Source organism: Sphingomonas astaxanthinifaciens DSM 22298, assembly GCF_000711715.1.
In the GTDB taxonomy this organism is placed as follows: domain Bacteria; phylum Pseudomonadota; class Alphaproteobacteria; order Sphingomonadales; family Sphingomonadaceae; genus Sphingomicrobium; species Sphingomicrobium astaxanthinifaciens_A.
Window position 1 is genome coordinate 1 of the sequence record NZ_JONN01000001.1, and the last position, 112,194, is coordinate 112,194.

107 protein-coding genes and 1 pseudogene (1 of these 108 only partly in view) are annotated in these 112,194 nt (G+C 68.4%); 62 read left to right on the forward strand and 46 right to left on the reverse strand.

Translation table 11 applies throughout. The features are described 5' to 3' along the window. Positions 1-455: 455 nt before the first annotated feature. A complete protein-coding gene (locus BS69_RS0100010) occupies positions 456-1,085 on the reverse strand; it encodes a trimeric intracellular cation channel family protein (protein WP_084184483.1) in 630 nt (209 codons plus the stop codon). Positions 1,086-1,605: 520 nt separating this feature from the next. On the opposite strand from BS69_RS0100010, the gene BS69_RS0100020 reads away from it, so the two are divergent. Next, entirely contained in the window at positions 1,606-3,336 is a 1,731-nt protein-coding gene (locus tag BS69_RS0100020) for a PHA/PHB synthase family protein (protein ID WP_029939938.1), read from the forward strand. A 3-nt stretch (positions 3,337-3,339) separates the two neighbouring features. Here BS69_RS0100020 and BS69_RS0100025 read toward each other — a convergent pair whose 3' ends face one another. Further along, the gene (locus tag BS69_RS0100025) at positions 3,340-3,564 is read right to left on the reverse strand and encodes a hypothetical protein (protein ID WP_029939939.1); all 225 of its coding nucleotides are present in this window, start codon (positions 3,562-3,564) and stop codon (positions 3,340-3,342) included. Between the two features lie 44 nt (positions 3,565-3,608). Continuing rightward, positions 3,609-4,523, reverse strand: a complete 915-nt coding sequence (gene rarD / locus BS69_RS0100030) for an EamA family transporter RarD (RefSeq protein ID WP_037504267.1) — start codon at positions 4,521-4,523, stop codon at positions 3,609-3,611. Between the two features lie 106 nt (positions 4,524-4,629). On the opposite strand from rarD, the gene BS69_RS0100035 reads away from it, so the two are divergent. Both BS69_RS0100035 and BS69_RS0100040 read left to right on the forward strand, forming a co-directional pair. Continuing rightward, the gene (locus BS69_RS0100035) at positions 4,630-5,307 is read left to right on the forward strand and encodes a DUF4893 domain-containing protein (RefSeq protein WP_029939941.1); all 678 of its coding nucleotides are present in this window, start codon (positions 4,630-4,632) and stop codon (positions 5,305-5,307) included. Continuing rightward, on the forward strand, positions 5,304-5,654 hold the full coding sequence (locus BS69_RS0100040) for a ribose-phosphate pyrophosphokinase (protein ID WP_245605073.1): 351 nt from the start codon (positions 5,304-5,306) through the stop codon (positions 5,652-5,654). The genes BS69_RS0100035 and BS69_RS0100040 overlap by 4 nt, the downstream gene beginning before the upstream one ends. Here the strand turns inward: BS69_RS0100040 and murA are convergent. The 3 genes from murA to BS69_RS13415 form a co-directional block, all read right to left on the reverse strand. Then, complete coding sequence (murA, locus tag BS69_RS0100045; RefSeq protein WP_029939943.1) at positions 5,651-6,934, reverse strand: UDP-N-acetylglucosamine 1-carboxyvinyltransferase; 1,284 nt, start codon at positions 6,932-6,934, stop codon at positions 5,651-5,653. The two genes, BS69_RS0100040 and murA, sit on opposite strands and share 4 nt — an antisense overlap. Positions 6,935-7,069: 135 nt before the next feature. Beyond that, positions 7,070-7,411 (reverse strand): ATP-dependent Clp protease adapter ClpS, encoded by a 342-nt coding sequence (gene clpS, locus BS69_RS0100050; RefSeq protein WP_029939944.1) that lies wholly within the window; start codon positions 7,409-7,411, stop codon positions 7,070-7,072. 153 nt (positions 7,412-7,564) lie between these two features. After that, positions 7,565-8,245 carry a phasin family protein gene (locus tag BS69_RS13415; protein WP_051676333.1) on the reverse strand — a complete coding sequence of 227 codons (681 nt, stop codon included), beginning with the start codon at positions 8,243-8,245 and terminating at the stop codon, positions 7,565-7,567. A 109-nt stretch (positions 8,246-8,354) separates the two neighbouring features. Here BS69_RS13415 and gmk point away from each other — a divergent pair, with 109 nt between their 5' ends. Then, a complete protein-coding gene (gene gmk, locus BS69_RS0100060) occupies positions 8,355-8,996 on the forward strand; it encodes a guanylate kinase (RefSeq protein ID WP_029939946.1) in 642 nt (213 codons plus the stop codon). Here the strand turns inward: gmk and BS69_RS0100065 are convergent. Genes BS69_RS0100065 through BS69_RS0100095 form a run of 7 tightly spaced genes read right to left on the reverse strand, consistent with a single transcriptional unit; the run spans position 8,993 to position 17,443 of the window. Next, on the reverse strand, positions 8,993-9,685 hold the full coding sequence (locus BS69_RS0100065; RefSeq protein WP_029939947.1) for an ATP12 family chaperone protein: 693 nt from the start codon (positions 9,683-9,685) through the stop codon (positions 8,993-8,995). The genes gmk and BS69_RS0100065 overlap by 4 nt on opposite strands. Further along, complete coding sequence (locus BS69_RS0100070) at positions 9,682-9,912, reverse strand: hypothetical protein (protein ID WP_029939948.1); 231 nt, start codon at positions 9,910-9,912, stop codon at positions 9,682-9,684. Before BS69_RS0100070 ends, BS69_RS0100065 begins: the two co-directional genes overlap by 4 nt. After that, the gene (locus BS69_RS0100075; protein ID WP_029939949.1) at positions 9,909-10,580 is read right to left on the reverse strand and encodes an HAD-IA family hydrolase; all 672 of its coding nucleotides are present in this window, start codon (positions 10,578-10,580) and stop codon (positions 9,909-9,911) included. Before BS69_RS0100075 ends, BS69_RS0100070 begins: the two co-directional genes overlap by 4 nt. Then, positions 10,577-11,719, reverse strand: coding sequence for an RluA family pseudouridine synthase (locus tag BS69_RS0100080; RefSeq protein WP_051676335.1), 1,143 nt, complete (start codon positions 11,717-11,719; stop codon positions 10,577-10,579). Before BS69_RS0100080 ends, BS69_RS0100075 begins: the two co-directional genes overlap by 4 nt. A gap of 23 nt (positions 11,720-11,742) precedes the next feature. Further along, positions 11,743-13,002, reverse strand: coding sequence for a DUF445 domain-containing protein (locus tag BS69_RS0100085; RefSeq protein WP_029939951.1), 1,260 nt, complete (start codon positions 13,000-13,002; stop codon positions 11,743-11,745). 34 nt (positions 13,003-13,036) lie between these two features. After that, on the reverse strand, positions 13,037-16,225 hold the full coding sequence (locus BS69_RS0100090) for an efflux RND transporter permease subunit (RefSeq protein WP_029939952.1): 3,189 nt from the start codon (positions 16,223-16,225) through the stop codon (positions 13,037-13,039). 24 nt (positions 16,226-16,249) lie between these two features. Then, positions 16,250-17,443 carry an efflux RND transporter periplasmic adaptor subunit gene (locus BS69_RS0100095; RefSeq protein WP_029939953.1) on the reverse strand — a complete coding sequence of 398 codons (1,194 nt, stop codon included), beginning with the start codon at positions 17,441-17,443 and terminating at the stop codon, positions 16,250-16,252. A 209-nt stretch (positions 17,444-17,652) separates the two neighbouring features. Between BS69_RS0100095 and BS69_RS0100100 the strand changes: the two genes are divergently transcribed. Beyond that, positions 17,653-17,916, forward strand: a complete 264-nt coding sequence (locus BS69_RS0100100; RefSeq protein WP_029939954.1) for a GlsB/YeaQ/YmgE family stress response membrane protein — start codon at positions 17,653-17,655, stop codon at positions 17,914-17,916. 12 nt (positions 17,917-17,928) lie between these two features. Here the strand turns inward: BS69_RS0100100 and BS69_RS0100105 are convergent, their stop codons facing one another. The 4 genes from BS69_RS0100105 to BS69_RS0100120 all read right to left on the reverse strand — a co-directional run bounded on the left by BS69_RS0100105 (position 17,929) and on the right by BS69_RS0100120 (position 19,280). Beyond that, positions 17,929-18,201 carry a hypothetical protein gene (locus BS69_RS0100105; RefSeq protein ID WP_029939955.1) on the reverse strand — a complete coding sequence of 91 codons (273 nt, stop codon included), beginning with the start codon at positions 18,199-18,201 and terminating at the stop codon, positions 17,929-17,931. A 77-nt stretch (positions 18,202-18,278) separates the two neighbouring features. Then, positions 18,279-18,536, reverse strand: coding sequence for a GlsB/YeaQ/YmgE family stress response membrane protein (locus BS69_RS0100110; protein WP_029939956.1), 258 nt, complete (start codon positions 18,534-18,536; stop codon positions 18,279-18,281). Between the two features lie 160 nt (positions 18,537-18,696). After that, positions 18,697-18,996, reverse strand: a complete 300-nt coding sequence (gene sciP, locus BS69_RS0100115) for a CtrA inhibitor SciP (protein ID WP_029939957.1) — start codon at positions 18,994-18,996, stop codon at positions 18,697-18,699. Next, on the reverse strand, positions 18,990-19,280 hold the full coding sequence (locus BS69_RS0100120; protein ID WP_029939958.1) for a hypothetical protein: 291 nt from the start codon (positions 19,278-19,280) through the stop codon (positions 18,990-18,992). The genes sciP and BS69_RS0100120 overlap by 7 nt, the downstream gene beginning before the upstream one ends. Before the next feature lie 60 nt (positions 19,281-19,340). Here BS69_RS0100120 and mnmA point away from each other — a divergent pair, with 60 nt between their 5' ends. Both mnmA and BS69_RS0100130 read left to right on the forward strand, forming a co-directional pair. Next, complete coding sequence (gene mnmA, locus BS69_RS0100125) at positions 19,341-20,483, forward strand: tRNA 2-thiouridine(34) synthase MnmA (RefSeq protein ID WP_029939959.1); 1,143 nt, start codon at positions 19,341-19,343, stop codon at positions 20,481-20,483. 1 nt (position 20,484) lies between these two features. Further along, the gene (locus tag BS69_RS0100130; protein ID WP_029939960.1) at positions 20,485-20,949 is read left to right on the forward strand and encodes an NUDIX hydrolase; all 465 of its coding nucleotides are present in this window, start codon (positions 20,485-20,487) and stop codon (positions 20,947-20,949) included. Here BS69_RS0100130 and BS69_RS0100135 read toward each other — a convergent pair. Genes BS69_RS0100135 through pdxH form a run of 3 tightly spaced genes read right to left on the reverse strand, consistent with a single transcriptional unit; the run spans position 20,946 to position 23,229 of the window. Continuing rightward, positions 20,946-21,725 carry a PhzF family phenazine biosynthesis protein gene (locus BS69_RS0100135; protein ID WP_029939961.1) on the reverse strand — a complete coding sequence of 260 codons (780 nt, stop codon included), beginning with the start codon at positions 21,723-21,725 and terminating at the stop codon, positions 20,946-20,948. The genes BS69_RS0100130 and BS69_RS0100135 overlap by 4 nt on opposite strands. Continuing rightward, positions 21,722-22,648: a cation diffusion facilitator family transporter gene (locus tag BS69_RS0100140; RefSeq protein WP_029939962.1), complete on the reverse strand. Its 927-nt coding sequence runs from the start codon at positions 22,646-22,648 to the stop codon at positions 21,722-21,724. Before BS69_RS0100140 ends, BS69_RS0100135 begins: the two co-directional genes overlap by 4 nt. After that, positions 22,645-23,229 (reverse strand): pyridoxamine 5'-phosphate oxidase, encoded by a 585-nt coding sequence (gene pdxH / locus BS69_RS0100145; RefSeq protein ID WP_029939963.1) that lies wholly within the window; start codon positions 23,227-23,229, stop codon positions 22,645-22,647. Before pdxH ends, BS69_RS0100140 begins: the two co-directional genes overlap by 4 nt. An 85-nt stretch (positions 23,230-23,314) precedes the next feature. On the opposite strand from pdxH, the gene BS69_RS0100150 reads away from it, so the two are divergent. Genes BS69_RS0100150 through BS69_RS0100165 form a run of 4 tightly spaced genes read left to right on the forward strand, consistent with a single transcriptional unit; the run spans position 23,315 to position 26,854 of the window. Further along, positions 23,315-24,253: a DnaJ C-terminal domain-containing protein gene (locus tag BS69_RS0100150; protein ID WP_029939964.1), complete on the forward strand. Its 939-nt coding sequence runs from the start codon at positions 23,315-23,317 to the stop codon at positions 24,251-24,253. A gap of 9 nt (positions 24,254-24,262) precedes the next feature. Continuing rightward, positions 24,263-25,294 carry a YihY/virulence factor BrkB family protein gene (locus BS69_RS0100155; protein ID WP_084184190.1) on the forward strand — a complete coding sequence of 344 codons (1,032 nt, stop codon included), beginning with the start codon at positions 24,263-24,265 and terminating at the stop codon, positions 25,292-25,294. Then, a complete protein-coding gene (fabI, locus tag BS69_RS0100160; protein WP_029939966.1) occupies positions 25,291-26,094 on the forward strand; it encodes an enoyl-ACP reductase FabI in 804 nt (267 codons plus the stop codon). Before BS69_RS0100155 ends, fabI begins: the two co-directional genes overlap by 4 nt. Before the next feature lie 58 nt (positions 26,095-26,152). After that, a complete protein-coding gene (locus BS69_RS0100165; protein ID WP_051676340.1) occupies positions 26,153-26,854 on the forward strand; it encodes an MBL fold metallo-hydrolase in 702 nt (233 codons plus the stop codon). Here BS69_RS0100165 and ppk2 read toward each other — a convergent pair. Beyond that, positions 26,851-27,624 (reverse strand): annotated as a pseudogene (gene ppk2, locus BS69_RS12945) (polyphosphate kinase 2). The gene BS69_RS0100165 and the pseudogene ppk2 overlap by 4 nt on opposite strands. Positions 27,625-27,770: 146 nt before the next feature. Here ppk2 and BS69_RS0100175 point away from each other — a divergent pair. After that, positions 27,771-28,532 (forward strand): hypothetical protein, encoded by a 762-nt coding sequence (locus tag BS69_RS0100175; RefSeq protein ID WP_029939968.1) that lies wholly within the window; start codon positions 27,771-27,773, stop codon positions 28,530-28,532. A gap of 12 nt (positions 28,533-28,544) precedes the next feature. Here the strand turns inward: BS69_RS0100175 and BS69_RS0100180 are convergent, their stop codons facing one another. Next, positions 28,545-29,834: an adenylosuccinate synthase gene (locus BS69_RS0100180; RefSeq protein WP_029939969.1), complete on the reverse strand. Its 1,290-nt coding sequence runs from the start codon at positions 29,832-29,834 to the stop codon at positions 28,545-28,547. A gap of 101 nt (positions 29,835-29,935) precedes the next feature. Between BS69_RS0100180 and BS69_RS0100185 the strand changes: the two genes are divergently transcribed. After that, entirely contained in the window at positions 29,936-30,946 is a 1,011-nt protein-coding gene (locus BS69_RS0100185) for an alpha/beta hydrolase (protein ID WP_245605074.1), read from the forward strand. Here BS69_RS0100185 and serA read toward each other — a convergent pair. Continuing rightward, positions 30,943-32,526, reverse strand: coding sequence for a phosphoglycerate dehydrogenase (gene serA, locus BS69_RS0100190; RefSeq protein ID WP_029939971.1), 1,584 nt, complete (start codon positions 32,524-32,526; stop codon positions 30,943-30,945). The two genes, BS69_RS0100185 and serA, sit on opposite strands and share 4 nt — an antisense overlap. 84 nt (positions 32,527-32,610) lie before the next feature. Continuing rightward, positions 32,611-33,744 (reverse strand): phosphoserine transaminase, encoded by a 1,134-nt coding sequence (locus tag BS69_RS0100195; protein ID WP_029939972.1) that lies wholly within the window; start codon positions 33,742-33,744, stop codon positions 32,611-32,613. Positions 33,745-34,120: 376 nt separating this feature from the next. Between BS69_RS0100195 and BS69_RS0100200 the strand changes: the two genes are divergently transcribed. Genes BS69_RS0100200 through xth form a run of 3 tightly spaced genes read left to right on the forward strand, consistent with a single transcriptional unit; the run spans position 34,121 to position 36,368 of the window. Beyond that, positions 34,121-35,191, forward strand: a complete 1,071-nt coding sequence (locus tag BS69_RS0100200) for a M23 family metallopeptidase (protein ID WP_029939973.1) — start codon at positions 34,121-34,123, stop codon at positions 35,189-35,191. 45 nt (positions 35,192-35,236) lie between these two features. Further along, positions 35,237-35,560, forward strand: a complete 324-nt coding sequence (locus BS69_RS0100205) for a HesB/IscA family protein (protein ID WP_029939974.1) — start codon at positions 35,237-35,239, stop codon at positions 35,558-35,560. Between the two features lie 34 nt (positions 35,561-35,594). Beyond that, positions 35,595-36,368: an exodeoxyribonuclease III gene (xth, locus tag BS69_RS0100210; RefSeq protein ID WP_029939975.1), complete on the forward strand. Its 774-nt coding sequence runs from the start codon at positions 35,595-35,597 to the stop codon at positions 36,366-36,368. On the opposite strand, the gene BS69_RS0100215 is transcribed toward xth, so the two are convergent. From BS69_RS0100215 to hflK, 5 genes are all read right to left on the reverse strand, one after another. Next, positions 36,365-37,522: a hypothetical protein gene (locus tag BS69_RS0100215; protein WP_029939976.1), complete on the reverse strand. Its 1,158-nt coding sequence runs from the start codon at positions 37,520-37,522 to the stop codon at positions 36,365-36,367. The genes xth and BS69_RS0100215 overlap by 4 nt on opposite strands. Beyond that, the gene (locus BS69_RS0100220; protein WP_029939977.1) at positions 37,522-39,141 is read right to left on the reverse strand and encodes a helicase HerA-like domain-containing protein; all 1,620 of its coding nucleotides are present in this window, start codon (positions 39,139-39,141) and stop codon (positions 37,522-37,524) included. The genes BS69_RS0100215 and BS69_RS0100220 overlap by 1 nt, the downstream gene beginning before the upstream one ends. A gap of 60 nt (positions 39,142-39,201) precedes the next feature. Continuing rightward, positions 39,202-40,734 (reverse strand): Do family serine endopeptidase, encoded by a 1,533-nt coding sequence (locus tag BS69_RS0100225; RefSeq protein ID WP_029939978.1) that lies wholly within the window; start codon positions 40,732-40,734, stop codon positions 39,202-39,204. A gap of 104 nt (positions 40,735-40,838) precedes the next feature. Continuing rightward, positions 40,839-41,699 carry a protease modulator HflC gene (gene hflC / locus BS69_RS0100230; RefSeq protein ID WP_029939979.1) on the reverse strand — a complete coding sequence of 287 codons (861 nt, stop codon included), beginning with the start codon at positions 41,697-41,699 and terminating at the stop codon, positions 40,839-40,841. Beyond that, a complete protein-coding gene (gene hflK / locus BS69_RS0100235; protein ID WP_051676344.1) occupies positions 41,696-42,847 on the reverse strand; it encodes an FtsH protease activity modulator HflK in 1,152 nt (383 codons plus the stop codon). The genes hflC and hflK overlap by 4 nt, the downstream gene beginning before the upstream one ends. Positions 42,848-42,938: 91 nt before the next feature. Here hflK and BS69_RS0100240 point away from each other — a divergent pair, with 91 nt between their 5' ends. Both BS69_RS0100240 and BS69_RS0100245 read left to right on the forward strand, forming a co-directional pair. Continuing rightward, positions 42,939-43,901 (forward strand): P-loop NTPase, encoded by a 963-nt coding sequence (locus BS69_RS0100240; protein WP_029939981.1) that lies wholly within the window; start codon positions 42,939-42,941, stop codon positions 43,899-43,901. Between the two features lie 67 nt (positions 43,902-43,968). After that, positions 43,969-44,850, forward strand: a complete 882-nt coding sequence (locus tag BS69_RS0100245) for a hypothetical protein (RefSeq protein WP_051676346.1) — start codon at positions 43,969-43,971, stop codon at positions 44,848-44,850. A gap of 19 nt (positions 44,851-44,869) precedes the next feature. On the opposite strand, the gene BS69_RS0100250 is transcribed toward BS69_RS0100245, so the two are convergent. The 6 genes from BS69_RS0100250 to lptF form a co-directional block, all read right to left on the reverse strand. After that, complete coding sequence (locus BS69_RS0100250; RefSeq protein WP_029939983.1) at positions 44,870-46,216, reverse strand: TldD/PmbA family protein; 1,347 nt, start codon at positions 46,214-46,216, stop codon at positions 44,870-44,872. 17 nt (positions 46,217-46,233) lie between these two features. Continuing rightward, entirely contained in the window at positions 46,234-47,151 is a 918-nt protein-coding gene (gene ubiA / locus BS69_RS0100255) for a 4-hydroxybenzoate octaprenyltransferase (RefSeq protein ID WP_029939984.1), read from the reverse strand. After that, entirely contained in the window at positions 47,148-47,948 is an 801-nt protein-coding gene (locus BS69_RS0100260; protein ID WP_051676348.1) for a sterol desaturase family protein, read from the reverse strand. The genes ubiA and BS69_RS0100260 overlap by 4 nt, the downstream gene beginning before the upstream one ends. Before the next feature lie 89 nt (positions 47,949-48,037). Next, entirely contained in the window at positions 48,038-48,706 is a 669-nt protein-coding gene (locus tag BS69_RS13420; RefSeq protein WP_029939986.1) for a thioredoxin domain-containing protein, read from the reverse strand. Then, positions 48,706-49,803: an LPS export ABC transporter permease LptG gene (gene lptG, locus BS69_RS0100270; RefSeq protein WP_029939987.1), complete on the reverse strand. Its 1,098-nt coding sequence runs from the start codon at positions 49,801-49,803 to the stop codon at positions 48,706-48,708. Before lptG ends, BS69_RS13420 begins: the two co-directional genes overlap by 1 nt. Further along, on the reverse strand, positions 49,800-51,008 hold the full coding sequence (gene lptF, locus BS69_RS0100275) for an LPS export ABC transporter permease LptF (protein WP_029939988.1): 1,209 nt from the start codon (positions 51,006-51,008) through the stop codon (positions 49,800-49,802). The genes lptG and lptF overlap by 4 nt, the downstream gene beginning before the upstream one ends. 240 nt (positions 51,009-51,248) lie before the next feature. Between lptF and BS69_RS0100280 the strand changes: the two genes are divergently transcribed. Together BS69_RS0100280 and BS69_RS0100285 are read left to right on the forward strand one after the other, a co-directional pair. After that, a complete protein-coding gene (locus tag BS69_RS0100280; RefSeq protein WP_037504495.1) occupies positions 51,249-52,220 on the forward strand; it encodes a diacylglycerol/lipid kinase family protein in 972 nt (323 codons plus the stop codon). 70 nt (positions 52,221-52,290) lie between these two features. After that, on the forward strand, positions 52,291-53,097 hold the full coding sequence (locus BS69_RS0100285) for a hypothetical protein (protein WP_245605141.1): 807 nt from the start codon (positions 52,291-52,293) through the stop codon (positions 53,095-53,097). Here BS69_RS0100285 and BS69_RS0100290 read toward each other — a convergent pair. Next, entirely contained in the window at positions 53,094-53,483 is a 390-nt protein-coding gene (locus tag BS69_RS0100290; protein WP_029939991.1) for a PaaI family thioesterase, read from the reverse strand. The two genes, BS69_RS0100285 and BS69_RS0100290, sit on opposite strands and share 4 nt — an antisense overlap. An 80-nt stretch (positions 53,484-53,563) precedes the next feature. On the opposite strand from BS69_RS0100290, the gene BS69_RS0100295 reads away from it, so the two are divergent. Together BS69_RS0100295 and spt are read left to right on the forward strand one after the other, a co-directional pair. Beyond that, complete coding sequence (locus BS69_RS0100295) at positions 53,564-53,809, forward strand: acyl carrier protein (protein WP_029939992.1); 246 nt, start codon at positions 53,564-53,566, stop codon at positions 53,807-53,809. 23 nt (positions 53,810-53,832) lie between these two features. Beyond that, the gene (gene spt / locus BS69_RS0100300; RefSeq protein WP_029939993.1) at positions 53,833-55,071 is read left to right on the forward strand and encodes a serine palmitoyltransferase; all 1,239 of its coding nucleotides are present in this window, start codon (positions 53,833-53,835) and stop codon (positions 55,069-55,071) included. On the opposite strand, the gene BS69_RS0100305 is transcribed toward spt, so the two are convergent. Then, positions 55,011-56,189 carry a glycosyltransferase family 87 protein gene (locus tag BS69_RS0100305; RefSeq protein ID WP_029939994.1) on the reverse strand — a complete coding sequence of 393 codons (1,179 nt, stop codon included), beginning with the start codon at positions 56,187-56,189 and terminating at the stop codon, positions 55,011-55,013. The two genes, spt and BS69_RS0100305, sit on opposite strands and share 61 nt — an antisense overlap. A 39-nt stretch (positions 56,190-56,228) precedes the next feature. Beyond that, positions 56,229-57,419, reverse strand: a complete 1,191-nt coding sequence (locus BS69_RS0100310) for a chymotrypsin family serine protease (RefSeq protein ID WP_051676351.1) — start codon at positions 57,417-57,419, stop codon at positions 56,229-56,231. Between the two features lie 73 nt (positions 57,420-57,492). On the opposite strand from BS69_RS0100310, the gene BS69_RS0100315 reads away from it, so the two are divergent. After that, the gene (locus BS69_RS0100315) at positions 57,493-59,448 is read left to right on the forward strand and encodes a response regulator (RefSeq protein WP_029939996.1); all 1,956 of its coding nucleotides are present in this window, start codon (positions 57,493-57,495) and stop codon (positions 59,446-59,448) included. Here BS69_RS0100315 and BS69_RS0100320 read toward each other — a convergent pair. Then, positions 59,445-60,179 carry a DUF72 domain-containing protein gene (locus BS69_RS0100320; protein WP_029939997.1) on the reverse strand — a complete coding sequence of 245 codons (735 nt, stop codon included), beginning with the start codon at positions 60,177-60,179 and terminating at the stop codon, positions 59,445-59,447. The genes BS69_RS0100315 and BS69_RS0100320 overlap by 4 nt on opposite strands. Further along, positions 60,176-62,401: a phosphoribosylformylglycinamidine synthase subunit PurL gene (gene purL, locus BS69_RS0100325; RefSeq protein WP_029939998.1), complete on the reverse strand. Its 2,226-nt coding sequence runs from the start codon at positions 62,399-62,401 to the stop codon at positions 60,176-60,178. Before purL ends, BS69_RS0100320 begins: the two co-directional genes overlap by 4 nt. Before the next feature lie 279 nt (positions 62,402-62,680). On the opposite strand from purL, the gene BS69_RS0100330 reads away from it, so the two are divergent. Both BS69_RS0100330 and BS69_RS0100335 read left to right on the forward strand, forming a co-directional pair. Then, positions 62,681-63,124: a hypothetical protein gene (locus BS69_RS0100330; RefSeq protein ID WP_029939999.1), complete on the forward strand. Its 444-nt coding sequence runs from the start codon at positions 62,681-62,683 to the stop codon at positions 63,122-63,124. Positions 63,125-63,189: 65 nt separating this feature from the next. Then, the gene (locus BS69_RS0100335) at positions 63,190-63,624 is read left to right on the forward strand and encodes a hypothetical protein (RefSeq protein WP_029940000.1); all 435 of its coding nucleotides are present in this window, start codon (positions 63,190-63,192) and stop codon (positions 63,622-63,624) included. Between the two features lie 989 nt (positions 63,625-64,613). Here BS69_RS0100335 and BS69_RS0100350 read toward each other — a convergent pair. After that, a complete protein-coding gene (locus tag BS69_RS0100350; protein WP_029940003.1) occupies positions 64,614-64,955 on the reverse strand; it encodes a hypothetical protein in 342 nt (113 codons plus the stop codon). Between the two features lie 105 nt (positions 64,956-65,060). On the opposite strand from BS69_RS0100350, the gene BS69_RS0100355 reads away from it, so the two are divergent. The 21 genes from BS69_RS0100355 to BS69_RS0100455 all read left to right on the forward strand — a co-directional run bounded on the left by BS69_RS0100355 (position 65,061) and on the right by BS69_RS0100455 (position 88,329). After that, a complete protein-coding gene (locus BS69_RS0100355) occupies positions 65,061-65,297 on the forward strand; it encodes a hypothetical protein (protein ID WP_245605075.1) in 237 nt (78 codons plus the stop codon). A 5-nt stretch (positions 65,298-65,302) separates the two neighbouring features. Beyond that, positions 65,303-65,980 carry a DUF4350 domain-containing protein gene (locus BS69_RS13425; RefSeq protein WP_156956773.1) on the forward strand — a complete coding sequence of 226 codons (678 nt, stop codon included), beginning with the start codon at positions 65,303-65,305 and terminating at the stop codon, positions 65,978-65,980. A 324-nt stretch (positions 65,981-66,304) separates the two neighbouring features. Next, complete coding sequence (locus BS69_RS0100365) at positions 66,305-66,787, forward strand: division/cell wall cluster transcriptional repressor MraZ (RefSeq protein ID WP_156956774.1); 483 nt, start codon at positions 66,305-66,307, stop codon at positions 66,785-66,787. Next, a complete protein-coding gene (gene rsmH / locus BS69_RS0100370) occupies positions 66,784-67,764 on the forward strand; it encodes a 16S rRNA (cytosine(1402)-N(4))-methyltransferase RsmH (protein ID WP_051676356.1) in 981 nt (326 codons plus the stop codon). The genes BS69_RS0100365 and rsmH overlap by 4 nt, the downstream gene beginning before the upstream one ends. After that, positions 67,764-68,435, forward strand: coding sequence for a hypothetical protein (locus BS69_RS13430; RefSeq protein ID WP_051676358.1), 672 nt, complete (start codon positions 67,764-67,766; stop codon positions 68,433-68,435). The genes rsmH and BS69_RS13430 overlap by 1 nt, the downstream gene beginning before the upstream one ends. Further along, positions 68,432-70,144, forward strand: coding sequence for a peptidoglycan D,D-transpeptidase FtsI family protein (locus tag BS69_RS0100380; protein WP_029940009.1), 1,713 nt, complete (start codon positions 68,432-68,434; stop codon positions 70,142-70,144). Before BS69_RS13430 ends, BS69_RS0100380 begins: the two co-directional genes overlap by 4 nt. Positions 70,145-70,149: 5 nt before the next feature. Beyond that, positions 70,150-71,574, forward strand: coding sequence for a UDP-N-acetylmuramoyl-L-alanyl-D-glutamate--2,6-diaminopimelate ligase (locus tag BS69_RS0100385; RefSeq protein WP_029940010.1), 1,425 nt, complete (start codon positions 70,150-70,152; stop codon positions 71,572-71,574). A gap of 103 nt (positions 71,575-71,677) precedes the next feature. Further along, positions 71,678-73,066, forward strand: a complete 1,389-nt coding sequence (locus BS69_RS0100390; RefSeq protein ID WP_029940011.1) for a UDP-N-acetylmuramoyl-tripeptide--D-alanyl-D-alanine ligase — start codon at positions 71,678-71,680, stop codon at positions 73,064-73,066. Then, positions 73,054-74,124 carry a phospho-N-acetylmuramoyl-pentapeptide-transferase gene (mraY, locus tag BS69_RS0100395; protein WP_029940012.1) on the forward strand — a complete coding sequence of 357 codons (1,071 nt, stop codon included), beginning with the start codon at positions 73,054-73,056 and terminating at the stop codon, positions 74,122-74,124. Before BS69_RS0100390 ends, mraY begins: the two co-directional genes overlap by 13 nt. Next, positions 74,121-75,482, forward strand: a complete 1,362-nt coding sequence (gene murD, locus BS69_RS0100400; protein ID WP_029940013.1) for a UDP-N-acetylmuramoyl-L-alanine--D-glutamate ligase — start codon at positions 74,121-74,123, stop codon at positions 75,480-75,482. The genes mraY and murD overlap by 4 nt, the downstream gene beginning before the upstream one ends. Next, on the forward strand, positions 75,479-76,690 hold the full coding sequence (locus BS69_RS0100405) for an FtsW/RodA/SpoVE family cell cycle protein (protein ID WP_051676360.1): 1,212 nt from the start codon (positions 75,479-75,481) through the stop codon (positions 76,688-76,690). The genes murD and BS69_RS0100405 overlap by 4 nt, the downstream gene beginning before the upstream one ends. Further along, positions 76,687-77,850, forward strand: a complete 1,164-nt coding sequence (murG, locus tag BS69_RS0100410) for an undecaprenyldiphospho-muramoylpentapeptide beta-N-acetylglucosaminyltransferase (protein WP_051676362.1) — start codon at positions 76,687-76,689, stop codon at positions 77,848-77,850. Before BS69_RS0100405 ends, murG begins: the two co-directional genes overlap by 4 nt. Continuing rightward, on the forward strand, positions 77,847-79,262 hold the full coding sequence (murC, locus tag BS69_RS0100415) for a UDP-N-acetylmuramate--L-alanine ligase (RefSeq protein ID WP_029940016.1): 1,416 nt from the start codon (positions 77,847-77,849) through the stop codon (positions 79,260-79,262). The genes murG and murC overlap by 4 nt, the downstream gene beginning before the upstream one ends. Beyond that, the gene (gene murB, locus BS69_RS0100420) at positions 79,259-80,227 is read left to right on the forward strand and encodes a UDP-N-acetylmuramate dehydrogenase (protein WP_084184193.1); all 969 of its coding nucleotides are present in this window, start codon (positions 79,259-79,261) and stop codon (positions 80,225-80,227) included. The genes murC and murB overlap by 4 nt, the downstream gene beginning before the upstream one ends. 22 nt (positions 80,228-80,249) lie before the next feature. Continuing rightward, complete coding sequence (locus BS69_RS0100425) at positions 80,250-81,146, forward strand: D-alanine--D-alanine ligase (protein WP_029940018.1); 897 nt, start codon at positions 80,250-80,252, stop codon at positions 81,144-81,146. Further along, positions 81,143-82,054 (forward strand): cell division protein FtsQ/DivIB, encoded by a 912-nt coding sequence (locus BS69_RS0100430; RefSeq protein WP_051676364.1) that lies wholly within the window; start codon positions 81,143-81,145, stop codon positions 82,052-82,054. Before BS69_RS0100425 ends, BS69_RS0100430 begins: the two co-directional genes overlap by 4 nt. Beyond that, positions 82,054-83,313 carry a cell division protein FtsA gene (gene ftsA, locus BS69_RS0100435; protein WP_029940020.1) on the forward strand — a complete coding sequence of 420 codons (1,260 nt, stop codon included), beginning with the start codon at positions 82,054-82,056 and terminating at the stop codon, positions 83,311-83,313. The genes BS69_RS0100430 and ftsA overlap by 1 nt, the downstream gene beginning before the upstream one ends. Positions 83,314-83,464: 151 nt before the next feature. Then, entirely contained in the window at positions 83,465-84,832 is a 1,368-nt protein-coding gene (ftsZ, locus tag BS69_RS0100440; RefSeq protein ID WP_029940021.1) for a cell division protein FtsZ, read from the forward strand. Positions 84,833-84,977: 145 nt separating this feature from the next. After that, positions 84,978-86,537 carry an SPOR domain-containing protein gene (locus tag BS69_RS0100445; RefSeq protein WP_169738036.1) on the forward strand — a complete coding sequence of 520 codons (1,560 nt, stop codon included), beginning with the start codon at positions 84,978-84,980 and terminating at the stop codon, positions 86,535-86,537. After that, a complete protein-coding gene (locus tag BS69_RS0100450) occupies positions 86,534-87,694 on the forward strand; it encodes a deoxyguanosinetriphosphate triphosphohydrolase (protein ID WP_029940023.1) in 1,161 nt (386 codons plus the stop codon). Before BS69_RS0100445 ends, BS69_RS0100450 begins: the two co-directional genes overlap by 4 nt. Next, entirely contained in the window at positions 87,694-88,329 is a 636-nt protein-coding gene (locus BS69_RS0100455) for an NAD-dependent epimerase/dehydratase family protein (RefSeq protein ID WP_029940024.1), read from the forward strand. Before BS69_RS0100450 ends, BS69_RS0100455 begins: the two co-directional genes overlap by 1 nt. Before the next feature lie 51 nt (positions 88,330-88,380). Here the strand turns inward: BS69_RS0100455 and BS69_RS0100460 are convergent, their stop codons facing one another. Continuing rightward, entirely contained in the window at positions 88,381-90,942 is a 2,562-nt protein-coding gene (locus BS69_RS0100460; protein ID WP_029940025.1) for an Rne/Rng family ribonuclease, read from the reverse strand. Between the two features lie 351 nt (positions 90,943-91,293). On the opposite strand from BS69_RS0100460, the gene BS69_RS0100465 reads away from it, so the two are divergent. From BS69_RS0100465 to BS69_RS13435, 9 genes are all read left to right on the forward strand, one after another. Continuing rightward, positions 91,294-92,172 carry an N-acetylmuramoyl-L-alanine amidase family protein gene (locus tag BS69_RS0100465; protein ID WP_051676371.1) on the forward strand — a complete coding sequence of 293 codons (879 nt, stop codon included), beginning with the start codon at positions 91,294-91,296 and terminating at the stop codon, positions 92,170-92,172. Between the two features lie 58 nt (positions 92,173-92,230). Continuing rightward, positions 92,231-94,813: a penicillin-binding protein 1A gene (locus BS69_RS0100470; protein ID WP_029940027.1), complete on the forward strand. Its 2,583-nt coding sequence runs from the start codon at positions 92,231-92,233 to the stop codon at positions 94,811-94,813. A gap of 52 nt (positions 94,814-94,865) precedes the next feature. Continuing rightward, positions 94,866-95,993, forward strand: coding sequence for a peptide chain release factor 2 (gene prfB / locus BS69_RS0100475; RefSeq protein WP_029940028.1), 1,128 nt, complete (start codon positions 94,866-94,868; stop codon positions 95,991-95,993). A gap of 83 nt (positions 95,994-96,076) precedes the next feature. Further along, the gene (locus tag BS69_RS0100480; protein ID WP_245605076.1) at positions 96,077-96,751 is read left to right on the forward strand and encodes a class I SAM-dependent methyltransferase; all 675 of its coding nucleotides are present in this window, start codon (positions 96,077-96,079) and stop codon (positions 96,749-96,751) included. Continuing rightward, the gene (locus BS69_RS0100485; RefSeq protein ID WP_029940030.1) at positions 96,748-97,083 is read left to right on the forward strand and encodes a tRNA-binding protein; all 336 of its coding nucleotides are present in this window, start codon (positions 96,748-96,750) and stop codon (positions 97,081-97,083) included. Before BS69_RS0100480 ends, BS69_RS0100485 begins: the two co-directional genes overlap by 4 nt. Positions 97,084-97,165: 82 nt before the next feature. Continuing rightward, positions 97,166-99,031, forward strand: a complete 1,866-nt coding sequence (sppA, locus tag BS69_RS0100490) for a signal peptide peptidase SppA (RefSeq protein ID WP_051676373.1) — start codon at positions 97,166-97,168, stop codon at positions 99,029-99,031. A gap of 260 nt (positions 99,032-99,291) precedes the next feature. Then, the gene (gene rpsA, locus BS69_RS0100495) at positions 99,292-101,001 is read left to right on the forward strand and encodes a 30S ribosomal protein S1 (protein WP_029940032.1); all 1,710 of its coding nucleotides are present in this window, start codon (positions 99,292-99,294) and stop codon (positions 100,999-101,001) included. 204 nt (positions 101,002-101,205) lie between these two features. After that, positions 101,206-101,502: an integration host factor subunit beta gene (locus tag BS69_RS0100500; protein WP_029940033.1), complete on the forward strand. Its 297-nt coding sequence runs from the start codon at positions 101,206-101,208 to the stop codon at positions 101,500-101,502. A 92-nt stretch (positions 101,503-101,594) separates the two neighbouring features. Next, entirely contained in the window at positions 101,595-103,454 is a 1,860-nt protein-coding gene (locus BS69_RS13435; protein WP_156956775.1) for a sensor histidine kinase, read from the forward strand. An 18-nt stretch (positions 103,455-103,472) separates the two neighbouring features. On the opposite strand, the gene BS69_RS0100510 is transcribed toward BS69_RS13435, so the two are convergent. Next, the gene (locus BS69_RS0100510; RefSeq protein WP_029940034.1) at positions 103,473-104,267 is read right to left on the reverse strand and encodes a thymidylate synthase; all 795 of its coding nucleotides are present in this window, start codon (positions 104,265-104,267) and stop codon (positions 103,473-103,475) included. A gap of 162 nt (positions 104,268-104,429) precedes the next feature. Here BS69_RS0100510 and BS69_RS13440 point away from each other — a divergent pair, with 162 nt between their 5' ends. Next, positions 104,430-104,828, forward strand: a complete 399-nt coding sequence (locus BS69_RS13440; RefSeq protein WP_051676377.1) for a JAB domain-containing protein — start codon at positions 104,430-104,432, stop codon at positions 104,826-104,828. Between the two features lie 385 nt (positions 104,829-105,213). Next, the gene (locus BS69_RS14070; RefSeq protein ID WP_156956776.1) at positions 105,214-105,387 is read left to right on the forward strand and encodes a hypothetical protein; all 174 of its coding nucleotides are present in this window, start codon (positions 105,214-105,216) and stop codon (positions 105,385-105,387) included. Between the two features lie 27 nt (positions 105,388-105,414). On the opposite strand, the gene BS69_RS14075 is transcribed toward BS69_RS14070, so the two are convergent. After that, positions 105,415-105,888, reverse strand: coding sequence for a hypothetical protein (locus tag BS69_RS14075; RefSeq protein ID WP_156956777.1), 474 nt, complete (start codon positions 105,886-105,888; stop codon positions 105,415-105,417). Between the two features lie 584 nt (positions 105,889-106,472). Between BS69_RS14075 and BS69_RS0100530 the strand changes: the two genes are divergently transcribed. Next, complete coding sequence (locus tag BS69_RS0100530) at positions 106,473-107,897, forward strand: MATE family efflux transporter (RefSeq protein WP_037504273.1); 1,425 nt, start codon at positions 106,473-106,475, stop codon at positions 107,895-107,897. Here the strand turns inward: BS69_RS0100530 and BS69_RS0100535 are convergent. After that, the gene (locus tag BS69_RS0100535; RefSeq protein WP_211248091.1) at positions 107,852-108,370 is read right to left on the reverse strand and encodes a L,D-transpeptidase family protein; all 519 of its coding nucleotides are present in this window, start codon (positions 108,368-108,370) and stop codon (positions 107,852-107,854) included. The genes BS69_RS0100530 and BS69_RS0100535 overlap by 46 nt on opposite strands. A 173-nt stretch (positions 108,371-108,543) precedes the next feature. Between BS69_RS0100535 and groES the strand changes: the two genes are divergently transcribed. From groES to BS69_RS0100555, 4 genes are all read left to right on the forward strand, one after another. Then, on the forward strand, positions 108,544-108,831 hold the full coding sequence (gene groES / locus BS69_RS0100540; RefSeq protein WP_029940039.1) for a co-chaperone GroES: 288 nt from the start codon (positions 108,544-108,546) through the stop codon (positions 108,829-108,831). Positions 108,832-108,902: 71 nt separating this feature from the next. Continuing rightward, a complete protein-coding gene (gene groL / locus BS69_RS0100545; protein ID WP_029940040.1) occupies positions 108,903-110,546 on the forward strand; it encodes a chaperonin GroEL in 1,644 nt (547 codons plus the stop codon). A gap of 69 nt (positions 110,547-110,615) precedes the next feature. Then, positions 110,616-111,170: a hypothetical protein gene (locus BS69_RS0100550; RefSeq protein ID WP_029940041.1), complete on the forward strand. Its 555-nt coding sequence runs from the start codon at positions 110,616-110,618 to the stop codon at positions 111,168-111,170. Positions 111,171-111,218: 48 nt separating this feature from the next. Further along, positions 111,219-112,109: a PspA/IM30 family protein gene (locus BS69_RS0100555; RefSeq protein ID WP_029940042.1), complete on the forward strand. Its 891-nt coding sequence runs from the start codon at positions 111,219-111,221 to the stop codon at positions 112,107-112,109. Between the two features lie 58 nt (positions 112,110-112,167). Here BS69_RS0100555 and BS69_RS0100560 read toward each other — a convergent pair whose 3' ends face one another. Next, positions 112,168-112,194, reverse strand: the 3' portion of a protein-coding gene (locus tag BS69_RS0100560; RefSeq protein WP_051676380.1) for a hypothetical protein. It continues 249 nt past the right edge of the window; only the last 27 of its 276 coding nucleotides appear in the window; its start codon lies off the right edge, out of view; its stop codon occupies positions 112,168-112,170.

Here is a 112,194-nt window from a genome sequence, read left to right on the forward strand (position 1 = left end):
TCCTCGCCGAGCGCCGCCGCCAGCAGGCGAAAGGTCCGCACCCGCAGGCGAAACTCGAAATCGGCCAGCCGCGCCGATTCCGTCTCGCCCTTCTTCAGCAGCGCGCCTCTCAGGTCCCAGACCATGCGATCAACATGGCGATCGGACGAACGTCCGCAATGGTGGAAAGCGGACGTTAGCAGCGGCCCGGCCCGCAGTAGGTTGCCGCGATGGCCACGATGTATATCAGAATTAAGAACAAGCCCACGCAGCCGCCAAGCAAAAAGAGTGGCTGAGCGCTGTCAAATTTGTCAGCAGGCGAAGATTCAAGCCAATCGTCGATGGCGGAGGGTTCATCGTCTTGATCTCGATAACCCACGGACGCCCACCTCTACCGGCACCTTTATCAACCAACAGCGGCATGGCAAAGTTTAAGCTAAGATAATGTCCCCAATGGGTCGAAAGCGGACATCCGTTCACTCCCGATAGGCCGGCAAACTCCACCCCCGCGCGATCGCCAGGCCGCGGAGCCCAAACCCCGCCACCGCCGCCACCAGCGCAGCGCCCCAGCCGCCCAGCCCGAGCAGGCCCAGCCCCACCAGCAACCCCGCGCTCAGCGCCGCCGCGGTGACGTAGAGCTCGGGCCGCATCAGGATCGACGGCTCGCCCGCCAGCACGTCGCGGATGATCCCGCCCGCGCAGGCGGTCAGCACGCCCATGGCGAAGGCCGGGACCGGCGCGATCCCGAACGCCAGCGCCTTGGCCGCGCCATAGGTCGCATAGGCGCCGAGGCCCAGCGCATCGAACCACAGGAGCGCGCTTCCCGCGAACCAGCGCCGGCTCGCGAGCCACACCAGCAGCGCCGCGCCGATACAGATCAGCAGCACGAGGTTCTTGTGCACCCAGAAGACCGGCGCGCCGATCAGCAGGTCGCGCAGCGTTCCCCCGCCGACCCCGGTCACCACCGCGAAGAAGATGAAGGTGACCAGCGTCTGCTTCTTCTCCGCCGCCAAGAGCGCCCCCGACACCGCGAATACCGCGATCCCGAAGATGTCGAGCGCCTGCAGCGCCATCGGCAGCGACGGGGTGGGAAGGTCCGGGGTCATCCCCGCCTCCATGCCTCCGCGTGGCGGTGGAAGTCGAGCCCACTCCCCCTCGGTTAGTCCCGAGCGAAGTCGAGGGACGGTCCACCCCGCACCCGTGCCTCGACGTCGCTCGGCACGAACGGAACAGAAAAAGCGAGCCCCCTCCACCGTCATCCCGGGCTCGACCCGGGATCCGCCTGCCTCCGTGCAACCCGCGCCGGCGCGCAAAAGGAAGGCAGACCCCGGATCAAGTCCGGGGTGACGAGGAGTGGCCTATCCATAACCCGTTTGCCCTGAGCGAAGTCGAAGTGCCCGCCACCAACCCCACGGCAAAGGCTGTCCTACACCCCCAAAAACGTGCCATGCTTCCCGCCGTGACGAGTGATTGCCTTCTGTCCCCGGTGCCGCCCGCCATCGCGGCCGCCGATCCGGCCCGGGAACGACTCGCGCACCCTGTGACCTTTGTGACCTTTGCCGCAAAGCGACTCGGCGACCCCGTGACCTTTGTGACCTTCGTCGCCCCGTTCGAGGCGAATCGCCCATGACCACCGACACCCCCACCGCCGCCTTCCCGACCCTCGAGGACTGGCAGCACTGGACCCTCGTCATGGGGCGCGCGCAGCAGATGCTGCTCGAGGCCTGGGCCGACAGCTGGAAGTCGGGCGAACCCGCGCCGGGATTGAAGCTCCCGCCCGCGCCCGATCCGATGGCGATGATGACCGCCGGGGCCGAGGCGTGGAGCAAGGGGCTTGCCGCCTGGGGGCAGATGCTCGGCGGCATCCAGCAGGCGGGCAGCCAGAAGGACAAGCGCTTCGCCGCGCCTGAGTGGCGCGACCATCCCGTCTACGACACCATCCGCCAGACCTATCTCGCCATTTCCGACCAGATGATGAAGTCGGTCGATGAGGCCGACGGCCTCGACGAGGAGGCCCGCCAGCGGCTCCGCTTCGTGACCAAAGGCGTGATCGACGCGATGAGCCCGTCCAACTTCGCGCTCACCAATCCCGAGGTGCTGAAGGCAACGCTCGAATCGCGCGGCGAGAACCTCCTCAACGGCCTCCGCCACATGCTCGACGACATGAGGGCGGGGCAGCTCTCACAAGTCCCCAAGGGCGCCTATGAGGTCGGTCGCAACCTCGCGACCACGCCCGGCAAGGTCATCCACGAGACCCCGCTCTACCAGCTGATCCACTACGCCCCGGTAACCGAGACCGTCCTGGAAACGCCGCTGGTCATCTTCCCGCCGTGGATCAACCGCTACTACATCCTCGACCTGACGCCCGAAAAAAGCTTTGTCCGCTGGTGCGTCGAGAATGGCATCTCGCTGTTCATGGTCAGTTGGAAGTCGGCCGACGAGAGCGTCCGCGACATCACCCTCGACGATTATGTCCTGCGCGGCCAGGTCGATGCGATCGACACCGTCCGCGACCTGCTCGGCGTCGAGGCGGTCAACGTCATCGGCTATTGCGTCGCCGGGACCACGCTGGCGGCGACCCTTGCCCTGCTCGCCGCGCGCGGGGAGGCGGACAAGGTCGCCTCGGCCACCTTCTTCACTGCGCAGGTCGATTTCTCCGAGGCGGGGGATTTGAAGCTCTTCCTCGGGCCCGAGACGATGGCGCTGCTCGACCAGCTCTCGGCCGATACCGGGCTGATCGATGGCCGGATCATGGCGGCGACCTTCAACCAGCTGCGCGGCCGCGACCTCCTGTGGAACTATGTCGTCAACAATTACCTGTTGGGGAAGGAGCCGCCGCCCTTCGACCTCCTCCACTGGAACGGCGACGTCACCAACCTGCCGGCCGGCTGGCACCGCGACTATCTCGTCTCGCTCTATCAGGAGAACAAACTGGTCGAGCCGGGCGGGATCATCGTCGACGGAACCCCGATCGACCTGACGAAGATCGCAACCCCGCTCTACATCCAGGCCGGGCGCGAGGACCATATCGCGCCGCCGCAGAGCGTGTGGAAGCTGATGGACCATGTGCCGGGCGACAAGCGCTTCGTGCTCGCGGGCTCGGGCCACATCGCCGGGGTCGTCAATCCGCCGAGCGCGGGCAAGTACCAGCACTGGATCAACGAGGGCGAGCCCAAGAGTCTCGAGGAATTCATCGAGGGCGCGAGGGAGGTGAAGGGCAGCTGGTGGCCGGACTGGCTCGCCTGGCTGCGCCGTCGGAACCCGAAGGAAGTCCCCGCGACCGGCGCCCGCGTGCCCGGCGAGGGCAAGCTGAAGCCGATCGAGGACGCGCCGGGCCGCTACGTCAGGACCCGCTAGGGACTAGAGGATCCCGCCGCCCAGCATCAGGCGGAGGACGCCGACCACGATCACGAAGATGCACAGGTTGCGCCCGGCCTTGGACCCGCCGCTCATCGCGCCGAGCCCGGCCCCGACCACCGCCAGCGGCAGGATCAGCCAGTTGGCCCAGCCGAGCAGCGGCAGGAAGGCAAAGGCGGTCAGGACCAGGGCGACGAGACCGATGAGGATCGAGACGAGGTTCAGCATGATCGCCCATGTCGGATGCCGGGCGGCGGATTACCAGTGTCGCGTCACTCCGGCGCCGCGGCGTTCGACGGACTGCCACGCAGCGCCGACAGGAGGTAGATGATCGCCGCCGTCCAGATGCAGGCAAAGGCCCAGGCATGGGCGCTGGTGAAGGGCTCGCCGTAGAGGAACACCGCAACCAGGAACTGCAGCGTCGGGGCGATGAACTGGAGGATGCCCAGCGTCGAATAGGGCAGGCGGCGGGCGGCCGCGGTGAAGAGGAGAAGCGGGATGGTCGAGGCGACGCCGCTGAAGACCAGGAGCCAGGTGTCGGTGCTGTCGAGCCCCCAGACGGGCAGGGGCCTGGCGCTCGCCCAGGCCAGCCACACCGCGGCCGGGACGAACAAGAGGAGCGTCTCGATCGCAAGTCCCGCGGTCGCATCGACATGCGCGATCTTCCGGAGGAGGCCATAGAGCGAGAAGGAGAAGCACAGGGCAAGGCTGATCCACAGGTGCGACAGCGCGCCCACCGCGAGGATCGAGACGCCGACCCCGGCAATGGCTACCGCCAGCCACTGCGGCCGGCTCAACGGCTCTCGCAGCACGAACCGGCCGAGCAGGATGTTGGCGAGCGGGTTGAGGTAGTAGCCGAGGCTCCCGGCGAGGATATGCCCGCTGTTTACCGCATAGACGTAGATCAGCCAGTTGGTGCCGATCAGCAGGCTGGTCGCGAGCAGCAGCTTGACCGAGCCCTTGTGACGAAGCGCCGCGCCGACCTCGCGCCACGCCTTGCCGAGGCTGAGGAGGATGCCGAGCACCAGCAGCGACCAGACGATCCGGTGCGCGACGATGGCGACCGCGGGGACTCCGATCAGCAGCTTGAAGTAGATCGGAAGCAGGCCCCACAGGCCATAGGCCCCGACCCCGAGTGCGAGGCCCGAACGGGTTCGATCGGCGGCTGGGGAGGTGGTGGCATCCATTGGCCGCGCTTTGGCCGCCGGGCGACCCGATCGCAACTATTTGTTAACCTTTCGCCCCTTTGACCAGATGGACGGGGGCCAACGCTGTGCTAGCGTGAGGACAGACATGCCAAGCATCCGGCCATTCCTGACTGCTGCCGCGCTCGCCGCGCTCGCCGGCTGCACCGCGCTGACCGGCCAGAAGCCGCCGCCGCGGCCGGGCACCAGCGTCGTCGCGCTTCCCCCGACCAAGTCCGATGTCTGGCAGCAGATCGCCGAGGCGCCCGACATCGACCGGCTGAAGCGCCTGCCGATGGCGTGGAGCGCGGGCCTTGCGGACGCGAGGCCGAGGTTCGCCGCCGCCCTGCGCGAGGAAGGCGACCTCCTTCGTCCCGACGCCGGCCTGGCGCGCCCGGCGCCGACCCCGGGAAGCTACAATTGCCGGCTCGTCCGCCTCGGCAAGACCGACGCCCGCTCGCCCGCCTTCGTCAAGTTCAAGCCCTTCTTCTGCTACGTCGAGGTCGAGGACGACCTTCTCACCGTGGTCAAGCAGACCGGGACCGAACGGCCCGCCGGCCGCCTGTGGGAAGACGACGTGCCGACCCGGCTGGTCTTCCTCGGCAGCCTCGCGCTCGGCGAGCGCGAGCAGCCCAAGGCCTATGGCGCCGACCCCAAGCGCGACCTTGCCGGGGTGTTCGAGCGGATCGCGCCGATGCGCTTCCGGCTGGTGATGCCGTGGCCCAAGTCGGGCGCCAAGCTCGACATCTATGAGCTGACCCCGGTCGCGGAGCAGCCCAAGGGGTGAGCCTGACGGACCCGCAGGAGGTCCGCCGGCACCTGCTCGCGGCCGCCGCGGCGGGCCATGCCCTGACCTATTCCGAACTGCTCGAACGGCTGGGCCATCGCTTCACCCGGCCCAAGATGCGTGCGCTTTGCGCCACCCTTTCGGCGGTCGACCGCGAAGCCGAGGCGAGCGGAGAGCCCGAGTTGGCGGTGCTGGTCGTGCGCCAGTCGGACGGCCTGCCGGGGCAGGGCTGGTGGACCGGAAGCTGGGAGAAGCATCGCTTCACCGGCGACTGGACCGGCCCCGACGCGCGCAAGCTGGTCACCAAGCTTCAGCGCAAGGCCTTCCGCTACTGGAGCAAGGCCTAGCCGGCGCTCTTGCGCTCGATCGTCGCGCCGACGGCGGAGAGCTTCTCCTCGAGCCGCTCGTAGCCGCGATCAAGGTGATAGACGCGCAGCACCTCGGTCTCGCCCTCGGCGGCGAGGCCCGCGAGCACGAGGCTCATCGAGGCGCGCAGGTCGGTCGCCATCACCTGCGCCCCGGTCAGGCCGGGGACGCCGTGGACGATGGCCGAGCGCCCGCGCACGTCGATGTTGGCGCCCATGCGGCGAAGCTCGGGGACGTGCATGTAGCGGTTCTCGAAGATGGTCTCCTCGAGGAAGCTCTCGCCATTGGCTCGGCACAGCATCGCCATGAACTGCGCCTGCATGTCGGTGGCGAAGCCGGGGAAGGGGGCGGTCGAGAGGGCGAGGGGCTTCAGCGGCCCGTCGGCGGTGACCTTGATGCCTTTGTCGTGGATCTCGATGATGAGACCGCACTGGGCAAGCGCGTTGGTGGTCGCCAGCATGTCCTCGGGACGCGCGCCGACGAGGTCGAGGCTGCCGCCGGTGATCCCGGCCGCGCAGGCATAGCTGCCGGCTTCGATCCGGTCGGGCATGACGGCATAGGTGCAGCCGTGCAGCGCATCGACACCGTCGATGATGAGGTGCGAGGAGCCGATGCCGCTGATCTTCGCGCCCATGGCGACGAGGAGGTTGCAGAGGTCGACGATCTCGGGCTCGCGCGCGGCGTTGAACAGCTGGGTCCGCCCCGCGGCCGTGGCGGCCGCCATCAGCGCATTTTCGGTCGCACCGACCGACACCACCGGGAAACTGTAGTCGCCGCCGCTGATCCGCCCCTTGGGCGCGCTCGCCTTCACATAGCCCGCGGCAAGCTCGATCTCGGCACCCATTGCCTCGAGCGCGCGCAGGTGGAGGTCGATCGGGCGGTCGCCGATGGCACAGCCGCCGGGCAGCGAGACGGTGGCTTCGCCCTCGCGCGCGAGGAGCGGGCCCAGCACCAGGATCGAGGCGCGCATCCGGCGGACCATGTCGTAAGGTGCGACCGTGGACGCGATCTCGGCGGCCTGGAGCGTCATCCGGCGCCCGATCTCGCCCTTCTTCACGCCCTCGATCTTGGTCGAGACGCCGAGCCCGTTGAGGAGGTGACCGAAGCTGTCGACGTCGGCGAGACGCGGCAGGTTGGTAAGGGTCAGCTTGTCCGCGGTCAGCAGCGCGCAGGGGAGCAGCGTCAGTGCGCTGTTCTTGGCGCCCGAGATGGGGATGGTGCCTTCGAGGCGCTTGCCGCCCTGGATGAGGATGGAGTCCATTTCGCGCCTTTAGGCTTTCGTTGCGGACGTGCAAGGGCCCGACGCGCGTCGGCCCGGTGGAGGGCCGGGACCTCGGCGAGCGCGGCGCCTCTGTTGCCTGAGGTCCCGGCCTTCGCCGGGACGACGGTCAGTGCCTTACGCCTTTTCGAGCGTACACTGCAGCGGGTGCTGGTTCTCGCGGGCGAAGTCGATCACCTGGCTGACCTTGGTTTCCGCGACCTCGTAGGTGAAGACGCCGCACACCGCGACGCCCTGCTGGTGGACCTGAAGCATGACCCGGGTCGCGTCCTCGATGCTCATCGAGAAGAAGCGCTGGAGGCAGAGGACGACGAACTCCATCGGAGTGTAGTCGTCGTTCAGCATGAGCACCTTGTAGTTGCTCGGCTTGCGGGTGCGCGGACGAGTGCGGGTGACGACCCCGCGCTCGATCTCCTCGACCCCGTCGCCCTTGCCGGGGACGTCGTCTTCGCCAGCCATGAAAATGCGTTGGACCATCATCGCCCTAGATAGTGGACGGGCTGCACCCTTGCCAAGACGCGCAGGCGACCATGTGCCACTTCAACGCGATGGCGGCCGCCTCTCAGATACGCGAGAGACGGCCGCCCTAAATGCCTGACAGGAGGAGGGTTATCAGGCAGTCAGTTCGTTGATCTTTTCGGCATTGACCGCGGCGCGGTTCGACAGCGGCTGGATCGCCTCGCCGGCGAGCTTCACCGTGGCTTCGGTGAGCTGGCTGAGGCTGGCGACGACGCGGTCGAAGTTCTGCTTGGCGATCTCGCTCTGGAGCTGGAAGAACTCGCTCGGGCTCTGGGCCTGGGACAGGCTCTTGAACTCGGCGACGTTCTGCTCGAGGCCCTCGCGGACGCGCTGCAGGGCATCCTCGCCGACGGTCTTGGCACCGCTGGCCGCGATCTTGCCGGCCTCGACGGCGGCGTCGACGTTGGCGCGGGTCAGCTCAGCGAGCTCCTCGGCGGCCTTGCGGCTCTTCTCGATCGCTTCCTGGCCACGGCTGCCGGCTTCGGCGAACAGGGTCTGGAAACGGTCGGCGCCCGGAAGCGCGTTGAACGACTGGAAGTTCATCCAGTTGGCGGGATCGAAGTTCACGGCATTGTCCTTTTTGACGGGCGCGGTCTTGGCCGACACGGCCGAGCGCAGCTTGTTCACGACTCCGGCGGCCTTGCGGCTGCGCGGCTTGCGCTCGGACTTGGCCCGGCGCGGCGTCACCTTCTTCACGGCCTCGACGACCGAGGCTTCGATTGCCTCGACCTTGTCGGCAGCCGCTTCGACGATGTCCTTGGTGTCTTCGCTCATCGAAAATTCCCTTGTTGCAGTGCACAATATAGTGCAGCGCACAATATTGCAAGGGTCTTCTCGCACTTGCAGCATTGACGGTGAGGGCGTCGGGACGGCAAGAGCGCGCATGGATCACGCACAGCGCACCCGTCGCGGCCTCCTCATCGTCCTCAGCTCGCCCTCGGGCGCCGGCAAGTCCACCATCGGCCGCAAGCTGATGGAGGAGGATCCGACGATCACCATGTCGATCAGCGCGACCACGCGGCAGAAACGTGCCGGCGAGGTCGACGACGTCGATTATCATTTCGTCAGCGACGAGGAATTCCAGCGGCTGGTCGACGCCGACGAACTCGCCGAATGGGCCTATGTGTTCGAGCATCGCTACGGCAGCCCCAAGGAGCCGATCAAGGAAGCGCTGCGGCTAGGGCGCGACACGCTGTTCGACATCGACTGGCAGGGGACCCAGCAGCTCGAATATGCCTTCCGCACCGATCTCGTGCGGATCTTCATCCTGCCGCCCTCGATGGCCGAGCTGCGGCGCCGGCTGGAGGATCGCGGGACCGACCAGCCCGAGGTGATCGACTTCCGGATGAAGCGCGCGGCGGCCGAGATCGGCCACTGGGCCGAATATGATTACGTCCTGATCAACGAGGACGTCGACCAGTGCACGAAGAAGGTGCAGGCGATCGTCGCGGCCGAGCGGCTGCGGCGCGAACGCCAGCCCTACCTCCTCGATTTCGTCCGCAAGCTGGTCGAGAAGCCCAACTAGGCGAGCAGCGCCAGCAGCCGGGCGCCGGCGCGGAAATCGGCCTCGCGCGCGGCGAGCGCCTTCTCGGCCTCGGCGTCACTGCCCCATTGCTCGAGCTGCCAGCGCTCGTCGAGGCTGACCGCGGTCCAGGCCTCGTCGACGCCGACCGTTTCCTCGAGTACGGCGAGGCCCGCGACAAGCGAGCCGCCGACGGTCACCAGCGGCGAGAGGGCGGCGAGGTGGAAGGGGTCAAGCGCATGGACGGCATGGGTTAGCCGTTCGATGGTCGCTGGGGGCTGGTCGACCGGCGAGACGCCCGTGGTGACCGCGAAATCGACATCGTAGCGGCGGCGGGCCCAGGCGAGCAGCGGGTCCCAGTGCGCGGCCTGCGCGGCGACGAGCTCGGACGGGCCATCGGCGCGGTAGCAGAGGAGGTCGCTGGTGCCATAGGTGGCGAGGCCCTCGGCGAAGCGGCCGGGTTCGGGAGCGATGCGGTCGATCGCGGCATTGGCGAGGCCAGTCAGCGGCATGGCGCGCGGGTCGAGCGTTTCGCCCGCCCCGTCCCACTCGCCCGCGATCGCCTTGGCCAGCGCCGCGGTCGGCAGCGCGAGCTGGGCACGAGCGGGGGTGCGGACCGGGCGACCGTCGAGTTCGATCCGCCAGCCGCCCTCGTCGGCGAGGGCCACGGCCTCCTTCCAGAAGCGCTTCACCGGCGGTCCGCCTTGTGCCAGGCCTGGCGCAGCAGCACCGGGCCGAGCAGGGCTTCGACCAGCCCGCAGCCAATCACCACCATGCCGAGGCCAAGCGCGCCGCCGGGCTGGACGAGGTCGCTGAAGACGATGGCCATGCCGAGGAGGAACAGGGCCAGGCCACTGATCCGGAGCAGGGCGAAGATCCGGAAGCGCCGGGCCCAGAGCTGGTCGTTGTTGTCGGTCATGCGGCGGCCTTCACCATGGTCTCTGCCAGCGCGAGGACGTCGGCCGGCGCCTCAGCCAGGGCATCGGCCCCGGCGGCGCGGAGCTCGTGGTGGTCGTGATAGCCCCACAAGGCGCCGATGGCGTGCATCCGGGCGGCCTTGGCCATGCCCATGTCCCAGCCGGTGTCGCCGATGACGACGCAATTGGCGGGCTCGGCGCCGCTGTCGGCCATGGCTTCCAGCGCCATCGACGGATGGGGCTTGGAGGGGTGGCGGTCGGCGGTCTGGAGCGAGATGAAGCGGGCGTGGAGCCCGTGGGCGGTGAGGCAGTGGCGCAGGCCGCGGTCGGACTTGCCGGTGGCGACCGCGAGCTGCCAGCCGCGCTCCTCGAGCGCGTCGAGCAGCGGGAGGATGCCCTCGAACAGCGGCTCCTCCACCTGGTTCTGACCGCGCAGGGTGACGAAGGCGTCCTTGTAGGTCTGGGCCATGGCGCGGTGACCGGCGTCGGTCTCTGCGGGCGCGAGCGCGGCCATCGCCTCGACCAGCGAGAGGCCGATCACCCGCTGTGCCTCGGCGCGTGGGGGCAGGGTGAGTCCGTGCTCGGCGAAGGCGATGCCGAGCGCGCGGTGGATCGTCGCTCCGCTGTCGACCAACGTCCCATCGCAATCGAAAATGGCGCAGCGGATCATCGGCGGCCCTTGGGCGGGCTCTTCGCGCGGGTGCCGCGGGCGGGCGCCGAGGCGCCGCGGCCGCGCCGCTCGCCCTTGCGCTCCTTGCGGGCGGTCTTGGCCGCGGCGGCCTTGCGGCGGGCCTGGACGACCGGGTCCTTGGCCGGGTCGGGCCGGTCGAGGGGCATGTTGTCACCGGCGCGGGTCTCGAAGCCGAGGGTCGCGAGGCTCTCGGCGAAATGCGCGGGAAGCTCGGCCGAGACGTCGATCTCCTTGTTGCCCGGGGCGTCGATCTTGAGCCGGCGGGCGTGGAGGTGGAGCTTGCGGCTGATCCCCCCGGTCAGGAAGGCGTCGGCCCCGCCATATTTGGCATCGCCGACGATCGGGTGGCCGAGGTGCGCCATGTGCGCGCGCAGCTGGTGGGTGCGGCCGGTCAGCGGCTGGAGTTCGACCCAGGCGGCGCGGGTACCGGCGCGGTCGATCACCCGCCAGCGGGTGCGCGCGGCCTGCCCGTCCTCGGCGACGTGCATCTTCTCGCCCCCGGTGCCGGGCTGCTTGGCGAGCGGGGCGTCGATCAGCCCCTCGTCTTGGCCAAGGTCGCCGACCACGATCGCCCAATAGACCTTGCGCGCGGTGCGGCCCGAAAAGCTCTTGGAGAAGAAGGCCGCGCTGCGGGCCGAGCGGGCGATCAGCAGGACCCCGCTTGTGTCCTTGTCGAGCCGGTGGACCAGCTTGGGGCGCTGTCCAGCCTCGTCGGCGAGGCCGTCGAGCAGCCGGTCGAGGTGGCGGTCGATTTTGGTCCCGCCCTGGGTGGCGAGGCCGGGGGGCTTGTTGAGGACGAAGGCGTCCGGGGTCGCCTCGATCACCATCTCCTGGACGAACAGGCGTTCGTCCTCGGTCAGCGGTTCGATGTGGCGCTCGGGACGGGCCGAGCGCTGGGGCACGGCCTCGGCGGCAGGGATGCGGATGGTCTGGCCGGCCTCGATCCGGTCCCCGGGCGAGGCCTTTTCGCCGTTCAGGCGAAGCTGCCCCGTCCGCGCCCAGCGCGAGACGAGGTTGAAGCTCACTTCCTCGCCCATGTGGCGCTTGAACCAGCGGTCGAGGCGGATGCCGTCATCGTCGGCGGCGACGGTGAAGGTGCGGGATGGGGCCGACGTCATGCCGCGCCCCCTACAGCCAAGCGCTAGAGCGTGTCGAGGACGTGGAGGGCAAGCCCGACCAGCCCGCCGACGATCGTGCCGTTGATCCGGATATACTGGAGGTCGCGGCCGACCGCGGATTCGAGCCGTTCGGTGACGGTCCGCGCGTCCCAGCCGCGGATGGTCTCGCTGACCAGCCCGACGATCGACCCGCCATAGCTTGCGGCCATGCCGGCGACCGCGCGGCGGACGAACTGGTTGACCGCCGCGCGGATCCGGGGGTCGCCTTCGAGCGTCGCGCCGGCCGAGCGGAGGACCTCGCCCATCCGGCCGGCGAGCGCCGCGTCGGGGTTGCGCGCGGCGGCGATGATCGAGGCCCGGCCCTTCTGCCACAGACGATCGAGCCACTGGGCGACCGAGCGGTTGGCGAGCAATTCCTCTTTCCACGCTTCGACCCGGGCGCGGGTCTCGGGCTTGTGCTGGAGGTCGTCGGCAAGGCGGGTCAGCGCCTCGACCATCTTGGCCCGCATCGGGTGCTCGGGATCGGTGCTGACCTCGACCGTCAGCTTGCGCAGGCCTTCGACGATGGCGTCGGCCAGCTTCTCGTCGAGCGCGGCGAGGCGCAGCACCCAGCTCGCGCGGCGCTTCACCATCTCGCGGATCAACGGTTCATTGGCGTCGAGCGCGCGGGCCAGCGCCCCGATCGCCGCCTCGAGCATGGGGACATGGCGATTGTCCTCGATCGCCGAGGCGAGCGCGGCGCCGAGCAGGGGCGAGACCTCGGTCCGGGCGAGGCGCTGGGCGATGGCGCCCTTGAAGATCCCGCCCAGCCGCTCGTCGTCGAGACTTTCGAACAGGTCGGCGATGAGCCGCGAGGCACCGCGCCGGATGCGGGTCCCTTCGCCGCTCGGGGTCTGGAGGAAGCGGCCCGCCGCGCCCGCCACGTCGATTCCGCGCATCCGCCGCGCGACCACCCGGGCAACGAGGAAATTGTCGCGGATGAAATTGGCGAGGGTGGCCCCGATCCGGTCCTTGTTGCGGGGAATGATCGCGGTGTGCGGGATCGGCAGGCCGAGCGGGTGGCGAAACAGAGCGGTCACCGCGAACCAGTCGGCGAGCCCGCCGACCATCGCGGCTTCGGCGAAGGCCTTGACGAAGCCGAGCCAGGGATGGCGCGGCTCAAGCGCGCGGGTGACGAGGAACAGCGCCGCCATCAGGACGAGCAGGCCGGTCGCCACCAGCTTCATGCCGGCGGCACCGGGCTGGGCCGGGTTGAAACGGGAGAGCGGTCCGGAACGAGTCATCCGGACCGCTCAATAGACGAACCCATGCGCGGGTTCACTCCGCCGGTTGCGGGATCCCCGGACGGCCCGGCGCGCGCGGTTCGTCGACCGCCTCGGGCACCTCGTGCGCGGTGGCCCGGAGCGAGCGGCCGAGCTTGCGACCGATCCACGATTCGATGTCGATCGCCAGGCTGAAATAGGCCGGGACCAGCAGCAAGGTCAGGAACGTCGACATGAGCAGGCCGCCGATCACGGTCACGCCCATCGGTGCGCGCCAGCTGCCGTCACCGGTGAGGCTGAGCGCGATCGGGATCATGCCCGCGACCATCGCGACGGTGGTCATGACGATCGGCTGGGCGCGCTTGTGCCCGGCCTCGACGATCGCCTCGTCCTTGGTCATGCCATGGTCCATCATCTCCACCGCGAAATCGACCAGCAGGATCGAGTTCTTGGCGACGATGCCGAACAGCATCAGCAGGCCGATGAACACCGGCAGGCTGAGCGGCTGGCCCGAGACATGGAGCGCGATGACCGCGCCGAGCGGGGCCAGCAGCAGCGAGCCAAGGTTGACGAGCGGCGCGAGGAAGCGGCGGTAGAGCAGGACCAGCACCGCGAAGACCAGCGCGATGCCCGCGAACACGGCGAGGATGAAGTTGGTGATGAGCTCGCCCTGCCACTTCTGGTCGCCCAGCGTCAGGCGCTGAACCCCCGCCGGCAGGTTCTTCATCGTCGGCAGCTGGTCGATCTGCTTCCACGCGTCGCCGGTCACGGTGCCGGGGGTGAGGTCGGCACCGACGGCGATGCGATACATCTGGTTGGTGCGGTTCACCGTCACCGGGCCCGAGCCGAAGCTGATCTCGGCGACCGACTTCAAGGGCACCGAGCCGCCGCTCGCGGTCGGCACCGGCAAATTCTCGAGCGTCGCGATGTCGCGGCGTTCGGACTTGTCGAGGCTGACGATGATCGGGACCTGGCGATCGGACAGCGAGAAGCGCGCGCTGTTCTGGTCGATGTCGCCGATGGTCGCGATGCGGATGGTCTGGGCCAGCGCCGAGGTGCTGACGCCGAGGTCGGCGGCAAGGTCGAAGCGCGGCTTGATCCGGATTTCCGGTCGGACCACGTCGCCCTGGACGCGCGGCGCGACGAGCATCGGCACGGTCTGCATCTCTTCGGACAGCTTGGCCGCGGCCGTGGCCAGCTTGGCCGGGTCGTCACCGCCCAGATAGAGCGTGATCGGGCGTCCGCCGCTGCCGGGTCCCCCGCCGCCCTGGCTCATGAAGTTGACGCGCGCATCGGCGATCTCGGCGAGCTTGGGCGTGATCTGGCGCTCAATCTCGTAGCTCTTGGCGGTGCGGTCCTTCTTGTAGACGACATTGATGAACGCCGACGAGGTGAAGCTGCGCTGGAAGACGTTCTCGACGTTCGGGTTCTGCAGCACGATGTCGGTGACCCGGCGGGTGACGTCCTTGGTCTGGTCGAGCGTCGTGCCCGGCGCGAGGCCGATGCGGATGGTGCTGTTGGGCAGGTCGAGCTGCGGCTGGAAGGTCATCGACAGCGTGCTGATGCCGATGCCGGTCGCGATGAGGATGAGGAAACCGACCCCGACCATCCAGATGCGGTGGTCGTGGATGCGGGCCCAGCGGCGACCGAGGAAGCCGCCTGCCGAATCGCGGGCGGCGACGGCCTTGCGGCTGTCGATGGTCCAGCGCAGCGCGTTGAGGTAGCGCTCCATCCACTTGCCCGAGGCATGTTCCTGGACGCCGCCGCTGCGGAGGAAATAGGCGGCCATCAGCGGCGTGATCATGCGCGCGACGAGCAGGCTCATCAGCACCGCCAGCACGACCGTGTAGCCGAAATTGCGGAAGAACTGGCCCGAGATGCCCGGCATCAGCGCCACGGGCAGGAACACCGCGACGATCGACATGGTGGTGGCGAGCACCGCGAGGCCGATCTCGTCGGCGGCGTCGATCGAGGCCTGGTAGGCGCTCTTGCCCATGCGCATGTGGCGGACGATGTTCTCGATCTCCACGATCGCGTCGTCGACCAGCACGCCGGCCACCAGCGCGAGCGCGAGCAGCGAGAGGAAGTTCAGGTTGATGGACATGAGGTCCATGAACCAGAAGGCGGGGATCGCCGAGAGCGGGATGGCGATGGCCGAGATGACCGTCGCGCGCACGTCGCGGAGGAAGAGGAAGACGACCAGCACCGCCAGCACCGCGCCCTCGATCAGCGCGTGCATCGAGCTCGAATACTGGCCCTTGGTGTAGTCGACGCTGTTGTTGATCTCGACGAAGCGGACGCGCGGATCCTCCTTCTCGATCTTGCGCAGCTCGTTCCAGGTATTCTCGTAGGCGGTGACGTCCGAGGCGCCCTTGGCGCGGGCAACGTTGAAGCTGACCACCGGGCGTCCGCCGAGCTCGGTCGCCGAGCGCGGCTCGGCCGAGCTGTCGCGGACCTGCGCGATGTCGCCGAGGCGGACGAAGCGGCCGCCCGGGAGCGCGATCTGGGTATCGGCGAGCGCGGCCGCGCTCTTGGCATTGCCGAGCACGCGGACGGTCTGCTCGGAGCCCGCGATTTCGGCGCGGCCGCCGGGGGCGTCGAGGTTGATCTGGCGAAGCTGCTGGTTGACCTGCGCGGCGGTGATTCCCTGCGACTGGAGCGCGGCGGGGTCGAGGATGACCCGGATCTGGCGGTCGACACCGCCCTCGCGGCTGACCTGCGCCACGCCCGGCTGGGCGAGCAGGCGGCGCGAGACCAGGCTGTCGACGTACCAGCTCAGCTCCTCGAGGCTCATGTCGGTCGCCTCGACGGCGATGAACACGAAGCCGTCGCCGCCGATGTTCACGCGGCTGACCTGCGGCTCGAGGATGCCGTCGGGAAGGTCGCCGCGGATCTGGTCGATCGCCGCCTTGACGTCATTGACCGCGCGGTCGGTGGGCGTGCCGATCTTGAACTGGATGAAGGTGTTGCTGTTGCCTTCGCGGACGTCCGAATTGATCTCGTCGACGCCGTCGACCCCGCGCACCGCGGCCTCGACCTTCTGGGTCACCTGGTTGACCATCTCCGACGGCGCCGCGCCGGGCTGCGAGATGGTCACGTTGGCAGCCGGAAAATCGATGTCCGGGTTGTTCGTGATCTCCATCGTCGCGAAGGCGTAGATGCCGGTCAGCAGCAGCGCGATGAAGAGGACGATCGGCGGCACCGGGTTGCGGATGCACCAGGCCGAGATGTTGCGGAAACTCATGGTTCTTGCCTGTCCTGATGCCGCCTAGTTGGCCGCTGCCTGCCGCCTGGGATTGACCTTCTGGCCGGGATTGAGGAACGGCCCGGCCGAGAGCACGACCATCTCCTGGCCCGACAGGCCCGCGATGATGGTGGCGCCGCTTTCGTCGACGGTGCCGATCTTGACGTTGCGTCGCTCGGCCTCGTTCTTGGCGTTGACGATATAGACGTAATTGCCGTCGTTGTCGGACAGCACCGCGCTCTGCGGGAGCAGCGGAGCGGTGGTCGCGCCCGCCGAGATTCGCGCCTCGGCGAACCCGCCCGGACGGATCCCGGGCGAATAGGGGATGGCGATCCGGACCTCGCCCTGGCGGGTCTGGGGATCGATGGTCGGGGCATTCTGCCAGACCCGGCCGGTGATGCTGGTGGTCGAGCCGATCGGGGTCACGCTGGCGGGCATGCCGACGCGGATCGCGGCGAGGTCCTGCTGCGAAAGCTGCGCGCGCATCTCCATCTCGCCGCCGGCGGCAAGGCGGAACAGGCCCTGGCTGCCCGGGCCGATCACTTGGCCGACCTCGAGATTGCGCTGGAGGATGAGGCCGGAGGAGGGGGCGCGAATGTCGAGCAGGCCGATGCCGGCGCGGGTGGCATTGAGCTGGGCCTGGGCGACCCGGACCTGCGCGGCGGCCTGGTCCCGCGCCGCCTTCTTGCGGTCGAGATCGGCCTTGGAGACGAAGCCGCGACCGACCAGCGCGGCCGAGCGGTCATATTCGTTCTGCGCGAGCGCGGCATTGGCGCGTGCGGATTCGACCGCCGCGGCAAGCTGCGCGCTGGTCTGGACCTGCACCGAGCGATCGACGGTGGCGAGGGTCTGGCCCGCGCGCACCCAGGTCCCGGCATCGACCAGCACGGCGGTCACCCGGCCACCCTGGCCGGCGGCGCCGATCGGCTGGTCGCGACGGGCGGCGAGCGCGCCGCTGGCGGTGATGATGTTGGCGACCTCCGAGCGGCCGGGGACGATCACGGTCACGGTCGGGACCTGCCCGCCGCCCCGCGCGCCGGAGCCCGAAGCGGCGGCTGCGGTCTTGTCGGCAGGAGCTTCCGACCGGTTGAACAGGAAATAGGCGAGCGCGATGACCAGCACCGTCCCGACGATCGCCAGAATGAGGTTCCGCCGCCGACGAGCTCCGTCGACCACCACGATCGTTTCATCCCGCTCCAGCCGGGTCTCGCGATTCATCGTCACTACCTTTTCCATCAAGCGCGGCGCTCCGGCCGTTCACACGCTGTATTAGACCTGTAAGTCACCGAGCGCAACAGAAGGGCGGAGCCCGACAAACGGCAAGGATCATTCGACCAACGGTCGCCGGACGTCCGTCAAAAGAAGGTTGCCGAGCGTCTGGCTTGGTGGATAGCCTCGAACGGCAAGAAACAAGGGAGGATCACTTCATGCTCGCGGATTATGGCTGGCTGGCCTGGATCGTCATCGGCTTCCTGGCCGGCGGGATCGCCAAGTTCCTGATGCCGGGCAAGGACCCGGGCGGCTGCGTCGTCACCATCCTGCTCGGCATCGGCGGGGCGATGGTCGCGGGCTTCCTCGGCCGCGCGCTCGGCTGGTATCGCGAGCCCACCGACGGGGCGGGCTTCCTCGCCGCGATCGTCGGCGCGGTGCTGATCCTGTTCGTCTACCGGCTGGTGCTCAAGCGGCGCTGAGCCGCTCGGCCTTCAACGCTTCTGCAGCTTCTGGACCGCGACCGCCCCGCCCAGCGCGAGGAAGGTCCCGAGCAGCGACAGCAGGACGCCGGGGAAGGAGAAGCCGGTCGCCTCGAGGCGGCCGGCAAGCACCGGCGTGATGAGCAGCGCGCCGAGCAGCGCGCCCGCCGCGCCCAGCCCGACCGTCGCGAGGATCTCGCGCGGGGTGGCGGCACCGAGGACGACGCTGGCGAGCCAGCCGAGCGCGGCGCCGGCGAGGATGAGGGCGATCCAGGTCAGAGGCATGGACGCCTCCTACGACAAGGGGCCGCCCGCTCCAAGAGCGGACGGCCCCTCATGCTTGGCCAGTCAGGCGGTTCGCTTTAGCGAACGCGACCGCGACGGACCAGGTTGACGATCGCCAGCAGGACGATCGCGCCCAGCAGCGAATAAAGGAAGCTGGTGACGGTGATCCCGTTGTTCAGGCTGGCGCCACCGCCGAGCAGGAAGCCGGCGAGCGCGGCGCCGATGATGCCGACGATGATGTTCAGGAAAATGCCCTGCTGACCGTCGGTCCGCATCACGATGCTCGCAAGCCAGCCGCACACGCCGCCGACGATAAGCCAAATAAGAATACCCATGGTCGTCCCTCCTGTATCGTCCGTCCTGACGTGCCCGCCGGACGGTTGTTGCGGCAACAAGACGCCTCTGCGGCGTGCTTGTTCCGAGAGGAGGAACGGGTCGTTGCTGTATCGGTTCCGAAACGAGGCTGCCGGGGTGCCCGGCCCCGGTCAGTGATCCTCAATAGCGCTGCTGGCGCTCGTACACCTGGCGATAATGCTGGATACGGGTGACGCGCAGGCCCGGCATGCCGCTGCGGTCGACCGCGCGCTGCCAACTCGCGAATTCCTCGAGGCTGAGCCCGTAGCGCTGGCAGGCCTCGTCGACCGTCAGCAGGCCGCCCGCGACCGCGGCCACGACTTCGGCCTTGCGACGGACGACCCAGCGGGTGGTGTCCGGCGAGGGAAGCGACTCGAGAGTCAGCGGCTCGCCGAGCGGGCCGATCACCTGATGCGGACGAAACTTCTGATTCTCTAGCATTGCTTCCTCAGGCCGATCTTGCTGGCGTCTTGTTGGGCATTGTTTACCGGCGCCCCCCTCAAGCAATTGTGAAGTCCGCTGGTAAACGCCTCCGTCACATTTGGCCGGGCGTCGGCAAAGGCGCCGCCGCGCGGGCCAGCCGCGCTGCCGTTCCCCGTCAGGAGCGCGACCACCGCCGCCAGCCGCGAGCCGCTGTCCCCGTTGGGGCCAAGGCTCGCCAGCACCGCGCCGAGCTCGTCGGAGCGCAATGCGGCTGCGGGAGAGAGATGCTTGCCCAGTTCCACCAACCTCTCGGCCTTCCTCCGTTACGACGCCACGAAGGCAGCACTAGCGAAAGAGGGTGAATGCCGAGTAAAGACCCGGCCGTGTCCCGCACCGATTTTCAGCTCGGCAAGCCGGTTTCGGCCGCGCGCATCGTCGTCGCCATGTCCGGCGGGGTCGATTCGTCGGTGGCCGCGTTGCTCGCCGCGCAGAGCGGTGCCGAGGTCGTCGGGGTCACGCTCCAGCTCTACGACCATGGCGAAGCGGTGAAGCGGTCGGGCGCCTGCTGCGCGGGCCAGGACATCTATGACGCGGCGCAGGTCTGCGAGAAGCTCGGCATCGCGCATTATGTGCTCGACTACGAATCGCGCTTCCGCGAGGGCGTGATCGAGCGCTTCGCCGACGATTATGCCCGCGGCCGGACCCCGGTCCCCTGTTCGCTGTGCAACCAGGGGGTGAAGTTCACCGACCTCCATGGCTTCGCCCGCGAGCTGGGGGCCGATGCGCTGGTCACCGGCCATTATGTCCGGCGGGTGCTGAACGGCGGCAAGCCCGAGCTCCACAAGGGCCGCGATCCGGCGCGCGACCAGAGCTATTTCCTTTACGGGACCACCGCCGAGCAGCTCGACCTGCTGCGCTTTCCGATCGGCGAATTGCCCAAGGCCGAGGTCCGGGCGCTCGCCGCCGAGGCCGGGCTGCCGGTCGCGGCCAAGCCCGACAGCCAGGACATCTGCTTCGTCCCCGACGGCGATTATGCCGGGCTGGTCAAGCGGCTCCGACCCGAGACCGAAGCGCCGGGCGAAATCGTCGATCTCGAGGGCCGGGTGCTCGGCCGGCATCCGGGGGTGGTGCACTTCACCGTCGGCCAGCGCCGCGGGCTCGAGATCGGCGGCCATGCCGAGCCGCTCTACGTAGTCCGGATCGAGCCCGAGGAGCGCCGGCTGGTGGTCGGCCCCAAGCCCGCCCTGGCGGTGGCGGAAGCGGCCGTCACCGACTGGAACTGGCTCGGCGAGGACCAGCGCGAGGTCGCGGTGAAGGTCCGCTCACTGAGCCGGCCGGTGCCCGCCACGCTCGAGGACGGGCGAATTCGTTTCCACCAGCCCGAATATGGGGTCGCGCCGGGCCAGGCCGCGGTCGTCTACGATGGCGACCGGCTGCTCGGCGGGGGATGGATCGAGCGCACCGTCTCCGCCACCGCTTCCGCACCGCTTCGGGCGGTCGCCTGACGTGGCGCTGCGCAGCGCCGGAGTCCTGCTCTACCGTCGCCGCGGGAATCGCACCGAAGTCCTGCTCGGCCATCCCGGCGGACCCTATTGGAAACGCAAGGACGAGGGGGCGTGGATGGTCCCCAAGGGCGCGCTCGAACCCGGTGAAGTGGCGATCGAGGCGGCCGTCCGCGAATTCTCCGAGGAAGTCGGTCCTGTCCCGCCGGGCGTTCCGGTGCCGCTTCGGACGGTTCGCCAGAATGGCGGCAAGGTGGTCGAGGTGTTCGCGCTCGAAGGCGACTTCGACCCCGCCGACCTCATCAGCGCCGATTTCGAGCTCGAATGGCCGCCCCGCTCGGGCCGGATGCGCCGTTATCCCGAACTCGACCAGGTCGAGTGGATGACACTCGACGAGGCCGACCGGCGGATCCTGAAGAGCCAGCAGCCGGTGCTCGATTCGCTGCGGACGATGCTGGCCGACGGCTAGAGCTGGAAGCTGCCCTCGATCACGGTCCGGCAGCGGCCCGAGAGCAGCACCCGGTCGCCCTCGAGCCGGCAGTCGAGCACGCCCCCGCGCGGGCCGACCTGCGCCGCCGAGAAGTGACGGCGCTCGAGCCTGGCGGCCCAGAAGGGCACCAAAGCGGCATGGGCGGCGCCGGTCACCGGATCCTCGTCGATCCCGACATTGGCGGCGAAGACTCGGCTGGCGATCTCCTGTTCGTCGCCGCACGCGGTGACGATCACGAGAGCGTCGATCCCGCGCAGCGCCGCAAAGTCGGGGCGCACGGCGCGGACCGACGCCTCGTCGTCGAGGAGGACGATGATCGTCTGCTCGGCATTGCGGCCGACGAAGGTCTGGCCCGCGACGCCGAGCGCGGCGAGCGCCTCGGGCGCCTGCCTTGGCGCGACGCTGGCGGCGGGCAGGCTGAGCTGGAGCTGTTCCTCGCCGTCGCGGCGGACCGTCAGGATCCCGGCCTTGCGGGTGCGGAAACGGACTTCTTCGCCGGTGATCAGGATATGGCCCGAGGCGATGGTCGCATGCCCGCACATCGGCACTTCGGTGGTCGGGGTGAACCAGCGCAATTCATAGTCGGCGTCGCCCTCGGCGGGGACGGTGAAGGCGGTCTCGCTCAAGTTGTTTTCGGCCGCGATGGCCTGGAGCGTCGCGTCCGGAAGCCATTCCTCGAGCGGCATCACCGCCGCCGGATTGCCGGTCAGCGGCTCGGGCGCGAAAGCGTCGACCTGGAAGAAGGGAATGATCATCGCCGCTCCGTCAGATGGTGGGGGAGCATGCCCTCTCGGTCGGTATGCCCCTCGGGGTCGAGGTGGAGCAGGATCTCGGTGCCGGGAAAGCGCTGCTGGAGTGCCTCCTCGACCCGGTCGAGCCGGTCATGGGCCTCGCGCACGGTCCAGTCCTCGGGCACCCAGACGTGGAACTGGATGAAGTCATGGACCCCCGAGGTGCGGGTGCGGACGTCGTGGATGCCCTTCAACTCGGGATAGTCGGCGCAGGCGGCGAGGAAGGCCTCGCGCTTTTCCGGCGGCCATTCGGCGTCCATCAGCTGGTCGACGCTGGCTCCGGCCGAGCTCCACGCGCCCCACAGCAGCCACAAGGCGATGATCACCCCGAACACCGCGTCGGCGCCGCTGATCTTCAGATAATGGTCGATCACCAGCGCCGCGATCACCGCGCCATTGAGATAGAGGTCCGAGGCGTAATGGAGATTGTCGGTCTGGATCGCGATCGAGCCGGTGCGGGCGATCACGCGCTTCTGATAGGAGAGCAGGAGCAGGGTCCCCGCCATGGCGAAAACCGACACGCCGATGCCGATCTCGGGATTGGCCGTCTCTGCGCCGTGGAGCAGCCGGTCGATCGCGCGCCAGCCGATGCCGAGCGCGCTGATGGTGATCAGCACCACCTGCCCCAAGGCGACCAGCGCCTCCGCCTTGCCGTGGCCGAAGCGGTGGTCGTGGTCGGCCGGAAGCGCGGCGATCCGCACCCCGATCAGGGTGACGATGCTGGCGATGAGGTCGAGCCCGGTGTCGGCAAGGCTGCCGAGCATGGCGGTGGAATCGGTCGCGATCGCCGCCCAGCTCTTGGCGACGAGCAAAGTCAGCGCCATGCCGACGCTGGCCAGCGCCGCCCGCTGCGACAGGCGCGCGCGTTCGGGTCCGGTCACCCTCATGGGTAGAGCAGGCCCTCGGTCCAGCTGCCGTCGGCCTGGCGCGTGAAAAGGCGGCGATGGTGGAGGCGGAATTCGCCGTCTTCCCAGAATTCGATCCGCTCGGGCACCAGCCGGAAACCCGACCAGTGCGGCGGACGGCCGACCTCGCCGTCGCCGAAGCGGGCCTTCACCTCGTCGATCCGGGCAAGGAAGGTCTCGCGGCTGTCGAGCGGGCGCGACTGGTCGCTGGCCCAGGCGCCGATCCGGCTGTTGCGCGAGCGGCTGGCGAAATAGGCATCGGCATCGGCCTCGCTGACCGGCACCAGTGTGCCCTCGGCGCGGACCTGCTTGCGCAAGCTCTTCCAGTGAATGCACAGCGCCGCATGCGGATTGGCGGCGATTTCGCGGCCCTTGCGGCTTTCGAGGTTGGTGAAGAAGCCGAAGCCCTCGGGCCCGTGGCGGCGCATCAGCACCATCCGCACCGACGGGCGCCCGTCGGGGGTGGCGGTCGCCAGCGCCATGGCATCGGGGTCGTTGGGCTCTTGCTGCTCGGCCTGTGCCATCCACTCGGCGAACAGGGCGAAGGGGTCGGTGCCGGCCATGCCGGGCGCTCTATTCGCCGCCGCCTTGGCAGGCAAGCCGCGGACACATAGCTAGCGCGCACACGACTTTGCTCTAAGAGGAGCCATGGATCTTTACGCACGCCTTGGGGTGAAACGGGGGGCGAGCGACGCCGAGATCAAGAAGGCGTATCGCTCCCTCGCCAAGCAGCTTCACCCCGACCGCAACAAGGACAATCCCAAGGCCGCCGAGCGTTTCGGCCAGGTCACGGCGGCCTATGACCTCCTGTCCGACGCCGACAAGCGCGCGCGCTACGACCGCGGCGAGATCGACGAGGAGGGCAATCCCAAGATGCCCTTCGGCGGCGGCTATGGCGGTGCGCGGCCGGGCGGGAGCGGTGGCTTCGAGGGATTTGGCGGGGCTGGGGCGGGCTCGGCCGGGCCCGACCTTTCCGACCTGTTCGAGGGCCTGTTCGGCGGCAGCAGCCGGCGCGCTGGCGGTTTTGGCGGCGGAAGCGCGGGTGCGCGGCCGCGGGCCAGCGTTCGCGGGGCCGATGTCGCCTACCGTTTGACCGTCCCCTTCACCGATGCCGCGACCCTCTCGCCCCAGCGAGTGACACTGGCGGACGGCGCGACGATCGAACTCAAGCTTCCCAAGGGCGTCGAGGACGGGTCCAAGATCCGACTAGCCGGCAAGGGCGAAAAGGGCCCGGGCGGCAATGGCGACGCAATCGTCACGATCGCGATCGAGCCGCACCGCTTCTTCACCCGCGACGGAAACAATGTCCGCCTCGACCTGCCGGTCGGCCTCAGGGAAGCCGTGCTCGGCGCCAAGGTGAAGGTGCCGACCCCGGACGGGCCGGTGATGCTGAGCATTCCCAAGGGCGCGAGCTCGGGCAAGGTGCTCAGGATCAAGGGCCGCGGATTCAGCGACAAGGCCGGCACCCGCGGTGACCTCCTCGTCACCCTGATGGTCGAGATCCCCGCCGGCGATGCCGCGCTCGAGCAGTTCGTGCAGGGCTGGAACGGCGGCGAAGGCAACCCGCGGGCGGGGCTCGGCGTCTAGACGCAAGCCATGAAAGAGCTGTCGCCGCAAAGCCCCGAAGCCCGACGCAAGCGGCTGGCGCGGCTCAAGGCCCGCTTCGGCGAGCAGGTGGTCGACCGCATCCGGCCGGGAACCAAGCCGTTCGAGGTGATCAAGCGGATCGCGGTCGGGGTCTATACCGACGGCTTCATCCACGCCGGAAACCTCGCCTATCTCAGCCTGCTGGCGATGTTTCCCTTTTTCATCCTGGCGGCGGCGATCGCGCAGCTGCTGGGGTCGACCGAAGGCGCGCAGCAGGTCGTCTTCAACGTGCTGCGCTCGGTCCCGCCCGATATCGCCAAGGTGCTGCGCGAGCCGATCAACGAGGTGCTGACGGCGCGCCAGGGCCCTTTGCTGTGGTTCGGCGCGCTGGTCGGCCTGTGGACCGCGTCGAGCTTCATCGAGACGATCCGCGACATCCTACGCCGAGCCTATGGCGTCAAATATAGCGCACCCTTCTGGGAATATCGGCTGATCTCGATCATCTTCATGCTCGGCCTCGTGCTGCTGCTGATGATCGCGCTGGCGGTGACCGTGGTCCTGAGCTCGCTCGAGGCGCTGTTCGTCCACCTCGTGCCGCAATTCCAGGCGGTGGCCGATTCGCTCTTCCTGGTGAAGCTGGTACCGGCGGTGGCGCTCTACGCCACGGTCTATCTCGTCTTCGTCGTGCTGACGCCCTCGCGCTACCGCAAGCTTCACTGCCGCAAGTGGCCGGGCGCGCTGCTGGTCACGTCCTGGTGGATCCTGACCGCGGTGCTGTTGCCCAAGGCGATCGGGCTCGCGGGCGGCTACAGCCTCACCTACGGCAGCCTTGCGGGCGTGATGATCACCTTGCTGTTCTTCTTCACCGTGGGGCTGGGCGTCGTGATGGGCGCCGAACTCAACGCCGCACTGGCGGAAACCGGACCGACCGCGCTAGAGGGCGAGGTCTTCACGGGCCCGCACGCCGAGGAACTCGACGTCGAAGAACCGGGCCCGGGAGAGAAAGTCAGCAAGGGAAGCGGGGAGATCAGGGCGGCATGACGGGTTTGATGACGGGCAAGCGCGGGCTGATCATGGGCCTCGCCAATGATCGCAGCCTCGCCTGGGGGATCGCCAAGCAGCTCCACGAGCAGGGCGCGGAGCTGGCCTTCTCCTACCAGGGCGAAGCGCTGGAGAAGCGGGTCCGTCCGCTCGCCGCCGAACTCGGCTCGGACTTCCTCGTCGACTGCGACGTCGGCGACATGGCCGCGCTCGACCGCACCTTCGCCGAGTTCGAGCAGCGCTGGGGCGGGATCGACTTCCTCGTCCATGCCATCGGTTTCTCCGACAAGAACGAGCTGCGCGGGCGCTTCGTCGATACGACCCTCGACAATTTTCTGCTGACCATGAACATCTCGGTCTACAGCTTCGTCGCGGTGGCGCAGCGTGCGGCCAGGCTGATGAAGCCCGGCGGAAGCCTGGTGACCCTGACCTACTACGGCGCCGAGAAGGTCATTCCGCACTACAATGTCATGGGCGTCGCCAAGGCCGCGCTCGAGACCGCGACCAAATATCTGGCGGCCGACCTCGGCAAGGACGGGATCCGCGTCAATGCGATCAGCGCCGGCCCGATCAAGACGCTGGCCGCGAGCGGGATCGGCGACTTCCGCTACATCCTCAAGTGGAACGAGCTCAACAGCCCGCTTCGCCGCAACGTCACCATCGAGGACGTCGGCGGGGCGGGGCTCTACCTGCTCAGCGATCTCTCGGCGGGAGTCACCGGCGAGATCCATCATGTCGACGCGGGCTATAATGTCGTCGGCATGAAGGCCGAGGACGCGCCCGACATCGCCACGGTCTAGCGCGCAGCTCGCGTCCGGGAGGCGGTAAGGAGTATCGTCCAAGAGGGGAGGTGATGCGATGATCTTCCGACAGTTGAGCGAGCCGGAAACCTGCACCTACACCTATCTGATCGGCTGCCGTGAGAGCGGGCTCGCGGCCTTGGTCGATCCGGCACTGGAGACGGTCGAGCGCGATCTCGATGTCCTGAAATCGCTCGGGCTCTCGCTTGCCTACACGGTCGAGACCCATATCCACGCCGACCATGTCACTTCCGCGGCGCGGCTCCGGGCGCTGACGGGCTGCCGGATCGCTTACCCCGAAATCGATCGCCCGACCGAGGCCGATGTCGGCTTGCGCGAAAGCGAGCCGCTGGCGGTCGGCAAGGTCGAGGTGCGGCCGCTCTTCACGCCCGGCCATACCGCCGGCCACCACAGTTATCTGATCGACACCGGCGAGACGATCCGCGTGCTGACGGGCGACGCGCTGCTCATCGACGGCTGCGGACGGACCGACTTCCAGGGCGGCTGCCCGGTCGCGCTCTATCGCTCGGTGACCGAGAAGATCTTCGCCCTGCCCGACGAGACGCTCGTCTACCCTGGCCATGATTACAACAACCGCCGGGTCAGCACGGTCGCGCAGGAGCGGGACCGCAATCCGCGCCTCGGTGGCGGCAAGTCGGTCGAGGAATTCGTCGGGATCATGGCCGGGCTCAACCTGCCGCCGCCCAAGAAATTGCACGAAGCCGTGCCCGCCAATCTTCGCTGCGGCGCGCTGGCCTAGCCGAAGGGCTTGATCGGCTTCTTCCCGCCGAACTCTTCTTCGAACGATTCGTGGCCAAGCGGCGTGAGGGTTGGCAGCGGCTCGTCGATCCTGGTGTCGGGGAGACGGTAGAGCAGGTCGCGGATAAGGGTCAGCCGGCCACGCTTCTGGTCATTGAAATCGACGAGCGTCCAAGGGGCGTGTTTGGTGTCGGTCGCCGCGAGCATGGCCTGCCGCGCCTCGGTATAGTCGGCGTAGCGCTGCCGGGCGGCTTCGTCGATCGGTGACAATTTCCACTGCTTGAGGGGGTCGGAAAGGCGCTCGGCAAAGCGCTCTTCCTGCTCGGCCTGGTCACAGGTCAGTCAATATTTGAAGAGCAGGATGCCATCGTCGACGAGCATCTTTTCGAACCGGGGTGCGGCCTCGAGGAAGGCGTCGACCTGGTCGGGCGTGGCGAAGCCCATGACCTTCTCGACCCCGGCGCGATTGTACCAGCTGCGGTCGAACAGCGCGATCTGGCCCTTGCCCGGAAGGTGCGGGACGTAGCGCTGAAAATACCATTGCCCGGCTTCCTCCTCGCTCGGCTTGGAGAGCGCGGTGATCCGGCACTGGCGCGGGTTGAGGTTCTCGGCGACGGCCTTGATCGCCCCGCCCTTGCCGGCGGTGTCGCGCCCTTCGAACAGGACGAGGAGCCGCTGGCCGGTGGCGGCGACCCAGCGCGCCATGGCGACGAGCTCGACCTGCATCGGTTCGAGCAGCTCCTCATAGTCCTTGCGCTTCAATCGATCCATCGCCGCTCTCCTCGTGGGGCGAGCATCGCCGTGCGGCGACGGAAAGCCAAGCGGCGTTAACCCACCCCATTGTGCAAGGCTTCACGCTTGGGCAGCATGAGGTCCGAGACGCGGCCGGGGGGCCGCCGAGACCAGGGGGAATCATCTTGCGTATCCGTCACCTGCTTGCCGCCGCCGCCATCCTCGCGGTTCCGGTCACCGCCACCGCCACCGCCACCGCTGCCGCGCCGACCAGACCTGCCCGGCCCGCGGCCAAGGCCCCGGCCAAACCGGAAATGGATCCGGTCCAGGCGATGGCGATGATGACGAAGGTCTTCGACAAGCTGTTCCCGGCCGGGCCCGAACCCGATCCGGCGCGGCTGGCAGCGGCGCGTTCGCTCAGCTTTCGGACCTTTCCCAAGGGCGCTTATGCCGAGGCGATGAACGGCTTCGTCGACGGCATGGCCGACCGCGTGCTGGCGATGAGCGAAAAGGATTTCGCCGACATGGTCCCGCCGACTCCGCCCAAGAAGGGTCAGAAGGCGAAGGAGCCGAGCACGCTTCCGCTGCGGGAGATGCTTTCGGCGAAGGATCCGCAGTTCGACGCCAAGCTGGCCGCGGGCAAGGCCTTCGCCAAGACGATGTTCGTCAAGTTCGGCGACGTGATGGAGCCCAAGTTCCGCGAGGGCATGGCGCGCTCGATGGCGCGCAAGTTCGATGCGAAGCAGATGGCCGAGATCGACGCCTTCCTCGCTACCCCGACCGGCGCGCTCTACGGCCGGCAGATGCTCGGAATGTGGTTCGAGCCCGACGTCATGCGCTCGACCTTCTCGGCCTTCCCCGAGATGATCAAGCTGATGCCCGACCTGATGAAGGACGCGGCCGCCTTCGACCAGGCGATGAAAGGCGACGGCGCGGCCAAGAAATAGCCGCGCCAACCCTCAGCTGGCGAAAGGATCGCGCACCAGGATGGTGTCGTCCCGGTCGGGGCTGGTCGAGACCAGCGCGACCGGGCAGCGGATCAGCTCCTCGATCCGGCGGATATACTTGATTGCCTGCGCCGGGAGATCGGCCCAGCTGCGCGCGCCCGCCGTGCTTTCGGACCAGCCGGGCATCTCCTCGTAGATCGGCGTCACGCGGGCCTGGTCGGCGGCGTGGGGCGGGAGATAGTCGAAGCGCTTGCCGGCGATCTCGTAGCCGACGCAGATCTTCACCGTGTCGAGCCCGTCGAGGACGTCGATCTTGGTCAGCGCGATGCCGGTGATCCCGCTGACCGCGGCAGCCTGGCGGACGAGGACGCTGTCGAACCAGCCGCAGCGGCGCTGGCGGCCGGTGACGGTGCCGAATTCGCGGCCACGCTCGCCGAGCCGCTGGCCGATGTCGTCGGAGAGCTCGGTCGGGAAGGGCCCCGAGCCGACCCGCGTGGTGTAGGCCTTGACGATCCCGAGGACGAAGCCCGCCGCGCCCGGCCCCATGCCGCTGCCGCTGCCCGTGGTCCCGGCGACGGTGTTGGACGAGGTCACGAAGGGGTAAGTGCCATGGTCGACGTCGAGCAGCACGCCCTGCGCGCCCTCGAACAGGATGCGGCGGCCGCGGGCGCGGGCCTCGTCGAGATCGACCCAGACCGGCCGCGCGAACTGCAGCACGAAGTCGGCGATGTCGGCGAGGTCGGCCTTGAGCCGGGCGCGATCGACCGGCGGCTGCGAGAAGCCGGCGCGAAGCGCGTCGTGATGCGCGCACAGGCGGTCGAGCAGCGGATCGAGCTCGTCGAGATGGGCGAGGTCGCAGACGCGGATGGCGCGGCGGCCGACCTTGTCCTCATAGGCCGGGCCGATGCCGCGGCGGGTGGTACCGATCTTGGACGCTCCGCTGGCATCCTCGCGCAGCGCGTCGAGATCGCGGTGGATCGGCAGGATCAGCGGGCAGGTCTCGGCGATGCGCAGGACGTCGGGCTCGATCCGGACGCCCTGGCCGCGCAGCTTCTCGACCTCGGCCTGGAGCGCCCAGGGGTCGAGCACCACGCCATTGCCGATGATCGACAGCGTGCCGGTGACGATCCCGCTCGGCAGGAGCGAGAGCTTGTAGACATTCTCGCCGACGACGAGCGTGTGGCCGGCATTGTGGCCGCCCTGGAAGCGGACCACGCAGTCGGCGCGGCTGGCGAGCCAGTCGACGATCTTGCCCTTGCCCTCATCGCCCCACTGGGCGCCGATGACGGTAACGTTACCCATCCGAAATCATTCCTGCTGGTGCATGAACGTCGCTCTCATCGATCGTTCAGCCGCGCTCCTATTCTTTGCGGGCCGTGGGGTCCAGCTTGAGGGGACAGATGATGCGGATTTCGAGGGGACGGATCGGGGCGGCGCTGCTCGCCGCGGCGGCGTTGATCGCCAGTCACGGGGCCTGGGCGCAGCGCGCGGGACGACTTCCGGCCGAGTGCCGGACGCCCGAATTGCGCAAGTGCCTGCTCGCCGGCGAGGGGCGCAAGGCCTGTGCCCTGGCGGCGATGCAGAATTTGCCCGACAGCTGCCGCAAGGCGATGAGCGAGGGCGCGGCGGCGCGCTCTCCCCTGACCGAGGGCTGGCGCGAACTCAGCTTCGGCAGCGATCCGCGGCAGAAGCTCGATTTCGTGATGCCTGCGGGCGCGGCCGCCAACGGCAAGGTCCCGGCTTTGCTGTTCGTCCACGGCGGCGGCTGGTCGATCGGCGACAAGAGGATCGGCGGCGACACCAAGGGCAAGCATTATACCGGCCTCGGCTGGGCTTTCGCGACCACCAACTACCGGCTGGTCCCGCAAGCGACGGTGGAACAGCAGGCCGCCGACATTGCCGCGGCGATCGCCTTGGTGCGGCGCCAGCCGGGGATCGACCCTGACCGGATCGTCATCATGGGCCACAGCGCGGGCGCGCATCTCGCCGCGCTGGTCGCGACCGACCCCGCCTATCTCAAGGCCGCGGGCGTTCCGATGAGCGCATTGCGCGGGGTCGTGCTGCTCGACGGGGCGGGCTACGACATCGCCGGCCAGATGGCCCAGCCGCGCAATCCCGTGGCGACCATGTACAACCAGGCCTTCGGCACCGATCCCAAGCGCCAGCAGGCGCTGTCGCCGACCTTCCACGCCGCTGCGCCCAATGCCGCCAACTGGCTGATCCTGCCGGTCGCGCGGCGCGCCGATTCGGTCCGCCAGAGCGAGCAGCTCGCCGCGGCGCTCAAATCGGCGGGCAACAGCGCCATGGTCGCACCGCAGGACGGCAAGACCCATGGCACGCTCAACAAGGAGATGGGCGAGCCCGGCGATCCGGCGACCGCCGCGGTCGACGCCTTTCTCGCGAAGCTGCGCTAGAAGCGCAGCGGCACCACCTCGCGCACGCCCTCGAGCGCGCAGAGCTGCTTCACCACCTCGGGTGGCACCGGGTCGTCGATCGCGACCAGTGCCACCGCTTCCCCGCCGGCCGCACGGCGGCCGAGGTTGAAGGTCGCGATGTTGAGGCCGGCCTGCCCAAGCGTCGTGCCGAGCTTGCCGATGAAGCCCGGTGTGTCGTTGTTGACGATGTAGAGCATGTGGCCGGCAAGCTCGGCCTCAACCGCCACCCCGAAGATGTCGACGAGGCGGGGGGCGGCATTGCCGAACAGGGTGCCCGCGACGCACCGGTCGCCACCGGGCGTGGCGGCGGTCACGCGGACGAGGGTCTGGTAGTCGCCCTCGCGCTCGTGCCGAACCTCGCGCACGTCGAGCCCGCGCTCCTTCGCGAGGACGGGAGCGTTCACCATGTTCACGGTCTGCGAATAGGTGCCCATCAGCCCGGCGAGCACCGCGCCGGTGATCGGCTTCTGGTTGAGGGCCGCGGCGGCGCCTTCGACCTCGATCGAGACGCCCGTCACCTGGTCACCGAGGACCTGGCCGAGCAGCCGGCCGAGCTTGTCGGCGAGCGCCATGTAGGGCTTCAGGCGCGGCGCTTCCTCGGCCGAGAGCGAGGGCATGTTGATGGCGTTGGTGACGCCGCCCAGCAGCAGGAAGTCGCTCATCTGCTCGGCGACCTGGATCGCGACATTGACCTGCGCCTCGGTGGTCGAGGCGCCGAGGTGCGGGGTCGAGATAAAGCCGGGCGTGCCGAAGAGGGGGCTGTCGGTGGCGGGCTCGGTCTCGAACACGTCGAGGGCGGCACCGGCGACCTGGCCCGAATCGAGCGCGTCCTTGAGCGCGGCCTCGTCGATCAGGCCGCCGCGCGCGCAGTTGATGATTCGAACGCCCTTCTTGGTCTTGGCGAGCGCCTCGCGGCTGAGGATCCCGCGGGTCTGGTCGGTCAGTGGTGTGTGGAGGGTGATGAAATCGGCGCGCTTCAGCAGCTCGTCGAGTTCGACCTTCTCGATGCCGAGTTCGAGCGCGCGTTCAGGCGAGAGGAAGGGGTCGAAGGCGATGACCTTCATCTTGAGGCCGAGGGCGCGGCTGGCGACGATCGAGCCGATGTTGCCCGCACCGATGAGGCCGAGCGTCTTGGCGGTCAGCTCGACCCCCATGAAGCGATTCTTCTCCCACTTGCCGGCCTGCGTCGAGGCGTCGGCCTCGGGCAGCTGGCGGGCGAGCGCGAACATCAGGGCGATGGCGTGCTCGGCGGTGGTGATCGAATTGCCGAAGGGAGTGTTCATGACGACGATGCCGCGGGCCGTCGCGGCCGGGATGTCGACATTGTCGACGCCGATGCCGGCGCGGCCGATGACCTTGAGGTTGGTCGCATGCTCGAGAAGCTTGGGCGTGGCCTTGGTCGAGGAGCGGATGGCAAGGCCGTCATAGTCGCCGATGATCGCGGCAAGCTCGTCGGGGGTCTTGCCGGTGATCTCGTCGACATGGATTCCGCGCTCGCGGAAGATGGCGGCGGCGCGGGGGTCCATCTTGTCGGAAATGAGGACTTTGGGCTGGGTCATTTCTTACCTCATGTGCCCCTGCGCACGCAGGGGACCAGTTCACTTGAGTAGGGAAGGCACTGGGCTCCTGCGTTCGCAGGAGGATTAGGCGCGCGTGTTTTCGTAGGCCCAGTCGAGCCAAGGGCCGAGCTTCTCGATGTCGCTCGTGTCGACGGTGGCGCCGCACCAGATGCGCAGGCCCGGCGGGGCGTCGCGATAGCCGGCGATGTCGAAGGCGGCGCCCTCACCCTCGAGGAGCGCGGCCATCTTCTTGATGCGGCCGTCGTCGGCGCCCTCGACCGTCAGGCAGACGCTGGTCTTCGAGCGGGTGGCGGGGTCGGCGGCGAGGTGGCCGAGCCACGGGCGGGCCGCGACGATCGCGTCGAGCGCCGCGGCATTGGCCTCGGTGCGGGCAATCGCGCCGTCGTGGCCGCCAATGCTCCCGACCCATTCGAGCGCCGCGATCGCGTCCTCGACCGCGAGCATCGAGGGGGTGTTGATCGTCTCGCCCGAGAAGATGCCCTCGATCAATTTGCCCTTGGAAGTCAGGCGGAAGACCTTGGGCAGCGGCCAGGCGGGGGTGTAGCTCTCGAGCCGCTCGACCGCGCGCGGGCCGAGGATGAGGACCCCATGCGCGCCCTCGCCGCCGAGCACCTTCTGCCAGGAAAAGGTGGCGACATCGATCCTGTCCCACGGGATGTCATAGGCGAAGACCGCGCTGGTCGCGTCGGCGAAGCTGAGGCCTTCGCGGTCCTCGGCGATCCACTCGCCGTCGGGCACGCGCACGCCGCTGGTGGTCCCGTTCCAGGTGAACAGGACATCGTTGGACCAGTCGACCTGGCCGAGGTCGGGCAGCGCGCCATAATCGGCGCGGATCACTGTCGGGTCGATCTTCAATTGCTTGACCGCGTCGGTGACCCAGCCTTCGCCGAAGCTCTCCCAGGCGAGCGCGGTCACGGGACGCGCACCCAGCATGGTCCACATCGCCATTTCGTACGCGCCGGTGTCGGAGCCGGGGACGATGCCGATGCGATGGCTGTCGGGCAGGCGGAGATGCTCGCGCATCAGGTCGATGCAGCGCTTGAGGCGCGCCTTGCCGAGCTTGGAGCGATGCGACCGGCCGAGGCTGTCGGTGGCGAGGCGGGAGGCGTCCCAGCCGGGTGGCTTGGCGCAGGGGCCCGAGGAAAAATGCGGGCGCGCGGGGCGCACCTCGGGAAGCGGGGTCGTCGTGGTCGTCACTATCAAACTCTCCTTGCAGAGAGCACGCGCCGCGTTGGGACGGCGTGGCCCGCTGACGGCTCTACAACCTGCGAGCGCGCATGCAAGCCTCACCGATTCTGTTGATAAGTCCGCGGGAAGGGCCGGTACGGACTAACTGATGTAAGCCGCCCGGCTCAACTCACCGCTTGATCGTCGCGACTCGTCCCGGTGCGGGAACGAAAAGGTTGAATTCATTAACCCTAGGGGGTCTTTTCTCCCGGGTCTGGACGGCGAGGGGCAAAATCGCCGCACCGGGCGGGGGCTGGGGAGCTCCTGACAGCAAGGTCGTCGACACGCTGCATTCGCGGCGCGGAGGACGATCAATGACGTGAACGGGCTCAGGAGCTTCGAATTTATGGCGCATGCAATCGGGACATCGGGACTGCTCCGCAGCCGCGACTTGTTCGTGCATGACGGCACGAAGCTCCGGAAGATCCGCCTGTCGACCCCGATCCAGATTGCCTTTCTCGCCCTCGCCGCCGTGATGTTCGCCTGGTCGGCCTATGCCGCCGCCGCGATCCTCGGGGGCGATCGCGCCACCACCGTCGTCGTCAGCGATAACGAGCAGCTGCAGCGCCTCGCCGCTGCGGCCGAGCAGCGCGTCCAGCTGATCGAGCAGCGCCAGAAGGTGCTCGCGACGATGATTGCCGGCGGTGACGTCGATCCGGCTTCGCTGCCCAAGGTCAGCGAGGCGAAGCCGCTCCCGGCCGCGCTCGCCGCGCCGCTCGAGGCCGCCGAACGGAAGCTGTCGGCGCAGGAAGCCGCCGCTGCCGATCGTCTCGAAGCGCGCTATGCCATGACGGCCGCCGAGCTGAAGAAGCTGGGCCTGAGCCCGCAGCGTCTTGCCGTCGGTGGTCCCTTCGAGCCCGCGACCAAGAGCGATCCGACCTTCAAGGCGCTCTTCAACAGCTGGAAGAAGCTCGACAGCCTGCAGGACGGCGTGATCGCTGTCCCCTCGGACAAGCCGGTCAAGACCGCCGACTTCACCTCGAGCTTCGGCGTTCGCAACGATCCCTTCGGGCGCGGCGCCGCCATGCATGCCGGGATCGACCTTGCCGGTCCGCTCGGCACCCCCATCTACGCCACCGCCGACGGCACCGTCACCGCCGCCGGCTTTAACAACGGCGGCTACGGCAATCTCATCAAGATCGACCACGGTCGCGGCATCGAGACCCGCTATGGCCACCTCTCGGCCATCGGCGTCCGCGCCGGCGACCGGATCAAGCGCGGCCAGCTGATCGGGCGGATGGGCTCGACCGGCCGCTCGACCGGTAGCCACCTCCACTACGAAGTCCGGATCGACGGCCGCGCGGTCAACCCGATCCCGTTCATGCGCTCGACCGATTATCTCGCCTCGATCAAGGGCCGCAGCACCCACAGCATGGACCAGATCGCGCTGGGTGGTCCCAACGGCGGCGGCCGCTGAGCCCAGCCGCTTGAGGGTGCCGGACCGGCACCCTACATTGCCCTCGTGACTTCCCTCATCCTTTCGCAAGCCGCCGCGCGGCGTGTCGCGCAGATCGCGACCAAGCAGGACAAGCCGGCCGTGCTTCGGCTGGCGGTCGACGGCGGCGGCTGCGCGGGCTTCACCTATCGTTTCGCGCTCGGCGAGCCCGAGGAGGGCGACGCCATCGCCGAGACCGACGGGGTACGGCTGGTGGTCGACCCGGTCAGCCTCGACCTCCTCGAGGGGAGCGAGGTCGATTATGTCGAGGACCTCGGCGGCGCGGCGTTCAAGGTGAAGAACCCCAATGCCGCCAGCGGCTGCGGTTGCGGGTCGAGCTTCGGGATCTGATGACGCGCGGCGCCCGGGCCGCTAGGCGGGCGTCATGAAGATCGCGACCTTCAACATCAACGGAATCCGCGCGCGCCTGCCGCGCCTGCTCGAATGGCTCGAGAAGGAGCAGCCCGACGTCGCCTGCCTGCAGGAACTGAAATGCGCCGACGAGGCGCTTCCGGTGCTCGACATCGAGGGCGCGGGCTATCGCGCGGTGTGGCACGGCCAGAAGGGCTTCAACGGGGTCGCCATCCTCGCCAGGGGGCAGTCGCCCGACCTGCGCCGCGTCGGCCTTCCCGGCGATCCCGATGACAGCCACAGCCGCTACATCGAGGCCGAGGTGAACGGCGTCGTCATCGCCTCCATCTACCTCCCCAACGGCAATCCGGTCGGCACCGAAAAGTTCGACTACAAGCTGCGCTGGATGGAGCGGCTACGCGCGCATGCCGCCGAATTGCTGGCCGAAGAGCGGCCGGTGGTGCTGGCGGGCGACTTCAACATCATCCCCGAGGATCGCGACACCTTTTCGGTCTCGGCGATGGCGAACGACGCGCTGACCCAGCCCGAAAGCCGCGCGGCGTGGCGGCGCATCGTCCACCAAGGCTGGACCGATTCGGTCCGGGCGCTCCACCCGAGCGACGACAAGCTCTACACCTTCTGGGACTATACCGCGGGCTGCTGGCAGCGCGACGCGGGCTTCCGCATCGACCACCTGCTCTGCTCGCCGCAGGTGACCGACCGGCTGCAGGCGGCCGGAATCGACCGCTGGGCGCGCGGGCAGGAGAAATCGAGCGACCACACCCCCACCTGGATTGCGATCGACTAGAGCGCCTTTTCGTAGATCCGGTAGGTCTTGTTGACCTCGGCGCCGGGCAACTGGGCGATCGACAGCATCCCCTGATTGTCCTCGAGCACCCAGCCGAACTCGCCATGGCTCGCGCCATAGGGGCCGACGCTGGCTATGCGGTTGCGCTCGATCATCATGAAGGCGAGCTGGGCCGAGAGACGGCCGCCCTGATACTTCTTGGCGACGCCCATCAGCGGCACGCGCATCCGCTTCACCCGCGGCTTGCGCAGGCGCCAGAGCAATTTGATGAAGCCGAACGGGAACAGCTCGCCGTTCAGGTCCCGCGTCAGCTCGTTGAGGTCGGGAATGGTGATCATGAAGGCCGCGGGCTCGAACACCCCGGCCTCGTTCTTGACCTCGGCGATGCAGACGAGGTCCTCGTAGATGATCGGCTTCAGCTTCTTGCCGGCGTAGGCGATCTCGGACTCGGTCAGCGGCACGAAGCCCCAATTGTCCGACCAGGCGTCGTTCAGCAGCGTCAGGATCGTGTGCGCTTCCTCGTCGAAGCGGCTCTTGTCGACGCTGCGGATGCGGATCTTGTCCGATCGGTTGCCGGCGTCGATCAGCCGCTGGATCATCGGGATCATGTCGATCCGGATGTCGAGCTCGTAGGTGACGAGGTCCTTGGCCTTGGCATAGCCCGCGCCCTCGACGATTGCCTGGTAGCTTGGACGGTGGTGACCCATCATCGCGGTCGGAGACTGGGCAAAACCCTGCACGAGCAGCCCGGGCTCGTCCCAGATCGAAAGGCTCAAGGGGCCGAGCGAGGTCTTCATGCCCCTGTCGCGCAGCCATTGCTCGGCGGTCGCGATGAGCCGCGGCCCGGCCTCGGTCTCGCCATCGACGATCTCGAGCATGCCGAAATTGCCGATGCCCTCGCCCATATGCTCGAGGACCAGCCGGTCGACCTGGGCGGAGATGCGTCCGACCGCGCGGCCGCCACGCTCCGCCAGCCAGAAGGCGGCCTCGGCATGCTCGAACCACGGATTCTTGCCCGGGGTGATCAGCCCCAGCATCTCGTCCTTGAGGGGCGGCACCCAATGGGGATCGTCCTTGTAGACGTCCCAGACGAGGTCGACGAAGCGCTTGCGGTCGGCCTTGGACTGGACCGGACGAATTACGAGATCGGACATTATTTGAGCAGGCCTCCGAGGATCCCGCGCAGCAGGCGGTTCCCGAGCTGGCGGCCGACCGAGCTGGCGGCGGAGCGGGCGGCACTTTGCACCGCCTTGTCGAACATGGTGGGGCGGGCGGCCTCGCGGGCCTGGCGCTCGGCCTCGCGGCGGGCGGCGGCGTCGGCGCGCTCCTGCTCGCGCTGCTGGCGGGCTTCCTCGCGTGCACGGGCGGCATCGGCCTGGGCCTGTTCGCGGGCGAGACGCGCCTGTTCCTTGGCGGCGAGCGCGTCGGCCTTGGCCTGGTCCTGCTGTGCCTTCGCGGCGTCGGCCGCGGCCGCGGCCTCATTCGCCTTGGCCTTGAGGATCTCCTCGGCGCTGTCGCGGTCGATCAGCGTGTCATATTTCGCGCCGATCGCATCGGTGGTGATGAAGATCTGGCGTTCCTGCGCGGTGACCGGGCCGACCCGGGTGCTCGGCGGCTTGATCAGCACGCGCTCGACCGGCGAGGGGCTGCCGTCGGGAAGCAGGAGCGAGACCAAAGCCTCGCCGACCTTGAGTTCGGTAATCGCGCTGGCGACGTCGACTTCGGGATTGGGGCGGAAGGTCTCGGCGGCGCTCTTGACCGCCGCCTGGTCGCGCGGGGTGAAGGCGCGCAGCGCATGCTGGACCCGGTTGCCGAGCTGGCCCGCAACGGTGTCGGGAATGTCGATCGGGTTCTGGGTGATGAAATAGACGCCGACGCCCTTGGAGCGGATCAGGCGGACGACCTGCTCGACCTTCTCGAGCAGGGCCGGCGGAGCATCGTCGAACAGCAGATGGGCTTCGTCGAAGAAGAAGCAGAGCTTGGGGCAGTCGACATCGCCGACCTCGGGCAGCAGCTCGAACAGTTCGGACAGCAGCCAAAGGAGGAAGGTCGAATAGAGCCTCGGGCTCGCCATCAATTTGTCGGCGGCGAGGATGTTGACGATGCCGCGCCCGCTCTCGTCGATCTTGAGGAAATCCTCGAGCGCCAGGGCCGGCTCGCCGAAGAAATGATCGCCGCCCTGGCTGCGGAGCTGGAGCAGGCTCCGCTGGATCGCGCCGATGGTGGGCTTGGCGACATTGCCATATTCGAGCGTCAGCTCGTCGGCGCGCTCGCCGCAGGCGACGAGCATCGCCTGGAGGTCGTCGAGGTCGAGGAGCAGCAGCCCCTCCTTGTCGGCGACATGGAAAGCGATGGTCAGCACCCCTTCCTGGACGTCGTTCAAATTCATCAGCCGGGCAAGGAGCAGCGGTCCCATCTCGCTGACGGTGGTACGGATCGGGTGGCCCTGTTCGCCGAACAGGTCCCAGAACTGGACCGGGCAGTCGCGATACTGCCAGTCGGTGATTGCCAGCTCGGCGGCGCGGGCGGCGAAGATCTCGTGGGTCTTGGCCGTCGGCGAGCCGGCCATGGCGAGGCCGGCAAGGTCGCCTTTCACATCGGCGACGAAGGTGGGCACCCCGGCGGCCGAGAAACCTTCGACCAGTCCCTGCAGGGTGACGGTCTTGCCGGTGCCGGTCGCGCCGGCGATCAGGCCGTGGCGATTGGCGCGCTTGAGTTCGAGGCTTTGGGGGTTCGACCCGCCGCTGCGGGCCCCGATAAAGATACTGCCCATACCACTCCCGTCCTTCGCTTCGGCCGGAGCCTAGCGAGGGACGGAAGGATAGGCGAGGGGTCAGCCCGCGATATCGACCCCGATGAACGTCTCCGGCGCGCTGCCGCGCTTGACGAGCAGGAGCACCGCGGTCCGACCGGCCTTACGGGCGGCGTCCACCGCGGCCGCGACCTGCGCGGTCGAGGCGACGGCCTGGCGGTTGACCGAGATGATCACGTCGCCGCGGCGGATGCCCTTTTCGGCGGCATCGCTGTTGGGATCGACATTGGTGACGACGAGGCCGCGAGTGGTCGCCGGCACCTGCACCGCCCGGGCGATGTCGGGGGTCAGGGCCTGGAGCGAGAGGCCGAGCGCCTGGCCGGCGGGGACGGCCGGGGCATTCTGGTCGTTGGGATCGAAGCCGCCCTGGTCGGTGCTGCCGTTGATCTTGGCGAGCTCTTCCTCGGTCGGGCGCTGGGCGACGGTCGCATTGAGCGTCAGCCGCTTGCCGTCGCGGATCACCTCGATCGGCACCCTCTGGCCAGGGGTGACGTTGGCGATCAGGAAGGAGGCGGTCTCATCCGGGGTCACGTCGCGGCCGCCGACACGGACGATGACATCGCCCTGCTGGAGCCCGGCGCGCTGCGCGGGTTGGCCCGGAACGACCGAGCGAACGAGTTCGCCGCGATCCTTGGGCAGGCCGAGCGCCGCGGCGCTGCTCTCGTCGAGCGGGAGGAGACCGATGCCGAGATAGCCGCGCTGCGGGCGCTGCCCCTTGCGCAGGCTCTCGATCACCGGGCGGGCGAGCTCGGCAGGGATGGCGAGGCCGATGCCGACGCTGGCACCGGTCGGGCTGATCAGTGCCGAATTGACGCCGATGACGTTGCCGTTGAGGTCGAACATCGGGCCGCCGCTATTGCCCATGTTGATGCTGGCATCGGTCTGGATGTAGCGGTCGTAGGCGCCGGCCCCGGTGATCCCGCGGTGGAGCGCCGAGATGATGCCCGCGGTAACGGTGCCGCCAAGCCCATAGGGATTGCCGATCGCCATCACCCAGTCGCCGACCCGGGCGCGCTGGCTGTCGCCCCAGTTGACGTAGGGCAGGTTCTGCCCCTCGATCTTGAGGAGGGCGAGGTCGGAAGCCTGGTCGCGGCCGATGATCCGGGCGGGCAGCTCGCGCCGGTCGGACAGGATGACGGTCACGCTGTCGACCGTGCCGGTGCCGTTGGCGCCTTGGATCAGGTGATTGTTGGTGACGACATAGCCGTCGGGGGAGATGATGAAGCCCGAGCCCAGCGAGCCGGTCTCACGGGTGCGCGGCGCGCCGCCTCCGCTTTCGCCGCCGCCTTCCTGGCCGGGCTGGCCGAAGCGGCGCAGGAACTCGGCCAGCGGATCGTTCGGCTGGTTCTGGACCGGCACGCGCTGGCGGGTCGAGATATTGACCACCGCGGGCTGGAGCTTGGCGGCGAGGTCGGCGAACGACATCGGCGCGCCCTTGGGCGGCATGGCCGCGGGCGAATTTTGCGCCACTTGCGCGCCGACCGGGCCGGTGGCGATCGAGAAGGCGCTCCCACCGATCAGCAGGGCGGCTGCGACACCATAGGCATAGCGCACTTTGGAGAACTCCCTCGAGGACTTCATATGGTCAATACTTCCCTTTGGCGATGAGCCCCACCCCGACGTGCTAGGTCAAGTGAATGAACGCTCATTGAACCGACTTAGCGCCCGCCGCCGCGCGTGAATTCGCGCAGGAACTCATTCTGCGGGGAGAGGATCACGTTCGTCGGACGGTCCTTGCCGCCGTCGACGAAGGTCCGCTGATAGGCCTGCATCGCGCGGTAGAAGTCGTAGAAGGCCGGATCCTTGCCGAAACTGGTGGCATAGGTCTTGGCTGCCTCGGCATCGGCTTCGGCGCGGATGATCTGCGCCTGCTTGGCACCCTCGGCGCGGATTGAACGGGCTTCCTGTTCGCGCGCGGTCTTCATCCGGTCGTAGGCGCTTTGCAGCGGGCTTCCGTCGGGAAGGTCGGCGCGCTTGATCCGGACGTCGATGATCTGGACGCCATATTGGCGCGCGACCCGGTCGAGGCCGCGGCGGATATTCTCCATCGCGCCCTGCCGCTCGGGGCTCAGCAAATCGGCGAAGGGCCGCTTGCCGAGTTCGTTGCGAAGCTCCGAGCCGAGGATCGGGCGAAGCGCCTCGCCGACGCGGTCTTCGGACCGGGCCGAGATGTACATCCGCAGCGGATCGACGATCCGGTAGCGGGCGAAGGCGTCGACCTCGAGCCGGAGTTGGTCGGTCGACAGGACCTGCTGGCGCTCCATGTCGACGTCGCGGACGCGCTTGTCGATCCACACCACATTCTCGAGGAACGGGACGCGGAAGGCGAGGCCGGCCCCGGTCCCGCCGATCGGCTGCGAAGGCCGGTAGCGGTTGTAGATGCGGTCGGGCTTGCCGAAGCGGACGATCAAGGCCTGGCGGGTCTCGGGGACGATGCTGACGCTCGACAGGATGGTGACCAGCACCAGCAAGGCGAGCATCGCCGCGAGGATCGGGCGGCGGAGGATGGCGGCGATCATCGGCCGGCTCCCCCCGCAGCCGTGCCCTGGGCCTGCGGATCCTGGATCGCGGCGGCCGGCGGGCGGCTTTGCTGAAGCGGCAGATAGGGGGTGACGCCGGGCGCCTCGACGATCGTCTTGTCGACGTTCTGGAGCACCCGCTCCATGGTCTCGTAATACATGCGGCGGCGGGTCACCTCGGGCGCAAGCCTGTACTGCTCGTAGACCTTGTCGAAGGCCGTCGCCTCGCCCTGGCTGAGCTGGCGCAGCTGGAGGGCATAGGCGCGGGCCTGGTTGATATCGCTCTGCGCGGCCTGCTGGGCGGCGCTGACCGCCTTGAAGGCATCGTTGACCGCGGCCGGCGGGTCGGCCTGCTTGATCGCGACGCCCTGGATGGCGACGCCGGACCGGTAGGTGTCGAGGATTCGCTGCATGTTCTCCTGCACCCGGGCCTCGATGTCGCCGCGCCCTTCGCCGATCGCCTCGTTGAGGGTGGTGGCCGACAGCGCCGCGCGCATTGCGCTCTCGGCGACCTGCTGGATCGTCTGCTCGGGGTTCTGCAGCTCGAACAGGTAGAGCTCGGGATCGCGGACGTTCCAGCGGACCGAGTAAGCGATGTCGATGATGTTCTGGTCGCCCGTCAGCATCAGCGTCTCGCCGCCGACCGAGCCGAGGTCGATGTTGCGGATGTTCTCGACGTCGACCTTCTGCACCCGCTCGATCGGGCTCGGCAGGGTGAGGCCGACGCCGGGGCCGAGCGTCCGGCTGTAGCGGCCGAACTGGGTGACGACGCCGCGTTCCTCGGGCGCGATGCGATGGAAGGTGCTGAGAAGGATCCACAGCAGGACCAGGAGCGCCACACCCCAGACGAGGAATTGCGGGCTGGGAGAGCGCCTTCCGAGACCGCCGCTGCCGCCGCCACCACCACCGCCGAAGCGGGCGCGTGACCGGGCAATGAGGACATCGAGGCTGCTGACGGGATTGCCACCCGCCGGACGGGCTGGCCCCTGCGTGCCCCACGGACTGGCCGGGCCCGGCCGCGGCGGCTCCTCGCCGCCGTTGCCGCCGGTGTCACCGGGCGGCGGCGTGCCACCGCTTGGACCCCAGGGTCCCTTGCTGTCCGAAAACAAGCCGCGCGCGCGGGCTGCCCACCCCGAAACATCGTTCATGACGACAGATATAGAAGCGGGTCCGGCATTTAACAGTGGGTCCGTAACAATGGCCCTTGTGCCGGGTCGGGGAAGGCCTAGGAGCGCGGCCATGACCCTCGACAAGAGCCTGTTCGGCGCGGACGCCGACCGCCTGCGCTCGGTGCGCCTGCAGGACGGCGTCGCCGCGCTGGTCGCCGAGGCGAGCGGGCTCGGCGAGCAGGAGCGCGCGGCGCTGGAGGCGCGATTGCGCGCGGCGGCCGCGGCGCAGGAGGGCGTGAACGAAGTCCGCGTGGCGATGACGGCGAGCAAGCCGGCCGGGCCGAAGCTGATCGCGGTCGGCTCGGGCAAGGGCGGGGTCGGCAAGTCGACCGTCTCGGTCAATCTCGCCATCGCGCTGGCCCGGCTCGGCCACCGGGTCGGGATTATCGACGCCGACATCTACGGCCCCTCGCAGCCGACCCTGCTCGGCACCAGCGAGCGGCCTGTGGCCAGGGACAAGCAACTCATCCCGGTCGAAGCACAGGGGGTTAAGCTCCTCTCGGTGGGGCAGCTGGTCAGCCCCGGCCATGCGCTGGCCTGGCGCGGGCCGATGGCAGCGGGTGCGCTCACCCAGCTGGTCGAGGGCGACTGGAGCGGGACCGATTATATCGTGGTCGACCTTCCCCCCGGCACCGGAGACGTCCAGCTGTCCCTGATCCAGAAAGCGCGGCCGGTGGGCGCGGTGGTGGTCTCGACCCCGCAGGACCTGTCGCTGATCGACGCCCGGCGCGCGATCGACCTGTTCGGCAAGACCGCGGTCCCGGTGCTGGGCATCGTCGAGAACATGGCCGGCTACCAGTGCCCTCATTGCGGCGAGACGTCGGACCCGTTCGGGAGCGGCGGCGCCGAAGCCGCGGCCGGAGAAATGGGCGTCCCCTTCCTTGCCCGGTTGCCGCTGTCGGCGAGCCTGCGTGCGGAATCGGATGCAGGCCGTCCGCCGGCAGCGGGGGAGGGGCCCGCAGCGGCGGCATTCCGGGCGCTCGCCGAGGCCGTTCTCGCCCAATTGGACGCGGTTCCGGCAAGCCAAATTTGACAGAAAGCCGCGAACGGCAGACCTTCGTCCCGCGATTTGCAGGAGTCGCTTGGAACGGGGGTTTCAGATGAGCAGGAAGACGCTTTTCCTCGGTGCCGCCGCCGTCGCGCTGGCGATGTCCACGGGTCCGGCAACCGCCAACCACAGCTGGAGCAACTATCACTGGGCGCACCAGACCGGCGGCGCGCTGAGCGTGAAGGTCAATTACAGCGTCGACAGCGTCTGGCTGCCCTATGTCCAGACCAGCATCGCCGACTGGGACAATCCCGTGGTCGGCGGGGCCCCCGACGTGCTGACATTGCCGAGCGCGGCCTCCTCGGCCGACCGGCGTCGGTGCAACCCGATCTCGGGTCAGATCCTGGTCTGCAACTACGCTTATGGCCGCAAGGGCTGGCTCGGGATCGCGTCGGTCTGGGCCGACGGCAACAGCCACATCACGCAGGCGACGACCAAGCTCAACGACAGCTATTATGGCGCGACCAGCTCGTACAATACGCCCGGCTTCCGGGCCTTGGTGGCCTGCCAGGAAGTCGGCCACGACTTCGGCCTCGCGCACCAGGACGAGAATTTCAGCAACGCCAATCTCGGCTCCTGCATGGACTATACCAACAATCCCGACGGCGGCGGGTCGAACGGGACCAAGGGGAATCGCAAGCCCAACGCCCACGACTACGAGCAGCTGGGGACGATCTACGCCCACGCCGACAGCTATTCGACCGCGACGCTGGCAGCGGCCGCCACCAATTTCGGTGAGCGGGCGGTCGGCAAGCCGGCGGCGGCCGGGCGTCCGACCGAAGGCGCGGGCGACACGGCGGCCGAATGGGGTGAGCCGGTGCATCGTGACGGCAAGGGCCGGCCGGATCAGTTCATCCGTTACTATCCGGGTGGCTACAAGATGATCACCCACGTCTTCTGGGCGCCCGACGCCAAGGGCAACGAAGCCGTCTGAGGGAACACGGTGGCGGGCGTCAGGCGCTCGCCACCGTCATCTCCGGGATGAGCACGGTCGGGGCGTCGATCCCCCGCCGAAGTTCGAGGTCGCTGCCCGGCTCGAGCGTCCGGAACATGTCCTTGAGATTGCCCGCGATGGTGATCTCGGCGACCGGCGCGACGATCTCGCCATTTTCCACCAGGAAGCCGGCGGCGCCGCGGCTGTAGTCGCCGGTCACGGCGTTCACGCCCTGACCGATCAGCTCGGTCACGAGGATCGCGCGCGGGGCGGCGGCGAGCAGTTCTTCGCGACTTCGGGCGCCGGGCAGGAGCATCAGGTTCGACGGGCCCGCGCCCGGGCTTCCGCCGACCGCGCGGCCGGCATGGCCGGTGGGGGCGATGCCGAGCTGGCGCGCCGAGGCGCTGTCGGCGAGCCAGCTCGTCAATATACCGTCGGCGATGAGGTCGAGCGGGCGGCAGGGCAGACCCTCGCCGTCGAAGGCCCGGCTGCGCAGCCCGCGGACCCGCAGCGGATCGTCGCGGACGGTCACGCCCTCGGCGAACAGCCGGGTCCCGAGGGCGTCGAGGAGGAAGCTCGTCTTGCGGGCGATCGCGCTGCCGGTGATCGCCGCGGTCAGGTGGCCGAGCAGGCTCGAGGCGACGCGCGGATCGAAGATGATGGCATAGGTGCCGCTCTCGATCCTCTTGGGGCCGACCCGCGCCACGGTCCGCTCGGCGGCGAGACGGCCGACCTTTTCGGGCGGGTCGAGGTCGGCGAGGTGGCGGCTCGAGTGGGCGGCATAGTCGCGCTGCAGCGCGCCCGCCTCGCCCGCGACCACGCTGGCGGAGAGGTTGTGGTGGCTGCTCCGGAGCGCGCGGGCGAAGCCGGTCGAGGTCGCCAGCGCGACGAGGCTCTGGCCGGTTCCCGCCGACGCACCATTGCTGTTGGTGACCCCGGCAACGTCGCGCGCGGCGTCCTCGGCGGTCCGGGCACTGGCCTCGAGCGCGGCAAGGTCCGGGCTGACGGGATCGAACAGGTCGAGGTCGGGGCCGGCCCCGTCACCGAGCAGCGCCGGATCGGCAAGCCCGGCATAGGGGTCCTCGGGGGCCTGGCGGGCCATGGCGAAGGCGCGCTCGGCAAGCTCCGGGAAATGCGCGGGATCGAGGCTGGCGGAGGAGACGGTGGCCGAGCGCTGCCCGTCGAACAGGCGCAGGCCGACCTCGAAGCTTTCGCTATGGTCGATGTCCTCGACCTCGCCCAGGCGGACCGAGATCCCGCTCGACCGGCTGATCCCGATCATCGCGTCGGCGGCGCTTGCCCCGGCGCGCGTCGCGGCCTCGACCAGCGCGGCGGCAAGGTCGGCGGCTTCTGCTTCGCTCTGCATGGCCTTGCCTGTAGCGGCTAGGATGCGACGCTCAACCCCACCGCGGCGAAGCCGAGCAGGAGCAGGAGACCGGTGAAGCGGTTCGAGCGAAACAGCCTGAGGGCAAGCTCGCCGTCATCGGGGTCGGCGCGAAGGGCCTGGCCGGCGAGGTGCAAGGCAGCGGGGAGGAGCGCGATCAGCGCGAGCGGCTCGGGCCGGACCTGCCAGAGGGCGACGCTCCAGCCGACCAGCGCCAGCGCGTAGCAAAGGCCGATGCCGAGCGCCGCGCGGCGGCCGAGCGCCCGGGCCGAGGAGCGGACCCCGACCAGTGCATCGTCCTCCTTGTCCTGGATCGCGTAGAGCGTGTCGTAGCCGATCACCCAGAAGATGCTGCCGAGCCACAGCCACAGGGCCGGGGCGGCGAAGGTGCCGGTCACTGCGGGCCAGCCGACCAGCGCGCCCCAGCTGAAGACGAGGCCGAGCCACGCCTGCGGCCACCAAGTAATCCGCTTCATGAAAGGGTAGGCGAGAACCGGAAGGATGCTGGCGACCGCGATCAGCTGGGCGATGGGCGGCAGCTGCAAGAGGACCAGGAGGCCGACGGCGCACAGCAGGGCGATGAGGGCCCAGGCGGCCCTCGGCCTCACCCGCCCGCTGGCGAGCGGCCGAAGCCGCGTCCGCGCAACCTGCCGGTCAAGGTCGCGGTCGACGAGGTCATTGTAGACGCAGCCCGCCGAACGCATCGCAAAGGCGCCGAGCAGGAACCAGGCGAACAGGCTCCAGCGGCCCCACACCCCCGCCAGCGCGACGCTCCATGCGCACGGCCAATAGAGCAGCCAGGTCCCGATCGGGCGATCGACCCGCATCAGGCTGGCATAGGGCCGCCAGGAAGCGGGAAGGCTGCCGATCAGCCCCCGCCGCTCGCTGTCGGGAACGAGATCGGTGGTGGCGGTCAGGCCGCCTCGCGCTCGGAGCCGGGCTGGTTGTCGCCGCGCTTGCGCGGGTGGCCGGTGGCGACGATCCCGCCCGAGAGGGTCTTCACCCACGGATAGCGGACGGCCACTTCCTCGGTGTAGCCGAGATTGAAGACGGTCGGGCTCTTCTTCGGCCGCTCGGGCCGGTCATAGAAGGTGCCGAGCACGCGGTCCCACAGGTAGCTGGTGATCCCGTAATTGCCGTTCTCGTCGTGGAAGTGATGCGCCATGTGGCGCTTCTTCATCTCCGCGATGACCTTGCTCTTGGGCTTGTAGGCAAGGTGCTGGATGCAGTGCACGAACTCGTAGACGCAGGTCGTGATCAGGCCCGTCGCGAGCGCCGCCGCCGCGCCGCCGATCCCGCCGATCGCATAGCCGACCGGAAGGGTCACCGCGGCGATGGTCGGAAGCGTGGTGTGCAGCGCACCGAACAGGACCTCGAGGTGGTTCGGATCCTGGTGGTGATCATAATGGATGCGCTTCCAGGTCGCGGCGAGGAAGGGCACCTTGAACATCCAGTTGCTGTGCAGCACCCAGCGGTGGAGGCAGTACCAGACCAGCGGATAGAGCACGACCACCAGCGCCGCGGTCGCCGCGGTCTGCACCAGGGTCGCGGGATATTCCGCCCAGACGACGATGCTGGCCAGCGTCAGGCCGATGTACGCGATAATCGCCGGATACTGGAAATAGGCGATCCAGAGATCCTTCAGGGTCATCCGGTCGAGATAGTGCGACCGCTTCCAGATGCCGGGCTTCACCGAACTGCTCACGTCTCTCATGCCTCTGATATGGTGCGGCGACGACAAAGCGCCAGCCGATTATCCCATCATCATGCCGTCTCATTGCGGCGACAATGGGACAAAAGGCCCTATCGCGGCAGCTTGGCGAGCAGGCCCTCGGGGGTCAGCGTTTCCTCGAGCTTCACGCCCTTCCAGAAGTAGGTCGGCGTGCCCCGCACGCCCGACGCGCGCGACGTGAGATCGGCGTTGGTGACCCATTGGTGCGCAGCGGTGTCGGCGAGGCAGCGGTCGACGGCAGCAGCGGTCAAGCCGTGGCTGGCGGCGATCGTCGTCAGATTGCCGATGTCGGCGGCGACCTTGGCATATTCGACCGGACCGGCCAGCTCGGCATTGTAGAGCCGGCCGCGCAGCGCGTCGTCACCATCGGCGGCGGCGAGCCGGGCGCGGGTGTCGGCCTGGCCGGCATAGATCGCCTCGATGAAGCCGAGGCGCCGCGAGGAAGGCACGCAGCGGGCGAGGACGAAGCCTGCGCGATCATGCGGGAAGATGAGGAAGGGGCGGAAGCCGAAGCGCAGCTTGCCCGCCTTGACGAGGCCGTCGATCTGGCTGCCCGTCTCGGCGGCGAAATGCGCGCAATGCGGGCAGCCGAGGCTGCCATATTCGACCAGCAACGGCGCGCCGGGCTTGCCGAAGGTCCAGCCGGCCGGGCTCTCGACGACATTGGTGCGCCAGTCGCGGGGGGCCGGGGCGGCGCCGACCAGGGCGACCGAGGCAAGAAGCAGCAGCAGGCGGTTCATCATTCCTCCAAACGGATCATCACCGTCTCGCCGATCAGCAGGAAGAGCAGGAACGGTGCCCAGGCCGCGAGCAGCGGCGGATAGGCTCCCACATTGCCGAGGGCGACGGCGAAATTGTCGATTACGAAATAGGCAAATCCAAGGGCCATGCCGATAACCGCGCGGACCAGCACCTTGCCTGAACGGGCGAGACCGAAGGCGGCGATGGCGGCAAGGAGCGGCATCAGCACAGTCGACAGGGGCTGGGCGAGCTTGTGCCACAGGCCCGTCCGGGCGGTCGCGGTGGTGACCCCGGCCCGCTCCATCTCGCCGATATTGTGGGTGAGGCTGCGGATGTCCTGCGCGTTGGGATCGACCTTGGCGAGGGTGAAGCGTTGCGGCTCGACCCCTTCCAGCGCGCGCATGGCGGGGCGGCGGAGCACCATGTTCATGCCGCTGTCGTAGATCGAGACATTCTCGAGGATCCAGCCGCCTTCGTAGGGCCGGGCACGCTCGGCATCGACGATCCGGCGGATGGTGTTGCTCTCGCGCTCGAACATCCTGAGGCCGCGGATCTGGACGCCGTTGCCGCGCCCGGTGACGAGCTTGGCCTGGACGAGGTCGTCGCCCGCGGTCACCCAGACGTTGCTGACGATCCCGCTGTCGGGCGGGACGGCCTTGTAGTCATTGTCCTGCCATGCCGACAGCTGGCGGGTGCCGTTGACGACGACCAGCTCGTTGAAGGCGAAGGACACGCCGGCGAGGACCGCGCTCGCGGCCATCAGCGGAGCGAGCAGCTGGTGCGCGGACAGCCCGGCGGCCTTCATCGCCACCACCTCGCTGCTCTGGTTGAGGGTCGTGAACGTGATCAGCGCGCCGAGCAGGAAGGAGAAGGGAAAGGCGAACGCGATCAGCTGGGGAAAGCGATAGCCGACATAGGCCCACAGCTGCGCTTCGCCATTGCCCGCGACCGCGAGGATCTTGCCTGATTCCGAGAGCAGGTTGAGCATCATCAGGACGATGCTCAGCGACAGGAGCACCGCGAGGCTGCGCGAGACGTAGAGCCACACGGTGTAGCGGGCGAGCCGCGGCGAGGGGAAGAAATTGAGGTTGATCATGCGGCGTCGGAAGCCGCCACACGGCGGCGCGGACGCGGCAGCAGCCGCTTGATGAATGTCCAGGCCTTGGCCCCGCCGCGTTCGAGCGCGCCGATCGGCTGGCCACCGGGCTTGCGCGACAGCGTCAGGTACATCCACAGGATCAGCGCAGCGAACAGGACGAACGGCACGAACATCACGATCTCGGGCGTGTAGTCGCCGCGCGCGCCCGCATCCTCGGCCCACTGGTTGACCTTGTGATAGGCGACCACCATCACGATCCCGATGAAGATGCCGAGGCTCGAGCTCGACCTTTTGGGCGGCACGGCGAGGCTCACCGCGAGCAGCGGGAGGAGCAGCATCATCACCACCTCGACCATCCGGAACATGAGATTGGACCGGGCGGCGAGATTGGCCTCGCCGGTGACCTTTCCGCCATAGCTGGCGGTGATCAGCTCGGGCAGGATCATCTCCTCGGTCTCGTCCTGCGCGCGGGCGCGGAAGCTGTCGACGCGGGGAAGCTTGATCGGCAGGTCGTAGCTCCGGAAGGCGAGCGTGCGCGGGGTCGTGAACTTCGGGTCCTGCTGGATCAGCCGGCCCTCCTCGAGCCGAAGCAGGATCGTGTCGGGATCGTCGGTGGCGAGGAAGCGGCCATGCGCGGCGGTGGCGACGATGCCTGTGCCCTTGTTGTCGGCCTGGACGAAGATGCCGTGAAGCTGGGTCCCGGCATTTTCGCTCCGGTCGATGCGGATGGTGAAGCGCTTCGACAGCGTGTTGAACTCGCCGACCTTGAGGCTCGCGCCGAGCGCACCCGAGCGCAGGTCGAAGCGCAGCCGCTCATAGCCATAATGGGTCCAGGGCTGGAGCCAGCCGACGATGAACAGGTTGAGCAGCAGCAGCAGCGCCGCATAGCCGTAGGGCACCCGCAGCAGCCGCTCGAAGCCCGCGCCGACCCCGCGCAACGCATCGAGCTCGCTCGACAGCGCCAGCCGGCGGAAGGCGAGCAGGATCCCGAGCATCAGCCCGATCGGGATCCCGAGCGCGAAATATTCGGGCAGGAGATTCGCCAGCATCCGCCAGACCACGCTGACCGGACCCCCGGCGTTGATGACGAAATCGAACAACCGCAGCATCTTGTCGAGGACAAGCAGCATCGCCGCCAGCACCAGGGTGCCGAACAGGGGGATGGCGATGGCCCGGGCGATGTAGCGGTCGATCAGCGACATGTTTTCAGCGTTGTGCCCTCAACACCATCATTTGGCCGCAAAGCAAGCCTAGATCGCAGAAACGAGCCCTTGGTCTGCCCGCCTCAACCTGAAGCGGAGCTGTCGAAGGGCATGGTAGCGTGAAGGGGTGAGTTCCTTTTCGATGCGGTTGGTTGGTTTTCTCCCTGCTGTTGTCCCTGTCGCGATGGCGCTGCCGTCGACCCTGGCGGCTGCCGGCGCGGGCGGGGTCGGAGAATGCTGATGGGCAAGGCTCGAATCGCCCTGCTCAGCAATCCCAAGTCGACCGGCAACCTGTCGCAGCTGCCGCGTATCCGGGCCTTTTGCGCCGAGCATCCCGACATCTTCCACTACGAGGTGGAAAAGGCCGACCAGGTCGGCTGCGCGCTCAAGACGATCGCGCTCGTTCGCCCGAAGATGCTGGTCATCAACGGAGGCGACGGAACGGTGCAGGCGGCGCTGACCGAACTCGTCAACGGCGGCCATTTCGGCGACCAGCGGCCCCCGGTCGCGGTCCTCCCGAACGGTAAGACCAACCTCATCGCGCTCGACCTTGGCGCCCAGGGCGATCCGATCGAGGCGCTCAAGCACCTGCTCGAGATCGCCGAGGGCGACCTCAGCGACCGGCTCGTCGCGCGCGAACTCATCGCATTGACCAGCGATGGTCGGACCACGCCGGTCATCGGCATGTTTCTCGGCGGGGCCGGCCTCGCCGACACGATGAAATATTGCCGCGAGAAGATCTATCCGCTCGGGCTTCCCAACGGGCTCAGCCATGTCATCACCGCGGTTGCGGTGATGGTCCGGCAGATGCTGGGCATGGGTGGCGGCATCCTTCCGCCCAAGCCGAGCCCGATCGAGGTCAAGGTCCGTCGCCACGGGACGCTCAGCGGCCGCTTCGCGCTGCTGGCGGTGACCACGCTCGAGAAGCTCCTGCTCGGAAGCGATCTCCATACTGCGGGCAAGGGCCCGCTGAAGCTGCTCGCGGTCGACCACCGTTCGAGCTCGCTCCTGCGCGGCCTGTTCGCGGGTCTTGGCGGACGGCTCGGGCGAAAGAAGCTCTCCGGCGTCCATGTCGAGGAAGCCGACGAGATTTCGATCGAGGGCGATCGCAGCTCTGTGTTTCTCGACGGCGAGATGTTCGAGGCCGGGATCGGCAATCCGATCCGCCTGACCCCGGCCGCGCCCTTGTCCTTTGTCCGTCTCGCCGCCTGACCCGCAGGCGCAATTGCAGTCACTGGTGGCCGAGGAACTCGGCACGCCGGTGGACCCGCGCGTCTCGGCCATGGCCGCGACCATCGCCGCCCAATATGGCGAGGCCGCCCGCGCGGTGCTGTTCTACGGCTCCTGCCTGCGCGACGTCGCGCTCGACGGGGGCATGCTCGATTTCTACCTGATCGTCTCGGACTATCGGGCGGCATATGGCAGCACGTGGCTGGCCGAGGCCAACCGGCTGATCCCGCCCAACGTCTTTCCCTTCGCGCATGAAGGTCTGGCGGCCAAATATGCGGTGCTGAGCGAGGCGGACTTCCATCGCCTGAACGGCCCCGAAACCCGCAACGTCTCGGTCTGGGCGCGCTTCGCCCAGCCCTCGCGGCTGGTATGGGCGAAGGACGAGGCCGCGCGCGACAACGCCATCAGGGCGGTCGCCCGGGCCGCGCCGACCCTGCTCAGCGCCGCGCTCTCCAGCGTTCCCAACGACCAGCCCCCGCTCGATCTCTGGCGCGCGGCCTTCGCGCTGACCTATTCGGTCGAGCTTCGCGCCGAGAAGGGGAGCCGGAGCCAGTCGGTGGTCGACGCCGACCCCGCGCGCTACCTGCGCTTCTTCGGCCCGGCGATGGCCGCTGCGGCGGTCGGGGGCAAGCGCTGCACGGGCTCGTGGCGGCGGCGCCGAATCGAGGGCAAATTGCTGTCGGTCGCGCGTCTCGCCAAGGCCAGCGCGACCTTCGCCGGCGGCGCCGAATATATCGTCTGGAAGATCAACCGCCACGCTGGGACCGACATTCGGCTCAGCGATTGGCAGAAGAAGCATCCGCTGGTGACCGCCGTGACCCTGTTGCCAAGACTGCTCCGGAGCGGCGCGATCCGCTAGGCCGCGGGGCCGAGCAGGAAGTTGATCCGTGCGCTGGCAATCGGGGTCGAGCGGTCTTTCTGCCAGGCGAAGGCCTCGACATTGGCGATGCGCGCGCCCAGCCGCTCGATCGTCGCGGCCGCGAAGGTATCGCGATCCTTGCCGCCGAGGAGATAGTCGATCGTCACCGAGATCGGCTTGGGCGTCACGCCCCGGCCGTGGAGCGCCTCGGCCAGCTCGCCATAGGCCGCGAACTCGAGCAGCCCGGCGATTGCGCCGCCGTGGAGAAAACCGGGGCGGCCGATCACATCGTCGTGAAAGGGCATGACGAACAGGCGCCGGCCATCGGCGCCGCGTTCGCTCCGAAGCTGCAGGAGCTTCGCATAGGGAGGAAGGCTATCGGACATTTTCGCGCCGCTTAGCGCAGCCTTGCCCGCTTTTCGCCCCTTTGTTGCGCTTGGGCCTCCGAAACCCTAGCGAGAATGACATGACCGACCGTGACGAACGCAAGGCCGCGATCGAGCGCCTGATTGCCGAATTCAACAAGAAGGGCATTGCCGTGAGCGAGGACACCCGCTTCGCCCAGGACCTCGAATGGGACAGCCTGACGGTGATGGACTTCGTCGCCGCCGTCGAGGACGAGTTCGACATCATCATCACCATGAACCGCGCGGCCGAAATCGAGACCGTCGGGGCGCTGATCGACGCGGTCGGCGAGCTCAAGGGCGAATAAGCATGACCGATCCCGGACTCGCCATGACCGCCGATGCGGGCAAGGCCGCGCCGCGTGGCACCGCGCCCGACCTGTTCGACAAGTTCCAGCCGATTATCGACGTGCGCGAGAATTTGCTCGCGACCGGCGTCACCGATCCCTTCAGCCTGGTGATGGAGCGCGTCGAAAGCCCGACCGTCGCCATCTGCAACGGCAAGCGGACGATCCTGCTCGGCACCTACAATTACATGGGCCAGACCTTCGACCCGCAGGTGCTTGCCGCGGGCAAGCAGGCGCTCGACGAGTTCGGCTCGGGGACGACCGGAAGCCGGGTCCTCAACGGCACCTACCAGGGCCACCGGGAGTGCGAGGAGGCGCTGAAGCGCTTCTACGGCATGGACCATGCGATGGTCTTCTCGACCGGCTATCAGGCCAATCTCGGGATCATCTCGACCATGGCGGGGAAGGACGATTACGTCATCCTCGACATCGACAGCCACGCCTCGATCTACGACGGCTGCGCGCTGGGCAACGCCCAGATCGTCGCCTTCCGCCACAATGACGTCGACGCGCTCGAGAAGCGCCTCAAGCGTCTGCCCGCCGAGGCCGGCAAGCTGGTGGTCCTCGAAGGCGTCTATTCGATGCTCGGCGACACCGCCCCGCTCAAGGAAATGGTCGCCATTTCCAAGGCGCATGGCGCGATGGTGCTGGTCGACGAAGCGCATTCGATGGGCTTCATCGGCCCCAACGGCCGCGGCGTCGCCGAAGAGCAGGGGGTGATCGACGACGTCGACTTCATCATCGGCACCTTCTCGAAGTCGGTCGGCACCGTCGGCGGCTTCTGCGTCTCGAACCATCCCAAGTTCGAGATTCTGCGCCTCGTCTGCCGTCCCTATGTCTTCACCGCCTCGTTGCCGCCGAGCGTGGTCGCCACTGCCGCGACCTCGATCGACCTGCTGCGCGACGCCAAGGACAAGCGCGATCACCTCTGGGCCAACAGCCGCCGCCTCCACGGCGGGCTGAAGGACCTCGGCTTCACGCTCGGGACCGAGGAGCCGCAGTCGGCGATCATCGCCGTCATCATGCCCGACCTCGAGAAGGGCGCGGCGATGTGGGAAGCGCTGCTTCAGGAGGGGCTCTACGTGAACCTCGCCCGGCCGCCCGCGACCCCGGCCGGCATGACCCTGCTGCGCTGCTCGCTCTGCGCGCTCCACAGCGAGGCTCAGGTGGGCGAGATCCTCGGCATGTTCGAAGCCGCGGGCAAGCGCGTCGGCGTCATCTGACCCCTCGCTTCCTGCCGCCGCTCGCGCCACAGCAAAGCGAGCGCCAGCAGGGCGGCGGCGGGCAGGCTGTTGGGCAGCGCCACGAGGTCCGACTGGCTGGCGACCGGCGCCAGGCAGAGGAGGTAGAGCGCCAGCGCCTTGACCGGCGCGTGGGGCCGGAACCAGGCGATGGCCGCCAGCATCGGCAGCGTGTCGTAGCTCTGCAGATAGGGCGAGGCGACGAGGCTGGCGGTGCACAGGAGCGGCACGCGCTGCGCCCAGCCCTCGCGCCAGCTCTTCCAGCACAGGACAGCGGCGAAGGCCGCGCAGCCGAGCTGCACGACCATCGCCGGCCCCGGCGCTATTTCAAGGTCGCGCAGCAGTCCGAAGGGGCTGGCCAGCTCGTTCCAGCTCAGCCGGTCGCCGCCGACGATCCCGCCGAATTCGCCCGCCATGGCGACAAAGGCGCGGGTGCTGTCGGGCCCGAAGACAATCAGCCCTGCGAGGAGCAGCGCTGACGCGGAGGCGAGCGCCCCGCCGATCGCCGGCCAGGCCCGCGCGGCGATGACCGCGACCGGCAGCATCAGCGCGAGCTGGGGTTTCAGCACCAGCAGTCCGAGCAGAAGCCCCGCCCGGAACGGCCGCCGCCCGAGCAGGCGCGCCCCCGCCAGCAGGATCGCGCCGGTGAGGAAGCCCGTCTGCCCGATCATCCCGTTGATCAGCACCGCCGGCTGCGCGGCGACCAGCGGGGCTGGCGCAAGTCGCGTTCCCGCCCACATGAACAAAGCGAACCCCGCCACCACCCACAAGGCGAAGGCAAGGTGGTAGTCGAGAAGCGCGAATGGGGCCGTCACCAGCATTAAGGCGGGCGGATAGGGATAGGGCATGACCGCGCTCGTCGGACCGACCGCGGCGGCCTGCGCGGCGGCGAGCGCGGCGGGATCATAGGCCGCGGCGGCCCCGCCCCCCAGCGCCAATCGTCCCGTCGCCCAGAAATTGGTGAAGTCGAGCAGCATCGGCCGGCCGATGTCGCGGATGTGGAAGGCGAAGATCATCGCCGCGAACAGCAGCGCGACCGCCATGGCGGCGGCCCAGCCGAGCCTCGGGCGCGGCGCAGCGGAAGTGGCGACCTCGGTCACCGCCGCTCCCTAGCAGCCCCGGCTTAACAAGCCGTCAGTTCAGCGCTGGACCGCGACCCGCCAGTCGTCGGGCAGATAGTCGACGCTCTGGTAATAAGAGAAAGCGCAGGCGCCGCCGGGGAGATAGGCCCCGCCCTTGAGCACGCCATAAGCGACCGTGCCGAGGAAGATCGGCGCCCCGCTGTCGCCGCGGCGGCATTCGGGCCCGCGCAACGTCACCCAGCTGTTGGTGCACAGCCCGCCGCACAATTCCCCGGCGGGCGCGAAATCGGTGAGCTCGACCTCCGAGCAGGCATAGCCCGAGCTTTCGCCGCGCAGGCACAGCCAGTCGCCGGGCCGGGTCATCGGCCGGGTCGCCCAGCTGGTCACGGGGCGGACGGTCGTCTTCGCCGTGTCACTGAAGAGCGACGGGTCGGCCTGCCCGATGCCGCCATGGATCTGGACGTCGTTCTGCGCCGCGCCCCAGGCACCGAGCATCGGCAGAAGCCGCTCCTCGCCGTCGGGCCCGCGCCAGCTCAGGGTGTCGGGGCAATGGGCGGCGGTGGTGATGCCATATTGGCCGGCGCCATTGCGGACGACGAAGCCGGTGGTGCAGCGAAAGCGCCGCCCTTCCGCATTGGGTCCCTCGACCCGGCCGCCACCGATCGCCGCGCTGTCGGTCATCAGCGCGTCGAGCCGACGGATCCGGACGGGCAGGCCGAGCCGCGCCGACAGGGCCTGCTCGACCTCGGCCACCGGGCGCGGGTCGGCGCTCGGCCGCTGCATCAGGATGAGGCCCCCGGTGCGCGGATCGACGCCGCCGCCGCGATAGCCGGCGACGTCCTTCGGAAGCGCCGCCCGCTCGCGGTCGAGCAAGGCGAGCGCCTGCTCCCGGGTCGCGCCGGCGCCATCCTCGAAGCGGACCGGGATCGGCAGGCCCTGCTCGGTCGCGACGAAATCGGCCGGCCGTCCGGCGCCGCTCAGCCGGACGAGCAGGTGCCAGTCGGGGCGGTGAACCACCGAGATCGAGGCGAGCCGGTCGCGGTAGCGGACCCTCAGCTCCTCGCTGACCGCGATGCTGGCGCGCTGCTGCTGGAGCCGGCGCAGCGCCTCGGCCGGACTGACCCCGAATCTGGTCGCGTAGAGGCTCGCGTCCTGCGCCAGCGCCTCGTCCGCGCTCAGCCGCATCGGCTCGGCCGCAAGGCCGGGCGAACCGGCGAGTGCGATCAGCAGGGCCACTATCCAGCGCATCAGCGGTCTTCTGCCACTCCTCACCTGAACCAGCGGTTGTGCGGATTCGAGGCCAGTCCTAGACTGCCACCTTATGTGGGCAAGGGTTGACGACAATCAGTTCGACTCGCGCCGCTTCGGGGCGGCGGCCGGCGCGACCCTCGCCGCGCTGATCCTGCTCGGCATGGTGCTGCTGGTCGCGATTTCGAACCGCGCCCGCGACGATGCGCTCGAGCGCGAGCGCCACGCCTATGACGTGACCCTTCTCGTCCGCACCGTGGATGCGACCCTCGCGCGTTCGGAGAGCGCGCTCGGCCGGTTCGTCCTCGACGAGGACAAGAATACGTCGGGCAGCATCTACGCCAACGAATGGCGTCTCGCCGGGACCCAGCTCCGCCAGCTCGAGCGGCTGGTTCGCAACGATCCGGTGCAGGCGCAGCGCGTGGCTGGCGCGCGCCAACTCTACGAGCAGCACGGCCGCAACCTCGCCACCGTCGCCCAGGCCGCGGCCAGCGCGCGCGGCGAGGGCGGGATCGCGCTCTTCTACACCTTCACCCGCGAAAAGGACGGCGAGGCCAAGACCTATGGCGCGCAGCTGCGCAATCGCCTGTCCGAAATCGCGACCTCCGAACGCAACGTCCTTCGCGAGAGCATGGAGCAGACCCAGTTCTTCTCCGCCCAGGCCGACCGGCTGACCGACTATCTCTCGTGGCTGGGCGTGCTGATCGGGCTGGGGGCGATCGGGCTCGGGCTGCTCGCGGTCCAGGCGGCGCGCCAGAATTATCTCGCCCGCCGCGAGGCCGAGACGCTCGAGGAAGCGGTCGCGCTGCGCACGCAGGAATTGTCGGCCGCGAATGAGGCGCTCCGTGCCGAGGCCGAAGAGCGCGAGATCGCCGAAGCCCAGCTCCGCCAGATCCAGAAGATGGAAGCGGTCGGCCAGCTGACCGGCGGGATCGCGCACGACTTCAACAACATGCTCGCGGTCGTGGTCGGCGGCATCGACCTCGCCCGGCGGCGGATCGGCGGGCCCAAGCGCGAGGTGCTCCAGCATCTCGGCAATGCGATGGACGGGGCGACCCGCGCCGCTGCCCTGACGCGCCGCCTGCTGAGCTTTGCCAGGGCGGAGCCCCTGCTCCCCGAGCCGGTCACGCCGCGCGACCTGGTCGAGGGGTTGAAGGACCTGCTCGACCGGACGCTCGGCGAGCGGATCGAGGTCCGGGTCCAGACGTCGGGCAACTGGCCGATCTACGTCGACCCCCATCAGCTTGAGAACGCGCTCCTCAACCTCGCGGTCAACGGCCGCGACGCGATGGACGGCGAAGGGGTGCTCACCATCGCCACAAGCGACATGCCGCTGATGGAGGGCGAAGTCGGCGACCTGCCGGCCGGCGACTATGTCCGGCTCGCGGTCGCCGACCAGGGCTGCGGGATGAGCGAGGAAGTGAAGCGCCGCGCCTTCGAACCCTTCTTCACCACCAAGGAAGTCGGCAAGGGCACCGGCCTTGGCCTCAGCCAGATCTTCGGCTTCGCGCGCCAGTCGGGCGGGGAAGTCGCGATCGACAGCGCGGTCGGGGTCGGCACGGTGGTCAGCATCTACCTGCCGCGAGGCCAGGCGGTCGTCGGCGAGACCCGGGCCGAAGCGGGCGCTTCGACGGCACGCGGCGAAGCGGCAACGGTGCATGGCGCGCGCATCCTGCTCGTCGAGGACGATCCGCGGGTCCGCAGCGCGACGATCGAGGCGCTCCAGGACCTCGATTACGAGCCCGTCGCCTGCGCCAATGCCGAAGAAGCGCTGAGCGCTTTCGAGCGTCAGCCCTTCGACCTCGTCATCAGCGACGTCATCATGCCCGGCATGACCGGTCCCGAGCTCGTCCGCCTGCTCAAGCGCCGCTTCCCGGAACTCGCCGTGCTGTTCGTCACCGGTTATGTCGGCGAGGGCGAGGGCGAGGACCTCAAGGGCTACGAGATGCTGCGCAAGCCCTTCACCGTCGGCGGCCTTGCCCATGCGGTCGCCGCCGCGCTCGGCCGGGCCGAGGTCCGCGCCGCCTAGAGCCGGCCCATCAGCGCCAGCGCCGCCGCCGGATTGCGGACCTTCGCGCCGCCGATGAAATAGACGAAGACGTCGCGTCCGCCCTTGGCCCAGCGGCTTATCCGCTGTGCGAGGCCGTCCAGCGCTTCATCGTCATAGCCGGTCGCGACATCGTCGACGCTGCGCTGGAGCCGGGCGTAGGAGAAGTCGGCGGTCTGCTCCTCGATCCGGACGAAGCCATTATGATCGGCGAAGACCACCGCCATGTTGCGGGCCCGGGCGAGCTCGAGGAATGCGGGGTCGGCAAAGCTCGAGTGCCGGACCTCGAGCGCGTGGCGCAGGGGCACACCGTCCTGGCTGTCGGGGATCAGATCGAGGAAGCGCGCGAAATCGTCGCGCTCGAAGGCCTTGGTGTCGGCGAACTGCCAGTTGATCGGCCCGAGCTTCTCGCCGAGCTCGGTGAAGCCCTGCCCGAGGAAGACATCGATCGACGGGCCACTGTCGGCCAGCACCTTGCGGACGGTCGAAAAGCGCGAGGCCTTGAGGCTGAACCGGAAGCCGTCGGGCACCGCGTCGCGCCACTTGCGCCAGCTTTCCCGGTTCTGCCGGCCATAGGCGGTGGCGTTGATCTCGATGCTGCCAAGCTGCGCGGCGGCATATTCGAGTTCGCGCCGGTGGGGCAGCCCGTCCGGGTAGAAGGTCCCGCGCCAGGGTTCGTAGGTCCAGCCCCCGATCCCGACGCGGATCGTCACGCCTGCATCAGGTCGGGAAGGAAGGCCTCGTTGGCGGTGCGGAGATCGGCGAGTCCGATCGTCTGCTCACCGTCGCGATCCCTGAGGTCGAAGACGATTGCGTCGCCGCCGACGTCACCCACCGCAATGCTGAACAGTTCGGCCGCGGTGGCGAGCTGACGAACCCGCTCGGGATCGCTGGTGGAGACCACCGCGCGGCCCTGGTCCTCGCCGAACAGCATGGCGGCGGGGTTCGCCAGTTCGGGGACGATGGTCATGCGGAAGCCGAGGTCGCCGGCGAGCGCCATCTCGGCCATCGCCACGGCCGCGCCGCCGTCGGCGCAATCGTGGACCGCGCTGACCAGACCTTCGGCAATCAACGTGCGGAGGAGCTCGCCCAGCCGCCGCTCGACCCCGAGATCGACCGGGGGCGCCTCGCCCTCGCGGCGGCCGTGGCAGGTCTCGAGCCACAGCGACTGGCCGACATGCCCCTTGGTGTGGCCGAGGAGGAGCAGGGTCTCGCCCGGATTGCGAAGCGCGATCGAAGCGCTCTTCGACCAGTCCTTCATCAGCCCGACCGCGCCGATGGCGGGGGTGGGAAGGATGGCGCTGCCGCCGCCGGTCGCCTTGCTCTCGTTGTAGAGCGAGACGTTGCCGGAGACGATCGGGAAGTCGAGGGCGCGGCAGGCGTCGCTCATGCCTTCGAGGCAGCCAGTGATCTGGGCCATGATCTCGGGCCGCTGCGGATTGGCGAAGTTGAGGCAGTTGGTGACCGCGAGCGGGGTCGCCCCGACCGCGCTGATATTGCGATAGGCCTCGGCGATCGCCTGCTTGCCGCCTTCATAGGGGTCGGCATAGCAATAGCGCGGGGTGCAGTCGGTCGTGATGGCGAGCGCCTTTTGCGTCCCGTGGACCCGGACCAGCGCCGCGTCGCCGCCCGACTTCTGCACCGTGTCGCCGCCGACCTGGCTGTCATATTGCTCCCAGATCCAGCGCCGCGAGGCGAGGGCGGGTGAGGCCATGAGCTTCAGAAGATCGCCCGCGATGTCGGTCGATTCCGGCACTTCGCCCAAGGGCTTCACCTCAGCCCACGCCTTATACTCCTCGCGGCTCAGTGCCGGGCGGTCGTAGAGCGGCGCCTCGTCGGCGAGCGGTCCCAAGGGGATGTCGGCGACGGTCTCGCCCTTCCACACGAGCTCCATCCGGCCGGTGTCGGTGACGGTGCCGATGACCGCGAAATCGAGCTCCCACTTGTGGAAGATGGCCTCCGCCTCGGCCTCGCGGCCGGGCTTCAGGACCATCAGCATGCGCTCCTGGCTTTCGGAGAGCATCATCTCGTAGGGCGTCATGCCGGTCTCGCGGCAGGGGACCGAGTCCATGTCGAGGCGGATGCCGACGCCGCCCTTGCTCGCCATTTCGACCGAGGACGAGGTGAGGCCCGCGGCGCCCATGTCCTGGATGGCGACGATCGCGTCCGAGGCCATGAGTTCGAGGCAGGCCTCGATCAGCAGCTTCTCGGTGAAGGGATCGCCGACCTGGACGGTGGGGCGCTTCTCCTCGCTGTCCTCGCCGAAATCGGCCGAGGCCATGGTCGCGCCATGGATGCCGTCGCGGCCGGTCTTGGAGCCGACATAGACGACCGGATTGCCGATGCCCGCGGCGGCCGAATAGAAGATCTTGTCGGTCTTCGCGACGCCGACGGTCATGGCGTTGACGAGGATGTTGCCATTGTAGGCGGGGTCGAAATTGGTCTCGCCGCCGACGGTGGGGACGCCGACGCAATTGCCGTAGCCGCCGATCCCCGCGACCACGCCCGCGATGAGGTGCCGCATCTTGGGGTGGTGGGGATCGCCGAAGCGCAGCGCGTTCATGTTGGCGACCGGCCGCGCGCCCATGGTGAAGACGTCGCGGAGGATCCCGCCGACCCCGGTCGCCGCGCCCTGGTAGGGCTCGATGTAGCTGGGGTGGTTGTGGCTCTCCATCTTGAAGATGGCGGCGTCGCCGTCGCCGATGTCGATGACACCCGCATTTTCGCCCGGGCCGCAGATGACCCAGGGCGCGGTGGTCGGCAGCTTCTTGAGGTGGATGCGCGAGGATTTGTACGAGCAATGCTCGGACCACATGACCGAGAAGATGCCGAGCTCGGTCAGGTTTGGCTCGCGGCCCAGCGCATGGAGGATGCGCTGATATTCGTCGGGGGAGAGGCCGTGCTCGGCGACCAGTTCGGGCGTGATGGCGGTCATGGGGGGCGCCTTAGCGGGGCTGCGCGATTTGGCCAACGGGGCGCGGCGCTGAGGGGGCGACGTCCGCGAGCGTTCGAGGACGAGCGATGGCGCGTCCGCGAAGGTCACAAAGGTCACAGGGTCGCCGAGTAGTTTTTCGGTCCTGGCTGGCCACGATGTCAAAGAGCAAACAAACCGCTGAGGTTCATTTCAGCAGATGAAATCCTACTTTTCAACGGGAAGAACGAACGTCCGCTTTCGACCCATTGCGGACATTAGGACGCGGGCTATCCTCGCCTGATGGTGAAATCAGCAGTGGCCTATCGTGCCAACGGAAAAGTCGTCATCGCTCCGGTCATTCGGACGACGAGCGGTATTGGCCTTGAGGTCGACCCAAAAAGTTTGGGCGCTGCGCCCGACCAAGAAAGCATCGCTGGGACATTGGCCGAGGCTCTTGCTCGGTCTGATCGCGTCGTCCCGCAGCCCAGCCGCGACGAATGGAAGGGCCTATTCCAGCCCTTTCTGACTGCGACGGGCGTGCGGAGCCACAAAGCATTTATGGACGGTGCGCAGCGCGTCAGCATCAGGGTGTTAGATCACCAGTTGAAGCTCACGCCGGGGCGCAATCTCGGCAGCAAAGAAGGTTTCGAACCGATACCGGACCAAGCGCAGTTGCACTCAGCGGATGACCTTCACAGTGCGGCGGCGGCCCTGCTTCGCATGCTAAGCCCGTCAGCAGCATAGGCTCGAAGGCTAATGTCTGCTTTCCACCCATAGCGGACATTGACGTAACACGTTACAAGTTGCTCATGGCCTGGTCCGAGACACTTCTGCCCGACCATTTACTCGAACGCGCCACGCGTCGTGGCAATGAGCGCGCATGGCCTATCCACGATATACCGGAGGTGATTGAGGCGGCGAGGCAGGCCGACTTAGTGAGCGTCGGAGGTCAGTTACAGCTTCGTTTCCCCGAAGGCGGAACATGCGAGTGTTATTGGGTTGAGGTCGACACGTTCAAATCAGTTTCTCCCAACCTGCCATGGCTCGAACGGGTGGAGCAAACGGCGGCAGCGGCGCGCTCGCAGTTCCAAAGGCTTCTCGACAAATATGACTTCACCGCAGAAGCGAGGTCGTCATTCGGAAAATACATGGATGAGTTCGTAGCGAAAGGCGGCGACATCAACGACGCCATCTACTTCGTCTGGTATTTGGCAGCTCAGCAGGACGCCTCTGAACGGGCGTAGTTTCAATAGCGGCTTTCCACCCATAGCGGACACTGGCGCCTACGAATTCGCCCTTAGGAGCCATGTGCTGTTGAGGCGGGCACGCTTCACCCGCTCCAAAGGTCAGAACCCAAGGGAATCGTCACAGCACGTCGATTTCCGGATGTCTGCTTTCGACCCGTGCGGACATTGCCCGATCAATCCGCGGTGCTACGTTAGCTAGCTGTGGCATTGGTCTTTATCAGCCTATTCTTGGCGCCGATCGCTGCATTTGCGGTGGGGTGCTTATTGAGGCCGCCCCTTTGTAAACGTGCTCTCACGGCAATCCTTCTGGCCCCATTAATCGTTTATACTCTCTCGATGGCGAGCGCTGAACCGAGCGGTCCGGATTTTTGGAGCTGGTGGGCCGTGGGACTCCTCATGCTGGCGCTCCCCATGCTGGCCTCCTTCGCAATCACCGTGATTGGCTACCTGCTAGGTCGGACATTGACAGGTCCCGAGCGTCCGATGTGAGGGCCGAATTCGTCCCAAGGCAGACCTTCAGTTGCGCAAGGTGATGACGGCGCTAGTCTCTTCTCATGAAAGAAGCTGGCGTGCGGCTGGCAGAAGCTGCCCTACTCTTCGCGGCGCTCTTGTTCACGCTGCCCTACGTTCCCTCGCATGAGATTGAGCGGCTGCCGCTACTACCGGCTGGCGCCATTGCAGTGGTGCTTTTCGCGGGAAGCCGAGTGCTTCGATGGCGAGAGCGCTACCTCCTCGCGGCCGCTGAGACGGTGGTGTTCGCGTTATTCGTGTGGGGATCGAACGCTATCGCGAACCTAGTCTACGCGTCCTGATGCCTACAAGCGCGAGGGTCCGCTTTCCACCCATTCCGGACAGTCGAGCTGGTGCCGGAAGGGTTGGACCGGACCGCCCCTCCACGTCCGGGTGATGACTCGCTCCGGCCACGCGAAAACAAAAACCCCGGCCGGTGAGGGCCGGGGTTCTGGTGATTGGTGCCGGGAGCGGGCTCAGCCCTTGCAGCTCTTGCCGTCGACCTTGACGGTGGCCGACTTGGCGTCGCCGATCGCCTTGGCGGCTTCGGCGTCGACCTCGGTGCCGGGGACTTCGTCCGCGCTCTTCTTCACGCGGGCGGCGCCGTTCGACAGCCAGTCGATGTAGACGACGCTGTTGTCGCCCGAGCAGCGATAGCTCTTGCTGGCGGTGATCGACGGCGGAAGCTCGACCGGCGCGGCATTGGCGAGTTCGTTCGCCATCGGGTCGGGCGGGCCGTTCTCGACGATGGTGTTTTCCTTGCAGGCCGAGAGGGCGAGGGTCGCGGCAAGCGCGAGCAGGGGGAGGCGAGTCGTCATCCGGGCCCTTTCGCGGGTGCAGCATGAACGGTCAATGGCCCGCTTTGAACTGTCCCGATCCCGAGCGGGCTTGCATTGGCCGAGGTTCGGCATAGTTTCACGGGGATGGGGGTGGGAGCAACCGCGATGCAGCGCATCCGCTACGGGCTGACCGGGCTCGCCTTCGTTTTCCTGATGGTCCTCCTGGGGACGGCCATCATCCGCAGCGGCGACGAGCCGTCGGCCAATGCGGGCGTCAACGAGGCCGGAAGTCCGAGCGATCCGCTCGCCGAACTCGGCGTCGCGCCGGGGCAGGGGGCCGAGAATGTGGTCGCCAACAACGAGGCGATCCCCGCCCAGTGATCCGCGTGGCTGCCGTCCTCGCGTGGCTGGCGCTGGCCGGCTGCTCGCCGCACGCCCCGGCGGCGCAGGCGGGCAAGCCCGAGGTCGCGCTGCTGACCAGCCTGCCGATCGTCTTTAGTGAACAGTTCACGCTCGATGCCCCCGCCAATCCGCTCCGCCAGGCGCTCGAGCAAGAGGTCCGGCTGGTCCCGGTGGACGGGCCCGAACAGCTTGGGCCCGGGCAGCAATTGCTCGCGATCCAGCCGCAGGCGCTGACGGCCGAGCGGCTGGTCGCGCTCGACCGCTGGGTGCGCGACGGGGGGCGGCTGGTGCTGCTCGCCGATCCGCGGCTCGAATGGGAAAGCAGCCGGTCGCTCGGCGACAAGTTCCGCCCGCCGTTCGAATTCCCCGACACGGGCCTGCTCGCCCACTGGGGACTGACGCTGGCGGCCGGGGAGGAGGGGCCAGCCCCGGCCCGGATCGGCGGCACCGCGGTGACGGTCGTCTCGCCCGGTGTCTTCACGGCGAGGGGGCAAGACTGCCGGGTGGCCGACGGCGGACTGGTCGCGACCTGCCGCCTCGGCAAGGGACAGGCGATCGTCGTGGCCGATGCCGACTGGGTGCTGGCCGGCAACGGAGCGCTCGACCCGGGGGAAGCGGCGAAGGGCTACCCCGCGCTGATCGGATACCTGCGGCTGCGCTGACCGACTCGGGGAGGTCATGGGAAGTCGTGGGATTCGCTGGCTTTCCGCTTTTCACAGACTTATCCACAAGGTTGACCTCAGGAACGAGGGGAGAACGGTCTCGGTAAGGTGGTGCAACAAAGTCGCAGAAAACGGCCATTTGCCAGTTTTACCCACGTTTTCCCACGTAATCCCATTGAGTCCCACGGAAACCCGCGTTACACACAGGATGTAGTGCGGGGCTGATCCCATTTGTGTTGGGCCGGCCGCCGGTCGCGGCGACCCCGCGTTCCGGCGAACGGGAGGAATCTGTCCACCGCGCTTGGGGAGCGTGTCGCGGTGGCATTGGAGCATCTGTTCCAGGGCAGTGCATTGAACGGGGTGGACGCCAAGGGGCGTGTCTCCGTCCCCGCCTTCCTGCGCACCGTGATCGAGCGCCGCGGCGATGCCCGCACCATCGTCTTGGCGAAGCACGAGACCTTCCCCTGCCTGTCGGCCTATGACCCCGCCTACGCGGCCCTCAAGCACAGCAAGATCGAGCGCCTGCTCGAGAAGGAAGAGACGAGCGCCGACGCGCAGCTCGACTATCAGCGCCGCAACCTGCTCGCCTTCGCGGTTAGCGAGGAAGTGCCCTACGACAGCACGGGCCGGATCCTCCTGCCGACGATGATGCGCCGCAAGGGCGGCATCGCCGACCTCGCCTTGTTCCTGGGCGTCGGCGAAACCTTTCAGATCTGGAATCCCCAGGCCCTCCTCGAGGATGAGCGCATCCCCGAGGACCTGAAGGATGTCTGCCGGTACCGGCTCGAGGAACGGGGGCTCGCATGAGCGGGAATCCCCCCTCCGTTCCCGCGCATGACCCGCATGCCCTCGCGGGGCATCGCCCGGTGCTGGTCGATGAAGTCGTCGAAGGCCTCGCCATTGCCCCTGGCGAGACCCATGTCGACGGCACGTTTGGAGCTGGCGGTTACACCCGCGCCATGCTCCGGGCGGGGGCGGGACGAGTGATTGCCTTTGATCGCGACCCCGATGCGATCGCCAATGGGCCATCACTCGTCCCGGATCCGCGCTTGACCCTCATTCACGAGCGCTTCTCCCGGATGGGCGAGGTGCTCGCCGAGCGCGATCTCGCGCCGGTCGACGGCATCACCCTCGACATCGGGGTGAGCTCGATGCAGCTCGACCAGCGCGAGCGCGGCTTTTCGTTCAAGGAAGACGGCCCGCTCGACATGCGGATGGGCCAGGACGGCCCGACCGCGGCCGACTTCCTCAACCACGCCGAAGAAGCGGAGATCGCCCGCGTGATCCGCGACTTCGGCGACGAACCCCGGGCGCGGAGCCTCGCCCGGGCAATCGTCGCCGCCCGTCCGCTGACCCGCACCTCCGAGCTGGCGGCGGTTTGCCGCAAGGTGCTTGGGCATCATGCGGGGATGAAGACCGACCCGGCGACCCGCACGTTCCAGGCGATCCGGATCCACGTGAATGCCGAACTCGAGGAGCTCGAGGCCGGGCTGGAAGCGGCCGAGCGCAGCCTTCGCCCCGGCGGGCGGCTGGCGGTGGTCACCTTCCACAGCCTCGAGGACCGGATCGTGAAGCAGTTTCTCAAGGTGCGGAGTGGGGCCGCACCGGCCGGCTCGCGCCACCGTCCCGCGGTGGCCGCTGGGCCGGCCCCCACCTTCCGCGCGGTCGCCAAGCCGATCGCGCCGAGCGCGGAAGAACTGGCGGCCAATCCGCGCGCCCGCTCGGCCCGGCTGCGCACCGCGGTGCGGACCGACGCCCCCGTCACCCCTCGAAAGGCAGCATGATGGTCCGGGGTTTTCGCGAAGTCGGCTGGGTCGCGGCGGTCGCCGGGACGGCGCTCGGCTGTTACATGGTCAGCCTCAAGGTCGCAGCCGAGCGGGCCGCGCTCGACCAGGTCCAGAACCGCATCGTGCTGGCCCAGCGCGACATCCGCGTGCTGCAGACCGAGATCGGCACCCGCGGCCGGCTCGAGCAGCTCGAGAGCTGGAACGTCAAGGTGCTGGCGCTGTCGGCGCCCAAGGCGCAGCAGTTCCTCGAGGGCGAATTCCAGCTCGCGACGCTGACCGCGCCCAAGAAGACCGTCGATCCGGCGGCGCCGGTGGTCCTGGCCTCGGCCCCCGCGCCCGCGCCGACCCCTCGTGTCGCCGATCCCGACGCTTCGGGGTCCAGCGCGCGTGACCTGATGCAGGTGGCGAGCTTCCGCCGCGACCTGCCCGAACCGGGCGAAAAAACTGTGGATAAGCCGAAGGTTGCGCCGGCTCGGCCGGTGAAGCCCGCGGCCAAGGCTGCTACGGCGGCCGCCTCGACGGACAAGACACCGGCGGCAGCGACGACCGCCCGCAAGGAGAAGGTCGCGGCCAAGGCGCCGACCGACTCCGCCAAGAGCAAGGCGCCGCCCAAGCCGGCGACCCCGCCTGCGAACGCCAAATCCAAGGACGCCAAAGCCCGGCAATGAACGCCCCGACCCCCGCACTCGTCGCCCGGCCCGAACGGCTTCGCCTGGTCGGCCAGCGGCGGCAACTGCTGGCGGTCATCCACCAGCGCCTGATGGTGGGAATGCTGGTGTTCATGGCGGTGGCCGGCGCGATCATCCTGCGCCTGACCTGGCTCGGCCTGTTCGGGACCCATGCCGGGGCACAGAGCGGCCCCTCGGCGCTGATCCCGGCGCGCGGCGATATCGTCGATCGCAACGGCCAGCCGCTCGCCCGGACGATCGACAGCTGGACCGTCGCGCTCCAGCCGGCCAAGGTGATCGGCGAAAAGCGCGCGCTGGCCGTCTCGCTGGCCCGGCTGATGCCCGAAAAGGATGTCGCGGGCTGGCTCGCCGAGATCAACTCGAAGAAGAGCTTCATCTACCTGCGCCGGCGGGCAGCGCCCAATCTCGTCACCGCGCTGAACGCGCTAGGCGAGCCCGGGATCGCGCTCAGCCGTGAGCCCGACCGCCTTTACCCGCAGACCGACCTTGCCGCCCATGTGCTCGGCTACACCAACATCGACGGCCACGGCGCGGCCGGGATGGAGCGGGCGTTCGACAAATATCTGTCCGACCCCGCGACACGCGGCCAGCCGCTGACCCTCTCGATCAGCAGCCCCGTCCAGCAGGCGCTCGAGCATGAACTGCTCGAAGCCAAGGCGACCTTCAACGCGATCGGCGCCGCGGGCGTGCTGCTCGACATCCACACGGGCGAGGTGCTGGCGATGACCAGCCTGCCGCAGCTCAATCCCAATGTCGCGGGCAACATGGACCCGGAGGCGCAGTTCAACCGCGCCACCCTCGGCGCCTTCGAATTGGGATCGACCTTCAAGCCCTTCACCGTCGCGATGGCGATGGAGGTGGGCACGGTGAAGTCGATGGGGCAGATCTATCCCTGCTACGACAAGCTCAGCCTGCCGGGCGGGCGGATCATCACCGACACCCACCCCTTCGGTCGGCCCTGCTCGGTCGCCGAGATCATGATGGAAAGCTCGAACATCGGCACCGCGCAGATCGCGGCGCAGGTCGGCGGCGAGCGCCAGCGCGAATTCCTCAGGAAGATGACCTTCCTCGGCAAGCCCGAGATCGAACTTCCCGAGCGCGGCCGCGCCCTCACCATCCCGGCGGCGCGCTGGAACCCGGCGACCACGATGACGGTCGGCTTCGGCCACTCGATCGCGGTCACCCCGCTGCACCTCGCGATCGGTTACGCCACGCTCTACAATGGCGGGATCTACCGCCCGGCGACGCTGCTCAAGGTCGGGCCCGGCCATCCCGTCGCCAGGGGCACGCGGGTGTTCAGTGAGGAGACCAGCTACAAGTCGCGGGCGCTGCTCCGGCTGGTGGTGATGAAGGGCACGGGCAAGAAGGCCGATGCCATCGGCTATCGCGTCGGCGGCAAGACCGGCACCGCCGAGAAGGTCATCAACGGCCGATATTCCAAGACGGTCAACATCACCTCGTTCGCGGGCGTTTTCCCGATGGACGAGCCTCGCTATGCGATGGTGGTGATGCTCGACGAACCCAAGGCCACCGCCGATACCTACGGCTTCCGCACCGCCGGCTGGAATGCCGCGCCCACCTTCGGCAAGGTCGTGGCGCGGATCGCGCCGATGCTCGGCGTCCGCCCGGACCTGAAGCGCGACGCCAACATGAGCGAAGTGCTGCCCTTCGTCCGCGAAGAGAAATAGCCGCCATGCGCCTGTCGGACCTCGTCGACGCCCTGCCGGAGGGTGGTGACGCCGCCATTACCGGTTTCGCCATCGACCATCGCAAGGTCGCGCCAGGCACCGTGTTCGGCGCCTTCCGCGGCTCGGCCCAAGACGGCGAGGATTATATCGCCCCCGCGATCGCCCGCGGCGCGATTGCCGTGGTCGCGCGGCCCGAGGCCCGGGTCGAGGGGGCGGTGCATATCGCCGATCCCGAGCCGCGCCGCCGGTTCGCCGCGCTCGCCGCGCGCTTCTTCGCGCCCTATCCGGAGGTGATGGTCGCGGTCACCGGGACCAACGGCAAGACCTCGACCGTGGAGATGACCCGCCAGCTGTGGCGGATGGCAGGACAGCGTTCTGCTTCGGTGGGCACGCTCGGCGTCACCACCGCCGACGACCAGGTGAAGACCGGCCTCACCACCCCCGACATCGTGACCTTCCTGTCGAACATGGCGGGCCTGAGGAAGATGGGCATCGGCCATGTCGCCTACGAGGCGTCGAGCCATGGCCTCGACCAGTATCGCAGCGAGGGGCCGAGGGTCGCCGCCGCCGCCTTCACCAATTTCTCGCGCGACCATCTCGACTATCACCAGACCATGGAGGCCTATTTCGAGGCCAAGATGCGATTGTTCGACGAGGTGGTCGCGGATGGCGGCGCGGCCGTGGTCTGGACCGCCGATCCGAAAAGCGCCGAGGTGATCGCGCGGGCGCGCCGCCGGGGCCTCGAGGTGCTGACGGTTGGTCCGGGCGGCGAGACCATCGACCTCAAGGGGCAGCAGCCGAGCGCGCTGGGCCAGACCCTGACCCTTGGTCATGCTGGCCGGGACTGGACGCTCAAGCTGCCGCTGATCGGTGCCTACCAGGCCGCCAACGTGCTGGTCGCCGCGGGTCTTGTGCTCGCGACCGGCGGCAGCTGGGAGCAGACGTTCGCGGGCCTCGGCCGGTTGAGCCCCGTGCGCGGGCGGCTCGAGCGGGCGGTGATCACGCCCGCGGGCGCGCCCGTCTACATCGACTATGCCCACACCCCCGACGCGCTCGAAGCGGCGATCGCGGCGCTCCGCCCGCATGTCGAGGGACGGCTCATCACCGTCTTCGGCGCCGGCGGCGACCGCGACGAGGGCAAGCGGCCCGAGATGGGCCGGGTGGCCGCGGCCGCCAGCGACCTCGTCATCGTCACCGACGATAATCCCCGCACCGAGGACCCCGCCGCGATCCGCCGCGCGGTGCTGGCCGGGGCGCCGGGTGCGCGCGAGATCGGCGACCGGCGTGCCGCCATCGCCGCCGCCATCGCCGAGGCGCGGGCCGGGGACATCGTCCTCCTCGCGGGCAAGGGCCACGAGACCGTCCAGGTGATCGGCGACACCGCGCTTCCGTTCGACGATGCCGCGGTCGCGCGGGAGTGCGCGGCGTGAGGGTTCGGAGCTTGGTCCCAATGATCGTTCGTGCTGAGCGAAGTCGAAGCACGCCGGCGCTGGCGTCCTTCGACTTCGCTCAGGACGAACGGGAGTTGGGCAAATGACGGCTCTGTGGACCTCCGCCGAGATCGCCGAGGCGACCGGCGGCACCGTGTCCGCGCCGTTCGAGGTGACGGGGGTCACCTTCGACAGCCGCGAAGTCGAGCCCGGTTTCCTCTTCGTCGCCATGCCCGGCACCGTCGCCGACGGGCATGACTTCATCGGCAAGGCGCTTGGCTTGGGCGCCGCCGCGGCGCTGGTCAGCCGCCCGGTCGATTGTCCGCATGTCCTCGTCCCCGACGTTCCCGCCGCGCTCGAGGCGCTCGCCCGCGCGGCCCGCGCGCGGATGACGGGAATTGTGCTCGGGCTTACCGGCTCGGTCGGCAAGACCAGCACCAAGGAGGCGCTCGCCGCCGCGCTCGAGCGGCGCCACCGGGGCAAGGTCCACCGCAGCGTCAAGAGCTACAACAACCACACCGGCGTGCCGCTGAGCCTCGCCCGAATGCCCCGCGACAGCGTCTATGGCGTGTTCGAGATGGGCATGAACCACGCGGGCGAGATCCGTGCGCTGACCGCCATGGTTCGTCCGCATGTCGCGCTGGTCACCGCCATCGCGCCCGCGCACATCGAGAATCTCGGCTCGATGGAAGCCATTGCCGATGCCAAGGGCGAGATCTTCGAAGGCCTCGAGCCCGGCGGCACCGCGATCATCCCCAATGACACGCCCTATCGCGACCGGTTGCTGAAAAAGGCCCGGCGGCATGCCGAGACCATCCTGACCTTCGGCTCGGGCGATGCGGAAATTCATGCGGTCCACGCCGTGCGCGCCGACAATGGCGGAAGCCTCGTCACCGCGCGGCTGCAGGGCTCCGATCTCACCTATACGATCGCCCAGCCGGGCGAGCATTGGGTGTCCAACAGCCTCGCGGTATTGGCCGCGGTCGAGGCGGCCGGTGCCGACCTTGCCGCGGCGGGCCTCGCGCTCGGCGACATGGGCGGATTGAAGGGCCGGGGCGAACGCCACCATGTTCCCGTCCGCGGCGGCACCGCGCTGCTGATCGACGAAAGCTACAACGCCAACCCGGCAAGCATGGCCGCGACGCTGCGCAGCCTCGGTGAAGAGCCGGTCGAGGGTCGCCGGCTGGCGGTGCTCGGCACCATGCTCGAGCTTGGCGACCATAGCGACGAGGCCCATGCCGGGCTCGCCCCTGCGATCCGCGAGGCCAAGGTCGCGGAGGTGATTTTGGTCGGCGAAGCGATGCGGCCGCTGCTCGAGGCGCTTGGGGCAGACGTGCCGGCCGTCCTCGTTCCCGACGCCGCGGCGGCAACCGACGCGCTGTGGCAACGGCTCGGCCCGGGTGATGCGGTGCTGGTCAAGGGATCGAACGGCATCGGGCTTGCGAAACTCGTGAGCCAAGTGGCAGGGGGCGCCGCGACATGCTCTACGTAATTGCGGAATATCTCGGCTTTCCGGGAATCCTGAACCTCATCCGATACATCAGCTTCCGGGCCGGCGCGGCGACCGCGACCGCGCTTGCGATCGGCCTCATCATCGGGCCGTGGTTCATCAACTATCTTCGCGTCCGGCAGGGCAAGGGCCAGCCGATCCGCGCCGACGGCCCGCAGACCCACCTCGCCAAGCGCGGCACCCCGACCATGGGCGGCCTCCTGATCCTCATCTCGGTCGGCATCTCGTGCCTCCTGTGGATGGACCTTGGCAGTCCCTACGTCTGGGCGTGCCTGCTGGTGACGATCGGCTTCGGCGCGATCGGGTTCATGGACGACTATGACAAGGTCAAGAAGGCCCATCACGCCGGCATCCCCGGGCGGGTCCGGCTCCTGCTCGAGTTCCTGATCGCGGGCTTCGCCACCTGGCTGATGGTGCGCCATTCGGGCACCAACCTCTATCTGCCCTTCGTCCAGGGACCGATCCTCGACCTCAGCTGGCTCTACGTCGTCTTCGGCGCCTTCGTGATCGTCGCCTTCGGCAATGCGGTGAACCTGACCGACGGATTGGACGGGCTGGCGACCATGCCGGTGGTGATCGCCGCGCTGGCCTTCACGCTCATCGCCTATCTCGTCGGCAATGCGAAGTTCGCGGCCTATCTCGGCATCCCGCATGTGCTGGGCGCGGGTGACCTGACGGTGCTGCTGCTGGCGGTGGTCGGCGCGTGCCTCGCCTTCCTCTGGTTCAATGCACCCCCGGCGGCGGTGTTCATGGGCGACACCGGGAGCCTCGCTTTGGGCGGGGCGCTCGGCGCGGTCGCGGTCGCGGCGCATCACGAATTCGTGCTGGCGATCATCGGCGGGCTGTTCGTGGTCGAGGCCCTGTCGGTCATCATCCAGGTCGCGGTCTACAAGAGGACCGGGCGGCGGGTGTTCCTGATGGCCCCGATCCACCACCATTTCGAGCACAAGGGCTGGAGCGAGCCGACCGTCGTCATCCGCTTCTGGATCATCGCCTTCGTGCTGGCGCTGGCCGGTCTCTCGACGCTCAAGCTGCGGTGATCACGGCCGGGGCCTGGAAGAACAAGAAATACGCCGTCTACGGGCTTGCCCGCTCCGGCCTTGCCACCGTGCGCGCGCTGGTCGCGAGCGGGGCGGAGGTGACGGCGTGGGATGGAGATAAAGAAAAGAGGGAAGCCTTCTTCGAACAACTAGACGTCGACGCGATTGCGGATGTTACTCGGCATAAAGGACTGTCCGCCAGCATCGCACTGGAGGATCTGGACGAGGCAGACCTCTCCAAGTTTGACTCTCTCGTCGTAACGCCGGGCTTGCCGCTTAATCGGCATCCCATCGCCGCTCGCGCCCGTGAGGCCGGCGTCGAGATCATCGGCGACATCGAGCTATTCGCCCGTGCCCGAGCCGAGCTTCCGGCGCACAAAGTGGTCGGGATCACCGGCACCAACGGCAAGAGCACGACGACGGCGTTGATCCATCACATCCTCAAGACTGCGGACGTGCCGACGACCATGGGCGGCAACATCGGACTGCCGATCCTAGCGCAGGACCCGCTGCCGGAGGGCGGGGTTTATGTGCTGGAGCTGTCGAGTTACCAGATCGATTTGACGCAAAGCCTCGACTGCGACGTGGCGGTGCTGCTCAATATCACGCCCGATCATCTGGACCGGTACGAGAGCTTTGAGGCCTATGCGGCGAGCAAGGCGCGGCTGTTCGAGATGCAGTCTTGGCAGCATTACGGACTTTTCGGCGCGGACGACCCGGTATCCGGAGCACTGAGCGGCCTGAAACCCGTTGGGAGCATCGGCGAGCGAGCTGCCGTGAGTTATGTTGAGCGCTTCTACGCTGCGGATGTTGGTGAGGTGGAGCTTTCCGACGATCTGCAAGGCCCGCACAACGCGCAAAACGCCTCCGCAGCGCTGCTCACCGCTAAGCTACTGGAAATCGGGGAGGCTGCGGTTCGCGACGGCCTCCGCACCTATCCCGGCCTTCCGCACCGCATGGAGCGGGTGCGTGAGATGGGCGGCGTTTTGTTCGTCAACGACAGCAAGGCAACCAATGCGGAGGCGGCCGCCCCCGCGCTCGCCGCTTACCCGCGCATTCGCTGGATCGTCGGCGGGCAGGCGAAGACCAAGGAGCTGGGTGACAGCGAGCGTCACCTCGACCACATCGTCCGCGCCTACACCATCGGTGAGGCGGGCCCGATGTTCGCCGAGCTGCTTGAAGCGCGGGGGATTGACGTCACCCGCGCGGAAACGCTGGAAAATGCGGTGAAATGTGCTCACGAGGATTCACAGCCGGGCGAGACGGTTCTACTCTCGCCGGCCTGCGCCTCGTTCGACCAGTTTCGTGACTTCGAGGCACGAGGGGACGCCTTCCGGCGCCTAGTGGGGGATCTATGAACACGGTGCTGGCCAGGGCCTTCCCGATCGACACCTCGAACCGCTACGGCCGCGCCGACCGAAGCCAGGTCGGACGCTGGTTCTGGGAGATCGACCGCGTCCTCCTGATCCTCGTCGCGGTCCTGATCGCGATCGGGCTGGTCGCGGTCGCCGCCGCCTCGCCCGCCGCCGGGCAGCGCTATTCGGGCGGCAACGTCACCTTCGCCCCGCTCCATTATTTCTACCGCCAGCTCATCTGGCTGGCGCTGTCGCTGCCGGTGATGATCGTCATCTCCATGATGTCGCGCGAGCGGCTGAAGCAATGGTGCCTGATCGGCACCGGCGTCTGTCTCGTCGCGATGCTGCTGGTCCCGATCATCGGGCCCGAGGTCAATGGCGCGCGGCGCTGGATCGGCTTCGGGTTCGCCCAGGTCCAGCCGTCGGAGTTTTTGAAGCCCTTCTTCATCGTCTCCTCGGCCTGGCTGCTGAGCCTCAAGGAGAAGGACAAGGGCCTGCCGGTGATGGTGCTGTCGGGCGCCTTCACCGCCCTCGTCGCGGTGCTGCTGATGATCCAGCCCGACTTCGGCTCGACCATCATCTTCGGAACCGTGTGGATCGCGATGATCGCGCTTGCTGGGGCGAACATCCGCCTGCTCGCCGGAATCGGGGTCGCCGGACTGGTCGGGATCGTGCTCGCCTATTTCTTCTATGACGTGGCGACGGTCCGGATCGACGGCTTCCTGTTCGGCGAGGGCGACAATTTCCAGGTCGAGAATGCGATGCGCACCCTGACCGCGGGTGGGCTGCTCGGCATGGGTCCGGGCGGCGGCACCCGCAAGTTCGGCCTGCCCGAGCCGCACACCGATTACATCTTCTCGGTCATCGGCGAGGAGTTCGGGCTGATCGCCTGCATGGCGATCGCCGCCATCTATTGCGCGATCGTCGTGCGGGTGCTGGTCAAGCTCCTCGACGAGGACGAGCCTTTCGCGCTCCTCGCCGCCGCCGGCCTGACCTGCCAGTTCGGGCTGCAGGCACTGATCAACATGGCGGTCAACGTGCAACTGGCCCCGTCCAAGGGCATGACCCTGCCGTTCATCTCCTATGGCGGGAGCTCGATGCTGGCCTTGTCGATCGGCATGGGACTGCTGCTCGCCTTCACCCGCCGAAACCCCTATCTGAAGCGCTCGCCCTATGTCGTGAAATGGAGCGGGGAGCGTAGCCCTCAATGAATTTCGTTCTCGCCGCCGGAGGCACCGGTGGCCACATGATCCCGGCCCATGCGCTCGCCGCCGAACTCAAGTCGCGCGGCCACGGGGTCATGCTGCTGACCGACGCGCGCGGCGCCAAGATCCCCGGCCTGTTCGAGGACGTGCCGGTCCATGTCTTGCCCGCCGGGCGGCTGAGCAAGACGCCCTGGGGGCTTTTGAAGGCCATGCGCTCGGTCATGGCCGGGCGGCGCGAGGCCAAGGCGCTCTATCGCCAGCACCAGCCGCATGCAGTGGTCGGCTTCGGCGGCTATCCGGCCTTTCCGGCACTGCTCGCGGCCTCGGCCCTAAATATCCCGACCGTGCTTCATGAACAGAATGCGGTGCTGGGGCGGGTCAACCGCCTGCTCGCGGGCGGGGCGCAGGCGATTGCGACGGCTTATGAGCAGGTCGACCGGCTGAAGCCCGGGCAGAAGAACAAGGTCGTGCTGGTCGGCAATCCCGTCCGCGCCAGCATCGTCCGGCTGGGCGAACTGCCCTTCCCGGCGTTCGACGACGTCGCACCGCTGAAGCTCCTCGTCACCGGCGGAAGCCAGGGCGCGACGGTGCTCGGCGATGTCGTCCCCGCCGGGCTCGGCGAGCTCGGCGAGCGACTCCGCCACCGGCTGCAGGTCGTCCAGCAATGCCGCCCCGACGACATCGAACGCGTGCGCGACACCTACCGCAGTCTCGGCATTCCCGCCGAGCTGTCGACCTACCTCCAGGACATGGATGCCAAGCTTGGCGAGTGCCACCTCATGATCGGCCGGGCCGGGGCCTCGACCATTGCCGAGCTGACCGCGGCGGGCCGTCCCGCCATCCTCATCCCGCTGCCGATCGCGACCGACGACCACCAGACCGCCAATGCGCGCGAACTGGCGCGGGCCGGGGGCGCGCGGATGATCCCGCAGCCGCAGTTCACGCCCGCTGCGCTCGCCCGCCAGATCGAGGCGCTGGCCGACGATCCCGAGGCGCTGGCCAACGCTGCCGCCCGTTCGCTGTCGGTCGGCCGTCCGCGCGCGGCCAGCGATCTCGCCGACCTCGTCGAGCTGGTCGGCCAGGGCGAGACCCCGGCGATGGTCGGCAAGGCCCCGCGCACGGCCGACGCGCCGATCGGCCTCGCTCCGGCGGGAGCCGCGGCATGAAGGCGCTCGGACGCGACATCGGCACCATCCACTTCGTCGGAATCGGCGGGATCGGCATGTCGGGCATCGCCGAGGTGATGCATCATCTCGGCTACAAGGTGCAGGGCTCCGACCAGGCCGAGAGCTATGTCACCGAGGGGCTGCGCAAGGCCGGCATCCCGGTGATGATCGGGCAGAGCGCCGACAATCTCGGCGACGCCGCGGTGCTGGTCTGCTCGACCGCGATCCGGGCCGACAATCCCGAAGTCCAGGCCGCCGCCGAGCGCCGCCTGCCGCGGGTCCGCCGGGCCGAGATGCTCGCCGAGCTTATGCGGATGCAGAACACGGTCGCGGTCGCCGGCACTCACGGCAAGACGACCACCACCTCGATGATCGCCGCGCTGCTCGACGCGGGCCACCTCGACCCGACCGTCATCAATGGCGGGATCATCAACGCCTACGGCTCCAACGCCCGGCTCGGCAAGGGCGACTGGATGGTGGTCGAGGCCGACGAAAGCGACGGCAGCTTCCTCCGCCTCGACGGGACGATCGCGGTCGTCACCAACATCGATCCCGAGCATCTCGACCATTACGGCAGCTTCGACGCGGCCAAGGACGCCTTCGTCGAGTTCATCGAGAATGTGCCCTTCTATGGGCTGGCGGTGATGTGCATCGACCATCCTGAGGTCGCCAACCTCCTTAGCCGGATCAAGGACCGGCGGGTGGTGACCTATGGTTTTTCCGCCGCGGCCGACCTTCGTGCTGACAATGTCACGACCTCGGGCGGGGTGACGACCTTCGACGCCTTGGTGCTCGAGCGGTCGGGCGAGCGGCGGCGGATTGCGGGCGTGACCCTGCCGATGCCCGGCCGCCACAATGTCCAGAATGCGCTCGCCGCCATCGCGGTCGGGCTCGAGCTCGGGCTTGCCGACGAGGTGATCGCCCGCGGGTTCGAGCGCTTCGGCGGGGTCAAGCGCCGCTTCACCCGCGTCGGCGAGGTCGATGGCGCGGTGATCATCGACGATTATGCCCATCATCCGGTGGAGATCCGCGCGGTCCTCTCCGCCGCACGCGACAGCACGAGCGGCCGGGTCATCGCGGTGGTCCAGCCGCATCGCTTCACCCGCCTGCGCGATCTCATGGAGGATTTCGCCAACGCCTTCGTCGAGGCCGATGCGGTGCTTGTCGCGCCGGTTTATGCGGCCGGCGAAAGCCCGATCGAGGGCGTCGACCATGTCGCGCTCGCCGACGCGATCCGCAGCCACGGCCACCGCATGGTCCAGCCGGTGAACGGCCCGCAGGACGTCGCCCACGTGCTTCGCGATCTTGCCGCCGACGGCGATCTCGTCGTCTGCATGGGGGCAGGGGACATCACCAAATGGGCGGCGGGCCTCGCCGAGGCGATCCGGACCGAGCGGGCGAACAAGGGATGAGCGACCCGGGCCAAATTTCCGCTGGTGCCGAGCGTCGTCGAGGCACCATTGCGCTGGGCCCCTCGACGTCGCTCGGGGCGAACGGGGAGGTGCGTGGCAAACTCACCGCCGCCGCACCGCTCGCGCCTCTGGTCTGGTTCAAGTCGGGCGGGGCGGCCGAGACCTTGTTCGAGCCCGCCGACACCGCCGACCTTCAGGCGTTTCTGCGCGCGCTCGACCCGGCGGTGCCGGTGATGGCGCTCGGTCTCGGTTCCAACCTGATCGTCCGTGACGGCGGCGTTCCCGGCGTCGTCGTTCGCCTCGGCAAACCCTTCGCCCGCGTGACGCGGCTCGACGAGGTGACGCTCCAATGCGGCGGTGGGGCGTCGGGCATCCTCGTTTCCTCCAATGCGCGCGACGCTGGCATCGGCGGGATCGAGTTTCTCCGCTCCATCCCCGGCACCGTCGGCGGCTTCGTCCGCATGAACGGCGGCGCTTATGGCCGCGAGGTGAAGGACATTCTCGTCGAGGCCGAGGTCGTGCTCCGCTCGGGCGAACTGGTGACGCTGTCCAACGCCGACATCGGCTACACCTATCGCCATTCGGAGCTTGCCGCCGGGGCGGTGGTCGTCAGCGCGACCTTCCGCGGCCACCCCGCCGAGCCCGAGGCGGTCCAGGCCGAGATGGACCGGATCGCCGCCGCGCGCGAGGCGAGCCAGCCGCTGCGCAGCAAGACCGGCGGTTCGACCTTCAAGAATCCGCTCCCGAAGAAGGCCTGGGAGGTGATCGACACCGCCGGCTGCCGCGGGCTGACGATCGGTGACGCGCAGGTGAGCGAGAAGCATTGCAACTTCCTGCTGAATCTCGGAAGCGCGACCAGCGCGGACATCGAAGCCCTTGGCGAAGAAGTCCGGCGCCGGGTTCGCGCGCACAGCGGCACCGAGCTCGAGTGGGAAATCCAGCGCGTGGGAGTTGAGCGTGAATAAGGACCTGCATGTCGTCGTCTTGATGGGCGGCTGGTCCTCCGAGCGCGAGGTCAGCCTGATGAGCGGCAAGGGCGTCGCCGCGGCCCTGCGCGAACGCGGCTGGTCCAACGTCACCGAGCTCGACATGGACCGCGACGTGGCCAAGCGCCTCGGTGAGCTTCGCCCCGATATCGTCTTCAACGCGCTGCACGGCCATCCGGGCGAAGACGGCACGGTCCAGGGTATGCTGGACCTGATGGGCATCCGCTACACCCACTCGGGCCTCAGCACCTCGGCGATCGCGATCGACAAGGAGCTGACCAAGCTCCTGCTCGTGCCCGCCGGTGTGCGCATGCCCAAGGGTACGATGGTCCGCTCCGAGACCCTGTTCTCGGCCGATCCGATTCCCCGGCCCTATGTGCTGAAGCCCGTCAATGAGGGCAGCAGCGTCGGCGTCGCCATCGTCACCGACGAGAGCAATTACGGCAATCCGATCGGGCGCGACACCAAGGGCCCGTGGAACGATTTCGACGAATTGCTCGCCGAGCCCTTCATCGCCGGGCACGAGCTGACCGTCGCGGTGCTGGGCGACGAAGCGCTGTGCGTCACCGAATTGAAGCCCAAGGTCGGCTTCTACGACTTCGACAGCAAGTATACCGACGGCCTGACCGAGCATGTCTGCCCGGCCGAGGTGCCCGCCGACATCGCCCAGTCGATGCTCGACATGGCGCTGAAGGCCCACCGCGTGCTCGGCTGCAAGGGCGCCAGCCGCTCGGACTTCCGCTGGGACGATCGCCAAGGCGAGGCGGGTCTTTATCTCCTCGAGGTCAACACCCAGCCCGGCATGACTCCGCTGAGCCTCGTCCCCGAGCAGGCCCGCCAGCGCGGCATTTCTTATGGCGAGCTGGTCGAGCGGCTGATCGAGGAAGCGCTGGGGTGAACGCCCAGACCATCCGGCGCCCGGCCGCGGCCAAGGGACGGGGCAAGGGCCAGGCCCGCAAGGCGCCCAAGCGCGCCGCCTCGGCCTGGCCAGAGGGAAGCGGCCGCCTCGCGCGCTGGGCTTTCCTCGCTTTGGTGCTCGTGATGGCGGTGATCGCGGTGATCGCGCTCGACCTGCCGGCGAAGGCGCTGCGCGCAACCGGCGCGGCGACCGGCGAGGCCGGCTTCAAGGTCGACAGCTACCAGATCGTCGGATTGAAGAACATGGACCGGCGCAAGGTCGACGCGGTCGTCACCGACGAGCTTCGCCGTGCCGCCGAGGAGGCGCCGATCGGCTCGGACGAGCCCGCGCAGGCCCTGGTCGATCTCGACCGGATCCGCGAAAACCTGCTCCAGTTCGGCTGGGTCAAGGACGCCCGCGTCTCGCGCCGGCTGCCCGACAGCCTGGTCGTCGACTTGGTCGAGCGCACCCCCGCCGCGGTCTGGCAGCAGCAGGGCCGGCTGAGCCTGATCGACGGGGAGGGCGTGGTGCTCGACGCCGTGCCGGTCGACAAGATGCCCGACCTGCCGCTGCTGATCGGGCCCGGCGCCAATCGCCAGGCCGTGTCGCTGGCGCGGATCGTCGATGGCAATCCGACCCTGAAGCCGCAGCTCGCGTCCGCGACATGGATCGGCGGCCGGCGCTGGGATCTTTCCTTCACTACCGGCGAGACCGTCTCGCTGCCCGAGGGCGAAGCCGCCGCCGCCCGCGCCCTCAAGCGCTTCGCCAAGATGGACCGCTCGGTCGGCCTGCTTGGCCGCGACATGCTCCGCTTCGACCTTCGCGTGCCGGGCAAGATGATCGTCCGCGTTCCCCCCGGCGCGGCCCCGCCCGAGGCCACCACCATGACCACCGAGACCGCAAACTGATGGCCAATCGCGACGAGCCGCTTCTCATCGGCGCCCTCGACATCGGTTCGTCCAAGGTCTCGGCCCTGGTCTGCACCCTCGACGAGGAAGGCCGCCCGCGCGTGCTCGGCACCGGCCAGCGCCAGAGCCGCGGGGTCAAGCGCGGCTTCGTCACCGACATGGAGGCGACCGAGGTCGCGGTCCGCGAAGCGGTCGAGCAGGCCGAGCGGATGAGCAGCCAGACGATCGAGGACGTCTGGGCCAGCTATGGCGCGGGCGGACTGAGCTCCGACCTCGCCACGGTCGAGGTCGAGATCGGTGGCCACCAGGTCGAGCCGTCGGACGTCGAGGAACTGCTCCAGTCGGGCCGCGAGGCGGTCGACCGGCCCGGCCAGGTCGTGCTTCATGCCAATCCCGCGCTCTACACCATCGACGAGGTCCAGGGCGTCCGCTCGCCGGTCGGCATGCATGCCAGCCGGCTGGGCGTCGACATCCACGTCATCGCCGCCGACGAGGCGCCCCTGCGCAATGTCGACCTGACCATCCGCCAGGCGCATCTCGGGGTCCGCGCGATCGTCGCCTCGCCCGTCGCCGCGGCGCTCGCCTGCCTGAGCGCCGAGGAGCGCGACCTTGGCGTGGCGCTGGTCGAGCTCGGCGCCGAGGTCACCAATGTCTCGCTGCATATCGGGGGGATGCTGGTCGGGCTGCGCTCGGTCCCGCTCGGCGCGAAGGACATCACCGACGACATCGCCGCCGCCTTCGGCGTGCGCCGCCGCGATGCCGAGCGGATCAAATGCTTCCACGGCTCGGCGATGACCTCCCCGCGCGACAATCACGAGGTGGTCGAGGCGCTTCCCATCGGGGCCGAGGACGGGGCCGAACCGCTCCGCATCAGCCGGGCGCAGCTGATGACCGTGATCCGGCAGCGGGTCGAACGGATCACCGCCGAGGTCGAGGACGCGCTCAAGGACATGGGCTTCGTCAAGCCGGTCGGGCGGCAGGTGGTGCTGACCGGCGGCGGCGCGGAACTGAAGAACATCGCCGACTATATGCAGGGCGTGCTCGGCCGCGCGGTCCGGGTCGGCCGGCCCCGCGCGCTGACCGGGCTTCCCGACGCGCATAGCGGTCCCGCCTTCACCAGCCTCGTCGGCCTCGCGATGCTGGCGAGCCAGGGCAGCACCGGCGACATCCGCGACCTCGCGCTGCCGACCGCCCGGCCGGGACCGCAGGCTGGCGGGATGATCGCCCGGCTGGTCTCGGCGATCCGCGGGCGGTCCTGACCGTCCCCTTTCGGGACGCGTGAGTCCCGTTCGCCACGTCTCGTCCGAAAAGATGCACTTCTATTAACTTTTCCGCTTGTGCCGCCGACTCCGGTGAATCATAGATTCACGCTTACAAGTTCAACGCGTTGATTTGCGGGGGTCCATCCACATGAGCATCGATTTCGTCCGGCCGGCGGTTGACGAGCTGAAGCCGAGGATCACCGTCATCGGCGTCGGTGGCGCGGGCGGCAACGCCATCGCCAACATGATCCAGGCGGACGTGCAGGGGGTCGACTTCCTGGTCGCCAATACCGATGCCCAGGCGCTCAACGCTTCGCTCGCCGACCGCCGGATCCAGCTCGGCCACAAGATCACGCAGGGCCTCGGCGCCGGCGCCCGTCCCGAGATCGGCCGCGCCGCCGCCGAAGAGGCGATGGAGGAGATCGAGGCTGCGCTCGAAGGCGCGCACATGTGCTTCATCGCCGCCGGCATGGGCGGCGGCACCGGCACCGGCGCCGCGCCGGTGATGGCCAAGGCCGCCCGCGACAAGGGTATCCTGACCGTCGGCGTGGTGACCAAGCCGTTCGCCTTCGAAGGCAGCCGCCGCACTCGCGCCGCCGAGGCCGGCATCGCCGAGCTCCAGCAGCACGTCGACACGCTGATCGTCATCCCGAACCAGAACCTGTTCCGGCTCGCCAATTCGGACACGACCTTCAAGGAAGCCTTCCAGATGGCGGACGAGGTCCTCCAGCAGGGCGTCCGCGGGATCACCGACCTCATGGTCATGCCCGGCCTCATCAACCTCGACTTCGCCGACGTCCGCTCGGTCATGGGCGAGATGGGCAAGGCGATGATGGGCACCGGCGAAGCCTCGGGCGACAATCGCGCGATCGAGGCGGCCGAAAAGGCGATCTCGAACCCGCTGCTCGACGGCGTCTCGATGAAGGGCGCCAAGGGCGTCATCATCTCGATCACCGGCGGCGAGGACATGCGCCTGATGGAGGTCGACGAGGCCGCCAGCCACATCAAGGAGCTGGTCGACCCCGACGCCAACATCATCTGGGGCTCGGCCTTCAACAACGATCTCGACGGCAAGATCCGTGTCTCGGTCGTCGCCACCGGCATCGAGGCCGAAGAGGCGACCAAGCCGGCGCCGAGCACCAGCGGATCGACCCAGAGCAAGGTCTTTACCTTCCCGGGCCGCACCACGGCTGCCGCCACCCCGGCGCCGGCCGCCCCGATCGCGCCCGTCGCCAAGGCGCCCGAGCCGCTCGACCTTTCGGACAATGACGAGACCGACGAGTTGCTGCTCGACAGCGACGACATCCTGACCTCGCCGGTCGGTACCCCGCCGATCGCTCCGCCGGTTGACGAGGAGGCCCCGCTTGCCCGTCCGACCGCGGCCACGGGCACGCTGTTTGAGCGGATGAGCTCGATGGCGCGCGCCGGCGGCAAGGTCGAGGACGAGGGTACGCCGAGCCTCCGCCGCGAGCCGCTCGACATCCCGCGCTTCCTCAATCGCCAGAACAACCAGTAACTTTTGTTGCTCATCGTGAAGGGCCCCTGCCGCCGGCGGGGGCCCTTTGCCGTTCCGGCTCGGTTCGTCCTTCCAGGCCAACGTTTCGCCGTTCGCCGCCCTTCCCGTCAGCCGCCGCTCAGCTAGACCGGACCACGGGATGGGGATGATCAGATTTTCGTTGCTGCTGCTGGGCGGCGCCGCGTTGATTCCGGGCGCCGCGACGGCGCAATATATCGGCGGTCACGCCCCCGCGCCCCCGCCCGCCCCGGTGGCGGGCTCGTTCGAAAGCCCCGAGGCCTCGCTGGCCCGCAACGTGCGGCTGCTGGCGATCAATCCCAAGGACTATAATGCGCTGCTAGGCGCCGGCCGGGCCGCGCTGAGGCTTGGCGATTCCGAGGCCGCGATCGGCTTCTTCGGCCGGGCCGAGGAGATCAACGCCGCGCACTGGGCACCCAAGGCCGGGCAGGGGTCGGCGCTGACCCAGATGGGGGAGGGGATCGCCGCGCTCGGCCTGTTCGAACAGGCGCAGCGGCTCGGCGCGACCCAGTCAATGATCGCGCTCGACCGCGGCCTCGCCTTCGACATCATCGGCCGCCAGGCCGAGGCACAGAGCGATTATCGCGCGGTGCTGACCGGGCCCGATGCCGACGAGGCACGGCGACGGCTGGCGCTGAGCGTCGCCATTTCCGGTCGCAAGGCCGAGGCGCTGGCGCTGCTCGATCCGCTGCTCGCCCGCCGCGACGCGGGTGCCCGCCGGGCCCGCGCGATGATCCTCGCCTTGGGCGGCGACGTCGAGGGCGCGCGGCAGGCGATCGCGCTGATGATGCCGGGCTCCAGCACCGGTTTCGATCCCTTCCTCCGCCGGTTGCCGACGCTCGGACCCGGCCAGAAGGCGGCGGCGGTCAATCTCGGGATCATGCCCGCGGAAGGCGCCGCGCTGGCCGCGGCCGATCCGGTCGAGGCGAGCCCGCCCCCGGCGCCGGTCCGGGTCGCCTCGGTCGCGCCGCGCCCGGTGCCGAAGCGCGCGCCCGATCCCGGACCCAAGGCGGACCGGCTGGCCGATATCGAGACCGCCCTCGTCAAGCTGCCCCCTTTCGCGACCGGGACGGCCAAGCCCCCACCGGCGCCCAAGCCGATCGTCGAGAAGTTAAAGGCCAAGCCCAAGCCCGCGGCTGAGGAGCCAACGGACCTCAAGGGCAAGCTCCGGCTGGCCGCGCTCGAAGGCAAGAACAAGCCGGCCGAAGCGAAGCCGGCGGCCAATTGCGCCAAGCTCAAGGGGTCCGCCAAGACCAAGTGCGAGACTGCGGCGCTCGCCGCCCGCGACGAGGACGACGCGGCCGTCGCCAAGGCCTGCGCCAAGCTCAAGGGCGCGGCGCGAACGAGCTGTGTCGCCAAGACGGCGGTGGCGGCGAAGGGCGATGACGACGCCAAGCCCGCCAAGGCCTCGGTTGGCTCGCGCATCTATGTCCAGCTTGCCGGTGGCTCGAACGCCGACCAGATGGAAAAGGAGTTCGCCAGGATCCGCGCGCGTAAGGCCGCCCTGTTCAAGGGCCGCCAGCCTGTCGTGTCGGCGATGAAGGGCTGGTCGCGCTTGCTGGTCGGGCCCTTCAAGGACGCCGACGCCGCGCAGGAATTCGTCAACGACCTCCATGCCGCCAGGCTCGAGGGCTTTGTCTGGACCGCGCCGGGCGGGATCAAGTTCGAGAAGCTTGCCGCCAAGTGACGCTGCCCCCCGGCATTGCGGCGCGCCCGTCCGAGAGCCGCGGGCGGGTGCATGCCGAGCCCGACCAGGGACCGCGGGGACCGCGTGACGCCTTCCAGCGCGACCGCGACCGGATCGTCCACTCGGTCGCGTTCCGCCGCCTGCGCCACAAGACGCAGGTGTTCGTTGCCCCCGACGGCGACCATTATCGCGTCCGGCTGACCCACAGCGTCGAGGTCGCGCAGATCGGCCGCACCATCGCCCGCGTGCTGGGCCTCAACGAGGATTTGACCGAGGCACTGTGCCTCGCCCACGACCTTGGCCATCCGCCCTTCGGCCATGCCGGCGAGGATGCGCTCGACGCCGCGATCGCGCCCCACGGCGGGTTCGACCACAATGGCCATACCCTGCGGCTGGTGACGCGGCTCGAGACGACCTACCCGGACTTCGACGGTCTCAACCTCAACTGGGAGACGCTGGAGGGCCTTGCCAAGCACAATGGCCCCGTCACCGCGCCCCAATGGGCGCTGGCCGGGGTCGATGCCGAGGTCGGGCTCGAGCTTCAGACCTTCGCCAGCCTCGAGGCGCAGGTGGCGGCGCTCGCCGACGACATCGCCTATGACAATCACGACATCGACGACGGGCTGCGCGCAGGCGTGCTGCCGCTCGACGCGCTGCTCGAGCTTCCGTTCGTCGCACGCCACTGGGATGCGATCGGGCGCCGCTGGCCCGACCTGCCGATGGAGCGGCGGGTGAAGGCGCTGGTCCGCGACCAGATCGGGACCATGGTCGGCGACCTCCTCGCCGAAACCCGCCGCCGGGTCGCGGGCAACGGAGCGGAGACCATCGCCGACGTCCGCGCCGCCGGCATGGCGCTCGCCGGCTTCTCGGCCGAGCTCGTTGCCGAGGAACGGGCGCTCAAGCGCTGCCTCTACGCCAATCTCTACAATGCGCCCGCGCTTCAGCCGGTACGGGTCGAGGCCCAGCGCGTCGTCGCCAATCTCGCCGCGGCCTATCTCGACGATCCGCGGCTGCTGCCCGACGCGTGGCACCGGGGCGACTGCCCCGAGACGACCGCGCGCAACGTCGCTGATTATATCGCCGGTATGACCGATCCCTTCGCCATCAAGCGCCATGAGGAGCTGGTCGGACCGGTGGAACTACCGGAGAAATTCTGATGCGCATCGCGATGATCGGGGCGACCGGGCTGGTCGGGCGAAACCTCTGGCCGCTCCTCGAAGAGCGGCATGAGCTGCTCGTGATCGGCCGGCGCTCGAGCGGGGCGACTCGGGAGAAGATCGGGGCGATGGAGACGTGGCCGGGCCTGCTTCAGGGCGAAAAGGTCGACGTCGCGATCTCGACCCTCGGTTCGACCCGCAAGGCCGCCGGCAGCTGGGCGGCGTTCGAGGCGGTCGACCGGCACGCGGTGCTGGCCTTCGCCCGGGCCGCGCGAAACGCCGGGGCGCGGCATTTCCTGCTGGTCTCGTCGAGCGGGGCGAACGCGGGCAGCCGAAACGCCTATCTCCGGCTCAAGGGTGAGGTCGAGCAGGCGGTCGAAGCGCTTGGCTTTGTCCGGGTCGACGTGGTCCAGCCAGGGCTGTTGCTCGGGGAGCGGGACGAGAAAAGGGTGGGTGAGGGGATCGCGCAGACGCTGTCGCCCGTGCTGAACCTGCTCCTGCAGGGGCCGCTGGACCGCTATGCCGGGATCCCGGCGGAGGACGTCGCCCGGGCGCTTGCCGCGCTCGTCGAGAAGCAGGCGCCGGGGATATTCCTCCACCAGAACCGTGCGCTCCGCGCGCTGGTGCGACGCTGAAACGGGAAGCGGGATCCCGGATTACCCGGGGTCCCGCTCCTGTCACTCCGATCAGCCGAAGGTCCGCGACCACCAGCCCTTGCGGCTGCCGGTCGGCGCGGCGTCGCTCGGGGCCTCGACGGCCGCGACGGGCTCGGCCTCGGGCTGCGGCTCGGCCGCCGGCTCGGCCGCAATGGCGGCTTCCTCGGCGACCGGTTCGGCGACCGGCTCGACCTTCTTGGCGCGCGAGCGGCGCTTGGGCTTGGGCTTCTCCTCGGCGGCCAGAGCCTCCTCGGCGGGCGCTTCGGGCGCGGCTTCCTCGATCACAGGCGCGGGCGCGGCGGCCTCGGCGGCGGTATCGGCCTTGCGGGCGCGCGGGCGACGACGGGCCTTGGGCTTCTCCTCGGCCTCGACCTCGGCTTCGGGCTCCGCCTCGGTAGCAACCGGTGCGGGATCCTCGCTCGGGACCGGCTCGACCATCGGGGCCTCGCCGGCCTCGGGGGCGAGTTCGCCACCCTCGGCCTCGGTCTCGCCGTCACGATCGCGGCCACGACCCCGGCGGCGGCCACCGCGACGGCCGCGACGCTTGCGCTGCTCGTCGCTGTCGGCCTGGACCTCGCCGTCATTCTCGGGCTGCTCGTCGGCACCGTCCTCGTCGGTGTCGGAAGCCGATCCCTCCGGCTCGGCCTGGCCGTCCTCGGCGCCTTCACCATCGCGACGACGGTTGCGGCCACCGCGACGACGGCGACGGCGGCGGCGGCCGTTGCGGTCCTCGCCCTCGCCACGCTCACCGCGCTCCTCGCCTTCGTCCTCGTCCTCGGCGACCCCTTCCTCGAACTCCTCCTCGTCGATCTCGGGCTCATCCTCTTCGATTGGGCGGGGAGCGGGGGCGGCACGGACCGGCGCGACCGGGCGCGGCCCTGAGCTTTCGACCGCCATGCGGGCGCCTTCGAGGCTCGGATCGACCAGCACCTCGATGGTCACGCCGTAACGCGCCTCGATGTCGGCCAGCTCGGCGCGCTTCTTGTTGAGGACATAGACGGCCGCCTCGGCGCCGGCGCGCAGGCACACCTTTTCGCCGCGGCCGCGGGCCGCTTCATCCTCGATCATGCGGAGCGCGCTGAGGCCCGCCGAGGCGGCGGTGCGCATCAGGCCGGTGCCGTCGCAGTGCGGGCAGGTCTTGGTCGAGGCCTCGAGCACGCCGGTGCGCAGGCGCTGGCGGCTCATCTCCATCAGGCCGAAGCTCGAGATGCGGCCGACCTGGATGCGCGCACGGTCGTTCTTGAGCGCCTCCTTCATCGCCTTCTCGACCTTCCGGACATGGCTGTTCTGCTCCATGTCGATGAAGTCGATGACGACGAGGCCGGCCATGTCACGCAGCCGCAGCTGGCGCGCGATCTCCTGCGCCGCCTCGAGGTTGGTCGCGTAGGCGGTCTGCTCGATATTGTGCTCGCGGGTCGAGCGGCCCGAGTTGATGTCGATCGAGACCAGGGCCTCGGTCGGATTGATGACGATGTAGCCGCCGCTCTTCAGCTGGACGAGCGGGTGGTACATGGCCGCCAGCTGGTCCTCGACGCCGTAGCGCTGGAACAGGGGAGTCGCCTCATTGTGCGACTGCACCTTCTTCACATGGCTCGGCATCAGCAGCTTCATGAAGCCGCGGGCGGCCTTGTAGCCGTCCTCGCCCTCGACCAGCACCTCGTCGATGTCCTTGTGGTAGAGGTCGCGGATCGCGCGCTTCACGAGGTCGCTGTCGCGATAGATGAGCGCGGGGGCAGAGCTGGCGAGCGTCCTCTCTCGCACCTCGTCCCACAGCCGGGCGAGATAGTCGAAGTCGCGCTTGATCTCGACCTTGGTCCGCTCGAGGCCCGCGGTGCGGACGATGAGGCCCATGGTCGAGGGGAGCTTCAGGTCGGAGATGATCGACTTCAGCCGCTTGCGGTCCGAGCCGTTCGAGATCTTCCGGCTGATGCCGCCGCCGTGCGACGTGTTGGGCATCAGCACGCAATAGCGGCCGGCGAGGCTGAGATAGGTGGTCAGCGCCGCGCCCTTGTTGCCGCGCTCTTCCTTGACGACCTGGACCAGCAGCACCTGGCGGCGCTGGATCACGTCCTGGATCTTGTAGCGACGGCGCAGATTGAGGCGCTTGCGGCGGACCTCGTCGGCGGCCTCGTCCTTGCGGTTGCGGCGGCCGCCACGGGGCGCGCGCTCGCCATCCTCAGGGTCACCCTGGCTGTCGGATTCGTCCTCGGGCTCCTCGGGACGGTCGTCGGTGCCGTCGTCCTCGTGGTGCGGGTCGAGCGGCTCGTCCTCGGCCTCGGCGCGCAGCCGTTCTTCCTCGGCGGCGTGCTCGGCCTCCTCGCGCAGCAGGGCTTCGCGATCGGCCTTCGGGATCTGGTAATAATCGGGGTGGATTTCGCTGAAGGCGAGGAAGCCGTGGCGATTGCCGCCGTAATCGACGAACGCCGCCTGGAGCGACGGTTCGACGCGGGTCACCTTGGCGAGATAGATATTACCCTTGAGCTGCTTGTGCTCGGCGGACTCGAAGTCAAACTCCTCGATCCGGTTCCCCTGGACGACGGCGACCCGGGTCTCTTCCGGGTGGCGCGCGTCGATCAGCATGCGCGTGGTCATTGAATAGTCTCCGGGCGCGCGCCCTGAACAGGGTCAGGCGGCGCGCGCGATTTACGGCCATGGCGGGCGCTTTCGGGCCCGCCGGAATGGCAATGAGATGGGGTGCGTCTGCTGCCTCGGGTTCCCCGGCGGCGATCGCCGGCAAACGCGCGTCGCTGCTCAGTTCAGCAGGCTCAACGTGCGCGTTCTTGAACTTCATGGATCAGCATCAACCTGTACGACGCCAAGGGTTCGGCCCTGTCACCAAGCCCCCGGCCTTGTCCCGCCATTGGCTCGAGCAAGCGAGCTGGCGGACAGTGCGTTCGTAGCAGCCTCCTTGCCGCCAAGCAACGGCACGCTAGGGTCGCGCCCATGGCCCCCCGAACCCGTGCACGACTGGCGATCATCGCCACTGCGATCCTGCTGCTGGCGGGGGCCGGCTGGCTGGTCCTCGGCCGCGCCCAAGGCGGCGCGACGCTGGGCCGGGCGGTGGCCGGCGAAGCGCGCGAGGGTGGGCTCAGCCTCGCCCTCAGCCCGGCGGTCGCCAATGTCCGCGTCATCGAGGCGCGGGTCCCCGGCCGCCCGCTGGTGGTGATCGATCCCGGCCATGGCGGACGCGATCCTGGCGCCCCGGGCGCGAGCGGCCGCGCGATCGAGAAGGATGTGACCCTCGTTCTCGCCCGCGACCTGCGCGACGAGCTGGCGCGGGGTGGGCGGGTCAGGATCGCGCTGACCCGCGACGGCGACGCGACGCTGACGCTCGAGGACCGGGCGGCGATCGCCCGCCGGCTCGGCGCCGATTTGTTTCTCGCCATCCACGCCGACAGCGCGCCCAATGCCAATGCGCGCGGCGCGACCTTCTATTCGCTTTCCGAAGTGGCGAGCGACGGCGACGCCGCCTTGCTTGCCGCGCGCCAGAACGGCGAGGAAGCGGTCGCGACCGAAGCCGACGGGAGTGTCCGAGCACTGCTCGCCGACCTCGCCACGCGCGACGAGATGGCGGCCTCGGCCGATTTCGCGGTCCGGCTGCTGCGCGAAGCCAAGGGGGTCGTGCCGCTCCGTCCCGAGCCGCACCGCTTCGCTGCCTTCAGGGTGCTTCGCCGGTCCGACGCGCCGGCCGTGCTGTTCGAGGCGGGCTATATGAGCAATTCGGAGGACGAGGCGATGCTTCTCGATCCCGCCCAGCGCCAGCGGATCGTCAAGGCGCTGGCCCGCGCCATCGAGGCGCAGGCGGCGGTTTCGGTCCGTTGATCGCAGCCGTGCATTCAGCGCCTTTCCCCCGCTAGCCCAAGCGAGTAGAGCCGCGAGCATGGACGCCGTTGCGACCCCGTCTTCTCCCGCCTGGCTGGACCGTCACCACCGCGCCGCGGACCGCCTCCGCACGGCTTGGGCCGAGCGCAAGTGGCTGCGCATCGCCGGCTGGGGGGTGCTCGGTCTCTACGGGCTGTTCATCCTCGTCTGGCTGTTCTTCGCCGCCGGCCTGCCCTCGAGCGAGAAGCTGCTGGCCTACCAGCCGCCGCTGCCGACCAGCATCCGCGGCTATGACGGCCAGCCGGTCGGCACCTTCGCCCGCGAGCGCCGGGTCGAGCTCGCCTATGACGAATATCCGCCGATGGTGGTGGAGGCCTTCATCTCGGCCGAGGACAAGACCTTCTTCACCCACGGCGGGATCGACTATCCGGGTCTCGTCGGCGCGGTCGGCGACTTCGCGCTCAAGAAGGCGACCGGCGGCGCCCGCGCGCGCGGCGGCTCGACCATCACCCAGCAGGTGGCGAAGGCGCTGCTTCAGGATTCGAGCTACAACGTCACCCGCAAGATCCGCGAGGCGATCCTCGCCTTCCGGCTCGAGAACGTCCTGACCAAGCAGCAGATCCTCGAACTCTACCTCAACCAGATCTTCCTCGGCCGGAACGCTTATGGCGTGCAGGCCGCGGCGCGCGCCTATTTCGACAAGGACGTCGCCGATCTGACGCTGCCCGAGGCCGCCTATCTCGCGGTGCTGCCCAAGGCGCCGTCCAACTACGACCCCGTACGCGCGACCGAGAAGGCGCTGGCCCGCCGCAACTACGTGCTGCGCGAGATGGCCAATAACGGCTACATCACCCCGGCGCAGCGCGACGCCGCGGCGGCGACCCCGCTCGGGACCATCCGCTATGGCTCCAATGCCAAATTCCGCGAGGTCGGCGGCTATTTCACCGAGGAGGTCCGGCGCGAGCTCCTCAAGAAATATGGCGAGGACGCCAAGGCCGGCCCGAACAGCGTCTATGCCGGGGGCCTGTGGGTCCGGACCTCGATGAACCCGGTGATGCAGGACGCCGCCGCCGAGGCGCTGCGCGAGGGCCTCGCCCGGTTCGACGGGGGCCGCGGCTGGCGCGACACCGGGCTCAGCGTCGACATCGCCGGCGACTGGCGCGCGGCGCTCGACCGGGCGCCGCTCGGCACCGGTTTCCCCGACTGGCGCAAGGCCGTCGTTCTCGACAAGGGCGCCTTCTCGGCGCGGATCGGGTTCACCGACGGCTCGAGCGGCGACCTGCCCGCCGGCAATGCCGTCATGCCCAAGCGCGGCGGCGGCGGCAGCGCCTGGTCGAACCTGCGCGAGGGCATGGTCATCATCGTCAAGAACGTCGGCGGCTCGACCTATGCGATCCGCTCGATCCCCGAGATTGGCGGCGGGTTCATCGCCGAGGAGGTCCGCACCGGCCGCGTCCTCGCGATGCAGGGCGGGTTCGACAATATCGGCGCGAGCTACAATCGCGCGACCCAGGCGCTCCGCCAGCCCGGTTCGACCTTCAAGCCGATCGTCTATTACACCGCCTTCGCCAACGGCATGACGCCGGCGAGCATCATCGACGACGCGCCCTTCTGCGTCTGGCAGGGCGCGGGCCTTGGCAACAAGTGCTTCAAGAATTTCGACGCGGGCTATGCGGGTCCCAAGACCCTGCGCTGGGGCGTCGAGCAGTCGCGCAACCTCATGACGCTGCGCGCCGCTTCCCAGACCGGCATGGCCAAGGTCACCGACACCGCGCGCCGCCTCGGCGTCGGCGACTATCCCAATTATCTGTCGATCTCGCTCGGCGCGGGCGAGACCACGGTGATGAAGCTCACCAATGCCTACGCGATCCTCGCCAATCACGGCCGCGCGCTGACCCCGACGCTGATCGACTATGTCCAGGACCGCGACGGCAAGGTCATCTTCCGCACCGACAATCGCTGCGCGGTGATGGAAGGGCGCTGCAACGCGCCCGACTGGGACGGCGGGGCGATGCCGCGGCCGCCGAGCCGGAGCCGCCAGATCCTCGATCCGCAGGCGGCCTTCCAGATGGTCCACGTGATGACCGGCGTGATCGAGCGCGGCACCGCGACCGTGCTCCGTGACCTCAACCGGCCGCTGTTCGGCAAGACCGGCACCACCAATGGTCCGACCAACGTCTGGTTCATCGGCGGCACCCCCGATGTCGTCGCCGGCACCTATCTCGGCTACGACCAGCCGCGCTCGATGGGCGGCGCGGCGCAAGGCGGCCGGATCGCCGCGCCGATCTTCAAGCAATGGGCGCAGACCGCGTTCAAGGACGTGCCGCCGACACCCTTCGTCGCCCCCGACGGAATCCGCATGGTCCGGATCGACCGGGTCACCGGGCGGCGCGTGTTCGGCACCTTCCCGGTCCGCGAGGATCCCAAGTCGGCGGTCATCTGGGAAGCCTTCAAGCCCGAGACCGAGCCCCGGCGCACCTATCGCCCGGGCGGCGGGGCCGACACCCAGCTTGCCGCCGATACGCCGCAGCAGCGCGCCCGCGCCGCGGCACCCAAGGCCCGCGCCACCGCTGCGCCCAAGCCGCAGGCGCCCAAGCCGCAGCCCGACGACTTCTTGGCAAAGCAGGGCGGCATCTATTAGGAGCCGCGGGCCCGCTCGGCTCGAACGGTTCTGATCATCAAGGAAATGCACGATGCGCGCCGAAGCGCAGGCCCATATCGACCAGGTCAATGCCGCCACCGCGCTTCTCCGCCGGTTCCTCGACTGGGACCGCGCGCTCAAGCGGCTCGAGGAACTGAACGGCAAGGTCGAGGACCCGACCCTGTGGGACGACCCCAAGGCCGCGCAGGAAGTGATGCGTGAGCGCCGCCGGCTCGAAGAGGCGATCGCGGCCACCCGCAAGCTCGAGACCGAACTCGCCGACACGGTCGAGCTGATCGAGATGGCCGAGGCGGAGGGGGACGAGACCCTCGTCGACGACGGGGTCACTGCGCTCGCCGACCTCGCGACCCGCGCCGAACGCGACAAGGTCGCCGCGCTGCTGGCGGGCGAGGCCGACGCCAACAACAGCTATGTCGAGGTCAACAGCGGCGCCGGCGGGACCGAAAGCCAGGACTGGGCCGGCATGCTCCAGCGCATGTACAGCCGCTGGGCCGAGCGCCACGGCATGAAGGTCGAGCTAGTCGACTTCCACGCCGGCGAACAGGCCGGGATCAAGTCGGCGACCCTGCTGATCAAGGGCGAGAATGCCTATGGCAATCTGAAGGTCGAAAGCGGGGTTCACCGCCTCGTCCGGATCAGCCCCTACGACAGCAGCGCGCGCCGCCACACCAGCTTCGCTAGCGTCTGGGTCTATCCCGAAGTCGACGACGACATCGACATCGAGATCAACGAGAGCGAGCTTCGCATCGACACCTATCGTGCGAGCGGCGCGGGCGGACAGCACGTCAACACCACCGACAGCGCAGTCCGGATCACCCACATCCCGACCAACATCGTCGTCCAGTGCCAGAACCAGCGGTCGCAGCACAAGAACAAGGCCGAGGCGATGAAGCAGCTCAAGGCGCGCCTCTACGAGGTCGAGCTTCAGAAGCGCGAGGCCGAGGCCAATGCCAGCGCCGCCGCAAAGACCGACATCGGCTGGGGCCACCAGATCCGTTCCTACGTCCTCCAGCCTTACCAGCTGGTCAAGGACCTGCGCACCGGAGTCACCTCGACCGCGCCGGGCGACGTCCTCGACGGCGACCTCGACCGCTTCATGGCCGCGGCGCTCAGCCAGCGCGTGACCGGCGAGAAGGTCGACGTGGAGGACGTGGACTGATCATGTCCCTGTGCACCGTTCGTCCTGAGCGGAGTGCGAAGCACGCAGTCGAAGGACGCCCTTCGACTGCGCTCAGGGCGAGCGTGCTTGGTGGCCTGCTGGCCCTCACCGCCTGCCATTCCCAGCAACAGGCCGCCACCTTCCCCGCCGCCGGCCGTGACGTCGCGCCGATCGTCTCCGACGCCTTCTCGACCGAGGACGCCCGCGACCGGGTCGGCGAGTTCGAGGCGGTGGTCGCCGCCGCCGAGGTCAAGCGCGGCATGTCGGTCGCCGACATCGGGGCGGGGGAGGGTTATTATACCGTCCGCCTGTCGCCGCTGGTCGGGCCGCAGGGCCGGGTGCTTGCGCAGGATATCGTCCCCGAGGTCCGCGACCGGCTGGCCGAGCGCGTCCAGCGCGAGCGGCTCGACAATGTCGCGGTGCGGCTTGGCGAGCCCGCCGATCCCCGGCTGCCCCCGGCGAGCTTCGACCGCATCTTCCTCGTCCACATGTACCACGAGGTCACCGACCCTTACGCCTTCCTCTGGCACCTGTCGGGCGGGCTCAAGCCCGGCGGCGAGGTGATCGTGGTCGACGCCGACCGCGAGGTGAAGCGCCACGGGATCCCGCCCGCCCAGCTCGAATGCGAGTTCGGGAGCATCGGCCTCAAGCTCGAACGGTTCGAGCGCCTGCCCGGCGGCGACAGCTTCCTTGCCGCCTTCAAGGCCGCCGGCCCGCGTCCCGCGCCGGCCGCGCTCAAGCCCTGCACCAAGCCATGACCATCGCCTTCGACGACTTCCTCGCGGTCGAGATCCACGCCGGCACCGTCATCGCCGCCGAGCCCTTTCCCGAGGCCCGCAAGCCCGCCTTCAAGCTGACCATCGACTTCGGGCCGGCCATCGGCATCCGCCGCAGCTCGGCCCAGATCACCGCGCTCTACACGCCCGAAGCGCTCGTCGGCCGGCAGGTGATTGCCGTCACCAACTTCCCGCCGCGTCAGATCGGGCCGTTCATGAGCGAAGTGCTGGTGCTGGGTCTGAGCGACGCCGAAGGCCGCATCTCGCTCCTCGCCCCCGACCACCCGGTCCCCGACGGGGCGCGGATGCATTGAGCCCGCTGGTCGAACAGCCGCTTCCCCTCGTCCCCGCGCTCCCCTATCTCGCGGAGGCAATTCACGAGGACGATGGACGACCATGCGCGTACTGAAAGCGATCTGGGGACTGCTGGTCGGCATCAAGGACGCGCTCGTTCTCGTCTTCCTGCTGATCTTCTTCGCCGGGCTCTACGCCCTGCTGTCGGCCCGGCCGGCGCCGTCGGTGTCCGACGGCGTGCTGGTCCTGAAGCTCAACAACGGCGTGGTCGAGCAGCCGGCCGAGCAGGATGCCTTCGCGCTCGCCGGCGGTGGCAGCGGCCCCGGGCCGCTCGCGCTGCGCGACGTTCGCGCCGCGATCCTCAAGGCCAAGAACGACGACCGGGTGAAGGCGGTCGCGCTCGACCTCGACGGCTTCTCGGCCGGACAGACCGTCGTCGCCGACCTTGGCGAAGCGCTCGACGAGGTCCGCCGCGCCAACAAGCCCGTCCTCGCTTATGCCACCGGTTATGCGGACCGCGGCTACCAGCTCGCCGCCCATGCCAGCGAGATCTGGGTCGACCCGATGGGCGGCGTCCAGCTGCGCGGGCCGGGCGGCAACAACCTCTACTTCGCCGGCCTGCTTGAAAAGCTCGGGGTGACCGCGAACGTCTACAAGGTCGGCAAGTTCAAGAGCGCGGTCGAGCCCTTCACCCGTTCGGACATGAGCCCCGAGGCGCGCGAGAATGCGCAGGCGCTTGCCGGGGCGTTGTTCGAGACCTGGCGCGACGACATCCGCAAGGCCCGGCCGAAGGCCAATCTCGACCAGGCGCTGGGCCAGCCGGTGCAGCTGGTCCAGGCGGCCGGTGGCGACTTCGCGGTCGCGTCGCAGAAGGCGGGGCTGGTCGACAAGCTCGGCGACAAGCGCGCCTTCGCCGCGCGCCTCGCCGCGATCGGCGGGAGCGACGACAAGGTGCCCGGCGGGTTCAAGGCGATCCGCCTCGACCGCTACATTGCCTCCGAGGTCCGCTCCGAGAACGCCAGCGGGCCGATCGGGGTGGTCACCGTCGCCGGCAACATCGTCGACGGCAAGGCGCCGCTCGGCACCGCCGGGGGCGACAGCATCGCCGAGGCGATCGAGAAGGGGCTGCGCAACGACAAGATCAAGGCGCTGGTGGTGCGGATCGACTCGCCCGGCGGCTCGGCCCTCGCCTCCGAGCGGATCCGCCAGGCCCTGCTCGCCGCGCGCGAGAAGAAGATCCCGGTCGTCGCCTCGATGGGCAATGTCGCGGCCTCGGGTGGCTATTGGGTGTCGACCGCGGCCCAATATGTGTTCGCCGAGCCCTCGACCATCACCGGGTCGATCGGTGTGTTCGGGATTCTGCCGAGCTTCCAGGGGTCGCTCGCCAAGCTCGGGATCAGCGCCGATGGCGTCACTACCACCCCGCTGTCGGGCCAGCCTGACCTGTTTAAGGGCATCTCGCCCGAGGCCGGCCAGTTGATCCAGCTCGGGGTCGAGAGCACCTACGGCAAGTTCCTGACCATCGTCGGCGAGGCCCGCCGCAAGACCCCGCAGCAGGTCGATGCGATCGGCCAGGGCCGGGTCTGGTCGGGCGGGCAGGCGCGCCAGCTCGGCCTCGTCGACCAGTTCGGCGGGCTGGACGAGGCGATTCTCAAGGCGGGCGACCTCGCCGGGCTCGCCAAGGACGACCGAGCAGTGACCTGGCTCGACCGCAAGAAGGGCTGGCGCTCCGAGCTCGCCGGCCTCCTTCGCGACGACGACAGCACCGAGGAGAACGACCCCTTCGCCAGCCTCCGCACCAGCCCCGAGACGCTGGTCGCGACGGCGGTGCACGAGGCCGAGCTGCTCGTCTCGGGTCCGACCATCCAGGCCCGCTGCCTCGAATGCGGGCCGGCCGACCCCGTCCCGGCGGTCGCGGCGGGCAAGCGGACGGGCTGGCTCGCGACCCTGCTCGCCTTGCTCTCCTGAGCATCTTGCGCTAGGGGCGCGCTCGTCGTTCAGGGCGGAAACCGCCCGGACGTGCGCCGCTCAGCAGCTGTTGTCGTCCTTCACGGCCCCAAGCTCGGTCCGGCCCGCGTCCGGCCTTTCGTCCCGGCGATGCGGGTCGCGGCATGGGGTCGCGGCGCGCTCTGACCCAACGCTTGCCAGGTCCGCCTGATGGAAAGCCGGCCCTTTTCGGTCCGGCTGGCGGCATACCGACCGAGCACGAAAAGGACGTACCCATCATCATGGCCACTGTCGCCAATCCCACTCGTGACGATTTCGCCGCGCTCCTCAACGAGAGCCTCGGCGGCGAGAACGAGGCCTTCGAAGGCCGCGTCGTCATCGGCACCGTCACCGGCATCGAGAACGACCTCGCGGTCATCGACGTCGGCCTCAAGAGCGAGGGCCGCGTGCCCCTGCGCGAGTTCGCCGCCCCCGGCCAGAAGGCCGAACTGAAGGTCGGCGACCAGGTCGAAGTCTATGTCGACCGCGTCGAGAATTCGCAGGGCGAAGCCATGCTCAGCCGCGACCGCGCCCGCCGCGAAGCCGCCTGGGACAAGCTCGAGGGCGAGTTCGCCGAAGAGAAGCGCGTCGAGGGTGTCATCTTCGGCCGCGTCAAGGGCGGCTTCACCGTCGACCTCGGCGGCGCCGTCGCCTTCCTTCCGGGCAGCCAGGTCGACATTCGCCCGGTCCGCGACGTCCAGCCGCTGATGGACATCCCGCAGCCGTTCCAGATCCTCAAGATGGACCGCCGCCGTGGCAACATCGTCGTGTCGCGCCGCGCCATCCTCGAAGAGACCCGCGCCGAGCAGCGCTCGGGCCTGATCCAGAGCCTGGCCGAGGGCCAGATCATCGAGGGCGTGGTCAAGAACATCACCGACTACGGCGCCTTCGTCGACCTCGGCGGCATCGACGGCCTGCTGCATGTCACCGACATCAGCTACAAGCGCGTCAATCACCCGAGCGAAGTGCTCAACATCGGTGACACGGTGAAGGTGCAGATCATCCGCATCAACCGCGACACCCAGCGCATCAGCCTCGGCATGAAGCAGCTCGAGAGCGATCCGTGGGAAGGCGCCACCGCCAAGTATCCGGTCGGCGGCGTGTTCCAGGGCCGCGTCACGAACATCACCGAATATGGTGCGTTCGTCGAGCTCGAGCCGGGCATCGAGGGCCTCGTCCACGTCTCGGAAATGAGCTGGACCAAGAAGAACGTCCACCCTGGCAAGATCGTCAGCACCAGCCAGGAAGTCGACGTCAAGGTCCTCGAGGTCGACGGCGAGAAGCGCCGCATCAGCCTCGGCCTCAAGCAGGCCCAGACCAACCCGTGGAACGACTTCGCCGAGAAGCACCCGGTCGGCAGCCAGGTCGAGGGCGAAGTCAAGAACGCCACCGAGTTCGGCCTGTTCATCGGTCTCGACGGCGACGTCGACGGCATGGTCCACATGTCGGACATCGCCTGGGGCGTGTCGGGAGAGGAAGCGCTGCAGCTTCACCGCAAGGGTGAGACCGTCCAGGCGGTCGTGCTCGACGTCGACGTCGAGAAGGAGCGCATCAGCCTCGGCATGAAGCAGCTGGAGCGCGGCGGTGTCGCGGCCGGCGGTGCCACGGGCGGCGACGGCGCGCGCAAGGGCGAGGTCAAGACCGTGACAGTGCTCGAAGTCATGGACGGTGGCCTCACCGTGCAGGTCGGCGAGGATGGCCCGACCGGCTTCATCAAGCGCTCGGATCTCGGCCGCGACCGCGACGAGCAGCGTCCGGAGCGCTTCCAGGTCGGCCAGAAGTTCGACGCCATGGTGACCGGCACCGACCGCTCCAAGAAGCCGACCTTCTCGATCAAGGCGATGCAGATCGCCGAAGAGAAGCAGGCGGTGGCGCAGTACGGCTCGTCCGACAGCGGCGCGTCGCTCGGCGACATCCTCGGCGCGGCACTCGAGCGCGCCAACAAGAAGTAAGCCTCAAGCGGGGCCCCTCCTGACAACCGGAGCGGGCCCCGCCGGTTTTCCGGCCCTCGCGCCCCGTCGACGGCGAGCGGTCCGATTGCTTCGGCAAACGGCGTTTCTCCAGTCCTCGCGGGCACTTGCGGTCGGGTTCAACATCTGACAGCTTGGCCGTGCGGTTGGGGAGCCGTTTCGGGGAAGCACAAGCGGGGACGAAGAATGATCCGGTCGGAACTGGTGCAGAAGCTCTGCGACGACTTTCCCGATCTCACCCAGCGTGACATCGAGCTGATGGTCACGGGTCTGTTCAACGAGATCACCGCCCAGCTCGCCCGCGGCGGCCGCGTCGAACTGCGCGGCTTTGGCGCCTTCAGTACCCGCCAGCGCGATGCGCGCACCGGCCGCAACCCGCGCACCGGGGAGCAGGTCGCCGTCGACGCCAAGAAGGTGCCCTATTTCAAGCCCGGCAAGGAAATGCGCGAGCGGCTGAACCTCGGTGAAGTCACCGCCGAATAGTCGGCCCGCCGACGCTGGCGGTCAGATTTTTCGCTGATTACGGGTCTTCGTGCCGCTTGATCGCGGACGTGTGATTCTGCAACGTGGCCGCGATGACCAACGCGGACAGCCTTGCCCGCCGAATCGCGGAGCTGGAATCGGAAGTCGCCGAGCTGCGCGCAGAGCGTGCCGCCGCGGCCGACGACGGGGCGATGCTCAAGACCCTGATCGAGGAACTCGGCCGGCGCCGTGCGGTGGAAGAGCAACTCCGCCAGGCCGAGGAGTGGCTGACCCTCGCGCAGGAGGCCGGGCGGGTCGCCGCCTACACCTTCGACTTCCGCACCGGGAGGCTCGACTGGTCGCCCTCGACCATGGCCCTCTACGGTTTCCCGCAGGGCGAGCAGCCGACGCTCGAGCGCTGGCTCGGTGCGATCCATCCTGACGATCGCCCCGCGGTCCAGGCGGTGGCCGAATCGGCGCTCCAGCATTTCGGCGATGTCGACCAGCGCTTCCGCCTGCTTCGCGCCGACGGCAGCATCCACTGGATCCAGGACCGCGGCCGGATCCATTTCGACGACGAAGGCAGGCCGGTCCGGTTGGTCGGGATCAACATCGACGTGACCGAACTGGTCGAGCTCGAACGGCGCGCGACCGAGCAGGGCGAGCGCCTGCGCCTCGCGCTTGCCGCCGGCCGCAACGCCTGCTGGGACTGGGACGTCGCGACCGGCCAGGTCACCTGGGACACCCAGCTCAACGCGCTCACCGGGGTCGCCGACTTCGGCGGGTCGTTCGAAAGCTTCTGGGCGCTCGTCCATGACGACGACAAGCCGCGGGTGCAGGCCGCGCTCGATCGCGCGCTTGGCACCGCCGAGGATTATTCCGTCGAGTTTAGGATGAAGCGGCCCGACGGCAGCGTCCGCTGGACCTTCACCCAGGCCAAGGTCGTCTGCGACGAGCAGGGCCGCCCGGTTCGGCTGGTCGGGGTCGACAGCGACATCACCGAATCGAAGATCGCGCAGAATGCCCTGCTCGAGAGCCGGCTGTTCCTGATGTCGGTGCTGGGCGCCTCGCCCGACTGCATCAAGGTCATCGAGGCCGACGGAACGCTCAGCTACATGAACGCCAACGGCCAGGCGGTGATGGAGATCGGCGACTTCTCCGCGGTCGCCGGTCGGCCGTGGGTCGAATTGTGGCCCCAGGAATCCGCGCCCCTCGTCCGCGACGCGCTGGCAACGGCGCTCGGCGGTAGGCGGTCGCGCTTCGAGGGACCCTGCCCGACGGCCGCAGGCACTTCGAAATATTGGGACGTCTCGGTGTCGCCCATTTTCGGCGAGGACGGCAGCATCGATCGGATCGTGTCGATTTCCCGCGATGTCACCGACCGGCGCCATGCCGAGGAGCAGTTGCGCCTGCTCAATGCCGAACTCCATCACCGGATCATGAACCTGCTCGCGACGGTCCAGGCGCTGTCGCGCGCGACCCTGCGCGCCAGCAGCGATCCGCACGCCTTCGACCGGGCGTTCTCGGGCCGGCTCGAAGCCTTGGGCCAGACCTACACGCTGCTGCGCGCCCAGAGCGACGAGGCGAGCCTTGGCGACCTTGTCGAGGCCGAGCTCCGGCCGTTCGGCGACTTTTCCGACCAGCTGCGCTTTTGCGGGACCGAGATCCTGTTGTCGTCGAGCACGGCGGTGTCGATCGGAATGATCCTTCACGAGCTCGCCACCAACGCATCCAAATATGGCGCGCTTGCCCATGACGGGGGCACGCTCGGCGTCGAATGGCGTCGGGATGGCGACATGGTGGTGCTGCGCTGGGAAGAGCGCATGGCGCCGGCGGTGAAGGACGCCAGCAAGCCGGGTGGCGGCTTCGGGTCGACCCTGATCGACCGGCTGGTGCGGCAGCTGCGGGGGACCATCGCGCGCGACTGGATCGACCGGGGCCTGACCGTCGAGCTGCGCTTCCCGAATTGCTGAGCGGGGGCTGGGGGTTCCTCAGACCGCGACGGGCGCCGCGATATGCGGGTGGGGATCGTAGCCGACCACCTCGAAATCCTCGAGCTCGTAGCCGAACAGGTCCTGGCCCCGGTCCTTGATCCGCAGCTGGGGGAGAGGGCGGGGGTCGCGGCCGAGCTGCAGCCGCGCCTGCTCGAGGTGATTGGAATAAAGGTGCACGTCGCCCCCGGTCCACACGAAGGTCCCCGGCTCCAGCCCGCATTCGCGCGCGAGCATGTGGGTCAGCAGCGCATAGGACGCGATGTTGAAGGGCACGCCGAGGAAGAAGTCGGCGCTGCGCTGATAGAGCTGGAGGTTGAGCCGCCCGGCCGCGACCTGCGTCTGGAACAGGCAGTGGCAGGGGGCGAGCGCCATGCGCCCGATCTCCCCGGGGTTCCAGGCGGTGACGATCTGGCGCCGGCTGGCCGGATCCTTGCGGATCAGCGCGACCAGCTCCCGGATCTGGTCGATGTGGCGCCCGTCGGCCGTTTCCCAGTCGCGCCACTGCTTGCCGTAGACGGGACCGAGATCGCCATGCTCGTCGGCCCATTCGTCCCAGATGCTGACCTTGCGCTCCTGCAGCCAGCGGACATTGGTGTCGCCGTTCAGGAACCACAGAAGTTCGACGATGATCGAGCGCAGGTGGAGCTTCTTGGTGGTCACCAGCGGGAAGCCCTGGCCAAGGTCGAAGCGCATCTGCGCGCCGAACAAAGAGAGGGTGCCGGTGCCGGTGCGGTCGTCCTGCGCGACCCCCTCGTGGAGGATCTTCGCCATGAGTTCGTGATAGACCTGCATCAGCCGACGCTAGCCTGAGAACGGGCGCGGCGCGAGACCCTCGGTGCGGCGAAAGCCGGGGTGTCGGCTTCGCTCCGCCGCGGAGCAGATGAGGGCAAGGCCACTCCGAAACGGACCCGACTTCGCTGGCGCAGGCCGCGCGGGACCCCTCATAGTCGCGTCATGCTTCAGCGTGCCGAATCTCCCTCTACCCTGGCCGGCGTTGAAGCGAGCCGGTCATTCTTCGCCCCCTGTTTCGCCGCCGCGCCCCGGCAGGAGCGCCTGTGGGTCGCCCATGTCGACGGCGAGGCGCAGTGCATCCACCTCGCCAGCTACGACGGCAATCCCGAGGCGAACGACCCCCCGGTGCGCGCCATCATCGGCGATGCCATCCGCCTCGACAGCGCGGGCATCGTCCTCGCGCACAATCATGTCGACGGGGTCAGCCGGCCGAGCCCGTCCGACCAGGCCGCGACCCGGGCGCTCGCCCTCGCCGCCGACGCCATCGACCTCACCCTTCTCGACCACCTCGTCTTCGCCGGAAGCGAGTGCGCGAGCTTTCGAAGGCTGGGACTGCTGTAAGGTTCGCGTCGCGACCGCTTCAGCGAGTCGCCGTCTCTTCCCAGTTTGGTAATGGCGAGATCCGAAGATTGAGGCGGGCCCTCGTCAATCAGGTCCAAACATCTCCGTATCTGCGGGCACTGACGGGCCTAACTGGCCGAAAAGCTTCGCAGCCGCGCAATGCGAGTGAGCGAACAGGGCCTGGGTCCCGTCACTCTCTTTCCACAAGCTTGAAAGGCTGAAGTGGACAGCGGCCCGGTCGGATCGCTCGATATTCTGTTCACAATAGCAGCATTGATAAGCCATTGCCGACCATCGCAGCGGCCCCAAATGTCCGCAAGAAAAGCGGACATTGACTCACGCCTTGGCGACGGGTGGAATGCGAAGTCACGCAAGGGGAGCATGGATGCGACAGTGGGTTGCGGCGGGTATCGGCGCCTTGGGCATCGCGACGTTGATGTGGGACAATGGCTTCACTGCCGCAGACTGGAACGTGTTCTCGAAGGGCTTCCTCGTCGGCGGTGTTGCGGTCGCCATCATCCTCGGCCTCTCGCGACGACACAGCGCCGCTACTTCCTAACTTCCGCAAAGGAGTCGAAAGCGGACGTCAAGCGCCACCGTTACATTCAGCTAGTTCGACACGCTGAGTGGACGGATTGAATATGACCGTAACCATCATGCATCCGCCATCGTTGATGGTGGGTAGTGCTTCTACATCATCGAACCAGCGCCGCTCTCCGGCGGAAACATCGCCCTTCCCTTGTCCTTCGAGAGGGCAAGGCACGTCCTTCAGAGTTTCCTGGCCATTCGGTTGGACGACCACCTCAGAGCATCCAATGCCCGGGCCTGTTGGCCGAGGCGGTTCCGGCAGTAGATAGACCCCGATGATTCTGCCCCTGCCAGCCCCCATGCGACCGTTGGCGTCCACCGCGTAGTGCCGGGCGTAGTCCTGAAGCGGCGATGCTCCGCTCGGGAGCTGCACCTGCTCTTCGATCGCATCCACGATACGGTCGGCGCCGCTTCCCTTTGAGGTTGAGCAGGCGCTGGCAAAGATCAGTAACGAGCAGGCGAAGCTTCTCATGGTTGCGAAGAATGGCTCGCTACTCGCATGCCTGCAATGTGTGGAAAGCGGACGTTGCGACCTCACTTATCCCTTTAAACGAAAGTGACGGTCCGACAGGTGGCAAGGAGGTCGGCTCCATGAGCCGGCACAACTTGGAGCAACATGAGATTGCCGGAGCGAAGAGCCTCCTGTTTGCTGGACAAGTGGGCTCGCCAGTCGTTGTGGTAGCTCTCCGCAGCGGATGGATGTGGCGAGGGGTAAAGTCGCTCCCAATCAACGCCGTGCTGAGGGACTTCCTTCGAGCTTACTCCCGTGAAGACCACGATATTGCCTTCCCGGAAGTCACTAAGGTGTAGCGCATCAACGCCGGAGAGCCTGACTTCCCGCCTTGCCCCTTTCACAGTCGTGAAGTGGAGCTTGGCGTTTTTGTCCTTGAGCAAGATGCCATCGAACGTCGCATCGTGCAGGGGCAACTCGTCTAGCATCGATCGACTCTACCGCACGGTCCAATGTCCGCAATGGGTCGAAAGCAGACCTGAGCTCGGCTCCACCCGCCCCAGCCACGGTGGTCACGTCCCCCCGCTCGCGCTAGAGCGCGCGGCATGCCCGCGCTTCCGACTGCTCCCAGGACCACCCGCGAGGAAGTGGGTGCGACGCTTCGGCTGGCGGGGCCGCTGGTGCTGTCCAACCTTGCCGCGACCGCCATCACCACCACCGACGTGCTGATGCTCGGCCGGCTGGGGCCCGAACCGCTCGCCGCATCGGCGCTGGCGGTGAACCTCTACAATCTCCTGCTCTTCACCGGGGTCGGCTTCTCAGTTGCCATCTCACCCATGATCGCCTCGGCGCTCGGGCGGCGGAAGGGGGCGGCTCGCGACAGCCGGCGGAGCTTCCGCATGGGGCTGTGGCTGGTCACCTTCTACGCCATCGCCGCGACCATCCTGCTGTCCTTCGCGGAAGGCATCTTCCGCGCCTTCGGGCAGGATCCGGCATTGAGCGTCATGGCTGGCCAGTTCATGGACATCGTCCGCTGGGCACTGTGGCCGACCCTGCTCGCCTTCGTCATGCGCAACCTGCTGACCGCCTTCGACCGGGCCTGGATCCCCTTGGGAATCGCGCTCGGCGGGGTCGTCCTCAACATCTTCCTCAATTACGCGCTGATCTTCGGTCATTTCGGCCTGCCCGCTCTGGGCCTCGAGGGCTCGGCCTTCGCGACGCTGATCACCAACATCTTTATGCTGGCCGCCCAGGCGCTCGCGGTGGCCTTCCTGCCGCGGCTGCGGATGATGCATCTCTTTGGCCACTGGTGGCGGTCCGACTGGGCACGGTTCAAGGAGCTCGCCCGGCTCGGGATCCCGATCGGGCTGACCTGGTCGTTCGAGGTCGGGGTCTTTTCCGCCGCGGTCTATCTGATGGGCCTGATCGACACGATCAGCGTCGCCGCCCACGTCATCGCCCTCCAGATCGCCGCGCTCATGTTCATGGTGCCGCTGGGCCTCAGCCAGGCCGCCACGGTCCGCGTCGGCTATGGCCATGGCGCCGCCGACCCGCGCTGGATCGCGCGCGCCGGCAAGGCGGCGATCGGGCTTGCGGCTGCCTTCGCTGCCGCCTCGGCGCTGGTGATGTGGATCTTCCCGCGCGAGCTTGCGCTCCAGTTCCTCGATTCCACCAAGCCCGAAAGCGCGGCCGTGCTCGCGACCGCGGTCCAGTTCCTGATGATCGCCGCCGTCTTCCAGCTGGCCGACGGGATGCAGGTGATCGGGGTCGCGATCCTGCGCGGGCTCCACGACACCCGCGTGCCGATGCTGTTCGCGGCGCTCGGCTATTGGGGGATCGGGATCGGGACCGGCGCCTGGCTCGCCTTCAAGACGCCGCTCGCTGGGCGCGGCATCTGGATCGGCCTCGCGGTCGGGCTCGCCGCGGTCGCGGTCCTCATGCTGTGGCGCTGGTCACGCCGCGAGGCGCTCGGCCTCGTTCCGCCTCAGTCCTCGACCCAGACCGGGGTGCCGACCGCGGTCACCGCGTAGAGCTTTTCGGCGAAAGCCATGGGCAGTCGGATGCAGCCGTGGCTGGCGGGGTAGGGCGGGATTGCCCCGCCGTGGAGCGCGACCCCCCACTGGTTCAACCGCTGCATGAACGGCATCGGCGCCGCCGAATAGCGGTTGGAGCGGTGGAAGCGCTGTTTCTCCATGATCGGGAAGCGCCCGACCGGGCTCTCGTGACCCGGGCTTCCGCTGGAGATGGTGGTCACCGCCGCCAGCTCGCCGCCGCGATAGAGCCACGCCCGCTGGCGGCCGAGGCTGACGACCAGCTCCGACGCTCCTGCCTTGGGCGCCGCGGCATTCCATTTCCATTCGCCGGCCTTGAGCGGGAGGGTTCCGCCGAAGACCCGCGCCTCGGCCTGCGCCGCCCGGTCGCTATGGCCCCAGCCGAACTTGGCGGGGGCGGCGGGGAGAGGCTTCGGGCCTTCGGTCGCGCAAGCAGCAAGCGCACTCGCCAAGGCCAGGGAAATCAGAAGTTTTTTCGCCATCCTCAAGGCCTTGCCTCCCGATGAATGAACCGACCATTGACGTCGGCAGACCCCCGAACCATATGCCCGGCGTCGCTTGGCACTCTCCTTAGTGGAGTGCCAGCGGAAGCATTTTCAACCGAGCAACTGTTAGGGGCTAGCATATGGCTTTCAGGCCGCTTCACGATCGAGTCCTCGTCCGCCGCGTCGAAGCCGAAGCGAAGACCGCGGGTGGGATCATCATTCCCGATACCGCCAAGGAAAAGCCGCAGGAAGGCGAAGTCGTCGCCATCGGCACCGGCGCCCGCAACGACCAGGGGACCATCACCCCGCTCGAGGTCAAGGCCGGCGACCGCATCCTGTTCGGCAAGTGGTCGGGCACCGAGGTCAAGGTCGACGGTGAAGACCTCATCATCATGAAGGAAAGCGACATCCTCGGGATCGTCGGCTGACCCGATCACCTGCTGCTCCGGCAGCGCCATCCGTGATCAACACCAACTTCAAAAACTGAAAGGGTAGCCACATGGCAGCCAAGGACGTGAAATTCAGCCGTGACGCCCGCGAGCGCATTCTTCGCGGCGTCGACATCCTCGCCGACGCGGTCAAGGTGACGCTGGGGCCGAAGGGCCGCAACGTCGTCATCGAGAAGAGCTTCGGCGCGCCGCGCATCACCAAGGACGGCGTCACCGTCGCCAAGGAGATCGAGCTCAAGGACAAGTTCGAGAACATGGGCGCGCAGATGCTGCGCGAGGTGGCCTCGAAGACCAACGATCTCGCCGGCGACGGCACCACCACCGCCACCGTGCTCGCCCAGGCGATCGTCCGCGAGGGCATGAAGTCGGTCGCGGCCGGCATGAACCCGATGGACCTGAAGCGCGGCATCGACCTCGCGGTCACCAAGGTCGTCGAGGACATCAAGGGCCGTTCGAAGCCCGTCGCCAACAGCCAGGAAGTCGCCCAGGTCGGCATCATCTCGGCCAACGGCGACCGTGAAGTCGGCGAGAAGATCGCCGAGGCGATGGACAAGGTCGGCAAGGAAGGCGTCATCACCGTCGAGGAGGCCAAGGGTCTCGAGTTCGAGCTCGACGTCGTCGAAGGCATGCAGTTCGACCGCGGCTACCTGTCGCCCTACTTCATCACCAACCCCGAGAAGATGCAGGTCGAACTCAACGACCCGTACATCCTCATCCACGAGAAGAAGCTCTCGAACCTCCAGGCGATGCTTCCGATCCTCGAGGCGGTCGTGCAGTCGGGTCGTCCGCTGCTGATCATCGCCGAGGACATCGAGGGCGAGGCGCTGGCGACCCTGGTCGTCAACAAGCTGCGCGGCGGCCTCAAGGTCGCGGCCGTCAAGGCGCCGGGCTTCGGTGATCGTCGCAAGGCGATGCTCGAGGACATCGCCATCCTGACCGGCGGCGAGATGATCTCGGAGGATCTCGGCATCAAGCTGGAGAACGTCACCGTCGGCATGCTCGGCACCGCCAAGCGCGTCACCATCGACAAGGACAACACCACCATCGTCGATGGCGCCGGTGCCAAGGACGGCATCGAGGGCCGCGTCGCCGCGATTCGCCAGCAGATCGAAGTCACCACCAGCGACTATGACCGCGAGAAGCTCCAGGAGCGCCTCGCGAAGCTCGCCGGCGGTGTCGCCGTGATCAAGGTCGGCGGTTCGACCGAGGTCGAGGTCAAGGAGCGCAAGGACCGCGTCGACGACGCGCTGCACGCGACCCGCGCGGCCGTCGAAGAGGGCATCGTCCCCGGTGGCGGCACTGCGCTGCTCTATGCGACCAAGGCGCTCGAGGGCCTCAAGGGGGCCAACGACGACCAGACCCGCGGCATCGATATCATCCGCAAGGCGCTCTATGCGCCGGTCCGCCAGATCGCGTCCAACGCCGGTCATGACGGTGCGGTGATCTCGGGCAAGCTCCTGGATGGCGGCGACGCCAACCTCGGCTTCAACGCCCAGACCGACACCTACGAGAACCTGGTTGCGGCCGGCGTGATCGACCCGACCAAGGTCGTCCGAACCGCGCTCCAGGATGCGGCCTCGGTCGCCGGTCTCCTCATCACCACCGAAGCGGCGGTGAGCGAGCTGGCCGACGACAAGCCCGCGGCCGGCGGCATGCCGGGCGGCATGGGCGGCATGGGTGGCATGGACTTCTAAGTCCGTTTCGTCCGACCGACACGCGAAGGGCCGGGGGAGCAATCCTCCGGCCCTTTTCGTTGGGGCGCGATGATCAGGATCGCTGCCGCCTTCTCAGCCTTCGCGCTCGCCGCCTGCGCGGCCAGCCCGGGCGCCGAGTCCACGCCAACATCGGAGCGGGTCTGCGACCCTGCCGCCGCGCGTGCGCAGTTGGGCGCAATCAGCCCCGAGAGCGCTCGGCTCGAGCCCTTCATCTATCCGTTGATCGAGAAGGTCGTGCGCTTGCCCGGCTACAGCGACCACTGGGTCGAGCACGTGCCGCGCTACACCTTCGTGGTCGCCTTCACCCGGCCGCCGTCCCTCGCCGAGATCCAGCGCCTCGCTCCACCGGAAATCCGCGATCGGATCGCGGTCCGCACCGCCAAGCGAAGCCAGGAGGAGATCGGCCGGGCGCGCGACCTCATCACGGAGCGGCTCCGTGCCGCCCGGATCGGGAGTTGGAGCAGCGGTTATAATCCGGTCAGCCAGTGCTTCGAAATCGGGGTCGAAAGCGCCGCGCGGATTGAGCAAGTGCGGGCGCTGCTGCCCGCCGATGTGCTCGTCGACGCCGACTTCCGGGTCCAGGGGCCGCTGCGGACCTTCTGAGTGGCGCACACCATTCGTTAGCGGCTTGCATTTAACGTGCCGCCCGCGATGATCGAGGGCGTCATGGGGCTGTTGTTCGGCATCTTCTGGATCTGGGTGGTGATCGCCGGCTTCAAGTCGGTCGGCCGCCGCATCTTCGGCTTCGTCCGCCAGCCGACCATCTGGAACCGCCCGATCGAAGCGAGGGGCATCATCTGGACTACCGACGGCACCCCGCTGATCGATAGCGGACGGGTCGTGCCCACCACCGTCAGCAACCAGCCGCGCGAACTGGTTCGGGCGCCCTCCGACATCTGGACGCCGGAAGAGCGCCGCACCTTCGGGCGCAAGCTGGCGAGCACGCCGGTGGCCAGCGCCGACGCGGTCGTGGCCGAGATGCAGCGCGAGCTTTCCAAGCTCGTCCGCAACGCCGCCGACGTCGAGAAGAACCTCGCCAAGTGGCGGGGCGAGCTGTTCCGGATCGAGGCCGCGCAGGGCGACTGGCAGCAGCGCGCCGAGCTGGCGGTGGACAAGGGCCGCGACGCGCTTGCCCGGGCCGCGCTCGAACAGAAGGTCAAGCTCGAGCCGCGTGCACAGGGCCTGCGGGCCGACATCGGCCGGATGGAGGAACTGGCCTCGGGCTATGTCCGCGACATCAACGCGCTCGAGGCCAAGCTCAGCGAAAGCGTCCGCCGGCAGGTGCTGGCCGAGTCGCGGCTCGAATGCGCCGAGGACAGCGTGCGCGCGCGCGAACTGGTGTTCGGCGAGCGGACCAAGTCGGCCCTTTCGGACCTCGAGCAGGTCGAGCGCGCCGCCGATCTTGCTGAAGGGCAGGCCGAGGCGCTGACCATCGGCGGCGATCCGGGGCTCGCGGGCGAATTCGCCGCGCTCGAGAAGCAGGACGCGCTCGACAAGGAACTGGCGGCGCTTAAGGCCAAAAGGCCGCGTCCCGCCGCATAGAAAAGGGCCGCCCGGTCGCCCGGACGGCCCTTCCCGAAAACGTCAGAAACGTTGCGGCTTACTGGCCGGCAACGTTGTCCTGGCC

Bases quoted from the DNA above. Each gene is read 5' to 3' on its own strand.
- BS69_RS0100010 (WP_084184483.1), bottom strand. From the start codon at position 1,085: ATGACCCCGGACCTTCCCACCCCGTCGCTGCCGATGGCGCTGCAGGCG.
- BS69_RS0100020 (WP_029939938.1), top strand. From the start codon at position 1,606: ATGACCACCGACACCCCCACCGCCGCCTTCCCGACCCTCGAGGACTGG.
- BS69_RS0100025 (WP_029939939.1), bottom strand. From the start codon at position 3,564: ATGCTGAACCTCGTCTCGATCCTCATCGGTCTCGTCGCCCTGGTCCTG.
- rarD (WP_037504267.1), bottom strand. From the start codon at position 4,523: ATGGATGCCACCACCTCCCCAGCCGCCGATCGAACCCGTTCGGGCCTC.
- BS69_RS0100035 (WP_029939941.1), top strand. From the start codon at position 4,630: ATGCCAAGCATCCGGCCATTCCTGACTGCTGCCGCGCTCGCCGCGCTC.
- murA (WP_029939943.1), bottom strand. From the start codon at position 6,934: ATGGACTCCATCCTCATCCAGGGCGGCAAGCGCCTCGAAGGCACCATC.
- clpS (WP_029939944.1), bottom strand. From the start codon at position 7,411: ATGGCTGGCGAAGACGACGTCCCCGGCAAGGGCGACGGGGTCGAGGAG.
- BS69_RS13415 (WP_051676333.1), bottom strand. From the start codon at position 8,245: ATGAGCGAAGACACCAAGGACATCGTCGAAGCGGCTGCCGACAAGGTC.
- gmk (WP_029939946.1), top strand. From the start codon at position 8,355: ATGGATCACGCACAGCGCACCCGTCGCGGCCTCCTCATCGTCCTCAGC.
- BS69_RS0100070 (WP_029939948.1), bottom strand. From the start codon at position 9,912: ATGACCGACAACAACGACCAGCTCTGGGCCCGGCGCTTCCGGATCTTC.
- BS69_RS0100075 (WP_029939949.1), bottom strand. From the start codon at position 10,580: ATGATCCGCTGCGCCATTTTCGATTGCGATGGGACGTTGGTCGACAGC.
- BS69_RS0100080 (WP_051676335.1), bottom strand. From the start codon at position 11,719: ATGACGTCGGCCCCATCCCGCACCTTCACCGTCGCCGCCGACGATGAC.
- BS69_RS0100085 (WP_029939951.1), bottom strand. From the start codon at position 13,002: ATGACTCGTTCCGGACCGCTCTCCCGTTTCAACCCGGCCCAGCCCGGT.
- BS69_RS0100090 (WP_029939952.1), bottom strand. From the start codon at position 16,225: ATGAGTTTCCGCAACATCTCGGCCTGGTGCATCCGCAACCCGGTGCCG.
- BS69_RS0100095 (WP_029939953.1), bottom strand. From the start codon at position 17,443: ATGAATCGCGAGACCCGGCTGGAGCGGGATGAAACGATCGTGGTGGTC.
- BS69_RS0100100 (WP_029939954.1), top strand. From the start codon at position 17,653: ATGCTCGCGGATTATGGCTGGCTGGCCTGGATCGTCATCGGCTTCCTG.
- BS69_RS0100105 (WP_029939955.1), bottom strand. From the start codon at position 18,201: ATGCCTCTGACCTGGATCGCCCTCATCCTCGCCGGCGCCGCGCTCGGC.
- BS69_RS0100110 (WP_029939956.1), bottom strand. From the start codon at position 18,536: ATGGGTATTCTTATTTGGCTTATCGTCGGCGGCGTGTGCGGCTGGCTT.
- sciP (WP_029939957.1), bottom strand. From the start codon at position 18,996: ATGCTAGAGAATCAGAAGTTTCGTCCGCATCAGGTGATCGGCCCGCTC.
- mnmA (WP_029939959.1), top strand. From the start codon at position 19,341: ATGCCGAGTAAAGACCCGGCCGTGTCCCGCACCGATTTTCAGCTCGGC.
- BS69_RS0100135 (WP_029939961.1), bottom strand. From the start codon at position 21,725: ATGATCATTCCCTTCTTCCAGGTCGACGCTTTCGCGCCCGAGCCGCTG.
- BS69_RS0100140 (WP_029939962.1), bottom strand. From the start codon at position 22,648: ATGAGGGTGACCGGACCCGAACGCGCGCGCCTGTCGCAGCGGGCGGCG.
- pdxH (WP_029939963.1), bottom strand. From the start codon at position 23,229: ATGGCCGGCACCGACCCCTTCGCCCTGTTCGCCGAGTGGATGGCACAG.
- BS69_RS0100150 (WP_029939964.1), top strand. From the start codon at position 23,315: ATGGATCTTTACGCACGCCTTGGGGTGAAACGGGGGGCGAGCGACGCC.
- BS69_RS0100155 (WP_084184190.1), top strand. From the start codon at position 24,263: ATGAAAGAGCTGTCGCCGCAAAGCCCCGAAGCCCGACGCAAGCGGCTG.
- fabI (WP_029939966.1), top strand. From the start codon at position 25,291: ATGACGGGTTTGATGACGGGCAAGCGCGGGCTGATCATGGGCCTCGCC.
- BS69_RS0100165 (WP_051676340.1), top strand. From the start codon at position 26,153: ATGATCTTCCGACAGTTGAGCGAGCCGGAAACCTGCACCTACACCTAT.
- BS69_RS0100180 (WP_029939969.1), bottom strand. From the start codon at position 29,834: ATGGGTAACGTTACCGTCATCGGCGCCCAGTGGGGCGATGAGGGCAAG.
- BS69_RS0100185 (WP_245605074.1), top strand. From the start codon at position 29,936: ATGCGGATTTCGAGGGGACGGATCGGGGCGGCGCTGCTCGCCGCGGCG.
- serA (WP_029939971.1), bottom strand. From the start codon at position 32,526: ATGACCCAGCCCAAAGTCCTCATTTCCGACAAGATGGACCCCCGCGCC.
- BS69_RS0100200 (WP_029939973.1), top strand. From the start codon at position 34,121: ATGGCGCATGCAATCGGGACATCGGGACTGCTCCGCAGCCGCGACTTG.
- xth (WP_029939975.1), top strand. From the start codon at position 35,595: ATGAAGATCGCGACCTTCAACATCAACGGAATCCGCGCGCGCCTGCCG.
- BS69_RS0100215 (WP_029939976.1), bottom strand. From the start codon at position 37,522: ATGTCCGATCTCGTAATTCGTCCGGTCCAGTCCAAGGCCGACCGCAAG.
- BS69_RS0100220 (WP_029939977.1), bottom strand. From the start codon at position 39,141: ATGGGCAGTATCTTTATCGGGGCCCGCAGCGGCGGGTCGAACCCCCAA.
- hflC (WP_029939979.1), bottom strand. From the start codon at position 41,699: ATGATCGCCGCCATCCTCCGCCGCCCGATCCTCGCGGCGATGCTCGCC.
- hflK (WP_051676344.1), bottom strand. From the start codon at position 42,847: ATGAACGATGTTTCGGGGTGGGCAGCCCGCGCGCGCGGCTTGTTTTCG.
- BS69_RS0100240 (WP_029939981.1), top strand. From the start codon at position 42,939: ATGACCCTCGACAAGAGCCTGTTCGGCGCGGACGCCGACCGCCTGCGC.
- BS69_RS0100245 (WP_051676346.1), top strand. From the start codon at position 43,969: ATGAGCAGGAAGACGCTTTTCCTCGGTGCCGCCGCCGTCGCGCTGGCG.
- BS69_RS0100250 (WP_029939983.1), bottom strand. From the start codon at position 46,216: ATGCAGAGCGAAGCAGAAGCCGCCGACCTTGCCGCCGCGCTGGTCGAG.
- BS69_RS0100260 (WP_051676348.1), bottom strand. From the start codon at position 47,948: ATGAGAGACGTGAGCAGTTCGGTGAAGCCCGGCATCTGGAAGCGGTCG.
- BS69_RS13420 (WP_029939986.1), bottom strand. From the start codon at position 48,706: ATGAACCGCCTGCTGCTGCTTCTTGCCTCGGTCGCCCTGGTCGGCGCC.
- lptG (WP_029939987.1), bottom strand. From the start codon at position 49,803: ATGATCAACCTCAATTTCTTCCCCTCGCCGCGGCTCGCCCGCTACACC.
- lptF (WP_029939988.1), bottom strand. From the start codon at position 51,008: ATGTCGCTGATCGACCGCTACATCGCCCGGGCCATCGCCATCCCCCTG.
- BS69_RS0100280 (WP_037504495.1), top strand. From the start codon at position 51,249: ATGGGCAAGGCTCGAATCGCCCTGCTCAGCAATCCCAAGTCGACCGGC.
- BS69_RS0100285 (WP_245605141.1), top strand. From the start codon at position 52,291: ATGGCCGCGACCATCGCCGCCCAATATGGCGAGGCCGCCCGCGCGGTG.
- BS69_RS0100290 (WP_029939991.1), bottom strand. From the start codon at position 53,483: ATGTCCGATAGCCTTCCTCCCTATGCGAAGCTCCTGCAGCTTCGGAGC.
- BS69_RS0100295 (WP_029939992.1), top strand. From the start codon at position 53,564: ATGACCGACCGTGACGAACGCAAGGCCGCGATCGAGCGCCTGATTGCC.
- spt (WP_029939993.1), top strand. From the start codon at position 53,833: ATGACCGCCGATGCGGGCAAGGCCGCGCCGCGTGGCACCGCGCCCGAC.
- BS69_RS0100310 (WP_051676351.1), bottom strand. From the start codon at position 57,419: ATGCGCTGGATAGTGGCCCTGCTGATCGCACTCGCCGGTTCGCCCGGC.
- BS69_RS0100315 (WP_029939996.1), top strand. From the start codon at position 57,493: ATGTGGGCAAGGGTTGACGACAATCAGTTCGACTCGCGCCGCTTCGGG.
- purL (WP_029939998.1), bottom strand. From the start codon at position 62,401: ATGACCGCCATCACGCCCGAACTGGTCGCCGAGCACGGCCTCTCCCCC.
- BS69_RS0100330 (WP_029939999.1), top strand. From the start codon at position 62,681: ATGGTGAAATCAGCAGTGGCCTATCGTGCCAACGGAAAAGTCGTCATC.
- BS69_RS0100335 (WP_029940000.1), top strand. From the start codon at position 63,190: ATGGCCTGGTCCGAGACACTTCTGCCCGACCATTTACTCGAACGCGCC.
- BS69_RS0100350 (WP_029940003.1), bottom strand. From the start codon at position 64,955: ATGACGACTCGCCTCCCCCTGCTCGCGCTTGCCGCGACCCTCGCCCTC.
- BS69_RS0100355 (WP_245605075.1), top strand. From the start codon at position 65,061: ATGGGGGTGGGAGCAACCGCGATGCAGCGCATCCGCTACGGGCTGACC.
- rsmH (WP_051676356.1), top strand. From the start codon at position 66,784: ATGAGCGGGAATCCCCCCTCCGTTCCCGCGCATGACCCGCATGCCCTC.
- BS69_RS13430 (WP_051676358.1), top strand. From the start codon at position 67,764: ATGGTCCGGGGTTTTCGCGAAGTCGGCTGGGTCGCGGCGGTCGCCGGG.
- BS69_RS0100380 (WP_029940009.1), top strand. From the start codon at position 68,432: ATGAACGCCCCGACCCCCGCACTCGTCGCCCGGCCCGAACGGCTTCGC.
- BS69_RS0100385 (WP_029940010.1), top strand. From the start codon at position 70,150: ATGCGCCTGTCGGACCTCGTCGACGCCCTGCCGGAGGGTGGTGACGCC.
- BS69_RS0100390 (WP_029940011.1), top strand. From the start codon at position 71,678: ATGACGGCTCTGTGGACCTCCGCCGAGATCGCCGAGGCGACCGGCGGC.
- mraY (WP_029940012.1), top strand. From the start codon at position 73,054: ATGCTCTACGTAATTGCGGAATATCTCGGCTTTCCGGGAATCCTGAAC.
- BS69_RS0100405 (WP_051676360.1), top strand. From the start codon at position 75,479: ATGAACACGGTGCTGGCCAGGGCCTTCCCGATCGACACCTCGAACCGC.
- murG (WP_051676362.1), top strand. From the start codon at position 76,687: ATGAATTTCGTTCTCGCCGCCGGAGGCACCGGTGGCCACATGATCCCG.
- murC (WP_029940016.1), top strand. From the start codon at position 77,847: ATGAAGGCGCTCGGACGCGACATCGGCACCATCCACTTCGTCGGAATC.
- murB (WP_084184193.1), top strand. From the start codon at position 79,259: ATGAGCGACCCGGGCCAAATTTCCGCTGGTGCCGAGCGTCGTCGAGGC.
- BS69_RS0100425 (WP_029940018.1), top strand. From the start codon at position 80,250: ATGGGCGGCTGGTCCTCCGAGCGCGAGGTCAGCCTGATGAGCGGCAAG.
- ftsA (WP_029940020.1), top strand. From the start codon at position 82,054: ATGGCCAATCGCGACGAGCCGCTTCTCATCGGCGCCCTCGACATCGGT.
- ftsZ (WP_029940021.1), top strand. From the start codon at position 83,465: ATGAGCATCGATTTCGTCCGGCCGGCGGTTGACGAGCTGAAGCCGAGG.
- BS69_RS0100445 (WP_169738036.1), top strand. From the start codon at position 84,978: ATGATCAGATTTTCGTTGCTGCTGCTGGGCGGCGCCGCGTTGATTCCG.
- BS69_RS0100455 (WP_029940024.1), top strand. From the start codon at position 87,694: ATGCGCATCGCGATGATCGGGGCGACCGGGCTGGTCGGGCGAAACCTC.
- BS69_RS0100460 (WP_029940025.1), bottom strand. From the start codon at position 90,942: ATGACCACGCGCATGCTGATCGACGCGCGCCACCCGGAAGAGACCCGG.
- BS69_RS0100465 (WP_051676371.1), top strand. From the start codon at position 91,294: ATGGCCCCCCGAACCCGTGCACGACTGGCGATCATCGCCACTGCGATC.
- BS69_RS0100470 (WP_029940027.1), top strand. From the start codon at position 92,231: ATGGACGCCGTTGCGACCCCGTCTTCTCCCGCCTGGCTGGACCGTCAC.
- prfB (WP_029940028.1), top strand. From the start codon at position 94,866: ATGCGCGCCGAAGCGCAGGCCCATATCGACCAGGTCAATGCCGCCACC.
- BS69_RS0100485 (WP_029940030.1), top strand. From the start codon at position 96,748: ATGACCATCGCCTTCGACGACTTCCTCGCGGTCGAGATCCACGCCGGC.
- sppA (WP_051676373.1), top strand. From the start codon at position 97,166: ATGCGCGTACTGAAAGCGATCTGGGGACTGCTGGTCGGCATCAAGGAC.
- rpsA (WP_029940032.1), top strand. From the start codon at position 99,292: ATGGCCACTGTCGCCAATCCCACTCGTGACGATTTCGCCGCGCTCCTC.
- BS69_RS0100500 (WP_029940033.1), top strand. From the start codon at position 101,206: ATGATCCGGTCGGAACTGGTGCAGAAGCTCTGCGACGACTTTCCCGAT.
- BS69_RS13435 (WP_156956775.1), top strand. From the start codon at position 101,595: ATGACCAACGCGGACAGCCTTGCCCGCCGAATCGCGGAGCTGGAATCG.
- BS69_RS0100510 (WP_029940034.1), bottom strand. From the start codon at position 104,267: ATGCAGGTCTATCACGAACTCATGGCGAAGATCCTCCACGAGGGGGTC.
- BS69_RS13440 (WP_051676377.1), top strand. From the start codon at position 104,430: ATGCTTCAGCGTGCCGAATCTCCCTCTACCCTGGCCGGCGTTGAAGCG.
- BS69_RS14070 (WP_156956776.1), top strand. From the start codon at position 105,214: ATGCGACAGTGGGTTGCGGCGGGTATCGGCGCCTTGGGCATCGCGACG.
- BS69_RS14075 (WP_156956777.1), bottom strand. From the start codon at position 105,888: ATGAGAAGCTTCGCCTGCTCGTTACTGATCTTTGCCAGCGCCTGCTCA.
- BS69_RS0100530 (WP_037504273.1), top strand. From the start codon at position 106,473: ATGCCCGCGCTTCCGACTGCTCCCAGGACCACCCGCGAGGAAGTGGGT.
- groES (WP_029940039.1), top strand. From the start codon at position 108,544: ATGGCTTTCAGGCCGCTTCACGATCGAGTCCTCGTCCGCCGCGTCGAA.
- groL (WP_029940040.1), top strand. From the start codon at position 108,903: ATGGCAGCCAAGGACGTGAAATTCAGCCGTGACGCCCGCGAGCGCATT.
- BS69_RS0100550 (WP_029940041.1), top strand. From the start codon at position 110,616: ATGATCAGGATCGCTGCCGCCTTCTCAGCCTTCGCGCTCGCCGCCTGC.
- BS69_RS0100555 (WP_029940042.1), top strand. From the start codon at position 111,219: ATGATCGAGGGCGTCATGGGGCTGTTGTTCGGCATCTTCTGGATCTGG.